At 45.0% G+C, this 115,343-nt stretch carries 106 protein-coding genes (1 of these 106 running past the window's edge); 78 read left to right on the plus strand and 28 right to left on the minus strand.

The features are described from left to right. From CDZ87_RS08130 to purF, 7 genes are all read left to right on the plus strand, one after another. Positions 1-801 (plus strand): FimV C-terminal domain-containing protein (locus CDZ87_RS08130; RefSeq protein WP_281251959.1); only part of this gene is annotated, 801 nt, incomplete at its 5' end. A gap of 101 nt (positions 802-902) precedes the next feature. Then, complete coding sequence (gene truA / locus CDZ87_RS08135; protein ID WP_100753092.1) at positions 903-1,697, plus strand: tRNA pseudouridine(38-40) synthase TruA; 795 nt, start codon at positions 903-905, stop codon at positions 1,695-1,697. Between the two features lie 175 nt (positions 1,698-1,872). Further along, a complete protein-coding gene (gene accD / locus CDZ87_RS08140) occupies positions 1,873-2,799 on the plus strand; it encodes an acetyl-CoA carboxylase, carboxyltransferase subunit beta (protein WP_100753093.1) in 927 nt (308 codons plus the stop codon). A gap of 44 nt (positions 2,800-2,843) precedes the next feature. After that, the gene (gene folC / locus CDZ87_RS08145) at positions 2,844-4,109 is read left to right on the plus strand and encodes a bifunctional tetrahydrofolate synthase/dihydrofolate synthase (protein WP_100753094.1); all 1,266 of its coding nucleotides are present in this window, start codon (positions 2,844-2,846) and stop codon (positions 4,107-4,109) included. After that, positions 4,110-4,649: an SPOR domain-containing protein gene (locus CDZ87_RS08150; RefSeq protein ID WP_100753095.1), complete on the plus strand. Its 540-nt coding sequence runs from the start codon at positions 4,110-4,112 to the stop codon at positions 4,647-4,649. 63 nt (positions 4,650-4,712) lie between these two features. After that, positions 4,713-5,204 carry a CvpA family protein gene (locus tag CDZ87_RS08155; RefSeq protein ID WP_038177049.1) on the plus strand — a complete coding sequence of 164 codons (492 nt, stop codon included), beginning with the start codon at positions 4,713-4,715 and terminating at the stop codon, positions 5,202-5,204. A 35-nt stretch (positions 5,205-5,239) separates the two neighbouring features. Continuing rightward, positions 5,240-6,754 (plus strand): amidophosphoribosyltransferase, encoded by a 1,515-nt coding sequence (gene purF, locus CDZ87_RS08160; RefSeq protein WP_100753096.1) that lies wholly within the window; start codon positions 5,240-5,242, stop codon positions 6,752-6,754. Between the two features lie 75 nt (positions 6,755-6,829). On the opposite strand, the gene znuB is transcribed toward purF, so the two are convergent. Next, positions 6,830-7,615, minus strand: a complete 786-nt coding sequence (znuB, locus tag CDZ87_RS08165) for a zinc ABC transporter permease subunit ZnuB (RefSeq protein WP_100753097.1) — start codon at positions 7,613-7,615, stop codon at positions 6,830-6,832. Beyond that, positions 7,608-8,393 (minus strand): zinc ABC transporter ATP-binding protein ZnuC, encoded by a 786-nt coding sequence (gene znuC, locus CDZ87_RS08170; protein ID WP_100753098.1) that lies wholly within the window; start codon positions 8,391-8,393, stop codon positions 7,608-7,610. The genes znuB and znuC overlap by 8 nt, the downstream gene beginning before the upstream one ends. A 79-nt stretch (positions 8,394-8,472) precedes the next feature. On the opposite strand from znuC, the gene znuA reads away from it, so the two are divergent. The 5 genes from znuA (at position 8,473) to CDZ87_RS08195 (ending at position 16,090) form a co-directional block, all read left to right on the plus strand. Next, positions 8,473-9,354, plus strand: a complete 882-nt coding sequence (gene znuA, locus CDZ87_RS08175; RefSeq protein WP_100753099.1) for a zinc ABC transporter substrate-binding protein ZnuA — start codon at positions 8,473-8,475, stop codon at positions 9,352-9,354. A gap of 228 nt (positions 9,355-9,582) precedes the next feature. Then, complete coding sequence (locus tag CDZ87_RS08180) at positions 9,583-12,861, plus strand: helix-turn-helix domain-containing protein (protein WP_100753100.1); 3,279 nt, start codon at positions 9,583-9,585, stop codon at positions 12,859-12,861. Between the two features lie 498 nt (positions 12,862-13,359). Continuing rightward, entirely contained in the window at positions 13,360-13,587 is a 228-nt protein-coding gene (locus CDZ87_RS08185) for a FeoA family protein (RefSeq protein ID WP_100753101.1), read from the plus strand. After that, the gene (gene feoB, locus CDZ87_RS08190; RefSeq protein ID WP_100753102.1) at positions 13,587-15,863 is read left to right on the plus strand and encodes a Fe(2+) transporter permease subunit FeoB; all 2,277 of its coding nucleotides are present in this window, start codon (positions 13,587-13,589) and stop codon (positions 15,861-15,863) included. The genes CDZ87_RS08185 and feoB overlap by 1 nt, the downstream gene beginning before the upstream one ends. Further along, on the plus strand, positions 15,860-16,090 hold the full coding sequence (locus CDZ87_RS08195; protein ID WP_100753103.1) for a FeoC-like transcriptional regulator: 231 nt from the start codon (positions 15,860-15,862) through the stop codon (positions 16,088-16,090). The genes feoB and CDZ87_RS08195 overlap by 4 nt, the downstream gene beginning before the upstream one ends. Positions 16,091-16,127: 37 nt before the next feature. Here the strand turns inward: CDZ87_RS08195 and CDZ87_RS08200 are convergent, their stop codons facing one another. Together CDZ87_RS08200 and argS are read right to left on the minus strand one after the other, a co-directional pair. Further along, the gene (locus CDZ87_RS08200) at positions 16,128-16,556 is read right to left on the minus strand and encodes an HIT family protein (RefSeq protein WP_100753104.1); all 429 of its coding nucleotides are present in this window, start codon (positions 16,554-16,556) and stop codon (positions 16,128-16,130) included. 118 nt (positions 16,557-16,674) lie between these two features. Next, positions 16,675-18,408: an arginine--tRNA ligase gene (gene argS / locus CDZ87_RS08205; RefSeq protein ID WP_100753105.1), complete on the minus strand. Its 1,734-nt coding sequence runs from the start codon at positions 18,406-18,408 to the stop codon at positions 16,675-16,677. Between the two features lie 247 nt (positions 18,409-18,655). Here argS and CDZ87_RS08210 point away from each other — a divergent pair, with 247 nt between their 5' ends. Further along, entirely contained in the window at positions 18,656-19,255 is a 600-nt protein-coding gene (locus CDZ87_RS08210) for a VOC family protein (protein ID WP_100753106.1), read from the plus strand. On the opposite strand, the gene CDZ87_RS08215 is transcribed toward CDZ87_RS08210, so the two are convergent. Further along, a complete protein-coding gene (locus CDZ87_RS08215; protein WP_100753107.1) occupies positions 19,247-22,021 on the minus strand; it encodes an insulinase family protein in 2,775 nt (924 codons plus the stop codon). The genes CDZ87_RS08210 and CDZ87_RS08215 overlap by 9 nt on opposite strands. A 362-nt stretch (positions 22,022-22,383) precedes the next feature. On the opposite strand from CDZ87_RS08215, the gene sixA reads away from it, so the two are divergent. The 23 genes from sixA (at position 22,384) to CDZ87_RS08330 (ending at position 43,777) form a co-directional block, all read left to right on the plus strand. Then, positions 22,384-22,848 (plus strand): phosphohistidine phosphatase SixA, encoded by a 465-nt coding sequence (sixA, locus tag CDZ87_RS08220; protein ID WP_100753108.1) that lies wholly within the window; start codon positions 22,384-22,386, stop codon positions 22,846-22,848. A gap of 189 nt (positions 22,849-23,037) precedes the next feature. Then, positions 23,038-25,131: a flagellar biosynthesis protein FlhA gene (gene flhA, locus CDZ87_RS08225; RefSeq protein WP_100753109.1), complete on the plus strand. Its 2,094-nt coding sequence runs from the start codon at positions 23,038-23,040 to the stop codon at positions 25,129-25,131. Positions 25,132-25,160: 29 nt separating this feature from the next. Then, positions 25,161-26,675 carry a flagellar biosynthesis GTPase FlhF gene (gene flhF / locus CDZ87_RS08230; protein WP_100753110.1) on the plus strand — a complete coding sequence of 505 codons (1,515 nt, stop codon included), beginning with the start codon at positions 25,161-25,163 and terminating at the stop codon, positions 26,673-26,675. 13 nt (positions 26,676-26,688) lie between these two features. Next, on the plus strand, positions 26,689-27,576 hold the full coding sequence (locus tag CDZ87_RS08235; RefSeq protein WP_172953565.1) for a MinD/ParA family protein: 888 nt from the start codon (positions 26,689-26,691) through the stop codon (positions 27,574-27,576). Next, the gene (locus tag CDZ87_RS08240) at positions 27,569-28,297 is read left to right on the plus strand and encodes an RNA polymerase sigma factor FliA (RefSeq protein ID WP_100753112.1); all 729 of its coding nucleotides are present in this window, start codon (positions 27,569-27,571) and stop codon (positions 28,295-28,297) included. Before CDZ87_RS08235 ends, CDZ87_RS08240 begins: the two co-directional genes overlap by 8 nt. Before the next feature lie 52 nt (positions 28,298-28,349). After that, positions 28,350-28,718 carry a chemotaxis response regulator CheY gene (gene cheY, locus CDZ87_RS08245; protein ID WP_100753113.1) on the plus strand — a complete coding sequence of 123 codons (369 nt, stop codon included), beginning with the start codon at positions 28,350-28,352 and terminating at the stop codon, positions 28,716-28,718. A gap of 37 nt (positions 28,719-28,755) precedes the next feature. Beyond that, a complete protein-coding gene (locus tag CDZ87_RS08250; RefSeq protein ID WP_100753114.1) occupies positions 28,756-29,478 on the plus strand; it encodes a protein phosphatase CheZ in 723 nt (240 codons plus the stop codon). A gap of 9 nt (positions 29,479-29,487) precedes the next feature. Next, entirely contained in the window at positions 29,488-31,743 is a 2,256-nt protein-coding gene (locus tag CDZ87_RS08255) for a chemotaxis protein CheA (RefSeq protein WP_100753115.1), read from the plus strand. A gap of 24 nt (positions 31,744-31,767) precedes the next feature. After that, positions 31,768-32,877, plus strand: a complete 1,110-nt coding sequence (locus CDZ87_RS08260) for a protein-glutamate methylesterase/protein-glutamine glutaminase (protein ID WP_100753116.1) — start codon at positions 31,768-31,770, stop codon at positions 32,875-32,877. 9 nt (positions 32,878-32,886) lie between these two features. Further along, positions 32,887-33,663: a ParA family protein gene (locus CDZ87_RS08265; RefSeq protein WP_100753117.1), complete on the plus strand. Its 777-nt coding sequence runs from the start codon at positions 32,887-32,889 to the stop codon at positions 33,661-33,663. Continuing rightward, positions 33,656-34,699 carry a chemotaxis protein CheW gene (locus CDZ87_RS08270; protein WP_100753118.1) on the plus strand — a complete coding sequence of 348 codons (1,044 nt, stop codon included), beginning with the start codon at positions 33,656-33,658 and terminating at the stop codon, positions 34,697-34,699. The genes CDZ87_RS08265 and CDZ87_RS08270 overlap by 8 nt, the downstream gene beginning before the upstream one ends. Positions 34,700-34,736: 37 nt before the next feature. After that, on the plus strand, positions 34,737-35,231 hold the full coding sequence (locus tag CDZ87_RS08275) for a chemotaxis protein CheW (protein WP_100753119.1): 495 nt from the start codon (positions 34,737-34,739) through the stop codon (positions 35,229-35,231). After that, positions 35,231-35,725 carry a DUF2802 domain-containing protein gene (locus CDZ87_RS08280; RefSeq protein ID WP_100753120.1) on the plus strand — a complete coding sequence of 165 codons (495 nt, stop codon included), beginning with the start codon at positions 35,231-35,233 and terminating at the stop codon, positions 35,723-35,725. The genes CDZ87_RS08275 and CDZ87_RS08280 overlap by 1 nt, the downstream gene beginning before the upstream one ends. A 187-nt stretch (positions 35,726-35,912) precedes the next feature. Beyond that, positions 35,913-36,533 (plus strand): cytochrome c biogenesis heme-transporting ATPase CcmA, encoded by a 621-nt coding sequence (gene ccmA, locus CDZ87_RS08285; RefSeq protein ID WP_100753121.1) that lies wholly within the window; start codon positions 35,913-35,915, stop codon positions 36,531-36,533. A 2-nt stretch (positions 36,534-36,535) separates the two neighbouring features. Next, the gene (gene ccmB, locus CDZ87_RS08290; protein ID WP_100753122.1) at positions 36,536-37,204 is read left to right on the plus strand and encodes a heme exporter protein CcmB; all 669 of its coding nucleotides are present in this window, start codon (positions 36,536-36,538) and stop codon (positions 37,202-37,204) included. Positions 37,205-37,301: 97 nt separating this feature from the next. Then, the gene (locus tag CDZ87_RS08295) at positions 37,302-38,054 is read left to right on the plus strand and encodes a heme ABC transporter permease (RefSeq protein WP_100753123.1); all 753 of its coding nucleotides are present in this window, start codon (positions 37,302-37,304) and stop codon (positions 38,052-38,054) included. Between the two features lie 3 nt (positions 38,055-38,057). Further along, complete coding sequence (gene ccmD / locus CDZ87_RS08300; RefSeq protein ID WP_100753124.1) at positions 38,058-38,264, plus strand: heme exporter protein CcmD; 207 nt, start codon at positions 38,058-38,060, stop codon at positions 38,262-38,264. Next, positions 38,261-38,746, plus strand: coding sequence for a cytochrome c maturation protein CcmE (ccmE, locus tag CDZ87_RS08305; protein ID WP_100753125.1), 486 nt, complete (start codon positions 38,261-38,263; stop codon positions 38,744-38,746). The genes ccmD and ccmE overlap by 4 nt, the downstream gene beginning before the upstream one ends. Continuing rightward, positions 38,743-40,701 (plus strand): heme lyase CcmF/NrfE family subunit, encoded by a 1,959-nt coding sequence (locus CDZ87_RS08310; RefSeq protein WP_100753126.1) that lies wholly within the window; start codon positions 38,743-38,745, stop codon positions 40,699-40,701. Before ccmE ends, CDZ87_RS08310 begins: the two co-directional genes overlap by 4 nt. After that, entirely contained in the window at positions 40,701-41,255 is a 555-nt protein-coding gene (locus tag CDZ87_RS08315) for a DsbE family thiol:disulfide interchange protein (protein ID WP_100753127.1), read from the plus strand. Before CDZ87_RS08310 ends, CDZ87_RS08315 begins: the two co-directional genes overlap by 1 nt. Continuing rightward, a complete protein-coding gene (locus tag CDZ87_RS08320; protein ID WP_100753128.1) occupies positions 41,252-41,734 on the plus strand; it encodes a cytochrome c-type biogenesis protein in 483 nt (160 codons plus the stop codon). The genes CDZ87_RS08315 and CDZ87_RS08320 overlap by 4 nt, the downstream gene beginning before the upstream one ends. After that, a complete protein-coding gene (gene ccmI, locus CDZ87_RS08325; protein WP_100753129.1) occupies positions 41,734-42,951 on the plus strand; it encodes a c-type cytochrome biogenesis protein CcmI in 1,218 nt (405 codons plus the stop codon). Before CDZ87_RS08320 ends, ccmI begins: the two co-directional genes overlap by 1 nt. A 67-nt stretch (positions 42,952-43,018) precedes the next feature. Further along, positions 43,019-43,777 carry an MlaA family lipoprotein gene (locus CDZ87_RS08330; RefSeq protein WP_100753130.1) on the plus strand — a complete coding sequence of 253 codons (759 nt, stop codon included), beginning with the start codon at positions 43,019-43,021 and terminating at the stop codon, positions 43,775-43,777. A gap of 77 nt (positions 43,778-43,854) precedes the next feature. Here CDZ87_RS08330 and CDZ87_RS08335 read toward each other — a convergent pair whose 3' ends face one another. From CDZ87_RS08335 to CDZ87_RS08350, 4 genes are all read right to left on the minus strand, one after another. Continuing rightward, positions 43,855-45,126 (minus strand): outer membrane protein transport protein, encoded by a 1,272-nt coding sequence (locus tag CDZ87_RS08335; protein ID WP_100753131.1) that lies wholly within the window; start codon positions 45,124-45,126, stop codon positions 43,855-43,857. A gap of 319 nt (positions 45,127-45,445) precedes the next feature. Next, complete coding sequence (locus tag CDZ87_RS08340) at positions 45,446-46,750, minus strand: outer membrane protein transport protein (RefSeq protein WP_100753132.1); 1,305 nt, start codon at positions 46,748-46,750, stop codon at positions 45,446-45,448. Positions 46,751-47,016: 266 nt separating this feature from the next. Next, positions 47,017-47,751: a DUF3379 domain-containing protein gene (locus CDZ87_RS08345; RefSeq protein WP_100753133.1), complete on the minus strand. Its 735-nt coding sequence runs from the start codon at positions 47,749-47,751 to the stop codon at positions 47,017-47,019. Next, the gene (locus tag CDZ87_RS08350; RefSeq protein ID WP_100753205.1) at positions 47,744-48,322 is read right to left on the minus strand and encodes a sigma-70 family RNA polymerase sigma factor; all 579 of its coding nucleotides are present in this window, start codon (positions 48,320-48,322) and stop codon (positions 47,744-47,746) included. The genes CDZ87_RS08345 and CDZ87_RS08350 overlap by 8 nt, the downstream gene beginning before the upstream one ends. Positions 48,323-48,952: 630 nt before the next feature. On the opposite strand from CDZ87_RS08350, the gene fadI reads away from it, so the two are divergent. The 3 genes from fadI to CDZ87_RS08370 all read left to right on the plus strand — a co-directional run bounded on the left by fadI (position 48,953) and on the right by CDZ87_RS08370 (position 53,032). Further along, positions 48,953-50,260, plus strand: coding sequence for an acetyl-CoA C-acyltransferase FadI (fadI, locus tag CDZ87_RS08360; protein ID WP_038176994.1), 1,308 nt, complete (start codon positions 48,953-48,955; stop codon positions 50,258-50,260). Continuing rightward, positions 50,260-52,383 carry a fatty acid oxidation complex subunit alpha FadJ gene (gene fadJ, locus CDZ87_RS08365; protein WP_100753135.1) on the plus strand — a complete coding sequence of 708 codons (2,124 nt, stop codon included), beginning with the start codon at positions 50,260-50,262 and terminating at the stop codon, positions 52,381-52,383. The genes fadI and fadJ overlap by 1 nt, the downstream gene beginning before the upstream one ends. Before the next feature lie 100 nt (positions 52,384-52,483). Continuing rightward, a complete protein-coding gene (locus CDZ87_RS08370) occupies positions 52,484-53,032 on the plus strand; it encodes an NAD(P)H nitroreductase (protein WP_100753136.1) in 549 nt (182 codons plus the stop codon). A 39-nt stretch (positions 53,033-53,071) separates the two neighbouring features. Here the strand turns inward: CDZ87_RS08370 and CDZ87_RS08375 are convergent, their stop codons facing one another. Beyond that, positions 53,072-53,947, minus strand: a complete 876-nt coding sequence (locus tag CDZ87_RS08375) for a LysR family transcriptional regulator (RefSeq protein WP_100753137.1) — start codon at positions 53,945-53,947, stop codon at positions 53,072-53,074. 239 nt (positions 53,948-54,186) lie between these two features. Here CDZ87_RS08375 and CDZ87_RS08380 point away from each other — a divergent pair, with 239 nt between their 5' ends. The 6 genes from CDZ87_RS08380 to recR all read left to right on the plus strand — a co-directional run bounded on the left by CDZ87_RS08380 (position 54,187) and on the right by recR (position 59,867). Continuing rightward, positions 54,187-55,287, plus strand: a complete 1,101-nt coding sequence (locus CDZ87_RS08380; RefSeq protein ID WP_100753138.1) for a response regulator — start codon at positions 54,187-54,189, stop codon at positions 55,285-55,287. Between the two features lie 318 nt (positions 55,288-55,605). Further along, positions 55,606-55,998 carry a YbaN family protein gene (locus CDZ87_RS08390; RefSeq protein ID WP_281251962.1) on the plus strand — a complete coding sequence of 131 codons (393 nt, stop codon included), beginning with the start codon at positions 55,606-55,608 and terminating at the stop codon, positions 55,996-55,998. Between the two features lie 176 nt (positions 55,999-56,174). After that, positions 56,175-56,720 (plus strand): adenine phosphoribosyltransferase, encoded by a 546-nt coding sequence (apt, locus tag CDZ87_RS08395; protein ID WP_038176983.1) that lies wholly within the window; start codon positions 56,175-56,177, stop codon positions 56,718-56,720. Positions 56,721-56,753: 33 nt separating this feature from the next. Further along, the gene (gene dnaX / locus CDZ87_RS08400; RefSeq protein WP_100753141.1) at positions 56,754-58,850 is read left to right on the plus strand and encodes a DNA polymerase III subunit gamma/tau; all 2,097 of its coding nucleotides are present in this window, start codon (positions 56,754-56,756) and stop codon (positions 58,848-58,850) included. A 73-nt stretch (positions 58,851-58,923) separates the two neighbouring features. Further along, on the plus strand, positions 58,924-59,253 hold the full coding sequence (locus CDZ87_RS08405) for a YbaB/EbfC family nucleoid-associated protein (RefSeq protein ID WP_100753142.1): 330 nt from the start codon (positions 58,924-58,926) through the stop codon (positions 59,251-59,253). Positions 59,254-59,267: 14 nt separating this feature from the next. Beyond that, on the plus strand, positions 59,268-59,867 hold the full coding sequence (recR, locus tag CDZ87_RS08410; RefSeq protein WP_038176980.1) for a recombination mediator RecR: 600 nt from the start codon (positions 59,268-59,270) through the stop codon (positions 59,865-59,867). 118 nt (positions 59,868-59,985) lie between these two features. On the opposite strand, the gene CDZ87_RS08415 is transcribed toward recR, so the two are convergent. Continuing rightward, the gene (locus tag CDZ87_RS08415; RefSeq protein WP_100753143.1) at positions 59,986-60,234 is read right to left on the minus strand and encodes a YkgJ family cysteine cluster protein; all 249 of its coding nucleotides are present in this window, start codon (positions 60,232-60,234) and stop codon (positions 59,986-59,988) included. Positions 60,235-60,826: 592 nt separating this feature from the next. Between CDZ87_RS08415 and CDZ87_RS08420 the strand changes: the two genes are divergently transcribed. The 18 genes from CDZ87_RS08420 to CDZ87_RS08505 all read left to right on the plus strand — a co-directional run bounded on the left by CDZ87_RS08420 (position 60,827) and on the right by CDZ87_RS08505 (position 83,387). Next, positions 60,827-61,111 carry a type VI secretion system PAAR protein gene (locus CDZ87_RS08420; protein ID WP_038176979.1) on the plus strand — a complete coding sequence of 95 codons (285 nt, stop codon included), beginning with the start codon at positions 60,827-60,829 and terminating at the stop codon, positions 61,109-61,111. Continuing rightward, positions 61,095-62,099, plus strand: a complete 1,005-nt coding sequence (locus CDZ87_RS08425; RefSeq protein WP_100753144.1) for a hypothetical protein — start codon at positions 61,095-61,097, stop codon at positions 62,097-62,099. The genes CDZ87_RS08420 and CDZ87_RS08425 overlap by 17 nt, the downstream gene beginning before the upstream one ends. A 313-nt stretch (positions 62,100-62,412) precedes the next feature. Next, positions 62,413-62,910, plus strand: a complete 498-nt coding sequence (gene tssB, locus CDZ87_RS08430; protein ID WP_038176978.1) for a type VI secretion system contractile sheath small subunit — start codon at positions 62,413-62,415, stop codon at positions 62,908-62,910. A 49-nt stretch (positions 62,911-62,959) separates the two neighbouring features. Beyond that, the gene (gene tssC, locus CDZ87_RS08435; protein ID WP_172953568.1) at positions 62,960-64,435 is read left to right on the plus strand and encodes a type VI secretion system contractile sheath large subunit; all 1,476 of its coding nucleotides are present in this window, start codon (positions 62,960-62,962) and stop codon (positions 64,433-64,435) included. A gap of 5 nt (positions 64,436-64,440) precedes the next feature. After that, positions 64,441-64,878 carry a type VI secretion system baseplate subunit TssE gene (tssE, locus tag CDZ87_RS08440; protein WP_038176975.1) on the plus strand — a complete coding sequence of 146 codons (438 nt, stop codon included), beginning with the start codon at positions 64,441-64,443 and terminating at the stop codon, positions 64,876-64,878. 5 nt (positions 64,879-64,883) lie between these two features. Next, positions 64,884-66,653 carry a type VI secretion system baseplate subunit TssF gene (gene tssF, locus CDZ87_RS08445; protein WP_100753145.1) on the plus strand — a complete coding sequence of 590 codons (1,770 nt, stop codon included), beginning with the start codon at positions 64,884-64,886 and terminating at the stop codon, positions 66,651-66,653. After that, a complete protein-coding gene (tssG, locus tag CDZ87_RS08450) occupies positions 66,617-67,633 on the plus strand; it encodes a type VI secretion system baseplate subunit TssG (protein WP_100753146.1) in 1,017 nt (338 codons plus the stop codon). Before tssF ends, tssG begins: the two co-directional genes overlap by 37 nt. 2 nt (positions 67,634-67,635) lie before the next feature. Further along, positions 67,636-69,108, plus strand: a complete 1,473-nt coding sequence (gene tagH / locus CDZ87_RS08455; protein ID WP_100753147.1) for a type VI secretion system-associated FHA domain protein TagH — start codon at positions 67,636-67,638, stop codon at positions 69,106-69,108. A gap of 2 nt (positions 69,109-69,110) precedes the next feature. Further along, positions 69,111-69,590 (plus strand): type VI secretion system lipoprotein TssJ, encoded by a 480-nt coding sequence (gene tssJ, locus CDZ87_RS08460; RefSeq protein ID WP_100753148.1) that lies wholly within the window; start codon positions 69,111-69,113, stop codon positions 69,588-69,590. 5 nt (positions 69,591-69,595) lie between these two features. Next, positions 69,596-70,930: a type VI secretion system baseplate subunit TssK gene (gene tssK, locus CDZ87_RS08465; protein WP_100753149.1), complete on the plus strand. Its 1,335-nt coding sequence runs from the start codon at positions 69,596-69,598 to the stop codon at positions 70,928-70,930. A 2-nt stretch (positions 70,931-70,932) separates the two neighbouring features. Beyond that, the gene (gene icmH / locus CDZ87_RS08470; RefSeq protein ID WP_172953566.1) at positions 70,933-71,706 is read left to right on the plus strand and encodes a type IVB secretion system protein IcmH/DotU; all 774 of its coding nucleotides are present in this window, start codon (positions 70,933-70,935) and stop codon (positions 71,704-71,706) included. 103 nt (positions 71,707-71,809) lie between these two features. Further along, a complete protein-coding gene (tssH, locus tag CDZ87_RS08475) occupies positions 71,810-74,338 on the plus strand; it encodes a type VI secretion system ATPase TssH (RefSeq protein ID WP_422641444.1) in 2,529 nt (842 codons plus the stop codon). A gap of 2 nt (positions 74,339-74,340) precedes the next feature. Continuing rightward, a complete protein-coding gene (locus CDZ87_RS08480) occupies positions 74,341-75,930 on the plus strand; it encodes a sigma-54 interaction domain-containing protein (RefSeq protein ID WP_100753151.1) in 1,590 nt (529 codons plus the stop codon). Then, the gene (gene vasI / locus CDZ87_RS08485; protein ID WP_100753152.1) at positions 75,927-76,571 is read left to right on the plus strand and encodes a type VI secretion system-associated protein VasI; all 645 of its coding nucleotides are present in this window, start codon (positions 75,927-75,929) and stop codon (positions 76,569-76,571) included. Before CDZ87_RS08480 ends, vasI begins: the two co-directional genes overlap by 4 nt. Before the next feature lie 2 nt (positions 76,572-76,573). Beyond that, a complete protein-coding gene (gene tssA / locus CDZ87_RS08490; RefSeq protein WP_100753153.1) occupies positions 76,574-77,974 on the plus strand; it encodes a type VI secretion system protein TssA in 1,401 nt (466 codons plus the stop codon). Positions 77,975-77,989: 15 nt separating this feature from the next. Then, a complete protein-coding gene (gene tssM, locus CDZ87_RS08495; RefSeq protein WP_100753154.1) occupies positions 77,990-81,532 on the plus strand; it encodes a type VI secretion system membrane subunit TssM in 3,543 nt (1,180 codons plus the stop codon). 54 nt (positions 81,533-81,586) lie between these two features. Then, entirely contained in the window at positions 81,587-82,846 is a 1,260-nt protein-coding gene (locus CDZ87_RS08500; RefSeq protein ID WP_100753155.1) for a type VI secretion system ImpA family N-terminal domain-containing protein, read from the plus strand. Between the two features lie 103 nt (positions 82,847-82,949). Next, entirely contained in the window at positions 82,950-83,387 is a 438-nt protein-coding gene (locus CDZ87_RS08505; protein ID WP_100753156.1) for a YcgN family cysteine cluster protein, read from the plus strand. A gap of 115 nt (positions 83,388-83,502) precedes the next feature. On the opposite strand, the gene CDZ87_RS08510 is transcribed toward CDZ87_RS08505, so the two are convergent. Then, positions 83,503-84,459 (minus strand): hypothetical protein, encoded by a 957-nt coding sequence (locus tag CDZ87_RS08510; RefSeq protein ID WP_100753157.1) that lies wholly within the window; start codon positions 84,457-84,459, stop codon positions 83,503-83,505. Next, a complete protein-coding gene (locus CDZ87_RS08515; RefSeq protein ID WP_245834675.1) occupies positions 84,456-84,791 on the minus strand; it encodes a hypothetical protein in 336 nt (111 codons plus the stop codon). The genes CDZ87_RS08510 and CDZ87_RS08515 overlap by 4 nt, the downstream gene beginning before the upstream one ends. Positions 84,792-85,601: 810 nt before the next feature. Between CDZ87_RS08515 and cyoA the strand changes: the two genes are divergently transcribed. From cyoA to CDZ87_RS08545, 6 genes are all read left to right on the plus strand, one after another. Further along, the gene (gene cyoA / locus CDZ87_RS08520) at positions 85,602-86,483 is read left to right on the plus strand and encodes a ubiquinol oxidase subunit II (RefSeq protein ID WP_100753158.1); all 882 of its coding nucleotides are present in this window, start codon (positions 85,602-85,604) and stop codon (positions 86,481-86,483) included. Positions 86,484-86,488: 5 nt separating this feature from the next. Continuing rightward, positions 86,489-88,525 carry a cytochrome o ubiquinol oxidase subunit I gene (gene cyoB, locus CDZ87_RS08525; RefSeq protein WP_100753159.1) on the plus strand — a complete coding sequence of 679 codons (2,037 nt, stop codon included), beginning with the start codon at positions 86,489-86,491 and terminating at the stop codon, positions 88,523-88,525. Beyond that, positions 88,515-89,117 (plus strand): cytochrome o ubiquinol oxidase subunit III, encoded by a 603-nt coding sequence (gene cyoC / locus CDZ87_RS08530; protein WP_100753160.1) that lies wholly within the window; start codon positions 88,515-88,517, stop codon positions 89,115-89,117. The genes cyoB and cyoC overlap by 11 nt, the downstream gene beginning before the upstream one ends. Next, a complete protein-coding gene (gene cyoD / locus CDZ87_RS08535) occupies positions 89,117-89,428 on the plus strand; it encodes a cytochrome o ubiquinol oxidase subunit IV (RefSeq protein ID WP_100753161.1) in 312 nt (103 codons plus the stop codon). The genes cyoC and cyoD overlap by 1 nt, the downstream gene beginning before the upstream one ends. Further along, positions 89,389-90,297 carry a heme o synthase gene (gene cyoE, locus CDZ87_RS08540; protein ID WP_172953567.1) on the plus strand — a complete coding sequence of 303 codons (909 nt, stop codon included), beginning with the start codon at positions 89,389-89,391 and terminating at the stop codon, positions 90,295-90,297. The genes cyoD and cyoE overlap by 40 nt, the downstream gene beginning before the upstream one ends. A gap of 292 nt (positions 90,298-90,589) precedes the next feature. Beyond that, entirely contained in the window at positions 90,590-92,266 is a 1,677-nt protein-coding gene (locus tag CDZ87_RS08545; RefSeq protein WP_100753162.1) for a mechanosensitive ion channel domain-containing protein, read from the plus strand. A gap of 50 nt (positions 92,267-92,316) precedes the next feature. Here the strand turns inward: CDZ87_RS08545 and CDZ87_RS08550 are convergent, their stop codons facing one another. From CDZ87_RS08550 to gap, 6 genes are all read right to left on the minus strand, one after another. Next, complete coding sequence (locus CDZ87_RS08550; RefSeq protein ID WP_100753163.1) at positions 92,317-93,894, minus strand: alkaline phosphatase; 1,578 nt, start codon at positions 93,892-93,894, stop codon at positions 92,317-92,319. A 402-nt stretch (positions 93,895-94,296) separates the two neighbouring features. After that, the gene (locus CDZ87_RS08555) at positions 94,297-94,644 is read right to left on the minus strand and encodes a hypothetical protein (RefSeq protein ID WP_100753164.1); all 348 of its coding nucleotides are present in this window, start codon (positions 94,642-94,644) and stop codon (positions 94,297-94,299) included. Between the two features lie 217 nt (positions 94,645-94,861). After that, the gene (locus tag CDZ87_RS08560) at positions 94,862-95,803 is read right to left on the minus strand and encodes a ChaN family lipoprotein (protein ID WP_100753165.1); all 942 of its coding nucleotides are present in this window, start codon (positions 95,801-95,803) and stop codon (positions 94,862-94,864) included. A gap of 86 nt (positions 95,804-95,889) precedes the next feature. After that, a complete protein-coding gene (rlmA, locus tag CDZ87_RS08565) occupies positions 95,890-96,708 on the minus strand; it encodes a 23S rRNA (guanine(745)-N(1))-methyltransferase (protein WP_100753166.1) in 819 nt (272 codons plus the stop codon). 257 nt (positions 96,709-96,965) lie between these two features. Beyond that, on the minus strand, positions 96,966-97,850 hold the full coding sequence (locus tag CDZ87_RS08570; protein WP_100753167.1) for a D-hexose-6-phosphate mutarotase: 885 nt from the start codon (positions 97,848-97,850) through the stop codon (positions 96,966-96,968). Between the two features lie 188 nt (positions 97,851-98,038). Continuing rightward, positions 98,039-99,034 (minus strand): type I glyceraldehyde-3-phosphate dehydrogenase, encoded by a 996-nt coding sequence (gene gap, locus CDZ87_RS08575; protein WP_100753168.1) that lies wholly within the window; start codon positions 99,032-99,034, stop codon positions 98,039-98,041. Positions 99,035-99,369: 335 nt separating this feature from the next. Here gap and msrB point away from each other — a divergent pair, with 335 nt between their 5' ends. After that, positions 99,370-99,771: a peptide-methionine (R)-S-oxide reductase MsrB gene (msrB, locus tag CDZ87_RS08580; RefSeq protein ID WP_100753169.1), complete on the plus strand. Its 402-nt coding sequence runs from the start codon at positions 99,370-99,372 to the stop codon at positions 99,769-99,771. Positions 99,772-99,818: 47 nt separating this feature from the next. Here the strand turns inward: msrB and CDZ87_RS08585 are convergent, their stop codons facing one another. Continuing rightward, positions 99,819-100,649 (minus strand): DUF2989 domain-containing protein, encoded by an 831-nt coding sequence (locus tag CDZ87_RS08585; RefSeq protein ID WP_100753170.1) that lies wholly within the window; start codon positions 100,647-100,649, stop codon positions 99,819-99,821. Positions 100,650-100,754: 105 nt separating this feature from the next. Here CDZ87_RS08585 and CDZ87_RS08590 point away from each other — a divergent pair, with 105 nt between their 5' ends. Beyond that, positions 100,755-101,039 carry a YeaC family protein gene (locus CDZ87_RS08590; RefSeq protein ID WP_100753171.1) on the plus strand — a complete coding sequence of 95 codons (285 nt, stop codon included), beginning with the start codon at positions 100,755-100,757 and terminating at the stop codon, positions 101,037-101,039. Positions 101,040-101,116: 77 nt separating this feature from the next. Here the strand turns inward: CDZ87_RS08590 and CDZ87_RS08595 are convergent, their stop codons facing one another. From CDZ87_RS08595 to CDZ87_RS08610, 4 genes are all read right to left on the minus strand, one after another. Beyond that, a complete protein-coding gene (locus CDZ87_RS08595) occupies positions 101,117-101,626 on the minus strand; it encodes a YchJ family metal-binding protein (protein WP_100753172.1) in 510 nt (169 codons plus the stop codon). Beyond that, entirely contained in the window at positions 101,623-102,855 is a 1,233-nt protein-coding gene (locus CDZ87_RS08600; protein WP_100753173.1) for an EAL and HDOD domain-containing protein, read from the minus strand. The genes CDZ87_RS08595 and CDZ87_RS08600 overlap by 4 nt, the downstream gene beginning before the upstream one ends. A gap of 83 nt (positions 102,856-102,938) precedes the next feature. Continuing rightward, complete coding sequence (gene lpxH, locus CDZ87_RS08605; protein WP_100753174.1) at positions 102,939-103,667, minus strand: UDP-2,3-diacylglucosamine diphosphatase; 729 nt, start codon at positions 103,665-103,667, stop codon at positions 102,939-102,941. A 43-nt stretch (positions 103,668-103,710) separates the two neighbouring features. Further along, positions 103,711-104,205 carry a peptidylprolyl isomerase gene (locus tag CDZ87_RS08610; RefSeq protein ID WP_038176931.1) on the minus strand — a complete coding sequence of 165 codons (495 nt, stop codon included), beginning with the start codon at positions 104,203-104,205 and terminating at the stop codon, positions 103,711-103,713. Between the two features lie 201 nt (positions 104,206-104,406). Between CDZ87_RS08610 and cysS the strand changes: the two genes are divergently transcribed. Both cysS and CDZ87_RS08620 read left to right on the plus strand, forming a co-directional pair. Continuing rightward, the gene (cysS, locus tag CDZ87_RS08615; protein WP_100753175.1) at positions 104,407-105,786 is read left to right on the plus strand and encodes a cysteine--tRNA ligase; all 1,380 of its coding nucleotides are present in this window, start codon (positions 104,407-104,409) and stop codon (positions 105,784-105,786) included. 77 nt (positions 105,787-105,863) lie between these two features. After that, positions 105,864-106,442: a thymidine kinase gene (locus CDZ87_RS08620; RefSeq protein ID WP_100753208.1), complete on the plus strand. Its 579-nt coding sequence runs from the start codon at positions 105,864-105,866 to the stop codon at positions 106,440-106,442. A 70-nt stretch (positions 106,443-106,512) separates the two neighbouring features. Here the strand turns inward: CDZ87_RS08620 and infA are convergent, their stop codons facing one another. The 3 genes from infA to aat form a co-directional block, all read right to left on the minus strand. After that, a complete protein-coding gene (infA, locus tag CDZ87_RS08625) occupies positions 106,513-106,731 on the minus strand; it encodes a translation initiation factor IF-1 (RefSeq protein WP_001040192.1) in 219 nt (72 codons plus the stop codon). Positions 106,732-106,812: 81 nt separating this feature from the next. After that, a complete protein-coding gene (locus CDZ87_RS08630; protein WP_100753176.1) occupies positions 106,813-107,511 on the minus strand; it encodes an arginyltransferase in 699 nt (232 codons plus the stop codon). 6 nt (positions 107,512-107,517) lie between these two features. Beyond that, the gene (aat, locus tag CDZ87_RS08635; RefSeq protein WP_100753177.1) at positions 107,518-108,228 is read right to left on the minus strand and encodes a leucyl/phenylalanyl-tRNA--protein transferase; all 711 of its coding nucleotides are present in this window, start codon (positions 108,226-108,228) and stop codon (positions 107,518-107,520) included. A gap of 20 nt (positions 108,229-108,248) precedes the next feature. Between aat and CDZ87_RS08640 the strand changes: the two genes are divergently transcribed. Beyond that, on the plus strand, positions 108,249-108,704 hold the full coding sequence (locus tag CDZ87_RS08640; RefSeq protein ID WP_100753178.1) for an outer membrane lipoprotein: 456 nt from the start codon (positions 108,249-108,251) through the stop codon (positions 108,702-108,704). Positions 108,705-108,867: 163 nt separating this feature from the next. Further along, on the plus strand, positions 108,868-110,148 hold the full coding sequence (gene aroA, locus CDZ87_RS08645) for a 3-phosphoshikimate 1-carboxyvinyltransferase (RefSeq protein ID WP_100753179.1): 1,281 nt from the start codon (positions 108,868-108,870) through the stop codon (positions 110,146-110,148). Between the two features lie 73 nt (positions 110,149-110,221). Here aroA and CDZ87_RS08650 read toward each other — a convergent pair whose 3' ends face one another. Continuing rightward, positions 110,222-110,470 carry a YciN family protein gene (locus tag CDZ87_RS08650; RefSeq protein ID WP_038176921.1) on the minus strand — a complete coding sequence of 83 codons (249 nt, stop codon included), beginning with the start codon at positions 110,468-110,470 and terminating at the stop codon, positions 110,222-110,224. A gap of 399 nt (positions 110,471-110,869) precedes the next feature. Here CDZ87_RS08650 and topA point away from each other — a divergent pair, with 399 nt between their 5' ends. The 3 genes from topA to glgA all read left to right on the plus strand — a co-directional run. Next, positions 110,870-113,497 (plus strand): type I DNA topoisomerase, encoded by a 2,628-nt coding sequence (gene topA, locus CDZ87_RS08655; protein ID WP_100753180.1) that lies wholly within the window; start codon positions 110,870-110,872, stop codon positions 113,495-113,497. Between the two features lie 445 nt (positions 113,498-113,942). Then, the gene (glgC, locus tag CDZ87_RS08660; RefSeq protein WP_100753181.1) at positions 113,943-115,160 is read left to right on the plus strand and encodes a glucose-1-phosphate adenylyltransferase; all 1,218 of its coding nucleotides are present in this window, start codon (positions 113,943-113,945) and stop codon (positions 115,158-115,160) included. Further along, positions 115,150-115,343 carry the beginning of a glycogen synthase GlgA gene (glgA, locus tag CDZ87_RS08665; RefSeq protein ID WP_100753182.1) on the plus strand. Its footprint extends 1,267 nt past the window's final position, so only the first 194 of its 1,461 coding nucleotides appear in the window; the start codon lies at positions 115,150-115,152; its stop codon lies off the right edge, out of view. The genes glgC and glgA overlap by 11 nt, the downstream gene beginning before the upstream one ends.

Here is a 115,343-nt window from a genome sequence, read left to right on the forward strand (position 1 = left end):
GAACTTGATGATCTTGAGCTGCCAGAGTATGGCGAAGAAGACGCCCTAGCGGATGCCGAGCCGTTATCGGACAACGATTTGCCTGGAGATGAAAACTTTGGCTTAGATGCAATGGATCTACCAGAGCTTGAAGAGATCCCATCTGAAAGTAAGGTAAGCGCAGAGCAAATTGCTATGGCGCATCAAGAGTTTGACCAACAAGCCTTCGATGAATTGTTAGCAGAAGACGAAGTGCAGTCGAGTGGATTCTCTTTTGATGGTCCTATTGATAGTGTGACATCGGACAGTGCGGGCATGGATATTGAGGCTATGTTGGAGATGGGTGAAGACTGGAATGGTTTCAACCTATCTCCCGAGCAACAAGCTCAGATAACCGATGATATTCCTGAAGATGAGCAAGCCATTTGGGCACAAGACAACATACCCGAGCAAGCTCAGGTGTTAGATGAGAACTGGGGCGATCAACCCGAACTTGAAGAGTTTGACCCAACACCAAGCCAATACCGTACTATTGATGAACTGATGGCTGAGGTTGAATCGGAAGAGCAGCAAGAAGTAAATGACGAACTTAAGCTCGATGTTGGCTTGAATGACTTCCCGGATGTTATTGGTGACATTGGTGATGCAACGGATATTGATGCAAACTCAGAAGCGGCTGGTAAGCTTGATTTAGCCAAAATCTATATTGAAATGAATGACTCACAAGGTGCGATAAAGCTGCTTGAAGAAGCGATTGTTGATGGCAGTGATGATATTCGTCGTGAGGCAAAAAATCTGATTGATGCGATCAACCGAGGCTGATGCATTATCAAGTAAACAAAGGGGGGCGGTTTAGCCCCTTTGTTTTTTGGTATATACTTCGGGCCCCATTTTAGGTCAATCAATCCAGTGAGAACAAGTTGATGAGAATAGCTTTATGTATCGAATACAATGGTACTCAATACTATGGCTGGCAGCGCCAAAAAGAGGTTAAGAGCGTTCAAGAGAAAGTAGAACGCGCGTTAAGCGTTGTCGCGAACCATCCGATTGAAGTTCAGTGTGCCGGACGAACTGATGCCGGTGTACATGGCACCGGTCAAGTGGTGCACTTTAATACCACAGCGACACGTAAAATGGTCGCTTGGACAATGGGCGCTAATGCTAACTTACCTAATGACATCACGGTGCGATGGGCCAAAGAGGTTCCAGAAGAGTTTCATGCACGCTTCTCTGCGACGGCACGTCGCTATCGTTATATTATATTTAATAGTCCACTGCGTCCTGGGATCCTCTCTTCTGGGGTGAGCCATTATCACGGTGAGCTTGATGAACAGAAAATGCATCAAGCAGGGCAGTATTTGCTCGGTGAAAATGATTTTACTTCATTTCGGGCAACACACTGTCAATCGCGAAGTCCGTGGCGAAACCTTATTCACCTTGATGTTACTCGTCATGGTCAGTATGTTGTTATTGATATCAAGGCCAACGCTTTCGTTCATCATATGGTGCGTAATATCACTGGTAGTTTGATTTGTGTTGGACGTGGTGAACAAGAGCCAGAATGGATTGAGTGGTTGTTAAAGACTAAAGATCGTAAATTGGCTGGTGCGACTGCGAAAGCAGAAGGGCTTTACTTAGTGGATGTCGATTATCCTACTGCGTTTGAATTGCCAAGAGTGCCTATTGGGCCACTATTTTTGCCAAACAACCTGAACTAAATCGTGATAAATTGTTCAAATAATCAGAGCTTTAGTGTGTGAGGTTTGCAGTCAAAAAATAGGTACAACCAGTTTTTTGTCTACACTTGGCATTTAATATGCTTTAATCCTCACGCGTAAATTCAGAATTTGTATCCTGCGCATTTAGCGCGGGAGTAGATAGAAAAGGTCTTCCATGAGTTGGCTTGAAAAGATTTTAGAAAAAAGCAACATCGTTACTTCTCGTAAAGCGTCTATTCCTGAAGGGGTTTGGACTAAATGTACTTCATGTGAACAGGTGCTTTACCACGCTGAACTTGAGCGTAACTTAGAAGTGTGTCCGAAATGTGATCATCACATGCGAATGAGAGCACGTCGTCGTCTCGAAACCTTCCTTGATGAGGGAAATCGTGTCGAACTTGCTGGTGAGCTTGAGCCACAAGATAAGCTTAAGTTCCGTGATTCGAAAAAGTACAAAGATCGTCTCTCAGCTGCACAGAAAAATAGTGGAGAGAAAGACGCCCTGATCGTAATGAAAGGCGAGCTTCTTAGTCAGCCGATCGTTGCCTGTGCCTTTGAGTTCTCATTTATGGGTGGCTCTATGGGGTCGGTAGTCGGCGCTCGATTTGTGCGTGCGGTAGAAGCGGCCATCGAAAACGAGTGTGGTTTGGTGTGTTTCTCGGCCAGTGGTGGCGCGCGTATGCAAGAAGCGCTAATGTCATTGATGCAGATGGCAAAAACCAGTGCAGCACTTGAGCGTTTGTCGGCTAAAGGCTTACCGTTTATCTCGGTAATGACTGACCCAACGATGGGCGGTGTATCGGCAAGTCTGGCAATGCTTGGTGACATCAACATTGGCGAACCTAAAGCCCTAATCGGTTTTGCGGGTCGTCGTGTTATTGAGCAAACCGTACGTGAAGATCTCCCTGAAGGCTTCCAGCGTAGTGAGTTCCTATTGGAGCATGGTGCCATCGACATGATCGTTGATCGCCGTGAAATGCGTCAGCGTATTGGTAGCCTAATGGCGAAGATGAACAATAAATCATCGCCTTTGGTAGTTTCTGTTAACGATTCACCAAATCAAGCTGCTTATTCTGTACCAGAAGCGGACGAAAAAGGGTAAAGTAACTCACTAACAAGCAACCACAATCAATTGGTTAAAGTTAGATGAGTCAACACCAAAGTCCTCAAGCCACATCACCTCTATCGATGTGGCTTGATTATTTAACTAACATCCACACTTCAGCAATCGACCTCGGTCTTGAACGCGTTCAAGCTGTTGCCCAGTCAGCCAGTCTGACTAAACCCGCTCCTACTGTTATTACTGTCGCCGGTACCAATGGCAAAGGGTCTACCTGCGCTTTAATGGAGGCGATACTACTTGATGCAGGGTATTCTGTCGGCGTCTATAGTTCGCCACACCTGATTCGTTATAACGAACGTGTGCGTATCAATGGCCAAGATATGGCCGATGATAAAATCGTCCAATCGTTCGATTTCATTGAGAGACAGCGCGGTGAGATTAGTCTAAGCTTTTTTGAATATGGCACATTGGCTGCCTTGCGCTTGTTCCAAACTGAGAATGTTGATGTCGTGCTGCTCGAAGTTGGCCTTGGCGGACGTTTAGATGCCACCAATGTTGTCGATCACGATGTCTCGGTTATCACTAGTTTAGCGATTGACCATGTCGATTGGCTCGGTGATGACATTAATGTGATTGGCTTTGAAAAAGCAGGCATCTACCGTAGTGGTAGACCAGCAATATGTGGTCAGCCTAAAGCTCCCGTGACGGTCGCCGCCCACGCCGACGACATAGGCGCAGAGTTTTATCAAGTCGATATTCAGTACCGCTTTGAGCAAACCAGTGACACGCAGTGGCAATGGACGCATGGCAGCTATTGTTTAGATCAACTCCCGTTGCCTAGTTTACCGTTGGCCAACGCTGCCACGGCGTTGATGGCATTAGCCACGGCGAATCTAGACCTGACGGATGTTAATATCGTGAATGGCTTAGAGCGAGCTACTTTACCTGGGCGTATGCAGGTGATATCGCAACAGCCAACCGTTTTACTTGATGTGGCTCATAATCCTCATTCTGCCCAATACTTGGTCGAGCGCGTAAAACAGCACTATCCAACTCAAACGGTTCACACAGTGGTAGCGATGCTACACGACAAAGATATTGCCGCAACATTGGAAGTTTTAGCGCCGATTGCTGAGCATTGGTATCCTGCCTCCTTGTCTGGTCCACGCGCGGCTAAAGCGCACGAGCTGACCCAACATTTGGCCCAGCAAACGCAACAATACGATAACCCTGTCAGTGCTTTTAAAGCGGCGATGACAAACGCGGCTAAAGATGATGTCATTCTTGTCGTCGGTTCATTCCACACGGTGGGTGAAGTTTTAGAGCATTGGCAGAGCAAAGGAGAATAAATGGCGAGCAAGTTCCAAAACCGTCTTGTTGGCACCGTTATATTGGTTGCTATTGGTGTCATCGTTTTACCTGATCTACTCGATGGTAAGAAGGCGCACTATCAAGAAGAGATAGCAAGTATTCCTCTTAAACCTGAACTTGATAGTGAACTCGAGAGCTTTGAAATTCTCGACCCTATTGATGATTCACAAAGCCTTCCGCCAACGCCCGTTGAAGTTGTCGAAAACGCTGAATCGAATCAGGCTCAAGATGCGCCGCTGACGGTTGAAATTAAAGCGGTTCCCGAGCGTAATGAATACCAAGAAAGTGCTTGGATTGTACAATTGATGGCGCTCAAAAATGCCGAGAATGCGAAGAACCTAGTTAAGGATCTGCAAAAACGCGGTTATCAAGCCCATACAAAACCAGAAAATGGTTTTACTCGAGTGATCATTGGCCCAGATGTATCAAAGAGTAAACTCGAGCGTCAGATCATTGAGCTAGAAAAAATAACTGGTTCAAAAGGTCAATTGCTCAAATTTAAACCACTAAACCCATAAGAAAACGTTTGCGTCAGCGTTTTTTCTGTTAAAATGCGCGCCAACTTAAGATGTAAGTACAAAATGAATCCATTAGATATTGTCATTTTAGGTGTGATAGGCCTGTCGGCTTTGATCAGTTTAGTTCGTGGTTTCACTAAAGAAGCCTTGTCACTTGTTATTTGGTTTGGTGCTTTTTTTATCGCCAGCCAGTATTACGCTAAATTAGCGGTCTACTTTACGCGTATTCAAGATGACATGATTCGAAATGGCGCTGCGATAGCAGCCTTGTTTATTGCTACTCTAATTGTAGGGGCAGTAATCAACTACGTCATAGCGCAACTGGTACAAAAAACGGGTTTGTCTGGAACAGACAGAGTATTGGGTGTGGTCTTTGGTGGCTTACGCGGTGTTTTAATTGTTTCAGCTGCACTCTTTTTCATGGACGCGTTTACAACGTTTCCGGATTCGCAATGGTGGAGAGGTTCGCAATTGGTCCCGGAATTTAGCCGCGTGATTGCACCTTTCTTTGAACATTTGCAAGCAACATCAAGTTTCTTATCTGGCGCGCTATAACGCGCCAGCTATTGTCGAAAATCGAGGGTTAAGACATGTGTGGTATTGTTGGAGTCGTGGGCACTTCGCCTGTAAACCAGTCTATCTATGATGCGTTGACGGTATTGCAGCACCGTGGCCAAGATGCTGCGGGCATTTGTACCATAGATAGCAATCGTTTTCGTCTGCGTAAGGCGAACGGTTTAGTCAAGGATGTATTTGAAGCGAAGCACATGCAACGTCTTCAAGGTCACGTCGGCATTGGTCATGTACGTTACCCTACGGCAGGTAGTTCAAGTTCCTCTGAGGCCCAGCCTTTCTATGTGAACTCACCATTTGGTATTACTCTTGCTCATAACGGTAACTTAACCAATGCCGCTGAGGTTCGCCAAAAACTGTTCGAAAAAGATCGTCGCCACATCAACACGACGTCTGATTCAGAAGTGCTTCTCAATGTCCTGGCGCATGAAATCGATACGGTTAAAGGCAATGTCACTACCGATGATGTATTTCGTGCGGTAACCAATGTTCATCGTACAATTCGTGGTGCCTATGCGGTCACTGCGATGATTATCGGCCATGGAATGGTTGCGTTTCGTGATCCAAATGGTATTCGTCCTCTTTGTCTTGGCAAGCGTCAAATTAATGGAGCAACCGAATATATGGTTGCCTCTGAGTCTGTTGCTTTGGATGCCGTTGGTTTTGATTTTATTCGTGATGTGGCACCTGGTGAAGCTATCTACGCGACCTTTGACGGTCAGCTACATACTAAGCAATGTGCTGATAATCCAAGCCTTAACCCATGTATTTTCGAGTTCGTTTACTTCTCGCGCCCAGACTCTTTTATCGATAAAATCTCGGTTTATAGTGCACGTGTTGAGATGGGTAAAAAACTCGGAGAGCGTATTCGTGATGAGTACAGTCACCTTGATATCGACGTTGTGATTCCAATTCCTGAAACTTCTTGCGATATCGCGCTGCAGATTGCACAAGCTATCGACAAACCATACCGCCAGGGTTTCGTTAAGAACCGTTATGTCGGTCGTACTTTTATTATGCCGGGTCAACAGCAGCGTAAAAAATCGGTACGTCGCAAACTGAATGCGATTCGATCTGAGTTTAAAGATAAGAATGTATTACTGGTAGATGACTCTATTGTGCGCGGTACGACCTCTGAACAAATCATCGAGATGGCACGTGACTCTGGGGCGAAGAAAGTCTTCATGGTGTCAGCCGCGCCGGAAATTCGTTTCCCTAACGTGTATGGCATCGATATGCCAAGTGCCGTCGAGTTGATTGCTCATGGCCGTGACAACGACGCCATCTGTAAGCAGATTGGTGCTGACGAGCTTATCTTCCAGACGTTAGAAGACTTAGTTCAGGCAGTAGGCTGCGGTAATACCGATATTGCTAAGTTCGAAACCTCGGTATTTAATGGCGAGTATGTTACGGGTGACATTGATCAAAATTACCTCGACTTTCTAGAGTCGCTGCGTAGTGATGACGCAAAGGTTCAACGTGAAATACAACAAGATTTAGCCAACCTTGAGCTGCACAACGAAGGCGCTTAAGTGATCAATACTGAATAACAATCATCAAAGGGGGCGGATGTGAATCTGCCCCCTTTGATTTGTTTTTTGGGTCGGTTAACTTTTCGACTTGGTCATTTGTGACAGCATAAACATGGCAGTTGCACTCAATACAACTGAAGGCCCTGCAGGGGTGTCATAGTGCCATGACATCGATAAGCCAATAAGAACTGCGATTGCACCAATCAGCGCGGCAAACATCGCCATCTGTTCGGGCGTTCGAGCAAGTCGACGTGCAGTCGCAGCTGGAATGATCAGTAGCGAGGTCATGATCAGTGCGCCAACAAACTTCATGCCGATGGCGATCACTAAGCCAACCAACAGCATTAAAATTAATCGCATTAAATCAATGTTATGCCCTTCAACGGCTGCAAGGTCTTCGTTCACCGTTGTTGATAGAAGCGGGCGCCAGAAGGCAAAAAGTACTAAGCCAACTAAAACCACACCAGAATAGATGTAGATGAGATCGCTTGGTGATACCGCTAATAAGTCACCAAATAAGTAACTCATCAAATCAATACGTACACTATCGAGAAAGCTGACGGCAACAAGTCCGAGTGAAAGTGAGCTATGGGCCAATATACCAAGTAGGGTATCTGTCGCGACAAGTTGCTGTTTTTGTAACGTGACTAACAAGATAGCCAATGCCAGACAGCAAACCGTCAGAGCTAAGTATAAGTTAATATCGAGTAGGAAACCGAGTGCTAAGCCCATTAAAGAGGCGTGCGCCAATGTGTCGCCAAAGTAAGCCATACGGCGCCAGACAACAAATGAACCTAGCGGGCCGGCAATGGCGGCGATCCCCAAACCGGCAAAAATGGAAGGCAGGAGAAATTCAATCATGATGATGCCCGTGAGAATGATGTGAACAGTCAGTGGCTTCGCCAGTTACTGGTTGGCCTGCCAAGTCGTGGTGGTGATGATCATGTTGGTGATGATAAAAAGCCAGTGATTGTTGATGGTTGTGACCAAACAGTGCAATGTAACTCGGATGCTGAGCAATATCTGCGGGGGCACCAGAGCAGCAGATATGATGATGGAGACAAACCACATCATCGGTTTTAGCCATCACGAGATGTAGGTCGTGTGACACCATGAATACCGCGCAATTAAAGCGATGACGTATGGTATCGATCAGATCATACAAGTCGATCTGCCCCTGTACATCGACCCCTTGAGCAGGCTCATCGAGGACAAGCAGATCAGGACGTTGCAAAAGTGCCCGCGAAAGAAGTACACGTTGAGTTTCACCACCTGACAGCGAATGCATATTGCTACAGGTTAAGTGCTCTGCGCCGACTAATTTGAGCGCATCGTTGATTTCCTGACGGCTGTATTTCCCTGCCAGTTGTAAAAATCGATCAACGTTAAGCGGTAGAGAGTCGTTCAGTTTAAGCTTTTGCGGAACGTAACCTATCTTTAACCCTTTTGTTTTCGTTACTTGACCGCTAAATTGACGTTGTAGCCCAAGTAGAACTTTGACTAAGGTCGACTTTCCAGCGCCATTCGGGCCAATCAAGGTGGTAATTTCACCACGGTTTAGACGTAAGCTGACGTTATCGAGTACTTTTCGTTTTTCGAAGTGAACGCAGATATCATTTAGTTCGACTAGAGTCGACATGAATGGAACTCATTTGCAATTGTTTATTGTTATAATGTAACATTTGTTCCTCATTTAAACCAGTCAGTAGTTCTTCGTCATGAAACAATTTATCTCGGCGTGTGCCATTTTGTTGGCCACGATAAGTACCGCCCAAGCCGCTACGGTGTTGACCAGTATTAAACCTATTCAGTTGATTGCGACTGAAATCGCGCACGGGATTAATACACCTGATGTGCTGTTGTCCTCCAATACTTCACCACATGATTACGCCTTACGTCCTTCTGATGTCAAACGCATTCGTTCTGCAGACTTGATCATATGGTTCGGTCACGATCTGGAACCATTTTTGAGTAAAATTCTTGATGGGCGAGCAAAGGTGCTGACATTAAGTCAAATTCCAGATTTAGCCCTACGTGAATATGTGCATGGCAACCACAGCCATGAGGGCCATGATCACGGAAGTTATGATTCGCATTTTTGGCTTGGCTATCTCCCGACAAAACAAGTCGCGCAAGCCATTGCGCTGGCGATGGCTGATGCAGACCCTCAACATCGCTCGCAATACCTGAGTAATTTAGCTTCATTTAACCGTCAGCTAGAACAGCAGCATCAAGCCATCAAGCAGCAGCTCGCGCCAATAAAAGCACGCGGTTACTATGTTTTTCATGATGCATATGGTTATTTCGAGCAAGATTATGGCCTCAACCATCTTGGTTACTTCACCATTAGCCCAGACCGAAAACCAGGAGCGAAGACATTGATTTCGATTCGCAAAGCGCTCTCTGGTAATGACGTTTACTGTTTATTCACTGAACCTCAGTTCACCCCTGCAGTTGTTCAGTCTGTTACTCGGGGTAGCGACACCAATATCGGTGTACTGGATCCTATTGGTAGTGATATAGAGGTAAAACAAGGTGGTTATTTTACGTTTAAGCAGCAATTAGCAGACAGCTTTAGCCACTGTTTGAGTTCTGACTGATTGACGATCAAGGATAGCGTTACTTTCTCGGTTGGTTCACTATCTGTGAAGCTACCGAGAAAGTCGGCACTAATTGCTTCACATCACTTGTTAATCGACTTATTTATTAGGTAATTTATCATCACAAAATAACACTAAGCTACCTTGTTACCTTTGGTCGCGCTATTATCGCCTTTTGGTTGTAGCCAAGGACGGAAATAATTGAAGAAACTATTACTGATACTCTACATGTTTTTATTTAGTGTAGAGGTTCAGGCATTGAATACCTCACCCAAAGTTTTTTATCCACTCCCCAGTTTGGCTGAGGGAAAAGTCTTTGCAGCTAAAAACTTATTTCGTGCCGATGGCGGCGGCATCTGGCTGCAGGATGTACGCAATCAAGTGCTGTTTTTTGACGGCCAACATATCATGCCGAAGTGGGGCTCCGCCCTTGAGCACGATGCAGAGCAGATCGCCTTTGCAGACAATGCTTTTTGGACCGTTTTTCAAAACGAACTCTATCGAACGGTACCTAATCAGGAAAAGCAGCTGGTTTTAAACTTGACTCCCGGAACTGAAATTCTTTCTATTGGCACCTCACAACGCTTTATTTGGCTCACTGATCAGCACAACTTTTATACCTATCTTATTGATACTGGTGAACTAACTCAATACTCACTCACTGAACTCTATCAATATAATCAGGCTGCGAAAATTACGATAAACGACGCCAAACTGGTTCATTCAAAGTGGGTGTTAGCGACCAATTCTGGCGTGTTTCTTTCACAGCAGCAGACGTTTAAACATGTCACTAGTTCAGGCAGTCATTACGCCGAGACACTCTATTTTTCTGCAGCACGAAACGAACTGGTGGTAGGAAGCTTAAATGGTGCACTGGTATTCGATATTTATAATCCGCATAAACCAGTCAAGCGCATTTCACATGACCATGTATTGAGTATTACTGAAACCGATCAAGAATATTGGATTGGTACTGAGAAAGGGTTGTTCATCTATACCTTTAGTCGTGATGAAACTCGTCAATTTGATCAAGGCTTTTGGACTGGAAATAAACTTACTGGTGAGAAAATCTATGCGTTGCTCAATGATCATCGTGGTGGGGTATGGATAGCTACTGAGCGGGGAGTACGTTATTTCTCGACTTTTTCACGCCACTTTGTACGCTATGCATACTTACCCACCAGTTATGGCCGAAATAGAGAAGTAGCGATAAAACTGCAAAGCGCCTCGACGCAAGATGGCTACTGGATGTTGACCAATCGCGGCATCTATCGTCTTGGGACAAGTGACCTTGAACCAAGGAAATTAGTTTACCAAGGTAAAGTGAATGACTTCGAACAGCGTAACGGCATTTTATGGCTCGCCACCGGGCAGGGTATTGTCGGTATTGATTCTGTTACTGGAGAGAGGATTGACACTGATTTACCAAAAATACTAAAACAGAGCGATGTGCGCTTTATTGAGTTCGATGAGCATAATATATTGTGGGGAGCAAGCAATAACCAGTTATGGAGCTATCACCTAACAAGTAGACAATATACCTCATATGGCTCGGAATGGATGATTGAACAATACTTGCCTGCGCAATTGACGCATATGTTTGTCACTCATCAAGGCTATCTGACCCTAGGGACGGAACACGGTGTCTACTTATTGCGTGATGGTAAGGTGCGATTTTCCGGAGAAAGTCTGACCTATGGCGAGGTGATTGACATTGAACAGATCTCAGATAGTGAGCTGTGGGTTGCCGGTCGTTATGGTGCTTACAGGTTCGACATCGACAGTCAACAGACTCAACCGCTAACTATGGTGGATGGGCATGTTACTCCCAAGTGTTTACTAAAAAACAAGACGGGAGTGTGGTTAACCTCGTCGAGTGGATTATCCAGATACTCAGAATCAGGACGATTTGAAAGTCATTACGGTGAACCTCTAGGTTTGATTAACAATGAGTTTATTTCAGCACTTTGTAGCTACAGTAGTGGTAGTAAAGAGACATTATTGTTGGGTGCCCGCAACACATTCGTCGAAATTGATACCCGTCAACTTAATGATAGCGTGCTGCCAAAAGCCGAAGTTATCTTCAGTAAAATTAAACAAAATCAACAGTTGTATTCACTCGGTAACACCGTCCAATCTCCGTTGGAGTTAAGTAAGGGAGATTCGCTATTTTTCCAATTTGGTATTGTACCGAGCTCAAGTAACCTCGATCTTGAGTACCGACTCGTTCGTGATGAAACATGGACAATGCTTGATGGGGCGACACTCTCTATTGAACATTTAAAGCCTGGTCGATATACCCTCGAAGTGCGCGCACTGCGTAATGGGGTTGAACAGAGTAACATTAAGCATTTTGATTTTACGGTCAAGGAGCCATGGTATACGTCATATTATGCTGGGGTGATGTATGTGCTACTAACGATGGTCATTGTTTCTGCCATCGTTTTTTGGCGTTCACGTATTATGTCTAAATCAAATCGTGAATTGCGAGCACAAGTGGCACTAAAAACCAATCAGCTTCGCCATCAAAGCCATGTTCTGATCGATAACAATCAGCAGTTACGTAAACAACTGCAGGTGCGAGGGTTAATTTATATCGAGTCTATTCATGCGTTGCGTGACAAGTTGTTGAATAAAACGGATAGAAAAGACATCAATCAATCAGCGGTAGACTATCTGGCTAAACAACTTGATCTATTGGTCAATATACGTTCGACTAATGGTCAGGCTTTACCTGTGTATAATCTCAGTTTGATCGTTCAATCGGTACTACGTGGCTGGCAAAAGGAGCTCGATAGAGCGGGCGTTCACGTCGATATAGAGGTGAGTGATGGCTTCTATATCAGTCTTAAAGTCTTCAACCTTGATGAGATATTTAATTTTATCTTCGATGGTATCGTCAAGCGTTGCTATCGCAACCAAACCGTAGTGATCCAGTTGACCCGAAGAGATGATTGGGTCACGCTTTCTATGCTTGACCAAGGCTACGCACCTGAGCAAAGCGAGTCAACCCATACCTACGGCTTAGTAGACTTGGTGGCGCAAAGTGGTGGTAAAATCTATAGCCACTCTTCAGCAGAACGTAACTTGCTGCAGTTATCTTGGCCAATCAGCGAAGTATTTGAAGAGAAATCAACGGCCACTGCACAGCAGAATGCGTCAAAAGAGGGCAGATTGCAGTACGACCCGTGGTTAGAAAAGTTGGTAGACTTGGTTGAAAAGCAGTACACGGAGCCTGAGTTTAGCACTTCCGTTGCGGCTAAAAAGCTCTACATCTCAGAACGCAGCCTGCAACGTCGGGTCAAGTCGGCTTTTGATAAAACCTTCACTGAATATCTCAACGATACGCGTTTAGATCACGCTTGCCGTAGATTACTAGCTGGCGGAAAGGTTTCGGATGTCGCATTTGAGTGCGGGTTTAATGATCCTTCTTACTTTAGTCAACGTTTCAAGCATCGGTTTGGAATGTCACCGACACAGTTTGTCGAGCAACAAGATGATGTTTAATACGTTAGTTAGTGTGATTAAAGTGGAATTAATTGAAAAGCAGGAGAGAGAAGAAAAAAATTCGTGGTACAGCCGGGGAGGCCATACCACGGGTGCCAATGACACCTTCGCTTGCTGCCGGAGTGGTGCTGTTTGCACCACATCTGGAATTTAAATGTTGTTGCCTTAAGGTTGTAGCCTCTCGACGGGATTAACTATAATCCGACAGACTTTTTTTATTTATAAAATTAACGCCAAGTTAGTATAAGAAAAACGACACAAGGTTAAACTTCTGATTTTTAATACTTTATTTCTATTTTTATCTTTTTTAATACCACTCCAAGTAAAGAAACCACCTAGATTAGTGTGTCTTTGACGTAATTAACGGAGATTTTTTTGACGTTTTTACCTTTCTATACTTGCAAACATTGATTTCAAACAAGATTATTCGCTAGGTATACCGTTATTATTGCAATCAGTAATAGAAATACTTCTCATTTATATCCAAATGGCTTGTTTATGAAACTATCACAGCTACAGCAAGGGCAAAAAGCGACGATCATTGGCTTTGAACAACTGTCAAATGATGTCAGAAAGAAATTGATGGTAATGGGCTTATTGCCACAAACGCCAGTAAGATTAGTCCGTCGGGCTCCAATGGGAGATCCGCTTCAAGTTGAAGTCCGTGGTATTTCACTTGCAGTACGCACCAATATCGCAGATTCAATTGTTGTGGAGAAGAGCTGATGCAATATTCTATTCTAACCGTAGGTAACCCAAATAGTGGTAAAACGACGCTATTTAATGGTTTAACGGGCGCGAAGCAACAAGTGGGGAACTGGGCCGGTGTTACGGTCGAGAAAAAAACCGGACGTTATACTCATGCGGGAGACGAATTTTCATTGATGGATCTGCCAGGTATTTATGCTCTCGATAGTGGTAATGATGGCAATAGTATCGATGAATCGATCGCATCACGCGCGGTATTAACGCATCCGGCCGATCTGATAATTAATGTTGTCGACGCGACTTGTTTAGAACGCAGCCTATATATGACATTGCAACTGCGTGAGCTTGGACGACCAATGATGGTGGTTTTAAATAAGATGGATGCGCTCAAGCGCGAGCGTCAAAGCATCGACATTAAAGCGCTAGAAAAAGCCTTGGGCTGTCCTGTGGTGGCCATTTCAGCCAACAATAAGTCGCAAGTGGCGTATTTTAAAGAGCGTTTGCATAAAGCGCTTGTTCTTGGTGTAGCCTTGGACGAATTGCAACTCGATTATGGTCACGAGTTTGAATCTGCCATCGCACAAGTGGAAACGAGTTTTGATCAGCCGACGCAAGTGGCGCAGCGCGCATTGGCTATTCGAGCCTTGGAAAACGATCTATTGGTTTTAAATCGCTTGGCCCAACCACAACGTGAAACGATTCAAGCAACCCAAAATCGAGTAGGGCTTGATATTGACTTGTTGGTGGCCGATGTTAAATACACTTTTTTGCATCAATTATGTCAACGAGTACGTCGGTCACAAGCTAAGTTGAGCCATAGCTTTACCGAAAAAGTCGATAATGTCATCCTTAACAAATGGGTTGGCGTTCCCTTCTTTTTTATTGTTATGTACTGCATGTTCATGTTTTCAATCAACATTGGTAGTGGATTTATCGATTTTTTCGATATTGGTGTCGGGGCCATTTTGGTTGATGGCGGCCATTATCTACTCGATGATCATTTACCAGTTTGGTTAGTTACGCTGATTGCTAACGGTGTAGGCGGCGGTGTTCAAACGGTCGCAACCTTTATTCCTGTGATTGCTTGCCTTTACCTATTTTTAGCGGTATTGGAAAGTTCAGGTTACATGTCGCGTGCGGCTTTCGTCCTCGACAAAGTAATGCAAAAGATTGGTTTACCTGGTAAAGCATTTGTACCGCTAGTTCTTGGCTTTGGTTGTAATGTGCCTTCTATTATGGCGACGCGAACTCTAGATCAAGAGCGTGAGCGTAAACTTGCCGCTTCTATGGCTCCTTTTATGTCGTGTGGCGCACGTTTACCTGTTTATGCTTTATTCGCCGCGGCTTTCTTTCCACAAAGTGGTCAAAATATTGTATTTGCTTTGTATCTATTGGGTATTGCCGCCGCTGTATTTACCGGGTTTGTACTGAAGAAAACCCTGTATCCGGGTTCAAGTGATAGCTTAGTGATGGAAATGCCGGATTATGAGCTACCCACTGTGCGTAATGTTGTTCTTAAAACCTGGCAAAAACTTAAACGGTTCATTCTTGGTGCGGGTAAAACCATTGTTGTGGTTGTTACTATCTTGAGTTTTTTAAACTCAGTAGGTACCGATGGTAGTTTTGGTAATGAAGACAGCGAGAATTCTGTCTTATCCAAAGCATCGCAAATGGTTACACCTGTGTTTGCTCCTATGGGGATTAAAGAAGACAACTGGCCTGCGACGGTTGGTATCATTACTGGTATTTTTGCCAAAGAAGCGGTAGTGGGCACACTAAATAGTCTGTATGCACCGAGTGAAGGTGAAGCAGAAGAATATGATTTACTGGCAAGTCTAGAACAAGCGGTGATGTCAATTCCTGACAACTTAGCCAATCTGAGTTACTCCGATCCGCTCGGGATTGAAGTTGGCGATCTTTCTGATAGTCAAACCGTGGCAGCGGAACAAGACGTCGACAGTTCGATCTTTGGCAACCTTAAAGGTTATTTTGCTTCAAGTAGTGCCGCATTCGCTTATCTGATCTTTATCTTACTCTATACACCGTGTGTCGCAGCAATGGGAGCCTATGTGCGCGAGTTTGGCTCGACTTATGCCAAATTTATTGCTCTCTGGACGATGGGCTTAGCGTATGGTGGAGCAACCCTGTTCTATCAGGTCACCCACTTTATGGATCATCCGCTCTCAAGTGTTGGTTGGATCGTGGCGATTGCCGCCATTGGGCTGGTAACTTACCGCATGCTTAAATCTCGTGGTGCTCGTCAGTCTGAGTTGATAGAGGTTGCTGCACTATGATTCTTGCTCAATTAAAAGCGTATCTTGATCAACACGCGAGTGTTAGCCGAAAAGAGCTAGCGAAACAGTTTGACCTTAGTGAAGATGGCGTTGATGCGATGCTTTCGGTATGGATAAGAAAGGGGCGAATTTCTCGTTTGGTCGATACCAACGAGAAACAGAAAGTAATTAGGGTGCGCTACACTTGTATTGATAGTAATGCGCTCTCATTGACCGTCACCATGTAATAAGGATTAAAAAGCCGCTCTTGATGAGCGGTTTTGTTTAATTGGGAGTAAACAGAGAACTGAGTGACAGAACATTGCGAATACGAGTCTGCAGCTGAGCTTGCTCCTGCTCGTTACGCTGTTCACCACGAGTGTTCCCCCACACAGGGCCGGGCCAGGCGATATCGTCCTTAAAGCGCGCAATATGATGGATATGCAGTTGTGGCACCATATTTCCTAGTGTGCCAAGGTTCAATTTGTCAGGACGAAACGTTGCCTCAAGTGCTTGGCTAACCGCTTGTGACTCATACAGAAATTGCTGCTGCTCTTGCATTGGCAAATGGTGTAACTCTTTGAGTTGTTCGCGCTTAGGTACCAGTATTACCCAAGGCACTGCATTGTCTTTGTGCAGCAGAGCGACACAAAGCGAGAAGTGCCCGATCACGGTCGTATCTTGCGCGAGTTGAGGGTGGAGTTCAAAGCTCATGATAGTGTTCCAATTAGAGAGTAATGTGAAGAGTATACGCCAAATAAAACAAAAGGTTGGCGCTCTCACGCCAACCTTTTAATTTATCTCGAATCTCGAATCTCGAATCTCGAATTACTTACATACGTTCAAGGGTTTCAATACCCAGTAGCGATAGACCTTGTTTAATGGTTTTCGCTGTGAGTGCTGCAAGCATCAAACGACTCTGCTTGATTGACTCGTCTTCGCTGCTCAAAATAGGGCACGCTTCGTAGAAGCTTGAGAACTGACCTGCAAGCTCAAACAGGTAGCTACACATAATATGTGGCTGACCTTCGCGTGCAACAGACTGTACCGCCTCTTCGAACTGAAGCAATTTAGCAATCAAGGCCTTTTCTTTCTCTTCAGTTACTTTGATGCTACCTTGCAGATCATTCATTGCGATGCCAGCTTTAGCGAAAATAGACGCAACACGAGTGTAAGCATATTGCATGTATGGTGCTGTGTTGCCCTCAAAAGCGAGCATGTTGTCCCAGTCGAAAACGTAGTCGGTGGTGCGATGCTTAGAAAGGTCGGCATATTTAACTGCAGCCATTGCAACAGTGGTCGCAATGTTGGTTTTTTCATTGGAATCCAGTTGCGGGTTCTTCGACTCGATCAGTTTGACAGCGCGCTCTTGCGCTTCGTCTAACAAATCAGCCAAGCGAACCGTGCCGCCTGCGCGAGTTTTAAATGGACGTCCATCTTTACCTAGCATCATACCAAACGCGTGGTGCTCTAAAGTTACTTCTTCAGGCACATAACCTGCTTTACGAACAATGCTCCAAGCTTGCATTAAATGCTGATGTTGGCGAGAGTCGATGAAGTAAAGTACGCGATCCGCGCCTAACGTTTCGTAACGGTATTTGGCACACGCTATATCTGTGGTGGTGTATAGGTAGCCACCGTCACGTTTTTGGATGATAACGCCCATTGGCTCACCATCTTTGTTCTTGTACTCTTCAAGGAAGACGACTTGAGCGCCATCGTCTTCTTGAGCGATGCCTTTCTCTTTTAAATCCGCAACAATACCCGGCAGCATATCGTTGTACATGCTTTCGCCCATGACGTCATCGCGAGTTAGAGAGACATTGAGACGGTCGTAGTTGCGTTGGTTTTGGATCATCGTCACGTCAACCAGTTTCTTCCACATATCTGCGCAGTACTGATCGCCACTTTGAAGTTTTACTACATAGCTACGTGCTTTTGCCGCGAACTCTTGATCTTCATCGTAAAGGGTTTTCGATTCACGGTAGAACGTTTCAAGGTCTGAAAGCTCCATTGAAACTTCGCCTGACTGTTGCTGAACGCGTTCAAGGTTGGCAATTAACATACCAAACTGAGTACCCCAGTCACCGATGTGGTTAGCACGAATCACTTTGTGGCCTAAAAACTCAAGCGTACGGACAACCGCATCACCGATGATGGTTGAACGTAAGTGGCCAACGTGCATCTCTTTAGCAACGTTAGGAGCTGAGTAGTCTGCGACGATGGTTTGTTGCTCAGCCGCACTCACCCCTAAACGGGCATCTTGCAGTGCCACTTCGGCTTGTTTTGCTAAGAATTCTTCACTAAGAAAAATATTGATGAAGCCAGGGCCTGCAATTTCTGTTTTGCTAGCGATGCCATCAAGGTCAAGAACATCCAGTACTTTTTGGGCAAACTCACGTGGGTTAGTACCTAGTTTTTTCGCTACGCCCATCACACCGTTGGCTTGGTAGTCACCAAACTGTGGTTTTGCTGATTGGCGAACAGCTGCAGGGCTGCCTGCAGGTGCGCCAGCGGCTTCTAAAGCCTGAGATACTTTGTCATTAATAAGTGCTTGGATATTCACACGCGGTTCCTTCAATTCTTGGGAATTGGCTAGGTGTACATTCTGATATACTCAGGCTCTTACAGGGATAAGTGCTGAATATTATCCACGGAGTGGAATCAATGCATACCTGGATTTAGTTGATAAATTCGGCGCACATAATAGCAATTTTATCGGCGCGCACATAGGGAGTTAACTGGGAAATTTTCTACTTTTACTAGCGATCTTGATACTATTGCGGAGAAATCAACATTTTGGATAGATAAAAATGTCTCAACAGCTGATAAATGCTCAACTAATGCCAGATCAAATGATCACTAACCTCGATGATTTTATGCATAAAATTCAAACTCTAAGCGAGATTTTGGATATTAATCTGAATGACTTTCAAGCCGATCATATCGCGTTGCGAATCAATGATATCGAATTGGCGAAACAAGCGCATCATCAATGGCAAAAGCAAGCTAAAGTGATTTCACAAGCACAAATCAATGGCCGTCCGATTATCGTACTGTTGTTTGACTGTCTGCTCAAAGCTAGGGGATGGACGATTGAGTGCTTAGAGCTACCTTATCCAGCTGCAGGTAAACACTACCCAGTGCAGGGCTGGGAGCACGTAGAATTTGTTGTACCTTCGCCGGCTCAGACCGCGCAAGATTACCTAACCGACCTGATCTCGCGTTTTCCTTCTTTGGGTAAGCGCTGGGACAAACTCTCTGCCTTGGGCGTAAAGATCAAGCTCTCGAGTCCGAAAGGCGAAGGAGAGCGCTTGAATAACCCGACCGTTGCGTTTAAGTATCAGGGGGTTTGTATCAAGCTCCATCCTCATTCATTGAAACGTATTGTTGAGTCTGAGCAATTAGCCTAACTCGATATCTTTAGGTCTCAATTGAAACTCTTCAATTGATCCGATCTCTTGGCCAAGGTCGAGTGGCTCTGATTCGTGATGAGCATTACCTTGAGCATGCATGATCAGTCGATTGGCCATTCTGGGCTTTAGCTCGTTAACCACGAAACGAATCATATCGGTGCGGGTGAGCTTTTTCAGTTCAGCGAGTACCACTTCTTTTTGATTGAATTCACTGTCCTTATTGCCAATGGCAACCCAAAGGCGCTGAGCACGTCCGCGTAAGGTGCTATCTGGCGTAGCGATTTGATTCCATAGTCCGCGTTTACTGCTATGCCATTGGTATTCATTGAGCTCTAGCAGCACCATATAGAAGGCGTTGAGAAACTCATCAATCGATCGAATCAGATCGACTGGCGCGGCATTGGGAGATTGAACATACAGAACAATACCAGGGTGGCGATTGAGCGGTAGGTTACCAGTACCGACCATGTAGCCGAGCTGTTGTTTGGTGCGTATTTCATGAAAAAACGTTGCGGACATTAAATGGTTCGCGAGCGAATAAAGTGCGATGTTGTGTGCGCTGGAATCGTCACATTGGTAGTAAACTAAGATTGCAGAGTCTTCTTGATCACATAACACTTCGCGTTGGAAAGTTCCGCTTTTGCCAAGCATGATGAGCGGACGTAGTGCCTCTTCATATTGCTGATCTTTGACACGCAAAGCATTTTTGACTGTATTGCCTAGTGACAGCGCATCCGCTTTGATCCAATCACCATACACAAACATTTCAACATGCAATTCAGCCAAAATGCTATCAACGAAACTGGCGAGTTCATTGACCTCAATCGACTCTAACGCGTCTAACAACACAGAGTAGGGGGGATTGTTTGGCTGTAAAATTCCCGTTAGTGCATTGAATAGTTGAGAGATGGGCCTGTCTTGTGCTGAATTTCGCCAGTTTCGCAACAATTGCTGTTTAATGGTGCTAAAGCGTTGTTGGCTAAAATCTCGTTGAGCAAAACGGTCGAGAATCAGCGTCATCAGTTCCGGTTGCTGTCGACTAAAACCGGAAAGAGTAAGCGTAACTCCGCCTTGATGGGCATACATGTTGTAGCCCATCCCCGCAATTTCGGCTTGATAAGTACTGGTGGCTAAACTGTCTAAAAACATCTCTACACACAGGCGTGTTTTGACGATGTTGCGCGGGTTAGCAACGGCGTGAGGACTATCAATCGCGACATAGATCACTCCCTTGGGGACACGAAATTCAGTATCTTGTAGGTGCCATAATTTGAATCCCGGTAACTCTTCAAGTACTTGTGGTGTGTCGTGAGGTATCTCTAGCTCTTTCGGGTCGAGATGGTAGCAAATAAATGGATTTGTCTCGGGCAGAGCAAAGGGTAAAGAGCTAGGTTGACGGAACCGTTCGAGTTGCTCGGATGAAAAAGGCGTCACAGAGTAAGGCGTGAAGTACCACTTTGCAGTGCGATTGTATTGATAGCCATGGGCAATCAGCGTGGTGCGCAGATTTTCCGGAGTAAAATAGTCTAACAGTGACTTAAGCAATACTTCGTCGTAATGTGTCATCATAAAATCACCGTAGATGACATCACTTTCCTCATAGTGCTGCATGTTAATCACTAAGTGGCTAACCATATCGAGTGGTCTGGCGGGCTCTTGAAAGCGAAATGCAGATTCAAGCACCGCTTGCTTTTCAAGATAGCGCCACTCATCAAGCCCATGCTGTTGAATGAGTGCAATATAGCTAAAAATGGCTTGCGTAATGTCGTCTATATGCTCGAGCCCAATCGGAGTCAGGGCGCAACTAATAGTAAATTCACGATAGTTACTGCCACTGGTGCCACCACCGGCCGACAGTGACGTAATCCAATTTTGGTCTTTCAGTGCCAACATCAAACTACCTTCGCCCTCGTAACCTAGCAGATGAGCAAAGTATGACAGCGGTTTTGAGCGATAGTGTTCATCCATGCTTGGCATTGGAAAGGTGAGGATCAACTTGCGAATCTCTTTGACTGGTTCGACATTGACCATTATCGACGTCGAGTTTTTATCACAACAAGGTGTTAAAACCGACTTTCCTGCTAACTGATGATTAGGGATAGACGAGAACATTTCGTGGCACCAGTTTTCCATCTCATCAAGGCTATGCGCACTGGCTAAAGAGAGCGTCATTAAGTCGGCTGAGTATTTTTGGTAGTGAAATTCGACAATCTCTTTGCGTATTGATTCGCCGTTTCTGTCTCCCAGCGTTTGTAAATTGCCCACGGAAAACTTGCTGAATGGGTGGGCTGGATTAATTAATTCTTTGTGGACTTGATACAGGCGTCGAGAGTCATCACTGAGCTTGAGTTTGTACTCTGATTCGACCGCTTGGCGTTCTTTGTCAAGCGCTTCTGGATTAAACAGTGGTGCGGTAAAAAATTGGCTAAAGCGATCTAAGCTCCGCTCAAATGCATTCGAGTCAACGTCAAAAAAGAAACAGGTGTGTTCTGTTCCGGTCCAAGCATTGTTACTGCCACCATGTTGATTGATATAGCTTTGAAACTCGCCTACTTTTGGGTATTTTTCTGTGCCTAAAAACAACATGTGCTCTAAATAGTGTGCCATACCTTCACGATCATCAGGGTCATCAAAATGACCGACATTAACCGCTAAAGCGGCCGCAGACTTCTGTGCACTTGGGTCGTGAATTAACAACACCCTGACATCGTTACTAAGTGTGAGGTATCGATACTGGTTGGTGTCATTAGGGCTGATATGCACGCTGAATACTCCAAAAATGATCAAAAATAAACGCTCGGTTCAAAGACTATTCGTAAGTAGAAAGGCACAAGCGAAAGTGGTTAGGATTATAGATAATAAAGTAATTATGACTCGGATAACGCTGACTGCAAACTATCTGTTTGAGAAATATGAGCAAAACATAGATTAGCGCCGATCTCAGTTGTGCGTCAAAGAGTGTTAAGAAAGTCTGAGTCTTTCACTTGAGAGTTGATATAATTATTGATAGTTCAAGGTAAAGTGGGGTTGTTAAAGAGACAACCGAAGTTTGAAACCGCACTGACGTCATTACAAACATAATAAACCGCTGCTGACGAAAAGCGGGATAGTATCAGGAATACACCATGAATATTTTCATCATGCGCCATGGGGAAGCCGAGCATTTTGCGCAAAGTGATGCCGAACGAGCATTAACCGACCATGGTCAAAGTGCGTCACTGGCGGTGGCGCGCGAATGTGCAAAGAAAGGGGTTGCGAAATTCGACAAAGTGCTGGTTAGCCCTTATGTTCGAGCGCAGCAAACTTGGAAAGTCATTTCACAATGCTTTACTGCTGATCAAGTAGAGATATGTGATGACATTACACCATACGGAGAAGCTGGCCAAGTCGCCGAGTATCTATCGGCACTGGTCGATGTGCACCATTATCAAAATCTACTCATTGTTTCGCACTTGCCATTAGTTGGCTATTTGGCGGCTGAGTTCGTGATTGATATGGTGCCACCGATGTTCCAGACGTCGGGGCTGATGTGTATTGATTACTCCTCTCAAACACGAGCCGGAAAAGTGCGGTTTAATATCCACCCCTAAATAGTATTGGCATACATTAGGTGTGCCATTTTTGCTATTAAAACTAAATTATATACTCGTTTCGTAGTATGGCGCTGACTATAAATCTCCTTGACTCTAGATAGCCATAATATTGACACAGTGGTTGGACTGGATATTGCATGTAACTGACAAGTCATTACTTTTACCCAATATTGTAGTTGCTCAACGATGAAGTTTACTCTGCCGTTTGCACATAAATTACCGCCGATCACGCAACGCGCGATGCCAGCGATTGGCGCACCTATTATGGTGCTGTCGACGTTGGCGATGGTCATTTTGCCCATCCCACCGTTTTTGCTCGATTTGTTTTTCACTTTCAACATTGCGCTGTCAATGGTGGTGCTACTGGTAACGGTTTATACACGTCGTCCGCTAGATTTCGCTGCGTTCCCTACCGTATTACTTATTGCGACTTTGTTGCGTTTGGCCTTGAACGTTGCTTCAACGCGTGTGGTTCTGCTTTATGGTCATGAAGGCGCGGGTGCGGCCGGTAGCGTAATTGAAGCTTTCGGTAGTGTGGTGATTGGTGGTAATTACGCCGTCGGTTTAGTGGTGTTTCTCATTTTGATGATCATTAACTTTATGGTGGTCACCAAAGGTGCAGGGCGTATTTCTGAAGTGAGCGCGCGCTTTACCCTCGACGCTTTACCTGGTAAACAGATGGCGATTGATGCTGACTTAAATGCCGGCCTTATTGATCAAGACCAAGCTCGCACCCGCCGTCAGGAAGTGACCAAAGAAGCGGACTTCTACGGTTCAATGGACGGTGCGTCGAAATTTGTTAAAGGCGATGCCATCGCCGGCATTTTGATTCTCTTTATCAACATCATCGGTGGTCTTTCCATCGGTATGGTTCAGTTCGACCTTGGCTTTGGTGAAGCCGTTGAAATCTACACCTTATTAACTATAGGTGATGGCTTGGTCGCACAAATTCCTTCGCTGTTGCTTTCGATTGGTGCGGCGATCATGGTCACACGTCAAAACACAGATGAAGATATGGGACAGCAGGTGGTGTTCCAACTGTTTGATAACCCGAAAGCATTGATGATCACAGCGGTGATTCTTGGTGTGATGGGTATTGTTCCTGGAATGCCTCATTTCGCTTTTCTACTGCTGGCTGCTATCGCCGCTGGCTGTGCGTATATGATTCAGCGTAAGCAGAAAAAAGAAGCTGAGAAACCGAATTTACCCGCCAACACAGATCAAGACTCACCGACACCGAAAGAGCTTTCTTGGGATGATGTCCAACCCGTTGATATTGTTGGCTTAGAAGTGGGCTATCGTTTGATTCCTCTGGTCGATAAAGATCAAGGGGGCGAATTGCTAGAAAGGGTTAAAGGGGTACGGAAAAAGCTCTCACAAGATTTTGGCTTTCTAATCCCTGCGGTACACATCCGCGATAATTTAGAATTAACGCCCAACAGTTACCGAATTACTCTGATGGGAGTCGCGGTCGGCGAAGCCGAAATCCGTCCAGATATGGAGTTAGCGATTAACCCCGGCCAGGTATATGGCCTGATCGAAGGTGAGCCAACCATAGATCCCGCTTTTGGTTTGGAAGCGGTATGGATTCGTGAAGAGCAGCGCGAACACGCACAAGCATTGGGGTACACAGTGGTGGATTCATCGACGGTACTGGCGACCCATTTGAGCCAGCTACTGACCAACAATGCCTCACAGCTGATTGGACACGAAGAGGTGCAGAACCTGATTGAAATGCTCGGTCGTAGCACTCCGAAGCTGGTAGAGAGTTTTGTTCCTGAGCAATTGCAGTTAGGTGTGGTGGTTAAAGTGTTGCAGAACTTACTCAATGAAGCCGTGCCGATTCGAGATATTCGTACCATCGTACAAACCTTGTCCGAATACTCAAGTAAGAGTCAAGAACCTGACATTTTAACGGCTGCAGTGCGTATTTCGTTGAAGCGGTTAATTGTTCAGGAAATCAATGGTATAGAGCCGGAACTGCCAGTTATCACTCTAATTCCTGAATTGGAACAAATATTGCATCAAACTATGCAGGCTTCTGGTGGTGAATCCGCGGGAATTGAACCTGGTTTAGCAGAGCGACTTCAATCGTCGTTAAGTCATGCGACGCAAGAGCAAGAACTCAAAGGCGAACCCGCGGTTCTGTTGACATCCGGTGTGTTACGTTCAACGTTGGCTAAATTTGTTAAGAATACGATTCCTTCGCTAAGAGTTCTCTCTTACCAAGAAATCCCTGACGAGAAACAAATTCGCATTGTTCAAGCTGTCGGCAACTAGTTCTAATGCGTTGAAATACGGTACTCAATTTGAAGATTAAACGATTTTTTGCCAAAGACATGCGCACCGCCTTGCTTCAGGTTAAAGCTGAACTGGGTGATGATGCCGTGATCATGTCAAATAAAAAAGTGTCGGGCGGAGTTGAAATCGTTGCTGCTGTCGATGGCGAAGGTGCAAATCGCATTGGTGCTGGCAAAAGCACTGACAACAGCAATAGAAATAGTCAAGGCTACAACTCGACCCCAACAAATACGCCGCCTCGTCAGGCCCCTAACTCAATGCCGAGTACGACTAATCGAGCGCTCGACGATGACCGAGTGAGCCTGCAATCACAAACGGATTCTGGACGTTCAATGACTAAACGTTTTGCGAACATGCTTAAGCAATACAGTTATGGTCAAACCGATGCCGGCGGTCGAGAGGAGGAGGAGAGTTCAGACTCTTTATCCGCCTTGTTAAAGCGGCAAGCCTCGTCTCGTCCTCACAGCCAAGAAAATGTTCGAGTAAAAGAAGACTCACCGTTAGCGCGCCTCATTGCAGAAGATCGTCGTATTGACAAGCCTGCAGCCAAACTTGATCCCACACGTTATGAGCGTTCGCGACAAAACGAACCAAGCATGTCGAGTGACGATCTCGAAGAAATGAAAGAAGAAATGACATCGATTCGTCGCCTGCTCGAACATCAAGTTTCGGGCTTAATGTGGCAAGAGGTCGAGCGACGTGAACCACTAAGAGCGATGTTAATTAAGCGCCTTGAACGCATGGGGGTCTCTTCCGATCTCGCGGACCAATTGGCATGCTATATCCCAGAAGATACCCCTCCAACTAAAGCGTGGAAAGCGCTGTTGGGTTTAGTGTCTGACCAAATCCCAATTTCTAAGCAAGATATTTTAAAACGTGGCGGTGTTGTTGCACTGCTTGGCCCAACAGGGGTAGGCAAAACGACCTCGGTCGCAAAACTGGCCGCACGCGCGGCGATGGAGTTTGGCGCTGACAACGTCGCGCTCGTTTCCACTGATACTTATCGTATTGGTGCACATGAACAATTAGCGATTTATGGACGAATTATGGGATGTCCTGTAAAAGTCGCTAAAGATTCCAATGAGTTAGCCGATGTAATATATCAGTTACGAAATCGTCGCCTAATTCTGGTTGATACAGCAGGTATGGGGCAACGTGATGTAAGGCTGTCTGAGCAATTAGACACGCTTATGCATGAGAGTGGTGAGGTCATCCACAGTTATTTAGTGCTGCCTGCCACTGCACAGCGCAAAGTCCTGCAAGAGACTATCGACCATTTTAAGCGTATTCCACTGTCTGGATGCATTATGACTAAACTGGATGAATCCCTGAGTTTAGGTGAATTCGTCAGTGTAGTGGTGCAGAACGCACTGCCAGTGGCTTACATCGCGAATGGACAACGAGTTCCCGAAGATATTGTGATAGCGCAACCAAAGTATATGGTCGCTAAAGCAAATGAATTACTTGAGAAGTCGACAGATGATGAACCTCACTACTGGAATAGTGAAGCGGAGAGGTTCTAGGCGGCGGACGATTATGACGAATAATATGATACAAGACCAAGCAAGCGGATTACGCCGCTTAACACAACCTTCTTTGACTAAAGTTATCTCAGTGACTGGCGGTAAAGGCGGTGTTGGTAAATCAAACGTAGCTTTGGGTATGGCGATCTCAATGGCGCGTCAAGGCAAAAAAGTAATGGTTCTTGATGCTGATTTAGGTTTGGCAAACGTTGACGTAATGTTGGGTATTCGACCAAAACGTAACTTAGGTCATGTTTTAGCAGGTGAATGCGAGCTAAAAGATGCTATTGTTGAAGGACCACACGGTATTCGCATAATTCCTGCGACATCCGGAACTCAATCTATGACTGAGCTATCCCATGCGCAACACGTCGGGCTTATCCGTGCGTTTGGAACTTTAGAAGATGAAATGGACGTATTGATTATTGATACGGCCGCAGGTATTTCCGATATGGTGGTGAGCTTTTCACGAGCAGCTCAAGACGTGGTGGTGGTAGTATGTGACGAGCCGACTTCAATCACCGATGCCTATGCTTTAATTAAGTTGTTGAGTAAAGACCACCAAGTACCACGCTTCAAAATTGTTGCAAATATGGTCAGAAGTTATCGTGAAGGTAGAGAATTGTTCGCAAAGTTGACCTTGGTCACAGAGCGATTCCTGAATGTGAGCCTTGAACTTGTCGCATGTATTCCGTTGGATGATAAAGTTAGACAAGCAGTTAAAAAACAAAAAATTGTTGTCGACGCGTTCCCAAGATCTCCAGCGGCGTTAGCAATCGGTTCGTTGGCGAGTAAGGCACTTACTTGGCCAATACCTAGAGCACCGAGTGGACATCTTGAGTTTTTTGTCGAACGCTTACTAAATAGACCAGAGATGTTAGAGGAACCACTTGGTGAATAAGGCTTTGACCTATGACCAGTACGCCAACCAAAACAGTCAACGAGTATTTTTAGAGAAATATTCGGTGCTTGTGAAGCGTATTGCTCACCATTTACTCGGGCGTTTACCGCCAAGTGTGCAGGTGGAAGATCTTATTCAGTCGGGCATGATTGGACTACTTGAAGCTCAAAAGAACTATGATGGTAGTAAAGGAGCGAGCTTCGAAACGTATGCAGGCATCCGAATACGAGGTGCTATGCTAGATGATATTCGTCGCGGTGACTGGGTACCACGTTCAGTACATAAGTACAACCGCGAGGTTAGCCAAGCGATATCTGCGCTCGAAGGTGAGTTGAATCGAGACCCAACTGATTCAGAAATCGCCCAGCATATGGGCATTGGTTTAGATCAATACCATACGATTTTAACCGATATTAGCTGTTCACGTTTGGTTGGGATTGAAGATCTTGGCGTTTCCGAAGATGTTATTTCATCTGGAGGTAGCGAAGCAGAGAATTTACCCTTTCAGGGTGTTGCCGACGAGTATTTTCGTCAAGCTTTGGTCGACTCGATCAAAACTCTGCCAGAACGAGAAGCACTAGTACTATCGCTTTATTACGATGAAGAGTTAAACTTAAAGGAAATCGGTGAGATAATTGGTGTTAGCGAGTCACGCGTTAGCCAAATATTGAGCCAATCAATGCAGCGTCTACGCACAAAGTTAAGTGCTTGGACAAAATAATGAGTAAAAATCACTGATCTCGAACTCAGTGGAGGCAATTTTGAATAAAAACATGAAGATCCTTATTGTTGATGATTTCTCAACAATGCGACGTATCGTAAAGAACCTGCTTCGTGACTTGGGCTTTAACAACACCCAAGAAGCGGATGATGGCTTAACGGCGTTACCTATGCTTAAGAAAGGTGAATTTGAGTTTGTCGTGACAGACTGGAATATGCCAGGTATGCAAGGTATTGACCTTCTCAAGCATATCCGTGCCGATGATGAGTTGAAGCATCTACCAGTATTAATGATCACCGCGGAGGCAAAGCGCGAACAGATCATCGAAGCAGCACAAGCAGGTGTTAACGGCTATATTGTTAAGCCCTTTACTGCTGCAACATTAAAAGAAAAACTAGACAAAATTTTTGAGCGTTTATAGTCAAGGAATTGATTAAACGTTAAAAGGCCAATTCAGAATGATTTCATTAGAACAGGCAAAACAACTCGTAGAACTGTTAGAAAATGGTCAACAGCAAGACGCAAATATACTTGTCAAAGGTATCTACGAAGACGCTTCAAATCCAATGTTGCAAGAGATTGGTGAGCTGACTCGTGACTTACACGAGTCAATCAAACACTTTAGTAGTGATGAGCGTATTAGTGAGATAGCCAAGGACGAAATTCCTGATGCTAGGGATCGCCTCCAGTACGTCATTGACAAGACAGAAGTCGCCGCGAATAAAACCATGGACGCTGTCGATCGATGTATGCCTATTGCAGACAACTTGCATGAGGGGTTGCTTAAGGTGCGTCCGCAATGGAATGAACTCATGCGTGGCCGCATTGAACTCTCTGAATTCAAAGCGTTATGTCATTATATCGATGAACTGTTAGTAGAAGTGGAAGGCGATAGCTCAGAATTAAGAGGCCAATTGACAGAAATCCTAATGGCTCAAGATTTCCAAGATTTAACTGGGCAAATTATTGGTAGAGTGATTAACCTTGTTAATGAAGTTGAGGGCAGGCTAGTAGAAATATTGACCGCATTTGGCTCTAGCCACTCAGAACACGACAGTGCCAATAAGAACAACAAATCAGCAACGGATCCGGAAGGTCCTATTCTTAACCCTCAAGAAAGGGAAGACGCCGTGGCATCACAAGACGAAGTCGACGACTTACTCTCGAGTCTTGGGTTTTAGAGGTAACATATGAGCTACGAATTAGACGACGACATTCTTCAGGACTTTTTAGTCGAAGCAGGGGAGATACTAGAACTTCTCTCTGAGCAATTAGTTGAGTTAGAAAGCCGCCCTGAAGACAAAGACCTGTTAAATGCTATTTTCCGTGGTTTCCACACTGTAAAAGGTGGCGCGGGCTTCCTAGCGTTGCATGAACTTGTTGACACCTGCCACGGCGCAGAAAACGTGTTCGATATTGTACGTAATGGCCAGCGACAAGTTAGCTCTGGCTTGATGGACACCATGTTGAAGGCGCTTGATACCGTCAACGAACAATTCCAAGCTGTACAAAACAGAGAACCTTTACCCAAAGCCGAACAAGCGCTACTGGATGAGCTGCATCGACTCAGTGATCCTTCTGCGCCTGATGATCCAGAATCTGTTATTGCTGAGCAACCTGTTGTTGACGAAACGCCTATTGTTGACGAAACGCCGGTTGTTGAGGAAACGCCTGTTGAAGCACCACAAGTTGAGCCGCCTACTGAGTCTCAACAGATCTCTGCTGGTTCAATTGACGACATAAGCCAAGACGAATTTGAAAAATTGCTCGATGAACTGCATGGCTCTGGTAGCGCCCCTGGCGCGGCATCAGCTCCGGCTTCTCCGGCTACGCCATCAGTATCGGAACCGAATAGTCAAAACAGCAGTGACATTACCGATGATGAATTTGAGAAGCTTCTTGATCAACTTCATGGCTCAGGTAAAGCGCCCGGTAAGAACGAAGAGACTGCACCTGCCTCTGCCCCAGTCACTCCATCTGCTGGTGCCGTTGATAGTGATTTAATGAGCGATGAAGAGTTTGAAAAGCTCCTTGACGATTTACACGGTTCAGGTAAAGGCCCGGCAGATGATGAACTAGAAGCGGCAACTAAGCCTGCAACCGTTATCCCTGAACCAGCTAAACCTGCTGCGCAGCCTGCCGAAGTTAAGCCTGCCGAAGTTAAGCCTGAAGTGAAACCGGCTCCAGCACCTGCTGCAAAAGCGCCTCCTCCACCGCCGGCCAAAAAAGAAGCGTCGCCTCCGGCAGCGCAAGCGAAAAAGCCACCAGTTGACGCAACTGTTCGTGTTGATACTTCAACCTTAGATACCATTATGAATATGGTGGGTGAGCTAGTGCTGGTGCGTAATCGCCTGTTAAGCTTAGGGCTTAACAGCAATGATGAAGAAATGTCGAAAGCGGTTTCAAACCTCGATGTAGTCACTGCCGATTTGCAAGGCGCGGTTATGAAAACGCGCATGCAGCCGATTAAGAAAGTGTTTGGTCGTTTCCCTCGCGTTGTTCGCGATTTGGCGCGAAGCCTTAATAAAGATATTACTCTTGAAATGCGTGGTGAAGAGACTGACCTTGATAAGAACCTAGTCGAAGCGCTCGCCGACCCACTGATTCACTTAGTGAGAAACTCTGTTGATCACGGTATTGAAATGCCAGATGATCGAGTGGCAGCAGGTAAGCCGCGGACGGGTAAAGTTATTTTGTCGGCCTCTCAAGAGGGGGACCATATCGAGTTAGCTATTGTCGACGACGGTGGTGGTATGGAACCAGATAAGTTGCGAGCTATCGCGGTAAAACGTGGGATGATGGATGAAGACGCAGCGTCTCGTCTGACCAACAAAGAGTGTTTTAACCTTATCTTCATGCCTGGTTTCTCAAGCAAAGAAAAGATTTCAGATATCTCTGGGCGTGGTGTAGGTATGGATGTGGTTAAAACCGCAATCAATACTCTAAATGGCTCTATTGATATCGACTCTGAGCTTGGTAAAGGGACTAAGATTACTATCAAAGTGCCGTTAACATTAGCCATTTTACCCACACTCATGGTCGGTGTGGCGAATCACCCATTTGCACTACCACTTGCTAGTGTTAGTGAGATTTTCCACCTCGATTTAGGGCGTACCAATATTGTTGACGGCCAGTTAACTACCATAGTACGCGACAAATCGATACCACTGTTCTATCTGCAGAACTGGCTTGCACCTCATATGGGTCAAGTAGAACGAGGTAAAGGCCATGGCCATGTGGTCATTGTCCAAATTGGTAATCAACGTGTTGGTTTTGTCGTTGATACCTTAATTGGACAAGAAGAAGTGGTCATCAAACCGCTTGATAACCTACTGCAAGGCACACCGGGTATGTCTGGTGCGACAATTACCAGTGATGGTCACATCGCTCTAATTTTAGATGTGGCAGATTTGCTTAAGCAGTATGCAGCTGCTTCAAAAATCTAAGTCGCGAGATAAAGAAGGACGCATATGGCGATCAAAGTACTAGTTGTAGATGATTCGAGTTTTTTCCGCCGCCGAGTGAGTGAAATTATTAACGCAGAGCCGCGTTTAGAAGTCATTGATGTGGCGACTAATGGTAAAGAAGCCGTTGAAAAAGCACTACGAATCAAGCCTGACGTCATCACTATGGATATCGAAATGCCAGTCATGGACGGCATTACCGCCGTTCGTGAAATTATGGCGAAAAGCCCTGTGCCGATTTTGATGTTTTCATCGTTAACACATGACGGCGCTAAAGCAACCTTAGATGCGCTTGAAGCGGGTGCGTTAGATTTCTTACCAAAGAAGTTTGAAGATATCGCGCGTAATCGTGATGAAGCGGTTATCTTATTGCAACAGCGAGTGATTCAGATCGCATCAAAACGAGCTTCAATGCGCCGCGCTATTGTAAGGCCGGCCGTGTCTACTCGCCCAGATACTGCCACTACACTAAATCGTACCCCTATCCGACCTACTGCGGCAAAACCTGCTGTAGCAACGCGATTTAAAGCCAGTGGCAAGAAGTATCAACTGACTGCGATCGGTACATCAACGGGCGGGCCTGTCGCATTACAGAAAATTTTAACTAAGCTCCCGTCAAACTACCCGCATCCTATTCTGCTCATTCAACATATGCCGGCAACGTTTACAGCCGCCTTCGCTAGTCGACTGAACTCACTGTGCAAAATTCAAGTGAAAGAAGCACAAGATGGTGACCCACTCAAAGCGGGCGTTGCTTACTTGGCGCCAGGTGGTAAGCAGATGATGATTGATGGGAGACCAGGCTCAGCAAAATTACGCATCATCGATGGTGGTGAACGAATGAACTATAAACCTTGTGTCGATGTGACTTTCGGTAGTGCCGCTAAAATCTATTCCGATCAAGTACTCTCAATGGTGTTAACTGGAATGGGGGCTGATGGGCGCGAAGGGGCTCGGATGCTAAAAGATTCGGGTGCGACGATTTGGGCGCAAGATGAAGAGAGTTGTGTCGTTTATGGCATGCCGCAAGCTGTTGCTAAAGCAGGCATTTCAACAGAAGATTTGCCGCTAGATAGAATCGCTGAACGTATGTTAGTCGAAGTCGGTCTAACATAGAGGTTTCACATGATTGTATGGAGCATAGCAAACCAAAAAGGCGGTGTGGGTAAAACGACCACAACCATTACCCTGGCGGGTTTGCTAAGTAAGCAAGGAAAGCGTGTACTCTTGGTCGATACCGATCCACACGCTTCACTGACCACTTATCTTGGTTATGACTCGGATACGGTGCCCTCAAGCCTTTTTGATCTCTTCCAACTAAGGGAATATACCGCACAAACGGTGATGCCTCTGGTGATGAAGTCAGATATTGAAGGTATCGACTTGATCCCCGCGCACATGTCATTAGCCACCCTAGATCGAGTGATGGGTAATCGCAGTGGGATGGGGTTAATTCTTAAGCGCGCCTTGTTGGCCATCCGGGACCGTTACGATTATGTGCTGATTGATTGCCCTCCTATTTTAGGGGTTATGATGGTCAATGCGTTGGCGGCGAGTGATAGAATTCTTATTCCTGTGCAAACAGAGTTTCTCGCGATGAAAGGTTTAGAGCGCATGGTACGCACGTTGACTATCATGCAAAAATCACGCAATAAGCCGTTCAAAGTGACCATAGTTCCAACAATGTACGATAAAAGAACCCGCGCATCTTTACAAACGCTACAGCAATTGAAGAAAGATTACCCTGACCAAGTCTGGTCATCAGCGATTCCGATCGATACTAAATTTAGAGACGCCAGCTTAAAGCATTTACCCGTGTCTCATTTTGCTTCGGGAAGTCGTGGTGTGTTTGCTTACAAGCAACTACTTATTCATATAGAGAGGTTAGCCATTGATGACTAGCCAATCATTGCTATCGAGTGAACAAGCCCTCGACGATTACTTTTCAGCATTACTTGCAGAGGAAGTCGATCAACAAATAGAACAACTAGAGTGTGACGCAACGCTGGCCATTGTCGCTAAAACCGAACCTCATGAACTTGAGCCAATGATGCAGTCGGTGCAAGAAAAAAGTTATTTTCATACACCGGCGACTGAAGTCGAAGTGCCTAATCTTGAAGATGTGGAACGTCTACTTAAGCAGCTAGAAAGTGACAATCCCGTTGCCGATCTTGATTTAGAGCAGGTAATGGTGCAAAACACGCTCGAAATCGCCCAAGTACAGCCAGAGACATTGACTGCGGTTGAGGAAATTCAAGAGTGGGACTTTGAAGCGCCTGAGGCCGATATTGACATCGAGCAAAGCGTCGAAACCATCACTGAGTCAATCGAAGCTATTGCTCAAGTTGCTGAGTCATTGGAAACTGAGCCTGACGTGGTCACTGAGGTTGAGGTATTCGTTGATACCAATCTGACCACTGACGACGAAGACGAATTAGCAACGCAACCAAGTCATAAGTTGGCTGATGATTGGCATTCTACACAGCGTGATATTGAGTTTCCGGTACTTTACTTTGATGTCAATAACGTCACCTTTGCCGTCCCTCTTGATGAACTGGGTGGAATTCACCGTATTGCGGAAATGAATCATCTTATCGGTCGGCCTGACTGGTATCTCGGCTTGCAAACCAGTCGTGAAGCACAGTTGGATGTGGTCGATACTGCGAAGTGGGTGATGAGCGAAAAGCTCAAAGACGACACTCATAAAGAAAATTACCAATATATTGTAATGTTGGGTGAGAGTATGTGGGGGTTGGCCTCAACTCAATTGAAGGGAACCGAAGCCCTAGACCCAGCAATGGTACGTTGGCGAGAAACTGCCGGGAAAAGGCCGTGGCTTGCTGGCATGGTGAAAGAAAAAATGTGTGCTTTGATCCACGTTGAAGCATTGATAGCTATGCTTAATGCAGGACTTGATGTTAAAGCATTAGATAATTAGAACATTTATGCCGATTTAGGCTTAGAGAGGATAAGGTATGTCTCAAACTAATGAAGTTGAATTAAGAAAAGATCAGTCAAGTGATGAAGTGCTTCAGTGGGTGACGTTCCAGCTAGAAGAAGAAACCTACGGCATTAATGTCATGCAAGTGCGCGAAGTGTTGCGTTACACAGAGATTGCCCCTGTACCTGGTGCGCCTGATTATGTTTTAGGTATCATTAATCTTCGCGGTAACGTAGTCACTGTCATCGATACTCGCTCACGCTTTGGTTTGATGCAAGGTGAGATTACCGACAATACACGTATTATCGTTATTGAGTCTGAACATCAAGTGATTGGTATTTTGGTTGATAGTGTCGCTGAAGTGGTTTACCTACGTTCTTCTGAAATCGATACGACACCAAGTGTCGGTACCGATGAAAGTGCCAAGTTTATTCAAGGTGTCAGCAATCGTGATGGTAAATTACTCATTCTGGTTGATCTTAATAAACTACTCACTGATGAAGAGTGGGATGATATGGCTCATCTGTAATGGATGCGAGTTGGATGACAAATGCTCCGGTGATCGCTGGGGCTATTGTTTCAATCATATTACTGTTTTTTTTGGCAATTTTTCGACTCAAGCAAGGGCAAGTTCGTGCTTCCGAACATATCCGTCAACAGAATAGCCACTTAGATAAACAACTGCAAAAAGCCAATAAGCAACTGTTAGAATTACGCTCTGTAGTGGTTGGACTTGGGCAGAAAGTCAGTGAACAGCAGGATTTGATCCAGCATTTAGGTGAGCGTATTACTGAATTAGAACAAGTCGATAGCGATGGACGACTTTATTCTAGAGCCACCAAGATGGTTCAGTTAGGTGCCGACCTGGAAGAGTTGATTGAAGAGTGCGAATTGCCTAAAGCGGAAGCCGAACTGATGATGTCGCTGCAAAACAAAATCACGGGCAAAGAAAAAATCCCCCCTTTAGAGAGCGGTTTTGAACGCCGCCAAGCTTCTCGTCGAAGAACAACCAGTAAGAAATGATTGCTAAAAAGTGCCTAAGGGCACTTTTTTTATGTCTAGTTGTAATCATTTAGTGGTAGTTACTAAGGTTTGTGGTTAGATATTAACAGATTCTTACTTAGTTTCGTGATTCGTATAGGTCTATTTCTGTTTTGCCATCAATAGGCTGTGGTAAGATACAGCCTCGAAATTTATCTAGTGATCCCAAATGTTAGAAGTATCTCAACTGACCGCGATTAGAGATGAACGAACGTTGTTTGAATCTCTGTCTTTTACTATAGATTCTGGCGAATTAGTTCAGATTGAAGGACGAAACGGCACCGGTAAAACAACCCTTCTGCGCATCATTACAGGATTGGGTGACCGTGACAGCGGCGATATTTTTTGGGATGGTGAACAGATAGAGTCTAATCGCGATGCTTTTCATCAAGAGTTGTTGTTTTTAGGTCATCAAACGGGTGTTAAGCGTGAATTGACCGCATACGAAAACCTCCGCTTTTACCTTAGTGTTCATGCCCAAAAGCAGGTAGATAAACTAACAGTCTATCAAGCGTTGACCAAAGTTGGTCTTGCTGGGCGTGAAGATGTTCCTGTTGCACAGCTTTCTGCTGGTCAGCAGCGTCGTGTTGCCTTAGCACGTTTATGGTTGAGTGATCATAAGCTATGGATACTTGATGAACCCTTAACCGCGATTGATAAGCAGGGAGTTAAAGTTCTTGAATCACTGTTTTTGCAACATGCTGAAAGCGGCGGTATTGTGATGCTAACTACGCACCAAGACATGTTCGCCGATAACCCAAAACTTAGAAAAATTAAACTGGGTGATTAACCATGTTTGGTACCATCAATAGTATTATTAGACGAGAACTTCTCATCGCTTTTCGCCGCCAAGCGGATATTTTTAACCCTTTGTGGTTTTTTATTATCGTGATTACTCTGTTTCCGCTTAGTATCGGTCCTGAGCCTAACTTGTTAGCACGTATCGCAGCGGGTATTGTGTGGGTCGCCGCGCTGCTTTCGGCCCTGTTATCACTTGAGCGTCTATTTAGAGACGATTTCCAAGATGGTGCCTTAGAGCAGATGATGCTGATCCCCGTGCCTTTGCCTGTGGTCGTAATCTCGAAAGTGATTGCGCACTGGCTGCTGACGGGGTTGCCGTTAATTATTATCAGCCCGCTACTTTCGGTGCTGCTGTCGCTCGATTTTAATTCCTGGCTTGGTGTTGTACTTACCCTACTCATAGGTACGCCAACTTTGAGCTTTATCGGGGCAATAGGCGTGGCGCTGACGGTTGGATTACAAAAGGGCGGCGTATTACTCAGCTTGTTAGTGTTACCCCTCTACATCCCAATTTTGATTTTTGCGACCTCAGCCATTGATGCGGCATCTTTAGGAATGGCGTATAACGGACAACTCGCTGTGTTAGCTGCAATGTTGATGGGTTCCATGACCTTAACGCCTTTTGCTATAAGTGCGGCGTTGCGAGTTAGTGTCAATTAACGGTTACGGTCGACGAGTCGTTACCCTTTATAAAATACAATAACGGAAAATTGTTTAGCCCAAGTTAAACGAAACTGAAGTGAGAGTGAGAACAACAATGTGGAAATGGCTTCACCCTTATGCCAAACCAGAATCGACTTATCAGTTGTGTGGTAAGTTACTGCCTTGGTTTTCCATACTGGCGCTGTTGTGTTTATCTGTTGGTACTGTGTGGGGGCTTGCCTTCGCGCCATCAGATTATCAACAAGGCAACAGTTTCAGAATTATTTATATTCATGTTCCTTCGGCAATTTGGTCGATGGGTGTTTACATGTCGATGGCGATAGCGGCGTTTATCGGCATCGTATGGCAGTTGCGCTTATCGGATATGGCCGCCGCAGCCATGGCACCTATAGGCGCAGTGTTTACTTTTATTGCGCTAGTCACGGGTGCGGTATGGGGCAAGCCTATGTGGGGAACATGGTGGGTTTGGGATGCTCGCCTTACGTCGGAACTGATTCTTCTATTTCTTTATCTGGGTGTTATTGCGCTTTATCACGCATTTGACGATCAAAAAGCAGCGTCAAAAGCAGCTGGAATTTTAGCGATTGTTGGTGTGGTTAATTTGCCGATAATTCACTTTTCCGTCGAGTGGTGGAACACACTACACCAAGGCGCGACGATTACTAAATTTGAGCAACCATCTATCTCGAATGATATGTTGTGGCCGTTGCTACTCAATATTTTTGGTTTTGGGTTTTTCTTTGGCGCACTAACAATGATTCGCTTACGCAATGAAATCATTCATAAAGAGAGTCACCGTCCTTGGGTGAGGACGCTAGCTAAAGTGACATCTCAGAGAGGAGGTTAAGCGATGTATTTTGAATCTTTGAGTGATTTTTTTGCGATGGGCGGCTACGCCGGCTATGTCTGGAGCGCATTTGGTATTACATTTGGCGCGTTGTTGATTTTACTATGGGTAAGCGTAAGCCGTGGGCGCCGCTTACTCAATGAAGTTCAAGCTAAGGTTGATAGGCAAGCGCGTATTGATGCTGCAAAAAAATTGGAGAATACGTTATGAACCCAAGACGTAAAAAGAGACTCGGTATTGTTCTGGCGATCTTTATTGGTATCAGTGCCACGATTGGTTTAATGCTTTATGCGCTTAATCAAAATATGGACTTATTTTACACGCCAACCGAACTGGTCAACGGTAAACCTGATGGGACAAAGCCTGAAGTCGGTCAACGACTACGTATTGGCGGCATGGTTACGGTAGGTTCCGTTAAACGTGATTCTGAATCACTGCGTGTTTCATTCGAACTACGTGATGTAGGGCCAACAGTCACTATCGTCTATGACGGCATTCTTCCTGATCTGTTCCGTGAGGGCCAGGGGATCGTCGCTCAGGGCGTTTTAAAAGATGCGACAACGGTTGAAGCATTTGAAGTGCTTGCTAAACACGATGAAGAGTATATGCCTTCAGAAATTGCAGAAGCGATGAAAAAAACGCATGAGCCACTTCAGTACTCAGACACACAGATACAAGGAAGCGACCAATGATTGTGGAAATCGGTCATTTTGCGATGATCATCTCTTTGGCTCTGGCCGTGCTACTCAGCATTTTGCCATTAGTCGGAGCATCGCAAAATAACACACTACTAATGAATAGCGCCAGGCCTCTATCGTGGGGGATGTTCCTTCTGCTTGCGCTGTCATTTATGGTGCTACTGTGGGCGTTTTACACCAATGACTTCACCGTCAATTATGTCGCGAGTAACTCTAATAGTCAGTTGCCTTGGTACTACCGTTTAACGGCCGTTTGGGGGGCACACGAAGGGTCGCTACTGCTTTGGGTGCTGATACAAGCAGGTTGGACGGTCGCGGTTGCGTCGTTTAGCCGTGGCATGCCGCAAGAATCGGTTGCGCGTGTGCTTGCTGTGATGGGCATGATCAACGTCGGTTTCTTGTTATTTATTATTCTTACATCGAACCCATTTTTGCGTACGCTGCCCTTTTTTCCAGTAGACGGTCAAGATTTGAATCCACTATTACAAGACCCAGGTTTGATTATTCATCCGCCAATGTTGTACATGGGTTATGTCGGATTCTCGGTGGCGTTCTCGTTTGCAATCGCGTCACTGATGACGGGAAGACTCGACACGGCTTGGGCGCGCTGGTCTCGTCCATGGACAACCGCCGCGTGGCTATTCCTGACACTCGGCATCGCGTTGGGGTCTTGGTGGGCTTACTATGAGCTTGGCTGGGGCGGTTGGTGGTTCTGGGATCCAGTTGAAAATGCATCATTTATGCCATGGTTGGCTGGTACCGCATTAATGCACTCACTGGCCGTAACAGAGAAACGCGGCACGTTCAAAGCGTGGACGGTATTACTGGCGATTTCGGCCTTTTCATTGAGCTTGTTAGGTACCTTCTTAGTGCGCTCAGGCATTTTGGTTTCGGTGCATGCGTTCGCATCTGATCCTGCACGCGGTATGTTTATCCTTGGTTTCCTAGTGTTTGTTATTGGTGGCTCGCTGCTATTGTTCGCGGTTAAAGGGGCGGCAGTGCGTGTGCGCGGTAACTTCGAGCTTGTTTCGCGTGAAAATGTGTTGTTGGCCAATAACGTATTATTAATTGCTGCGTTGGTGGTGGTTCTGGTTGGTACATTATTACCACTGGTTCATAAACAGCTTGGTTTAGGCTCGGTATCAATTGGTGCCCCTTTCTTTGACATGCTATTTGCTTGGTTGATGATCCCGTTTGCTTTCTTGCTTGGTATCGGTCCATTGATTCGTTGGAAACGCGATCAGCTTTCCAGTTTAATCAAACCAATGGCTGTGTCAGGGGTTGTTTCGCTCGTTTTTGCGGCGGTATTTGTTCACCTGTTCTCAGACTACTTCCAATTTATGGCGTACCTAGGTTGGGTGATGGCGCTGTGGATTTTGACTATGCACGGTTTTGAACTGCATCAACGAGCCACTCACCGACACAATTTCATTGAAGGGGTGAAAAAGCTTCAACGCAGTCACTGGGCAATGATGTTAGGCCATGTTGGTCTTGCGGTGAGTGTGATTGGTATTGCGATGGTGCAAAATTACAGCATTGAGCGTGATGTACGTTTGGCGCCTGGTGAGACGTTTGAAATTCAAGGCTATGACTTTTTCTTCTCAGGGGTTCGTGATAAAGATGGTCCGAACTATGACGGCTATATTGCTGACTTTGAAGTCACGTTAGACGGCCGTTACGTCAACACTTTACATGCAGAAAAGCGTTTCTACACCACAGCGCGTTCAATGATGACCGAAGCGGCGATAGATAGAGGCGTGACTCGCGATCTTTACATCGCGATGGGTGAGCGCCTTGATGATAATAAATCGTGGGCCGTGCGTATCTATTACAAACCGTTTGTCCGTTGGATCTGGGCTGGTGCCTTACTGATGTCGTTGGGCGGCGCTCTAGCTATTAGTGATAAACGTTATCGTTTTAGAAAGAAGACTCAGTTGGAGGAGGCATAATGAATAAGAAACTTTTGTTTATTCCTCTGGTGATGTTTTTCGGTTTAGTGGCGGTATTTGCCACTCAACTTATCAAAAACCAACATGGTGATGACCCAACTAAATTAGAATCGGTTCTGGTAGGGAAAAAAGTGCCAGATTTCCGACTCGAAGATTTAGCCGAACCCGGTAAGCTTTACGATCAGGCTATTTTTAAGGGCGAACCTTTGCTGCTTAACGTGTGGGCGACTTGGTGCCCAACTTGTTATGCTGAGCACCAATACTTAAATGAATTGGCTCAACAAGGGGTCAAAATCATCGGCATGAACTATAAAGACGATCGCGAAAAAGCGGTTGGCTGGTTAAACGACTTAGGTAATCCCTATTTAATTAGCTTGTTTGATGGCAACGGCATGCTTGGTCTTGATTTGGGCGTGTATGGTGCGCCTGAAACTTTCTTGATCGATGCTAATGGCGTTATTCGTTATCGTCATGTTGGCGACGTCAACCCAAATAATTGGGGCGCAAAGCTTAAGCCAATGTATGAGGCCTTACTCGTGGAGGCGAACCAATGAGAAAGTGGTTACTTACACTCGCGGCAAGCTTGATGTTGGTGTTATCTGCTCATGCGGCGATTGAAGTGTATGAGTTTGATAGCTTAGAGCAAGAGCAGCAGTTCAAAGAACTCGGCAGTACCCTGCGTTGTCCAAAATGTCAAAACAACACCATTGCTGATTCTAACGCAGAACTGGCGGTTGATTTACGTCATAAAGTATATCAAATGACCAAAGAGGGTCAGTCAAAGCAAGACATCATTGACTACATGATCGCTCGCTATGGTAACTTCGTGACTTATAACCCGCCATTCACTATTGCAACGTCAATTTTATGGTTGGGGCCAGGTGCCGTTGTTCTGTTTGGTTTTGGCTTTATTGTTATTCGTAGCCGTAAGGCGCGTGTGCAGTCAAGTAAAAGTCAACAGCAATGGGATGAAGAAAAAGAAGCGCGACTCAAAGCGCTACTTGATGAAAAGAATGATGGAGATAAGCAGTAATGGCACTATTTTGGATCGCTTCAATCATTCTTGTCGCAATCAGTGTGGTGGTGATTGCACTGCCGTTTATCAAGCAGAAGTCGAACAACGACGCGCAGCTTCGAGATGAATTGAATAAAGCATTGTATAAAGATCGTCTCGAAGAGCTCGCAGAAGAAAGTAACGAAGGCTTAGTGGGAAATCAGCAAGAACTTATTGATGATTTGAAGCAATCGTTGCTTGATGACATCCCGGGCGATACGTCGAGCGAAGTAGAAAACAACACCTCATCTTGGTCGATTATTGTTCCCTCTGCGCTATTAGTGGTTGGTCTGTCTTATGGCCTATACTTTAAATTTGGCGCGTCTGATGAAGTGGTGCAGTGGCAACAAGTAAACGCCAACTTACCTGCGTTGTCGAAGAAACTAATGTCGCCACAAGGTACTGCACTTAGCGATGATGAAATGCAAGATCTGACGCTTGCGCTTCGTACTCGCTTGCATTATCAACCGGACGATTCCACGGGTTGGTTGTTGCTTGGTCGTATTGCTTTAGCTAACCGCGATGTTGATACGGCAATTGGCGCGATGAAAAAGGCCTATAATATTGAAGCAGACGATACCGATGTGATGTTGGGTTACGCGCAAGCTTTGATGTTATCACAAGACGACGTTGACCAAGACAAAGCTCGCAGCCTACTAGGTAAGCTTGTTCAACAAGATTATGTCGACTTGAGAGTGTTCTCTTTGTTAGCCTTTGATGCTTATGAACGCAAAGATTACTCTGCCGCCGTGCGCTATTGGAGCATTATGCAGCAGATGATTGGTGCCCAAGACAGCCGATACGAGATGCTTTCCCGCAGTATAGAAAATGCGCAAAAGCAAATGGGTCAGCAAATTGGAGAAGGTAAATCTGTTTCGGTGACGATTTCTCTGGGCGATCAAGTCCCTGTCGACAGCAATGCAGCACTGATTGTCTCTATTCACTCAGCTGATGGTTCACCTATGCCTGTTGCTGCTGCGCGATACCCTGTTGGCACATTCCCACGTACCGTTGTGCTCGATGATGGCAGTAGTATGCTAGCAGATCGTAAGCTATCATCACTTGATTCACTATTGGTTCGTGTCCGTATAGATAGTGATGGTAACGTTGCAACCAAACAAGGGGACTGGTTTGGTGAGAGCGAAGCCGTTAGAATGGGCGAACCCGTTGACGTGGTGATTGATAACCAGTATTGATAACTACTGGTTATAGAATGACGAAGGCTGGTGGAAACATCGGCCTTTTTTAATGGATATTATAATAATGAAAAGTATGAAACTGCAGCGCTGGATATTACTGTGCTCAATGTTAGTGGTGGCTGGGTGTGCAACGACACCTACCGAGCAAGAAGGGTTTAATGAACCGCAGGTATATGACCCTATCGAAAGCTTTAATCGTTCGATGTGGACACTCAACTACGATTATCTTGACCCATATTTTGTTCGGCCCGTCTCTCTGGCGTACGTTAATTATATACCCGTCCCCATCCGTACTGGGATCAGTAACTTTTTTGGCAATTTAGATGAGCCTGCTAGCATAGTAAACAATCTACTGATGGGTAATGGTGAAAAGGCGCTAGACCATTTCAATCGTTTTTGGCTTAACACCACTCTTGGCTTAGGTGGTTTAATTGATATCGCCTCTGAGGCTGGCATCACTGATCATAATGAAAAAGCATTCAGCGATGCAATAGGGCACTATGGTGTTGGAAATGGTCCGTATGTGATGGTGCCTGGTTATGGCCCGTGGACAGTACGCGAAACGGCAGACTTAGTAGACAGTGCTTATGTGCCATTATCGCTACTGAACTTTTGGGCAAGCTTGAGCAAGTGGGCATTCGAAGGTATGGAGACTCGCGCCGCTATTGCTAATCAAGAGTCGATGTTAGAAAACTCACCAGATCCATATCTCTTAACACGCGATATCTATATTCAGCACAAAGACTTTAAAGCAGAAATTCAAACAGACAATTACGATGCCGAACAAGAAGCGTATTTAGATGAGTATTTAGATGATTTCTAAATTGGAATCGCTTGTTTAGCCACGAATAAAATAAAGGCTTGGTCTCCACCAAGCCTTTATCATTTAACCAATCGTTGTTAGAAAGTGTAGTTGGCTTGGACACCGATAAGCCAAACGTTACCTGTTACTTCACCTTCGAAGCTACCACCAGCAAGGTTTGCTGCAACGTCAGTTTCATGCATACGTGCATCTTTAGCAAAGATATAGGTGAAACCAGCGTCTAAGCTAAGTTGCTCTGACCATTGGTAACCAGCACCTAGACTCAGCCATAGACGGTCAGTCTCAGGGATGGTTGCTGTGCGGTTTTCTTCGCTCACTGCTGATTCATCGTACGCAATTCCAGTGCGTAGAGTTAGCTTAGAGTCCATTTGGTAAGTAGCACCAACAGCGTAACGGAAGTTGTCATCCCAGTTTTCGTGTTTAATCGTGTTGGATGCTTCACCAGGAAAATCTGCAACAAGCTTTTCAAAGCTGCTCCAATCAGTCCAGTTGATGCTAGTGTGAATAGCTAAAGCGTCGTTAACTTGGTGGAAGGCTGCGAATTCAGCTGTAGCAGGAAGAACAAGGCTCATTGAACCCGCTTTATGAGCTTTAGGATTCGCTGGATTGAAGCCATAGCCGTTTGCATAACCTTCTAACGTTAGGTCTACTTCAGATTTGTATATGAAACCAATTCTATTTGATTCGTTTAGCTGCCAAGCGACACCCGCTTGCCACGCCCATGCAGAATCTTCCCCTTCCATATACTTCAGAGGAGTACCTGCTGGAAGTCCTGCGCTTTGTGGTGACGCAATAGCACCGAAACTGCCGTCTGCCTCTATGTAGCGCAAGCCTGCACCAATACTCAGAGTATCAGTTAACTGATATGCTGCATTTAGGTTTGCTTCAACAGAGTAAACACTTGCTTCATTGCCGTGGTTAGCGCCTGCAAAGTTGTTACCGAGATTAGTTTCCATACCATAGTTGGTACCCAGAGCGAAACCTAGGGCAAACTTATCATTGTACTTATGCGATACATAGAAATTAGGAATAACGGCATCATGAGCAAAGTCGCTAGAATTCGCAGCAATTTTATTACCGGAATAAGTACTAGTTCCATTTACATCGACATTCGGATTGACATAAATACCACCCACTGAAATCTGAGTACCTTCCAAATACGTCAACATCGCTGGGTTGCGCCACTGTGCACTGGCATTATCAGCCATGGCTGCTTCGCCTGCGTATGCGCGGCCAAGGCCGGTTGCTGAATATTCTGCCAGTTGGAAGCCAGCGGCATTAACAGATGCTGACGTAGTGATTAAACCGCAAGCCACTGCGATAGAGAGAAGTGTTTTATTGCTTTTCATTATAATGTTCGCTGAATTGATTTTATATCGGTCGAGCGATCATAGGCTTAGAGTTATTACTTTAAAAATAAAAAACACGATATCGCCTGTATTTGAAATTATATATAGAAAATAACTTGTTTATTGGTTTAATAAACTGGATGTTAAAGAAGTGTGTGTTTTTTTGAGCGTACACTTGTGCGGTATATAAACCGTTGCGAGTACAGTTGTAAGCTCGAATAGAGTGATGGCTTTGTTAAATGTGTTGGTAAGGCAGAGATTTAGAAAGCAAAAAGGTCAGCAGAGGCTGACCTTTTAATCGTTAGTTTGTTCGCTAAGCTTAGAACTTGTGCGTATATTGAGCGCCGAATAGGATAGCCGTCGCTTGTGTCTTAGCTTCTAATGATACACCACTCAAATCATCATTGACCTTCTTTTCTTTGCTAGTCAGATAAGTAAAGCCTAGATCAATCGATTGGTCGTTATTTAGGTGGTAAGTCGCACCTGCAGAGAACCATTGACGGTCCGAGTCAGGAACGGATACTGAGGTTAAATTATCTTGTACACCTTGGTCAAACATGTAGCCAACACGTGCTTCCCAGTTCTGATCGATGTAGTAGGTACCACCGATTGAATAGTGGTATGTATCTTTCCATTTGTACTCTTTAACCTGCGTGCCACTTGTAGAACCTAGCTCTTCAAAGTCACTCCAGCTAATGTATTGGATACTGTAGTGAACGGCAAACTTAGTATCTTCGATACGATGGTAACCTGAAAACTCGGCTCTTGATGGTAGGGCAATTTTTACTTTACCAATATCTTCTAGTGCTCTTGTCGACGAATTGTACTTCTTAGCTGTACCGCTTGCTTTAATCTCTGGGCTGTAGTGATAGCTTAACCCGAAACGGTTGTTTTCGTTGAGTTCGAACACGGTACCTAGGTTAAAGCCGAAACCAAATCCGTCAGCGTCAATGTCGAGCAGCTCTTGCTCTGGTGCAGGGGAACCTTGGAAGTTAGTTTTACGCTTCAGTTCACCCTGACCATAAATGACGTCAAGTCCACCACCAAAGCTCCATTGCTCGTTTAGGCGATAAGAAGCCGCAAGTAGAAGATTCATGGTGCTCAGGTTAGTCGTACCACCGAAAGCGTCAGCGCCAGGTATTGCTGTTGGACCAGGCAAGATTGCACCTGTACCTTGTCCCCAGGCTCCATCAAATTCGTTAGTAGTAGCGTAGTTTGAGTAAACTCCTAAACCAACAGCAAACTTTTCATTAACTGGGTGAAGGACATACAGGTTAGGCACGAAAGAGGTAGCGTCATTCTGGGTATTTTCGACATCGGTTTTAGTTCCGCCAGCAAGTACTGGTCGAACGTGCGTGACATCTTTAACGTCAACATCTGAGTCGATAATGTTGAAACCTAGTGACATTTCTGTTCGGTCAAATAGCGACATCGCTGCAGCATTACGTGACATTACTGATGCGTTATCCGCGATAACCGCATCACCAGCAAAAGCTCGGCCAAGGCCAGTGGCTGACTGAGAGTTAAGTTGGAAGCCGGCAGCGAGAGCGTGCTGCGAAGCGAGAGTAGCGGATGTAATGGTTACTGCTAAAAGTGTTTTTTTAAACAGACGCGTCTTGTTCATTTTTGCTTTTTCCTTCTTCTTTCGCCTCTGATGGGCGATATTATTTGAGCAAAAGCTCAGTGGTGGCTGATACTAGACCCAAGTATAGAATATAGAAATCCGACCATTGCCAACTTGGAGGGTAAAATTATGGAAATGATGGCTATCTGGCAGGAAAGTGTTGCAAAAATGGCCTTTTTAGAGTGTTGACTCTAATTTTATGCTAAAAAAATGGCTTGGACAGAGTTTCCAAGCCATGACCTTGATCACAAAATGTTACGCATTTGTTAATTTGAGGCTTTGATGATCGTTGATAGGTTTTGAGCGATGATAGCGACATTTTCGCCCTCTTCACCGACCAAGATCAGACTGTTGTTGCCCATCGGTTCCACCACCCCTGACATTCCCTGCTCATTAAAGTCGACCGTTTTATCTGTTGCGATACCAGTGAGAAACAAGGTGACTTTGCCTTTTTCACCTTGAAATACCATATGTAAGGCGTTCGATTGGCCAAAGCCACAATGGTTCAAGTAATAAACGTGATAAGGGAAATTTTCTGCAAGCTGATGCTTGAACGGAACCATCTTGGCGTTTATCTGCGCAGAGGGCACTTGTTCATCGAGTTTATCGACAAAAGGCTGCTCATCGACCACATGTTTAATCGCAGTGTTGACCAAGCTGGCTTGTGCGGGGGCGATAACGACATTGCTCCAGTTGAGTTGACCAACGAATAAGCCTGCGACAAAAGCAACCGATGCTGCCATCGCCATCGCTTTGCGCGCAAAATTTGCTCTTACCACCTTATCATCGTCTTTTATTGACGAGGTTTGATTAAACAAAATTCGATCAGCTAAACCGTCAGGAACATCGACCGTCATCGCTTTGGCAATTTTTTTGTCGAGTTCGCAAATTTCGTCTGCAAACTGACTGTTTTTGTCGTTGGCTTTAATGGCCGCGGTGATGTGTTGGTCGCGACATTTTGGATCGGACATAATGCGTCGACGGAATTCTAACTCATCCATTTTGCTGCCCTCTCTGTTGGCTATCTGTATCTAACATCTCTTTGAGTTGATTCCTGGCTCTGAATAAGCGAGTCATCACCGTATTTTTATTGAGATCCAAGATCGCGCCGATCTCTTCACCACTAAAGCCGCCGACCACTTGAAGAAACAGCGGTTCGCGATACTCTTGTTCTAACTTCATGATCTGGGCTTGAATCCATTCGGTTTGATGATGTGGGTCGTCGGAGACCTTGGCATCATTGCCGTGATCGTCAATATCGACCAAATCGAACTGTTTACGTTCAAAGCGTCTCGCATTCTCGCGACGCAAAATGGTAATTAGCCAAGATTTGGCGGCCTTTTCATCTTGCAAACTATCGAGAGATTTCCATGCTCTAAGGCAGGTCTCTTGCACCAGATCTTCAGCAACGCTTTGGTCTTTACATAGCCAGTAAGCGTAGCGAAACAAGTCTCTGTGATAGGCTCTTACAAGCGCTTCGTATTTTCTTTGTCTGTCCATATCCGAGTTGACCGGGTCGGGGGACTTTTTCTTTCCAAAAAAATTTATAATAGACACTTGGTTTCCCCTCATGGATCCGTCACTTCTATTGATCATGGATCCGTCACTTCTATTGATTGAATATTTTAGTTACCATTTACAGTGCGCCCTAGTAGGATGCGGATCACCTAAGTTTGACTGCGCTCAATGACATTCGCTTCAAGCTTTCAGTGCTTGAAAAAAGCGCCGCACAATTTAATCATCAGTCGCAACGCATAAATCCACTTAAAATTGATCTACTTCAAAATCTAACAAACTCTAACGGTTATAGTAACACCTGTCATCTAGTCAGTGTTTTCACTGGCGAGTTGAGCAAGATGACACTTCCTTTTGAAGGCTGACTTTACTTTCTCCTAATCAGGAAACTGATTATTTCAATTGGCGTTAGTTAATTGCTTTATATATTCCGACCACACAGTTTTGTGTGGTTTTTTTTTGCCCCTCTATTAGTAAGTAGTAAGCTAGTCAGTACCCACCGAAAACTAGTAAGCATCCACTGAAAAATTCGACGCTTTTATTGTTATTTTCCTTCTCGATAAGTCGCGAGGGGAGTGAAAGCAATGGTAATCTGCCATAAGTCACGTTTATTTAAACGAGCGTTTGATTGAATTAACATTCTCGTTACAATGGCGTGGTCAGACCTCTAAATATTAAGGAGCAACAATGGGCAAGCAGGAAGTGAAAACTCGCTCAGGAGAACGCATCGCGATTGTCGCTGGTTTGCGTACACCGTTTGCGCGTCAAAGTACAGAATTCAGCCAAGTGCCAGCCGTGGACCTTGGCAAAATGGTGGTGAGTGACATGCTTGCTCGCACAGACATTGACCCGAAATTGATCGAGCAAGTGGTGTTTGGTCAGGTGGTACAAATGCCAGAAGCGCCAAACATTGCACGAGAAATTGTTTTAGGTACCGGTATGCACATTCACACCGATGCGTACAGTGTCACTCGTGCTTGTGCGACCAGTTTTCAATCTGCGGTCAATGTTGCTGAAAGCATTATGTCGGGCACCATCGATATCGGAATCGCTGGCGGTGCCGACTCTTCTTCTGTGTTACCGATTGGGGTGACGAAAAAGCTTGCTGCAAACCTTTTGGCGCTCAGTAAGACCAAAACTATCGGCCAAAAACTCAGTATTTTAAAAACACTGTCATTAAAAGACTTAATGCCGGTTCCACCCGCTGTTGCTGAGTATTCAACTGGTTTATCAATGGGGCAAACCGCCGAGCAAATGGCGAAGTCCCATGGCATTACTCGCCAAGCCCAAGATGAGTTGGCCCACCGCTCTCACACCTTAGCGGCCCAAGCGTGGAGTCAAGGTAAGATCGAAGGGGAGGTGATGACCGCTTTCCCTGAACCTTATAAAAAGTGGATTGCGAAAGACAATAACGTACGTGAAGATTCCACCATTGAGGGTTACGCCAAGTTGCGTCCAGCGTTTGATCGCCAATACGGTAGTGTCACCGCGGCCAACAGTACGCCACTGACTGATGGTGCTGCCGCGATCATGTTAATGCGTGAAGGTAAGGCAAAAGAGCTTGGTCTTGAAATTATGGGCTATATCCGCTCATACGCTTTTTCGGCGATCGGCGTTGAAAGCGATATGTTGATGGGGCCTTCTTATGCAACTCCAATGGCACTTGATAGAGCAGGCATTACCCTGTCTGATCTGACGCTTATTGACATGCATGAGGCGTTTGCGGCGCAGGCTCTGTCGAATGTAAAAATGTTTGCTAGCGATAAGTTTGCTCAAGAAAAACTGGGTCGTTCGAAAGCAATTGGTGAAATCGACATGGATAAATTTAACGTGCTAGGGGGGTCGATTGCTTATGGTCACCCATTTGCAGCCACTGGCGCACGTATGATCACCCAGACCTTAAGAGAGCTTAAGCGCAGAGGCGGCGGTTTGGGATTAAATACCGCATGTGCAGCAGGTGGTCTAGGTGCAGCAATGGTATTGGAGGTTGAGTAATGAGCGAGCAAACAGCATTTAAATTATCGATTGATGAACAACAGATTGCATGGCTGTCTATTGATGTGCCTGGCGAGAAAATGAACACTTTGCAAGCGGCATTTGCCGATGAAATGGAAGCTATTTTTGCTCAGTTAGCAGAGCAAAAATCTGCGCTTAAAGGGTTGATCGTTCATTCGTTAAAGCCTGACAACTTTATTGCTGGTGCAGATGTTCGCATGCTTGATGCGTGTACCAGTGCCAAAGAAGCGCAAGCATTGGCAGAAAAAGGCCAGCAAATGTTCCAGAAGCTGGCAGACTTGCCTTACCCGGTGGTTGCAGCGATTCATGGACCGTGTTTAGGCGGCGGCTTAGAGTTGGCGTTAGCCTGTGATTTCCGAGTATGTACCGACTCCGACAACACGCGCCTTGGTCTGCCAGAAGTTCAGCTTGGTTTGCTGCCAGGCTCGGGTGGGACTCAGCGTTTACCTCGCCTGATTGGTTTATTGCCATCGCTAGATATGATTCTGACCGGTAAACAATTGCGCGCGAAGAAAGCCAAAAAGTTGGGCGTAGCGGATGCCGTTGTTCCTCAGACTGTGCTACTTGATGTTGCGAAAAGCTTTGTCGAGAAAAATGCACGTAAGAACAAAGCCAAGCCTAAGGCCTCAACTAAAGAGAAGTTGATGGCTAATACTGGGCTCGGACGCAAAGTAATTTTTGAGCAAGCGGCGAAGAAAACGCGACAAAAAACGCGAGGTAATTACCCAGCAGCAGACGCGATTTTAGATGTGATTCGTTTTGGTCTTGAAAAAGGGTTCGAGAAAGGTCTGCAGAAAGAAGCAGAGCGTTTCGGTGAGCTAGTGATGACGCCAGAATCAAAAGCGCTGCGATCCATTTTCTTTGCGACGACTGAAATGAAGAAAGACAACGGCAGTGATGCTGAGCCAAGAACCATTGCGCGTGCGGCCGTACTCGGTGGTGGTTTAATGGGGGCAGGGATAAGCCATGTCAGCGTAGCCAAAGCCAAAGTACCGGTACGCATTAAAGATGTGTCCAATGATGGTGTTTTAAACGCGCTCAAGTACAACTTCAAGTTGTTTGAGAAACAAAGAAAACGCCGCATTATCTCAAAAGTGCAGTTGCAAAATAAAATGATGCAATTATCGGGAGGGACTGATTTTACGACGTTTAATCATACCGATATGGTGATTGAAGCGGTATTTGAAGATTTGGCGCTTAAACAGCAGATGGTGGCCGATGTTGAGCAAAATGCCAAGCCAACGACCATTTTTGCGACGAATACGTCGTCACTGCCAATTCATCAGATTGCTGAGCAAGCACAGCGTCCTGAAAATGTGGTCGGTTTACACTACTTCAGCCCAGTAGAAAAGATGCCATTGGTCGAAGTCATTCCTCATCAAGGCACCTCTGATGAAACCATTTCAACCGTGGTTGAGTTTGCGCGTAAGCAAGGCAAAACGCCGATTGTGGTCAAAGATTGTGCAGGTTTTTATGTTAACCGCATTCTGGCGCCTTACATGAATGAAGCCGCTCAAGTGTTGATGACTGGTGAGCCCATTGAGCAACTCGATACTGCGCTGCTCAACTTCGGTTTCCCTGTTGGACCGATAACGCTACTCGACGAAGTGGGTGTTGATATTGGTGCTAAAATTATGCCTATCTTGGTGGCGGAGCTTGGTGAACGATTCCAAGGGCCAGATGTTTTCGACAAGCTGCTTAATGATGGTCGTAAAGGACGTAAGAGCGGCAAAGGCTTTTATAGCTATAAAGGCAAGAAGAAAGAGGTCGATAAGTCGATTTACAAACTGCTAGGCTTGCAGCCTGAGTCAAAGATGGCAGAGAAAGAGATCGCTATGCGCTGCGTATTACCAATGCTCAATGAAGCGGTTCGTTGTCTTGATGAAGGAATTATCCGTAGTCCACGTGATGGCGACATCGGTGCTATATTCGGTATTGGTTTTCCGCCGTTCTTAGGTGGTCCGTTCCGGTATATGGATCAGATAGGCATCAAGAAACTTGTTGAAATCATGAACGAGCATGCACAGAAGTACGGTGATCGTTTTGCCCCTTGTGATGGCTTGTTAACTCGAGCTGGGGTTGATGCACGCTTTTATTCATAATCACAATTAAAGACAAAGGCGAGCCAATCGGTTCGCCTTTTTTGTTGATGAGAGTTATTATCAAGAAGAAATAACAACAATACGTTCAAAAGGATACCAAATGGATGCTCTCGATCTCTTGCTCAACCGTCGCTCAATTGCAAAATTGTCTGAGCCAGCGCCAGAAGGTAAAGCACTAGAAAACATTATTCGCGCCGGTTTACGCGCTCCTGATCATGCCGGACTCACACCATGGCGCTTTTCAATTGCACAGGGTGAAGGGCTGAATAAGCTATCGAAAATTCTCGTGACTGCTGCAGAGTCTGAAAGCAGTGATGTGAACCTGATAGAAAAGGTCAAAAATGCCCCATTTCGCGCACCAATGGTGATCACCGTGATTGCCAAGGTGACTGAACATGACAAAGTGCCAGTGTTTGAGCAACATTTATCGGCGGGTTGCGCTGTTCAAGCGATGCAAATGGCCGCAGTTGCTCAAGGTTTTCAGGCGTTTTGGCGTTCAGGAAAGTGGATGTTCCACCCAAAAGTGCATCAAGCGTTTAACCTACAGGGTGAAGACCAAATCGTTGGCTTTTTGTATTTGGGGACGCCGGGGTGTACTCCAATGAAAGTACCTGAAAGGGATTTAAGCCGATTTGTTGAATACCTATAACGACAAAAGAGAGCTTGGCGAACAGCCAAGCTCTCTTTTTTAGTGAAGGTTGTAAGCGATAACAAAGTCGATAAAAAGACGGACCTTCTCTGGAAGGTGATCTTTGTGATTGTAGAGCATATAGATATCTCGAGGATTGGCGATCCAATCTTCAAGTACTTGGATTAGGCTACCATCGTCGATGTACTCTTTTATCATCACATTTGGCATCAAAGTAATACCTAAGCCGTCAGAACAAGCGCTTCTTACCACATTGAGTGTATTGGATTGAAAGCGTGCTTTGTCGTTATTAATGACGGTTTCACCACTATTATTCGACAATTGCCATTTAAGCAGTGGTGCGCCTTTGAGTAATGAATGCTGGTGTAGCTCTTCGGCGTGTCTTGGCGCCGGTTTATTTTTCAAATAATCTGGGCTTGCGACCAGAATGTCTACCACCGAGCTAATTTTACGCGCAATTAAACTTGAGTCACGTTGTGGCCCAACTCGGAAAATGACATCCCATTCGGTAGGGTCGAGTTGATCGGCGTGATTGCTGGTGGTCAGCTCGATGTTAATATCGGGATATTGGCACATGAAGGCGTTAAACATCGGCATCATCATGCGTTTGGTTAAGTTCGATGGCGAGTTAATGCGAATTTTGCCCGCCGCACCACGACATTCGTCGGTAATCTCTTCTGCGGCAGAGGTCAGGCGGTCGAGTAGAGGAGAACACTCGCTATAAAAACGTTCGCCAGCTTCTGTTAAAGACAGTTTACGCGCATGACGATTGAGCAGTCGTAGATTGAGCGACTCCTCCAAAGCTTGAATACGTCGCGTGATAGTAGCGACAGGAATCATAGTTTTACGGGAAGTTGCGGTATAACTCCCATTTTCTACTACCAATCTAAATAGGTTGAGATCATCTAATTTCATTGCGTTCGACACACACTTTTATCAATTTGATTAATTTATATCTATATCAAATGCCAAAGCTTGAGTCACATCAACAACTTTGGCGAAATTTGATATTCCATACATATAGTATGTAACCTGGAACAAAAGTGGAAGATTTGTATAAATTAGCTTTCGGGGCTACTTTTAAAGAGCGATTTAACTACAAATAACAATAATAATATAAGCAGTCGTTCTTTTTAGGTGTGAGGCGAAGATGTATGCATAAAACAATTGACGTTGCGACTAACACGACGACACTCGCTAATGCGGGCCCCAAAATGATTATGTTGGTAGATGACGACCCGATTTTTCGTCGTATAACGTCGGGTTTTCTATTAGAACAAGGCTATCAAGTCGTTGAAGCTTACGATGGACTGGATGGCTTACAGAAATTAAGGTCCAATGAACCCGATCTGGTTTTGTGCGATCTTTCGATGCCCATTCTTGATGGTATTGAGTTCGTCGAAGAAGTCAGCTTAGAATACCCCTCGCTACCACTGATTGTTGTGTCAGCAACGGATGAAATAGCCGATGTGGCCAAAGCACTCCGATATGGTATCAAAGACTTTCTCGCTAAGCCCATTAGCAATCATCAACATTTGGCTTGTGCCATAGAGAGCACGTTAGATGACGCTGATAATCACCTCAGTGACCAGCGGGATTTTTCCAGCCAATGGTTTCGTATCGATAGTGGTGATGTGCCAGAAGAGCAAGAGTTGCATTGGCACTTAGAGTACTTAGATGATAATCCAAGCGCCGCAACAGACTTATTGCATGCGCTATTGCCTGATAAAGATACTACTCAAGGAGATTGGAAGTGCAGCTATCGTTTGTTGCAATCAACGGACGTCTTGCCCTTGGTTTTTGACTACGCTTGGTTGATAAACGGGCAGTTTATCTTTTATCTGGTCGACTCTGCGAGCGAAGAAAAGCACGGCGCGGCAACCACCTTGTTGATCAGAGCGTTATTTCATGACTATTTGCGTAACCTCAGGTCTTTTAATGCCGATTTGAAAGATCTTGCCACTCTACTTGAAAGAGGCATCAAGTGCTCTGATTGTAGTACCCCAGTGAAAGCCCTTTTTGGTGTCGCAGACTTATCTGAAGGGACGTTAGAACTGCTGCCTGCTGGCCTTGATGCGCAATGGGCCAATGGTTACTTTTCTCAGCATATCCCTGCAGGAGTGTTTCTTGGTGACAACTGCATGAAAAACTTTATCACTACAGACTTGCCCATTCACTCGGCTTGTCAATTGACGCTGAGTTGTCTTGGTTCGAGCAGTTTTTGCCTCGATATCCGACGTGCAGCAAACGCCTAAACGCATTTCTAATATGAGCACTTCAATAACCCTATAATCACTCGGTGTTTGTCACCGAGCGATTAAGGTATAGTCGCGACAAACAAAAAAAGCCCAACCTATTAACACCTGATTAATCAATTGGGCACATGTTTCGTCACCTTTATATTAGAGAAGCAAGCTCATGGCAGACAAAGACTTTAAAGAACCTTATAATATTTTTTACTTTCTTGGATTTATCGCGGTATTACTGATCCCGACGCTTCCAGCGACGCTGACTTGGATCCGCGTATTGAATGGATATTCAGGTTCCTAATACTCATACGATAGGAGTATGTCATCATCATTCGTAGAATTGCTCTGAGTTTTGTTGGCATGCTCAGCCTAGTGTTAGGAATCATTGGCATTTTCCTTCCTCTCTTACCAACCACCCCCTTTATCTTATTAGCCAGTGCATGCTTTATGCGCAGCAGCCCTGCTTTTCACCGTTGGCTTCATCAACACAATACCTTCGGGCCTATCATCACTCATTGGCATCAACATCGCGCCATATCACGCAAAGTAAAAGCACGCGGTGCGGTATGTATGGTGTTAAGTTTTTCATTTTCGATTTGGATTGTTCCCCATTTCTGGCTAAAGATTGGTCTAGTGGTCATGCTTGTGGTCCTGCTTAGTTGGTTTATTCGTTTGCCTGTGATTGAGCACCTTGCCGATAGCGAAGAAAATCACTAAGATTGCTGAGAAGTGTGCCTGCTTTTATAGTGGGCGTTTGTTTTTTTAGGCACAATAAACCTTGGTCGCTGTTTCTGGTGAAACCCTAGGTTAGGTTGTGCTGAGAACTGTGCTAACGCTTCCAGTCATTTGTTGACCAAATCGATGGATAAATTAGCCAATCTAAGTAAAGAGTTATGACAACTGAAACTATTGCGCAAATCAAATCTAGCATCCAAAGCATTGCCGATTACCCAAAACCAGGCATTCTGTTTCGTGATGTGACTAGCTTGATGGAAGATGCCCAGGCTTATCAGGCCACCATTCAACTTCTTGTAGACCGTTATAAAGAGATGGGGTTTACTAAAATTGTTGGTACCGAAGCGCGTGGTTTTCTTTTTGGTGCCCCACTTGCGCTAGAGCTCGGTGTTGGTTTTGTCCCAGTACGTAAACCAGGCAAACTGCCACGTAAAACCATCGCTCAATCTTACGAGTTAGAGTACGGTACAGATACTCTAGAAATTCACGTCGATGCAATCCGTGAAGGCGACAAAGTGTTGGTTGTTGATGATTTACTAGCGACAGGCGGCACGATTGAAGCCACGACTAAGCTAATTCGACAACTCGGTGGTGTGGTGGAACACGCTGCATTTGTGATTAACCTTCCTGAAATTGGTGGTGATAAACGTCTTGAAGGTCTTGGCCTCAACGTTTATAGCATCTGTGAATTTGAAGGTCACTAATCGATCGGCTAGGCTATTTATGGGTACAGTTTCATGAGTTATCTTGCTTTAGCACGAAAGTGGCGACCGACTAAATTTGATCAAGTTGTCGGTCAAGCCCACGTTTTAACCGCATTAGAAAATGCATTGGCTCAAAATCGTCTTCATCATGCTTATTTGTTTAGTGGTACGCGTGGTGTGGGTAAAACGACCATTGGTCGATTATTTGCGAAAGGGCTAAATTGTGAAACGGGGATTACTGCTACCCCTTGTGGTGTTTGTGATACTTGCCAGGAAATCGATCAAGGTCGCTTTGTTGATCTGCTAGAGATAGATGCAGCATCGCGTACCAAAGTTGAAGATACTCGTGAATTACTCGACAACGTGCAGTACAAACCAGCGCGTGGCCGATTCAAGGTTTACCTGATCGATGAAGTGCACATGCTCTCGCGTCACAGTTTTAATGCACTGTTGAAAACGCTTGAAGAGCCACCGGAGTATGTGAAGTTTCTTCTTGCGACGACGGATCCGCAAAAGTTACCAATGACGATTTTGTCTCGTTGTTTGCAGTTTCATCTTAAACCGATCAGTGTTGATACGATTCATGAACAGCTTAAGCAAACGTTACAAAAAGAGCAGGTCGAAGCAGAGACGCGCGCCCTTGGTATGATTGCCCATGCCGCTGATGGCAGTATGCGTGACGCATTAAGTTTGACTGATCAAGCGATTGCATTGGGTAACGGGAAGGTGATGACTGACAGTGTTACCCATATGTTGGGAACACTCGATACCGATCAAGCAATACATTTACTCGAAGCGATCAGTTCAAAGCAACCCCAAGTTGCTATGGATTGTCTCTCTTCATTGGCACAAAATGGGGTTGAGTGGGATGGTTTACTCCAACAGTTAGCGACTCAACTGCATCGTCTTGCTATGTACCACGCATTGCCTGCCACGCTTGATATGACTCAGCCAGATGCCGAAAAAATTGAATTACTTAGTCGAGCATTAACGCCACAAGATGTTCAGCTCTATTACCAAATCGTATTGAAAGGACGTCAAGATTTACCTTTGGCGCCTTCTGAACGTATTGGTTTAGAGATGGTTATTTTGCGCATGATGGCGTTTAGACCCGTTCAGCCGCAAGCGGCGATGATTTCCACTCAGGCAGCCCCCGCGATATCTGCGCCAAGTGCGCCTGTAGCGTCAGCACCGCAGGCTCAAACGGTTGCCCGAGTTGACACGCCTCCAGCGCCTCAGCCTGTGCCACTTGCTAACAATGACCAAGCTCCACCTGTTCCGGACTATATGTCTGGGCCACCTCAATATGATGATCCTGATTACGCGATGCCTGCGACTAATGAGTCACAGCCACCCAATCAGATGGCGCCTCAAGCTCCACCATCAGTACAACCTGAGGAGCCGCGTTCTTCATCGCCAATAAGTGGCCTGCGACACCAATTACGTTCTCAACGTAAAGGGTTGACCCCAGGACAGAGTAATTCGCCAAAAAAGGCTAATACGGCATCTGCAAAAAAAACAGAGTCTGTTCTTGAGCGCGTTGCGAAAAAGCACGCCGGAGCAGGGCAGGTGTCGTCATCGTCTTTCACCCAATCTGCTCAAGCCTCTGAGTCTGCTAAGGATGAACCTTATCAGTGGAAGCCGACACTGCCTGTAAAACAAAAGCCAGTGTCACAGCTGACGCCAACGCGACTAAAAAAAGCATTGGAACATGAAAAGACCCCTGAGATGGCACAGAAGTTGGTCGATGAGAGCTTAGCCCTAGATGAGTGGGCTAAATTGATCAGCCAACTTAATACGGCGAAACTCACCGAGCAACTTGCGCTGAACTCTAGCTATCAAAAAAACGGTGCATCGATTGCGCTGACATTGAGATCGTCTCAAGCACACTTAGATACCGATAAGGCGCAAAGTGAGCTTGTTGAAGAACTTAATCGTGTGCTGGGTGAAGAGTGTCACTTGAGTGTTGAAGTGGGAGAGAGCGGCGAAACCCCGCTGGAATTACGAGACAGACTTTATCAAGGTCGACTTCAACAGGCATTTAACAGTTTGGATAACGATCAAAATGTACAGTTTATCGAGCGACGCTTTAGTGCTCAACTCGACAAAGACAGCGTACGACCGATTTAATTTACTGGGGTTGAACTTACATGATTCGGCCCCATCTAATAACAAAACAAGCTAAATAACCAGAGAGATAAACATGTTTGGTAAAGGCGGTATGGGTAACTTGATGAAGCAAGCCCAGCAAATGCAAGATCGCATGCAAAAGCTTCAAGAAGAAATCGCAAATATGGAAATCACTGGCGAGTCAGGCGCTGGACTAGTGAAAATAACCATTACTGGTAGCCATAGCGTTCGTCGCGTTGAGATCGATGAGAGCTTGATGGAAGATGACAAAGAAATGCTTGAAGATTTGATCGCCGCGGCGTTCAATGATGCTGCTCGCCGTGTTGAAGAGACACAAAAAGAGAAAATGGCTGGTGTGACTGGTGGTATGCAGCTTCCGCCAGGCATGAAAGTGCCATTCTAATCGAGTAAAAAATAATGCGCACCAGTCATATGCTGGAGCAATTGATGGAGGCCTTACGTTGTCTACCTGGGGTTGGCCCCAAGTCGGCGCAGCGTATGGCCTTTCATTTGTTACAGCGTGATAGAAAAGGCGGCCTTCAACTGGCGGATGCTCTGAGTCAAGCGATGACAGAAATTGGTCATTGTAATGAATGTCGTACTTTTACAGAAGAAGAAACTTGCCACATCTGTACCAACCCGAAACGGCAAGAAAATGGCCAGATTTGTGTGGTTGAAAGCCCTGCAGATATTGCAGCAGTAGAAGCAACCGGCCAGTTTTCAGGTCGCTATTTTGTGTTGATGGGACACCTCTCACCCCTAGATGGTATTGGCCCAAGTGATATCGGTCTTGATGTATTAGACTATCGATTACGCCGAGGTGATGTTAACGAAGTCATCCTCGCGACAAACCCGACCGTAGAAGGTGAAGCGACCGCTCACTACATCGCTGAGCTATGTCGTGCTCATCAGGTGCAAGCGAGCCGTATTGCTCATGGCGTTCCGGTAGGGGGCGAGCTGGAATTGGTTGATGGCACTACACTGTCTCACTCGCTGTTGGGCAGGCTAAAGCTATAGCGCCTCAATACAGAGTAAAAAGAACGCCGAACTACAGAGTAAAAAGCGATGCCACTGAGCATCGCTTTTTTTATCAATTTACAATGAGTCTCTGACATGCATTGGCTTGCCACTCGTTTTAGGTGAGGCTCTCTAACTCAATAATATTGGCCAAAGCTTGGTGGTTCGAAGTGCCGCAAAGCTCGATGCATGGTTTAAACTGGTGACAAACCTTCGGTCTTTCTGCCTTACCAAACAGCTTACACAAGTTGTCCTCGTTAAGCTGAACACATCTCACTCCGGCCGGTTTGCCATTCGGCATTCCCGGTATAGCAGAAGAGATACTTGGAGCAATACAGCACGCCCCACATCCTAAACGACAATCCATCTTTTGTTATCCCCAGGCAATAATCGATCAAATACTACCACCGAGTGTGATCTGTGTCACTTAATTTGAATCCAGTTACTATTGGAAAATACATCAAAATTAGAGGTCGGATGAGTTTTTATTAGGGCAAATGAACCAAGCTATGTGGATTGATGGAGTAAACTATTAGTCGGAAAACGGGAGAGCATCAAAGCTACTTATGGAATTGCCCATATAGGTCTAACTAATAGTGCCGTACTATAAATAGCGTTTACAGACAATTTCACTGAATCAACGTAACGGAATTTAACTACTTTATTGACAATATTGTTCCTAAAGTGACTTATTGACAGTTTGGAAATTAATAATTAATCAAGTAGTGATAACTTTGTTGTTTTAACCTCTCTAATTTAGATTAGCCTAAATTAGCTGATTGATTTACTTTTGGCAACTTATTGCTCATCATGTGGTAAAAAACTGCTTGATATATACAGGTTATTGCTTAAAGATATACCACAAATAATCGCATTCGTATTAATAATTAGCTGGATTAATGTTGGTGCGATATTTGCTATTTAATTCTGCTTAGTTATTTAATGAGAAGAATACCAATATGGGTAATGGAATTATTGTTGGACACATTGGCACTGAGCATGATGGTTTTCCACCAACGCCAGTGACTGCTGGTTCTGGAAGCGTGAAAATCGATGGGATACCCGCAGCTCGGCAGGGTGATCCACTCGCTCCGCATGATAAACCAAATAACCCTCCCCATGGACGGACAATTGCTGCAGGGTCAGGGACAGTAAACATTGATGGTAAACCGGCAGCCAGAGCAGGTGATGCCGTTAGTTGTGGTGGTGTTTTACAAGGTGGAAGTAGTGTCAATATTGGTTAAGTTCAGGCTCTATATCTTGGTTTTCATAGGCTTCAGCTATCCCGCTCTTGCATCAAATAATTATCACATTGAGCAAATGGGCGCTGACGAAGCCTACTCAACGGGTGCACTGTTGCGAGCGCAGTTTAAAAATAGCGAAGCACGCCAATACCTCAAGTATGCGGCTGATAATGGCAACGCAGATGCTGCGTATGTTTACGCCCTTGATTCCTTGGGGTATAGACACACTGAACGTATTAATCAACAAGCACAGCGCTATTTAGAGAAGGCAGCAGAAGGTCAAAGTTTATTTGCACTCAATTATATCTACCAATTTGGTGACTGGATTAGTGCGGCGAAACGTGACCGTTACCAACGCCAGTATCATGACCAACTCATTGAATTGGGAGCAGATGATCCTGGTCGTGCGCTGTTGTTGTTATCTGGCTATTTTTACCACAGCGATCGACCACTGTCTCAATATTACCTTGATAAAGCCCGTCTATTCGAACTGCCTAAAGCAGAGATGACTTATGCAGCGCGCTTAGAGCAAGGTGAAGGCGAGTTTTTCTTTAATAGCGATCGTATTACCGCGATGAATCAGAGCTATTTAAAAGCGGCGCAGGCTGGGTACATACCTGCCACTAAGAAATACATTAGTTTGCTTGAAGAGCAGGGCAAGCTAAACAGAGCGTTTGAATGGCGACAAAAGGCCTTAGAGCAGGGCGATGTGACGTCATTGGTCACACTAGCTAAGATATACAGTGGTCAAAGTCAGCGCTATGGGTTTATTGAGCGAGACCTTATTAAAGCCAAAGCGTACTTGGAACTTTACCTAGAGACAGCAGGGCAAGATCGTTTGCTACAAACCTACGAGAAAGTAGAGCAAGATTACAAAGACATTGTTGATACGCTTTCCGAGCAAGAAATTGCTCAAGCCGAGTTAATCAAAGCAGAACTGGTTAAACAAGAAACGTATTTCCATCATGACTATTTATGGCTTGATTAAGCCATAAAAGAATGAATTTAGGGTTAGATATTATGGCAGGGATCAACTTTAAGAGTGGTCATAAAGACTGATTTGCTTAGTTCGTAATAACATATTCCTTTATTTAGTGGTGTTAAGGGCTATGTGTGATGTCTATTCCATAACTTTTATCAGCAACCGATGATTTAATTATAATTTTCTTGTCGGATAAATATAAGCGTAAATAAAAAATTTGATAAAAAGAATGATTGGCCTGTATTGGAAAATATAGGTTCATGGTTCTTTTTGTCATAAATACCACCATCCATTTAATTAATATCGGAGAACTTTTATCATGTCTAAGGAAGGAAGCGTTGCTCCTAAAGAGCGGATTAATATTAAATATATTCCTGCTACCGGCGATGCTCAGGCTGAAGTTGAACTGCCACTAAAAACATTAGTAGTCGGTGACTTTAAAGGCCATACCGAAGAAACACCTGTCGAAGAGCGTAGTACCGTTTCAGTTGATAAAAACAACTTTGAGTCAGTGATGCGTGAAAGTGAACTTAGCTTGTCTACCTCGGTGGCGAGTAAGCTAAGCGACGACGAAAATGCAGAACTTCCAGTTGAGCTGAGTTTCAATTCACTTGCTGATTTCTCTCCAGATTCAATTGCAAGCCAAGTCCCAGAGCTTAACAAGTTGATTGAACTGCGCGAAGCGCTTGTGGCACTGAAAGGTCCTCTTGGCAATATCCCTGCGTTCCGCGAACGTCTGCAAGAACTGCTGCACTCTCAGGAGTCACGCGACAAATTACTTGAAGAGCTCAGCATCGTTGGCGAAGAGCCAAAATAGAACAAGAGATTAACTAACAACATTCGTCATTTAATGGATTAGGAAATACCTGATGTCTACAGAAACGGTACTAGAAAGACCCCAGTTAGCTGAAGGCGGCTTACTAGATGAAATCATGGCACAAACGAAAATTGCGCCAAGTGAAGAAGGCTACGATATTGCTAAAAAAGGCGTCGCTGCGTTTATTGAGAACCTCATTGGCTCGCAACAAACTGACGAAGCCGTGAATAAATCACTCGTTGACCAAATGTTGGTTGAGTTAGATAAAAAAATCAGCGCTCAGATGGATGAAATTCTCCATGACGAAAAATTCCAACAGATGGAATCGTCATGGCGTGGATTAAAACTACTGGTTGATCGTACCGATTTTGGTGAGAACAACAAAATTGATCTTCTTCACGTGACCAAAGAAGAGCTACTTGAAGACTTTGAGTTTGCACCAGAAACTACCCAGTCAGGATTATACAAACATGTATATTCGTCGGGCTATGGCCAGTTTGGTGGCGAACCGACAGGCGCGATTGTGGGTAACTTTAGCTTTACCCCATCAACACCTGATATGAAGTTACTTCAATACATGGGGTCACTCGGAGCTATGGCTCATGCTCCCTTTATCTCAAGCGTTGGCCCAGAGTTTTTCGGTATTGATTCGTTCGAAGAATTACCAAATATTAAAGATGTTAAATCTATCTTTGAAAGCCCGAAGTACACCAAATGGCGTTCACTTCGTGAATCTGAAGATGCACGTTACTTAGGTTTGGCAGCGCCGCGTTTCCTTTTGCGTGTACCTTATGACCCAACTGAAAACCCAATTAAGTCATTTAACTACGCAGAGAGCGTTTCTCAGTCTCATGAACACTATCTTTGGGGCAACACTGCTTTCGCGTTTGCGACACGTTTAACCGACAGCTTTGCCAAATACCGTTGGTGCCCAAACATCATTGGCCCACAAAGTGGCGGTGCTGTTGAAGATCTTCCTGTCCACGTGTTCGAGTCGATGGGTGCGCTTCAGGCGAAGATCCCAACAGAAGTCCTCATTACTGACCGTAAAGAGTTTGAATTAGCAGAAGAAGGCTTTATCGCCCTAACAATGCGTAAAGGCAGCGATAATGCAGCGTTCTTCTCGGCAAACTCAATCCAGAAGCCGAAGATCTTCCCTAATACTAAAGAAGGGAAAGAAGCGGAAACCAATTACAAGTTGGGTACTCAGCTACCTTACATGATGATCATTAACCGCCTTGCTCACTACATTAAAGTACTGCAACGCGAGCAGATCGGTTCATGGAAAGAGCGTCAAGATTTAGAGCGTGAGTTGAATACTTGGATCAAGCAGTTTGTGGCTGACCAAGAGAACCCACCAGCAGACGTTCGTAGTCGTCGCCCATTACGTGCAGCGAAGATTGAAGTGGCTGATGTGGATGGTAACCCAGGTTGGTACCAAGTTTCTCTTTCTGTCCGCCCTCACTTCAAGTACATGGGTGCAAACTTTGAATTGTCACTGGTTGGCCGATTAGATCAGGCATAACCATCATGACGTACTTTGCTCCTGAAGAAAGTACGTTCGGTGTTGGCTTCTTTGAACGCTTAGAAGCCAACGCTAAGAACGTTTCTTTAACACAAGGCCCAGAGCCAAATGATGTTCTTAACTCAATTAAAGGTAACGTTTCCAAGATCTTAAATACACGTGTTGGTGGGGCACAGAGTTCGCCGAGTTTGGGATTGATTGATTTCAATGATGCCACGCTAGACACCTTAGATCTGTCGCTAAAGGTCAAGTTAGCGATTCAAAACTGCTTACATAATTTTGAGCCGAGACTCAAGAACATTGAAGTCATTGCTGAGACGGACAGATTCAGTCCGTTGTCGCTGCAGTTCAGAATAACGGCACAAATTAATAGCGATGCAATTCACGACCGCGTTCACATCAGTTTGCTTTTGGACCAAAACAGACAATATCGAGTGATTTAGGGATTATGACTCAAGACAAGTATTTCAGAGAGGAACTGGCTTTTCTCAAAGAGCAAGGGCGTGAATTTACCGAAATTCACCCTCAGCTCTCTCGATTCTTGCACGGTAGAACAATGGACCCAGATGTCGAAAGACTGCTTGAAGGGTTTGCTTTTCTCACGGCACGTTTGCGAGAAAAAGTCGAGGATGAATTCCCTGAACTCACTCACTCAATGATCAACATGCTTTGGCCTAACTACTTAAGGCCTATCCCAAGCATGACTATTTTGGCTTTTAAACCAGATAAAAGTGTTAGTGAAAAGCAGGTGATTGCTAAAGGCACTCAGGTAGACAGTAAGCCAGTTTTTGGCACTAAATGTCACTTTAGCACCTGTCGTAATGTCGATCTTTACCCATTAACATGCACTGATGTTAGAGCGCAACATACCCGCGAAGCAACCACAATCGACCTATCACTTGAGATGTTAGGAGACACCACAGTAGGCAGTGCGCTGCTTGATGGCCTGCGCTTTTATCTGGGTGGCGATAAGTACAGCTCACAGATGATCTACCTGTGGCTTAATCACTACTTGGACAAGGTCACCATTGATGTCAATGGCACTCAGTTTCCACTTGATGAAGGCTGTTTTAAAACCGTAGGTTTTGATAGTGACGATGCTCTACTCCCTTACCCAACCAACGTCTATGAAGGGTATCGGGTCTTGCAAGAATACTTGTCATTTCCAGAGGCATTTCATTTCTTTGACTTGGTCGGGCTTGACCGAGCAATCCCGAAAAATGTCACTGGGACGTTTTCTATCCAGCTGCATTTCTCCAAAACGCTCCCCGCAGATGTTCGGGTTCAGAAAGACAATTTTCAGCTTTATTGCACCCCGATTATCAATTTATTTGAACACGATGCTGATCCTATTGCGTTGTCCGGCCGTCAATCTGAATATCGTATTGCGCCGTCAAGCCGTTACCCATCGCATTATGAAGTTTTCAATGTCGAGGCGGTAACGGGTTGGCAAGACTCAGCTAGTGAAGGTAAGCGGGTTCGTGGTGCAAAACGTGTCTATTCCTCGTTTGAAAGCTTCCAGCACGAAGTTGAGCGAGTGCGTAATCGTAATGCCCTCTATTACCGCACTCGCGTTAAAGAGAGTATTCGTGGTGATGGTTTTGATTCCTTTATCTCGTTTGTCCGCAGTGATGAAACGGTCTCATTTGATGTTGATGAAGCGGTCTCGATTAAGCTCAACTGCACTAACCGACTGCTGCCGCTAGAACTCGGTGTGGGAGATATTTGCCTACCCACCGATACGTCACCGCCATTTGCCACGTTCGCCAATTTATCTGTGCCTTCGCAGTCGCTGCGCCCAGTGTTAGATGGAAGTTTATTGTGGACCTTGATTTCCAACTTGTCGCTTAACTATTTATCGCTGTTATCTAAAGACGCATTAAGTAGTGTGTTACGTGCTTATGATTTTCGTGCTTTGGTTGATCGCCAAGCCGAGCGGGTTTCTAGGCAGCGGCTCGCAGCGATTCAGAAAATAGAATCTAAGCCACTGGATAAGGTATTGCGTGGACTGCCGGTGCGTGGGTTGCAATCCACCTTATACATCGACCAATCAGGTTTTGGCTCAGAAGGTGATTTGTTCCTATTTGGCACCGTGTTGAGTCATTTCTTTGCTTTATACGCCAGCATTAACTCATTTCATGAGCTTAATGTGGTCAATACCACCAATCAAGAGAGGTACACATGGGGTACTCAGACGGGGATGCAACCACTCATTTAGCGGATGAGTTGGGTCAAACCGTTGAGGCCGTGTTGCCACAAGACGTTCATGACTACAACTTTTATCAGCTGGTTGAGTTGCTGCAAAAGCTATTTGAATTAAATCCGGAAAATGACGATTGGGAGCGCCAGTGCAAATTGGTATTTAGTGGCAACCCGAGTCTCGGCTTTTCACCGTCGGATGTCAGTCAGCTTGATAAGCGTGATGACCAACGTCTGGTCATGCTGACTAATTTCTTTGGTTTGTCAGGAGCGCAATCACCCCTACCAGGGTTTGTGGTCGAACAATTATTAAACGAAGAGCCAGGTGGTTTTAAGCAGCCATTTTTCGACTTTTTTAACAACCGACTAATCAATCTGGTGTACCGAATTTGGCGTAAGTATCGCTATTTTGTGCGTTTTCAACCTGACGCTCAGGACGATTTTTCCGCTCAATTACTGTCACTTGTTGGCTTAGGTTCGCCCGATTTGCGCGGTGATACGCCAATCAATTGGTGCAAAATGTTGGCTTACTCAGGTACGTTGGCAGGGCGAAGTCGCTCGCCGCAAGTGGTGTCTGGGATCATTGCCCACTGTTTTGATTTGGACGATGTTGAAATTCGCCAATGGACGCGACGTAAAGTGCTGATTGCCCCTGCTCAGCAAACGACCTTGGGTAAAGCAAATTCACAACTGGGCGTGACCAGCATGGTGGGTGAATCGATTATTGACTGCAACGGTAAGTTTACCATCTGTATTCGCCAACTATCGCGCAGTAAGTTCTCTGACTTTTTACCATCAGGACAAGAGTTTGAACCGCTATGCAAACTGGTTGAATTTATTTTACGTGAGCAAATGGCATACGACTTGGAGCTGACTATGGATGATGATGAAGCCCCTGATTTCGTATTGGGCGAACAGTCGGGTATTGCACTTGGCTGGACATCGTTTCTTGGCACCAGCTCACAAGAGAAAAGTGTATTAATACAAGTAAGGCAATAACAATGGATTCTTCGGCTCAACCTACTCTTACCCTGTTAGTGATAAACGCACAGCGACTGGAATCAGGCCTTTCTGCTGCGATGCAGTGGGACAAATCCGGCGGCATTATTGGCTCTGGGTCACACAGTAAATGGTTGCTCAAAGATGGTCAGGGTCAAGTTAAAAGTGAGCACTGTGAAGTGTTGATGTTTGACGGTGCCTTCTGTCTACGTGACTTAAGTGGCGAGACATTCGTTAATGGGACCGAAATGCCGATCGGCAAAGGATTGCTGGCGAAAATGGTGCACAAAGACCACATCAACATTGGTCCTTACCAACTGCGAGTAATGCTAGGTGACTACGAAGAAGATCACACTGCGGGTCCATTGAGCCAATTATTTGAAGAAACAAGTACTGACTTGCTTGCCGATGATGCGTTCGATATCGACACAGAGGGTGAGCAAGAGAGCGAAATCAGCACCGAGCCATTAGCGGCGCTTGATGAACTTATGATCGGCAGCGAGCAAGAGTCACTGATTGACGATGAGCTTAAAACGGCAAGGGAAGACGAGCAGCGCTCGATTGTTCCTGAAGAAGATTTAACCCTGCGTACGCCGAATTTTACCGTGCAAGCAGACAGTGATAATGAAATTAGCTCATCAATGACGCTGAAACGCATTCTTAGCTTTGGCTTTGGCAAGAAAGCAGCAGCGCCGAGCAAACCGATGCAACAAACCAATATTGAACAAGCTAATCAGCTTGAATCACAACAACAGATAACTCACGACAACGTTTCAGAGGGCCTGCAAATGGACGAGCAAACATTAGATTTGCTAGAGGAAGAAGTAGCAAAAAGCATTCAACCAGAACCAAATACGAATCACAGCCAGTCAGCAGCAGGTGGTCACCTATTGACCGGGCCGATGCTCAATGGTTTAGGCGTACAAGTTGATCAAACGGATGATATTGAGCGCATGCACATGCTCTCGCAAGAAATGGGTGAATCGTTACAAGCGTGTATTCAAGGGTTGCTTGATTTACATCAACAGGTCTGTAACGGCCGATTTGGCACCTTGAACCGTAATTTGCAGCCGATTGAAGATAACCCGTTGCGTTTAGGGTTGTCTTACCAAGAGACAATAAAAACCTTGTATGACGCAGAGAAAAGTGCCGTGCATTTGTCTGCGCCGGCAGCCATTGCAGAAAGCTTACGTAATGTTCAAGCGCACAATGAAGCGATGCAACATGCTACTGGTGAAGCGTTAAACCAGATTCTTGGCGCATTTTCGCCACAGGTGTTGCAACGTCGTTTCCAAAACTACAAGCGATCTCATCAAGATACGGCCCACGACACAGACGCCTGGGCGTGGAATATGTACTGCAATTATTACCAAGAGCTGACCTCTCATCGCCAACAAGGCTTTGAAAAGTTGTTCTGGGAAATTTTTGAGCAAGCGTACGACAAGAAGATTCGCGAGAAGCAATTGGAGTTTTAGGCGTGAGAAATCTGTTATGGATGGGCTTTCTCACTGTGATCCTCACTGCGTGTAGCAGCGAACCGGAACGTTACGATCCTACGCTGTTACCGACCAACGTGACGTTCAGTATTGTCGCAGGTGATGACGTTAATCCGAGTCTTTGGGGCCAGGCATCACCAGTCGAAATTCAAGTGTTTGAGCTGGTGGACGACTCGATGTTTATGTCATCAAGTTATGACCAGTTGAAAGCGGATCATGAGAAAGCACTGAAAAGTAATTTCGTCAAAAGCTATGACTACGTCTTGATGCCAGGACAGTTTAAATTCGTTAATCAGATCGAAGTCGATGAAGAGACTAATTATATCGGCATCATGGCGAACTTCTCCGATATTGAGCTGAGTGAGTGGAAGAAAGCGGTCAAAGTACTAAACAAAGGCAGGGAGTATCACCTTTTGATGCTTCTAGATGAATACGACGTGAAGTTGGAAAAGGTGGAATAGACAAGATGTTTGCACGCAATCGTGTTATTTGGAATGAAGGCTTATTTATAAAGCCTCAGCACTTCCAACAGCAGCAAAGATACACAGAATACTATATCGACGAACGCATGAGTTCAGTGAGTCGTTATCTATATGGTGTGTCAGAATTCTCGTTAAACCCAGAATACCTCTCTTTCGGTCGTATCGCGATTGAACGTGCTGTTGGCATTATGCCTGACGGTACTGCGTTTCGTATTCCTCAAGAAGATACACTGCCTGACGCGTTAGAAATAGAAGATGCATCGCTAGCAAATCAACTGGTTTACCTAGCAATTCCGCTGCGTAGTGAGTCCTTAATGGAGGTTAACTGGCCAGAAGTTCAAGGCACAGGGCGCTATGAAAGCCGCCGCCTTGAAGTTCGTGATGTCCATACCGCACAAGGCGATATGACGACCATTGATGTGTCACCGATGCGCATTCAGTTGATGCTCGAGAAAGAAGATCGTAGCGCGTATGCGTCAATGGCGGTCGGTCGCATTTTAGAAAAACGTCCTGATGGCAGTGTGGTGATGGACACTGATTTTATTCCGTGTCACCTCAATGTGGTCGGTAATGTAGCTTTGCACCGTTTTGTTAATGAAATTTCAGGTTTGATGCGTGAACGCGCCAAGAATATTGCTCAGCGTATTAGCTCACCATCGCAAGGTGGCGTTGCGGATGTGTCTGACTTTATGTTGCTGCAAGCGCTAAACCGCTTACAGCCGCAGATGCAACATTTGGCAGAGTTACGTAGTCTCCATCCAGAGCGCTTGTTTGAATGCCTGTCAACAGTGGCTGGCGAACTAGCGACCTTTACCGACGAAAGCCGTCTGCCACCGAAAACCGTTAGCTATAACCATGATATGCCAACGGAGTCGTTCTGGCCTTTGATCCGTAATCTACGTCAGTCGCTCAGTGTGGTACTTGAACCGAGAGCGGTATCCATTCAGTTAGATAAACGTAAGTACGGCTTGATGGTCGCGCCAATTCAAGATCCACAGTTGATGGCAAGCGCTGACTTTATTATTGCTGTCAAGGCGCGTATGCCAATGGATGAGTTGCGTCGTCAATTCACTCAGCAAACCAAAGTTTCGTCTGTTGAGAAAATCCGTGAGCTTATTTCACTGCAATTGCCTGGTGTCCCTCTGGTTGCGTTGCCAGTTGCACCACGTCAGCTTCCTTATCACGCGGGTTATACCTATTACCAATTGGATAAGACCAGCAGTGCTTGGAGTATGCTTCAGCACTCTAGTGGTTTTGCGTTCCACGTGGCAGCGGCATTTGAAGAACTCGATCTGCAGTTCTGGGCAATCAGGAGTTAAGCATGGATATCAATAAAAAAGACAGTAAATACAGCAGCTTGCTATTTGATGATGTCGAAAGAATCAATCATGACCAGGACTACTGGTTTCAAATGCGTGGCAGTTTGAATAACCCATTGATTGATGCGGCGACCCCGCTGCTTGGTTTGGCACTGCGAGTTCGCCAACTGGCTGAGTGTGACAATATTGAAGCCATTTATGAGCAGACCGTTGAAGAGATCAAAACCATTGAAATTGAGCTCACGGAGCTTGGTTATGAACACGCGGTGTTAATGGCTTATCGCTACATTCTGTGTACGTTTTTGGACGAGTCTGTGATGGGAACATCGTGGGGCGCATCAACAGTATGGGCAGAGCATTCCATGCTATCGCGCTTTCATAATGAAACGTGGGGAGGCGAAAAAGTTTTTACCATCCTTAAGCGTCTTGAAGCTGAACCTGAGCAGTACAAACCGTTGCTTGAATTCATCTATCAATGTTTAGTGCTTGGTTTCGAAGGCAAATATCGCGTGATTGAATCAGGGAAGCTTGAGCGTGAGAAAGTCATTAGTCAGTTGCACAAATTGCTTAATCGAGATAATGAGGCCGATATTGCTCAGCTCACGAGCGCCACTGAGCATGTGGTGCGTTCTAAGTACAAATTGAGTAAGCAGGTGCCTTTGTGGTCGATATTTGTAGGCTTTGTCGTGCTATGGAGTGGCGCGTTTCTCGGCTACAGCTACTTACTCCACGTCAAAACCAGTGACGTAATCGAACAACTCAATCAAATTCTATAAAAATAATTAAGGCTAGGTGATTGCCGTGATACGTATTGAACTACCCACTCTTATTGCTAAATTAAATCAACAGAGCAAGCTTGCCCTAGAGCAGGCAGCTTCTGTGTGTATTGAACGTCAGCACAGTGAAATTACTTTTGAGCACTATCTTGAAGTCTTATTAGACAACCCACTTTCAGATGTGCGCGTGATCTTGAAGCAATCTGACTTATCGGTCGATGACATTAAACAAGCCATTGTGACCAGTTTTGCTCGCGAACAAGCGCTTGATAGTTATCCAACGTTTTCTCCACTATTGGTAGAGCTGCTTCAAGAAGCTTGGCTATTATCAACCACCGAACTGGATCAACCGGAACTTCGCTCAGGTGCTATTCTATTGGCCGCGTTGACACGAGCTGATCGCTATATGGACCATAAGTTGGTGCGTATTGTTGATGGTATTAATCGCGAGAGCTTGAAAAAGCACTTTGATATGGTGCTCGCTGACTCTTCAGAAACACAAGTTGAACCAAGCTCGCCAGGCAAAACGTTGGCACAAGAGGGTAGCGATACCTCTATTCTTGCCAAATACTGCACTAACGTGACCGAGCAGGCGCGCCAGAATCAACTGGATCCGGTTCTTTGTCGTGAAAACGAAATCAACCTTATGATTGATATCCTATGTCGACGACGCAAGAACAATCCGATCGTGGTTGGGGATGCCGGTGTTGGTAAGAGCGCTATGATTGAGGGGTTGGCCCTTCGCGTGGTCGCTGGGACTGTGCCTTTGCAACTACAAGGTGTTGAACTTCACTCACTCGATTTAGGTTTGTTGCAAGCAGGTGCTTCAGTTAAAGGTGAGTTCGAGAAGCGCCTTAAAGGGGTCATTGATGCGATTAAGCACTCACCAAAACCGATCATTTTGTTCATCGATGAAGCGCACACCCTAATCGGAGCGGGCAATCAAGAAGGAGGCGGTGATGCGGCTAACTTACTTAAACCAGCGCTCGCTCGAGGTGAACTAAGCACCATCGCAGCAACCACGTGGAAAGAGTACAAAAAGTACTTTGAGAAAGATCCGGCATTAACTCGCCGTTTCCAACTGGTTAAACTTGATGAGCCAAGTGTAGAGCAAGCGGTTGATATTCTACGCGGGTTGAACAGCGTGTATGAGAAAACGCACAATGTTCTGATCACCGATGATGCATTGAAAGCGGCGGCTGAGTTGTCGGTGCGTTATATCTCGGGTCGACAACTGCCTGATAAAGCGATTGACGTACTCGACACCGCCTGTGCACGTATTGCCATCAATTTGACCGCGCCACCAAAACGTTTAGCGTTTATCGAAACCGCTTGTCACCAACGTCAACTTGAAATCGATATGCTGGAACGAGCTCAATTACTCGGTAAAGACGTTGACCATGAACGTCTAGAAGAGCTTAAAACTCAAGAGGCAGAAGACGAACAAGAGCGTGAGCGCTTGACGGCTCAGTGGCAGCAGCAAAAAGAGTTGGTTGAAGAGATTATTGAACTTAGAGCTTCGCTCACAAGCGAGCAACAAAACGCTTTACCTGTCGATCAGCGCGAGCAAATTGTCGCGACCATCCGCGGAAAATATCAGCAGTTAGATTCCATTCCTCACACTGAACGTCTTATTCATCCTCAAGTTGATGCTCAGCAAGTCGCGGAAGTGATAGCCGATTGGACGGGGGTACCTGTTGATCAAATGAACAGTGATGAACTGCATAAGATTACGCACTTAGCGAGCATTTTAGGTCAGTCAATCAAGGGGCAAGATGTCGCCATTGAACGTGTTCATCGACACCTTCTGACCGCTCGTGCCGATTTACGTCGTCCAGGCCGACCAAAAGGGGCTTTCTTACTCGTGGGGCCAAGTGGTGTCGGTAAAACCGAAACGGTAGTACAGCTTGCCCAGCACTTGTATGGCGGTAAACAATTTCTAACCACGATTAACATGTCTGAGTATCAAGAGAAACACACAGTATCGCGTTTAATCGGTTCACCTCCGGGTTATGTTGGCTACGGTGAAGGTGGCATATTGACGGAAGCGATTCGTAAGATGCCCTATTCAGTGGTGTTGCTTGATGAGGTAGAAAAAGCCCATCCGGAAGTCCTCAACCTTTTCTATCAAGCCTTTGATAAAGGGGAACTTGCCGATGGTGAAGGTCGCATTATCGATTGCCAGAACATCGTCTTCTTCCTAACTTCAAACTTAGGTTTCCAGACCATTGTTGATTACGCTGACCAAGTCGAACAACTTGATGATGCACTCTATCCAGAGTTGGCCGCTTTCTTCAAACCCGCGCTACTGGCAAGAATGGAAGTGGTTCCTTATATGCCACTCAGTAAGGAAGTGCTTGAGTCTATTGTGCGCTTTAAGCTTTCGCGTCTCGAAACACTCTTTAAAGAACGCTATGCAGCGGAAGTTGTGATCGAAGATTCGCTAATAGATGAAATCTTATCGCGTGCAACTCGCTCAGAAAATGGCGCGCGCATGCTAGAAGCGATTATCGAAGGTCAATTACTGCCACCAATTTCACTGGCGTTACTCAACAAGCTTTCTGATCAACAACCTGTGACTCGTATTTACCTTGCTGCGCAAGACGGTGAGTTTATCGGCGAGGTTGAGTAGTGATGTCTAACTGGTTAGAGCGAGTCACTGATCTTATTGGCATCAAGACCAAGAGTGAGCTGATGGCTCGGTTTGTAGAAATTGTTGTGGGTGAGTTGAGTCTGTCTAACTGCATGATGTTAATGCCTAACTCAGAGGGACGTCGTCTCGTTCCTCATGATGGGCAGACTAACGTCTCGTGGGGGGTCGATGACCTCAACAATCCATTTGCCCATGTGTTACAAAGCGCGTCACCAATGACACTCTCTTCGGACGAGTTATTGTTCTGGCAATCCGATCGCGCTTTTGCTGAGTTGGTGGCTGGGGTAGGCATGTTTGAAAGCGTATGTATTCATCCTCTGCCGTTGAACTCGAAGCAGGTGCAGTTAGTGCTGTTCATGTTGGGAGATCAACGCACGGTCAGTCGAGCGTTCGCAAGCCAAGACTGCATTAAGTTTGTTGATGTGTTCACCAAGCAATGGCACTTACTTGAAGAGATGGAACGCGAGCAGCGTGATATTAAAGTGTTGTCTGAATCGCTTAGCGATATTCAGCGCGACACAAAGTTGCGTTATATGGCGGATAAACTGTCTGAGTCATTGATTGGCCAAAGTGGTTCGATGCAAAGGCTTCGTCAGCAAATCGTCAGTGCGGCGGAATCAAAACTTTCAGTTATGGTACAAGGTGATACCGGAACGGGTAAAGAGTTGGTCGCACAAGCGATTCATCATCTATCCACTCGTAGTGCGCAGCCATTAGTGGCAATTAACTGTGCTGCTATCCCAGAAAACCTGCTTGAAAGTGAGTTATTTGGTTACTGTAAAGGGGCATTCTCTGGCGCTGAATCTGACCGAAAAGGTCTGATCGCTCAAGCCGATGGTGGGACACTATTTCTCGACGAAATTGGTGATATGCCGCTTTCACTTCAAGCTAAGTTACTTCGCGTTCTCGAAACCAAACAATTTCGCCCGATTGGGGGCAAAGAAGAGCTCAGCTCAGATTTTCGTTTGGTTTCGGCAACGCATGTTAACTTGCTGGCACAAGTACGTAGCAAGCAGTTTCGCCAAGATTTGTACTATCGTCTGTTCCAATACCCACTCACTTTGCCGCGTTTGTCTGAACGCCTCGAAGATATTGATCAGTTGAGCCAACATTTTGTTAGTGAATTCAATCGACAACACGGGACTAAAATCCGTGGTTTACATTACCGTGCTCTGGATTGTTTAAAGCAGTACACCTTCCCGGGAAATGTGCGTGAGTTAAAACATTTAGTGGAATTTGGCTGTGCCCAGTGCCGCGATGAATCTGAAGTGAGTGAAGGCAGTTTCGCCAATCGCATCGCGTGCTTGAACTTTGAATTGCAAAGTGCCGAGCCAGCAATGCATCACAATCTACAGTCAACCTTTATCAGTGATCATCCTTATGCGCCAGCTCAAGGGGGCTTTTCTGCCATTAATGACCTGAAGCAGGCGATGAATGATTATGAAGAGCAGATCATTCGTGATCGTTTGAACCAATTTTCGGGTGATCGTGGTAAAGCGGCCAAGAGTTTAGGTATCCCTAAGCGCACACTCGCCTACAAATGTCAGAAGTTGGAGATCAAAGCGTTATGAAAACCTCGACTTGGCTACTGACAGTATCTCTTAACAGCTTACTGTTTAGCGTCCAGACGGTGGCGAGTGACGCCACAATGTCACCGCTTGAACGTGCCCAGCAATGCACCACCATTAGCGAGCGCCTAGAGCGATTAAGTTGCTTTGATCAAGCCCTAAATACACCAACACAGTTATCGACTCAGTCTTTAGGTGATAACAAACCACAAGCTTGGCATACCGCGTTTACCACCGCACTTGAAGCGCAGCCAATCAATGTGATTGAGCAGGGCGATAAAGACAATGGTGATGCGTGGTTAACGCTATCCGTGGCGCAAACTCAAGATAAGCCTTCACCCGTGTTGATGATGAGCTGTATTAACAAAATAAGCCGGATTGAATTAGCGCTACCGACTGCCCTGGAAGATGCACGGATTCAGGTTTCTGTTGCTTATGGCCCCAAACAGCATTGGCGCAGCGATGATGTCGGGGTGTTGTTCTCGTCAGCACGAGGAATGCCTGCGATTTCTATGATGAAAGCGATGACGAAAAACTCGCGTTTAACTTTGCGCTCAAATTCGCCGCAGATTGACGGCCTAAAATTTGACGCTACGCAGTTAGAGCAAGCCCTAGTGCCATTGCGACAAAGGTGTGGGTGGTAACAATGGACATTACTCAGTATCGAGCCAGCATTGTGCGCCCGATCAGCGCAGAGTCACCAGTCGGTGAACGACTATTGGATGAGCCACTGTTTGATTTTGTTGAAGATCAAATGATGAAGGTGGGTTCGTTATCTCATGCCAGTGTGCAGTGGCAAGAGGTCGAGCATAGTACCGTCACCTTGTTGAATGAAAAAAGTAAAGACATCAAACTGCTGGTTTACCTTTTGCAGTGTTTGCATCATCAATTGACCCCCAAACGTTTGATCACTTCTTTTGGTGTCATGAGTGATTTTATTACCCACTATTGGCAAGACTGTTTTCCAGCTCCGGGTAAACGCGGCAACCTGCCGAGACGAAAGTTTTTTAGTCAAATCTGCCAGCGTTTTTCATTGGCCGTGGATAAGTTTGATTTTGCCACACTCGATAGCCAAGACCGAGAGGAGTTGCAACAAACGGTGCAAGAGTGGCAGGCGGTCATTGAAGCTAACGAGCTATCGTCTGATGTGGCCGAGTCGGTCGTGGTGACGATTGTTAATCAACTAACAAGAGCTCAAGAGCGAGAGAAAGTCGCGCAAGCCGCGCAGCAGCAACCTGCTCCGACGAGTACGTCATCAACGTCCTCGTCATCTTTAGCGATTGACAATTCAAGTGACAAAGCGGCTAAACAGACACTGCTGAAAGTCGCGGAATATCTTTCTGAACAAGAATTCTCGGGGGCGTTGGCCATTCGCGTGCGTCGCCATGCGCTATGGGGGGCGATTACTACGCTTCCTGATCACGATCATCAAGGCCAAACCTTGCTAAGAGGAATGCAAACTGAGCGCGTGAAAGAGTATCAAGATCATCTGCATCAACCGGATCTCGCACTATGGCGTCGAGTGGAACAGAGCTTGACCATCGCACCGTATTGGTTTGAAGGTCAACTGATGAGTCACGATATCGCAAAGGCATTGGGCCAAGAAGGATGGTGCAAAGCGATTATTGAAGAAACTCAAGCGTTTATTGAGCGATTCCCCACGGTTGTGGAACTGAAATTTAAAGGGGGCGCGCCATTTATTACTGACGCAGTTCGAGAGTGGCTCACTGCTTATCAAGGCGGCGCGGCGGCTGTTTCAGGCTCTGGCAGTTGGCAAGAGCAGCGCGACGAAGCGTTCAGTTTGGCCAAAGAGGGCGGTATTGCGGTCGCGATGTCGATGCTCAATGATGGTTTAGTGGCCGCAACAGAGCCGCGCGATCGTTTTTACTGGCGCTTATTGAGTGCCGATCTTCTTAAACATAACCACCTAGATGCGATGGCTAAAGAGCAATATCAAACCTTAAAACAAGAAATCACACAGACGAGCGTTACCCAGTGGGAGCCGTCACTCATCGAACAATTAGAACGAAATACAGCGTCAGATTAAGCTAAGGGACTATCCATGTGGAAAAGTATTATTGGGATCGTTAAGAAATTTAAGCCGGGTATTGCAGCAGCGCTTCCAATTCTGTTGTTTACACTCTTTATTCTATTAAATGTCGCTATTTGGTGGGCCGGACCTTGGTTAGAAATTCAAGGCAGCAAACCATTAGAGAGCGTATTTGCTCGCGGTTTAGCGAGTGCGCTATTCATGCTTTTCTCCCTATCAGGCTGGGGGATTTGGCAGTGGCGAAAACTGCAAGGTTTCAAAGGTCAGCAAAAGCGCGAAGAGCAGTTAAAACAAGATCCGATCCAGGTCTACGAAGAGCGCCAAGAAGCCGAACTTAATGACGTGATGAAAGAGATGAAGCAGAGTCTCAACACACGTAATTACCTTTATGCTTTACCTTGGTATCTAGTGCTTGGTTTGGAAAATGCTGGTAAAACCAGTTTGATCAATCGCTCTGGACAGAATTTCGCGTTATCTTCGGTCATGCGCGCTTCTGGGCAAAAGAGTGAGAACCCATACTCATTCGACTGGTGGATTGGTGATGAGTCGGTACTGATTGACCCTGACGGTGAATTGCTCACTCAGGGAAATCGCAGCGAAGACAATGATGGTGAACTGGAGCGTCGTTTGTGGCTCCACTTTGTTAATTGGTTAGAGAAAACACGCAGTCGCAGACCACTTAACGGCGTTGTACTGGCATTGGATGTATCGCATTTAGCAACCTCTACTGCGAGTGAGCGTAAAGCCTATGCCAATCTATTGCGCGCACGTATTCGTGAGTTGATGGAAACGTTGGCCACTCGTCTGCCCGTTTATATTACGCTGACAAAGCTCGATCTGCTCTACGGCTTTGAACCTTTCTTCAAACACTATTCCAAGTCGCAACGTGATGAAGTGCTGGGTTTTACCTTTTCACTTGAATCGGTCGATAACCTTGACCATTGGCTCGAAGAGTTCGATAACGACTATGGTCAATTTGTTGCCCGTATTAATGATCTCTTTCCTCATGCGGTTGCAGAGCCAATAGATCAAGAAGAGCGCGACGCCATTTATAGCTTTACGCGTCAAATGTCCGGGTTACAAAGTATCTTGAAAGAGTTTTTCCAAGATGCGCTCTCTAGCGACCAGTTTTCGACGTCAGCGTTGGTTCGTGGTGCTTACTTTACTTCGGTGTATCAACAAGGCGTACCAAGTAATGCCTTTGGTGACTCTGCGTCACGCCGATATGGTTTATCGCATTCGGTTAATAAAGCGCAAAACGCGAAGAACTCAACGGTCTATTTTACTCAGCAGTTGTTTAGTAATGTTATTTATCCTGAAGCGGGATTAGCCTCGGATAACTTCCGGATCGCGAAGCAAAAACGCCGATTGATGGGGCTGTCGTTTGCCGCTTGTTTGGTGGCGTCGGTATTACTGTTCGGAACTTGGCATCGTTACTATCAGGTCAACGTTAATCAATCAGATGCGGTATTGGCCAAGGTGAATGAGTACAAAGCTAAGTACCCATCGAATCTTGCGTTGGCGTCGCAAAAGGATATTTTGGAGCCATTAAACAAAATTCGTCAAGCGACGTTAGAGTTTGGTTTCTTTCGTGAAAAACCACGTTACATCTCGGACTTTGGTCTTTATCAAGGGCATACAATCGGACCAATGGTTGAAGATACCTACTTAAACTTATTGGAAAACCGCTTCCTACCTTTGTTGATGGCTGATGTAGTCGTCGCACTTGAGCAAGCGAAAACCGAAGAAGAAAAGCTCGCGGTACTGCGTGTCTATCGCATGATGGTTGATAAAAGTGGTCGTTATAAAGACTATGTTCTTGATTATTTTGGTAAGTATTGGCAACGCGCCTTCGCAGGGCAAAAGAAAGTCCAAGGCGAGTTGATTGAGCATTTAGATTACGCGATGCGCCACACCGATTTGGCCAGTGCGCGAGCTCAAGGAGATGCGTTCGCAGAGCAAGTGATGAAACCTTATGATGGCACTATTGCTAAGGTTCAGTCTGAACTGAGCACGATGCCGAACGATCAACGTGTTTATCGTAACCTTAAGCTCAATGCTCAAACCGTGCTTGGTCCTGCTATCAGTATTCGCAACTTAGTCGGGCCTATTTTTGATATCGTATTTGAAGAGCGTGTTGCTAATCGTAGCTTATACATCCCACAAATGCTGACCAAAGAGGGCTTTGAAAACTACTTTATGCCGCGCTCTGAATCGGTATCTGAGTTGGCTCTAATTGACAGCTGGGTTCTGGGGCAGTCAAAAGTTGCTCAGTTTAGTGAAGCGGATAAACAGGTCCTGCGTGAGAAGATCCGCAATCTATATGTCGCCGATTACGTCAATACCTGGCGAGCGGCGCTCAATGATATCGATATGAAGTATTTCGGTGATATCAATGATGCGGTTATGGTGCTAGAAAATCTCACGGGTAACGTTGAGCCAATGCAGCGTCTGCTGCGCACATTGGAAAATAATACCCAAGTGATTGCGGGTTTAGACCCAGACAGTGAAGCAAAGGATGAGCTATTAAAAAGTGCTAAGTACAAAGTGGCGTCGAGCATTCAATCGCCATTCGCGGAGCTTAACTTGATGCTTAAACCTGTCGGCGAACAGCCAGCTTATATCAATGAAGTACTGGCATCGGTTGATGAACTCAAAACCTATCTGAAAGCGATCCAGGAGTCACCAGATGTTGGTATGGCGGCATTAGATGCGACTAAAGCACGGGTCAAGCTGGTCAGCGCTGACCCTATTTATACCTTAAAGCGTATTTCATCAGGTTTGCCAAGACCACTTGACAGCATGGTGGCAAAACTCGCTGATGAGAGCTGGTATGTGGTGAAGCAAGAGGCAATTAAGCACTTGGAAGTACGTTGGTATGAAGACGTTTACCAGCCTTATTACACTAAACTAGCCAGTCGCTATCCGTTTAATGAACAGTCGAACAAAGATGTGGCGTTACAAGATTTTGAAGCCTTCTTTGCTCCGCAGGGAACGTTAGATAATTTCTACAATAACCAGTTGAAAGTGTTTATTGAAGAGAACATTGCGGTTGATGAGTATGACAGTGCCCAGTCGATTATTCGCCCTGAAGTGTTGGCGCAAATTGCTCAAGCGCAGCGGATTCGCCAAGCTTTCTTTAATCGAAAAGGGATTTTGGACGTCAATTTCTCGGTTGAGCCGCTACAGTTAAGCGGCAACAAGAGGCGTAGTGTCTTGAACGTAGATGGCCAGTACTTAACGTACAGTCATGGGCCACGTGAAGGTGCTGAGCTGATTTGGCCAAACACATTACGAGATTCGGCTGTATCGAAAGTGACCTTAGTACCAACGAAGTCTAACTTGTCACCTCGCAGTATTAATCTCAAGGGGCCATGGGCATTTTTCCGCTTGCTCGAAGAGGGCAGTGTATTATCAGCGAGTAAAACATCGGTTGACTATCGTTTCTCGGTTGATGATGGAGAGATGATTTATCGAATCAACGCCGAGTCTGATGCGAACCCGTTCACTGAGAGACTGTTTAAGTCGTTCAAGCTTTCTAAAACCCTGTATTAACCAGAAAAAGGAGCAAGGTGACTTGCTCCTTTGACTATTAGGACCGAAGTCTCCATGTCCACAACGATTTTTCTTGATCACAATGTTTACCATATCGTTTCAGACTCACAAGCGATTCGACACCTTGAACACTACCAACAGGTACGTGATGAAATTAATGCCCGCTTTAATCCACTTTCGGGTGGGACGAATTGGCAAGCGGTTTATGAGTGTTGTGAAGTACTAGCCAAAGGACCTGGTATTGATCTGTTGCTTAGCAGTTACATGACCATTGCTAAACTCAAAATAGAAGGGCTGACCGGTTATGCTAACGGCTTAGAGTTAATTATGCAGTGTTTATTGGTATTACCAAAACCAGACACTAAGTCGGCTAAAATGCGCAAAGAAGTCCTCGATTGGGTCAATGGTAAAGCGATCCCTGAGCTGAAAAAGATGAAACCGACTCAGGAACAGCTTCGCGATTTGTATCGCAGTGAACGCTTGTGTGAACGCATTAATGATTGGTTAACTCTGCAACAACCAGAACAAAGGGTTAATTTCGAGGGGGTAGGGTTTGTTTTGTTCGAGCATATTGATCAGATAGAAACGCGTTACCATACGGCGCTCAAGCGCCAAGAAAAACAGCGCCAAGAATCCAGTGAGAAAGTTAGCCCACAACGTTTTCGTTTGGGTTTAATTGCTGCGATTTTACTGGGTAGCGTGATTGGCGGGGGCGGGTTGTGGACTTATAGTCACCCCGATCTTTTTCATAAATATTACTACAAACAATCGGTTGAAGTACCTTCGCTCGACAGTCGCAATTTACCTGACTTTGTTGAATTCACCAGCCCAGATACATTGCAGTCATTTCGCGATGAAATGGTGCCTATGTATCAAGCGTCGATTAAGCGCAACACCCAGGTGTCGATAGAGCAGCCTTATTTAGAGGCAATGGATCAGCTCAACATTTTGCAGCAGCTCTATGCAGATAATGAGCAGGTAGTTGCAATCAGTGATCAGCTTGGTCAAGATCAGCAATACGCTCTTGAGCAAGCGGACGAGTTTGTCGCTCGCTTTAGTGAAATTCGCACCAAAATGGCCAATGTTGCACTGTTAGCGAAAAAACGTCGTTGGTCTGATGTGGCCAACGAAACAAAATCGTTAGAGTCTTTTGCGGTCAGTCTATCGCCAATATACGGCCGCGTAGGGTACGTTGAAGAGTTGATAGAGAAGCAGCAATATCAGCAAGCACAACAAGAGTTTGAAGAGCTCAAACGCAGGCTAAACAATTTAAGTTGGAAAGTGGCGCAGTTAAATCAAATGCTTGAACAGTAGTTAATAGAATGTTCACCCTAACTACTTGCACTTTCGGTTCAGGATCTATATAAATTCGGCTTTGCTTTTTCATCAAGTACTCGAGTAGTTAGGGTTTAGACACATGACGCAGTTTTGGCAACAAAAATCATTAGAAGAGATGACTGAACAAGAGTGGGAATCTCTGTGTGATGGCTGTGGTAAATGTTGTCTGCATAAATTGATGGATGAAGACAGTGATGAGATCTATTACACCAATGTTGCATGTAGCTGGTTAAACAGCAAAACCTGTTCGTGTAAAGATTACCCAAACCGTTTCACCTCAGGTGAAGAGTGCACAAAGTTGACTCGTGATGATATCGACGACTTTACCTGGCTTCCACACACATGCGCGTATCGTTTGCTGGCAGAAAAACAACCTCTGCCAGAGTGGCACCCATTGATCACAGGTTCAAAATCTGCAATGCATGCCGCCGGTGAAAGCGTGCGTAATAAGGTGGTTTACGAAATTGATGTAGTCAATTGGGAAGACCACATTTTGAATCATCCTAACAGGGGATAGGCGTAGCAAGGCATATCAAGGCCTTGCTTGTGGTCACTTCATCAATAATCATCAATATTTACCAGTATCACGAAAATTTTCCGCCATTTCGTCGCCACTTTTATGGCGACAAATATTAACTGCTTGGAGATTTAATCCGTAGGTACTTAGGGTTTTCCAACTGTTCTGGGAGCGGGAAGAACCAGCTGCCTATAGAAAATAGGTGATGTTTGTTTCTGCTTTCTAAACAATCTAACTGAAAGACAGGCCTATAAACACCTTTTATATGATTGTATACACTTAAACGGTTCGAGAGTAGTGCGTATGCTAGGACTCTCGGATATTCATGAGCTAAACGTAATAGCACGTTATCATGGGGGATGCTCAGTGTCTGAGATAGTTCCGTAACTTTTTCAATGATAGCCCGTCTGCCCAATATATTTAGTGGCTCAGAAACAAGTAAACTCATAAAAGAGTAGACATATTTTTTGTCAATACACCATTCATTGCCAAAAGAGGTGTAATTGTGCTCTTTAAAGAAATAAGTCCGATTAACTACATACTTTAGCCAGCAAACTATAAATACATATACACTGGCAGACAGATTATCCCGATAGTTGTGAAAGTCTTTATGAGGGTCTTTCTGTACATCCATGAAATTTTCTATCTTCAAATCAAAATAGAGTAACTTTAGGTGTGTCCTAAGTTCCTCAAACTTATTCTTAGCTATACGTTTATGCTCTTCTTCCGTAATGTAGTCCTGAGTAGAGAGCAAACCTTCATGTGCTGAGAGTACAAAAAACCATTTCCTGTCACATGCTAAGTCTGATTTAGAAAGTTCCTCGACCGTTGAATCAACCTTTGCTACATATGACTCAAGAGCGATCCTTGATTGGCTTGTCGTTATTGAATGGTGTCTATCTAGAATGTTGTAAATCAGAGTTGCTATAGCAACTAAGCCAACCAGAATATTTGCAAAGTCAGCAATGCTAACCTCGTTTTCAGGTATGTTTGGGTAACGATGTAACGTGATCATTATTAACAGATAGATTATTACAACTGCCCAACTTAAGTGCTTGAAATTAATTTTCATCTATAAATGCGCCAATAGTTTTTGCTAACCACGTCTTCAAGGTGAACGGGGGCTAGGTGAGCGTATCGCATGGTCTGTTTGATATCGCTGTGCCCAAGAATTTCCGTCGAATAACCGATGTTAAATAACGGGCCTGAGCCTTCCTTGTAAATCATATCATAGAGTTCTAGCCTGATAGATACTGAACGGTACTTTTTGTCTTTCGTTTGGGTATTGGGTATAGGTGACTTTGTTCTTAGTAAGCGGAGTGTCGCTAACAAAGCTTGAATATCATCGTGGAACTCGTGCGCTTCTGCCTTGGCTATCAAGTCCTGTATTTCCTCAATGGTCAAAAGCTCCACCTCCGTTTAATGCAGTTTGAATTGGCTACTACACCTTCATGACAAGCTTCTTTCCCTTTCAACATTTCCTATTTTGCCGAGAGCCAGTTCTGGGTAACGTAAGTGTATTTATAATCCATGTTTGGATTCATCCTGAAAATGGTTTGCCAAAAGTAAATAATGAGAAGCAAATACCACTCAAATACTAGGTGAAACCAATAATTTGATATTGTTCACAATTTACCACTTCTGATTCCCCCTTCGTACTAAAGCTATCTATGTAAATGCAGTTGATAGTCAGTCTCATCAAAATGAACTTACAACTGTCTGTTTCAAAAGACATTAACTGTGAAGTACGTGAAATTCGTGTTGAGGTTAATGTCCTATTTAAAGTGTGTTGGTTTCATTAATGGAAGGTTAGTTTCCAGTTGTGGCTAATGAGCTTTAACTTTTTACTCCTCATAATGCGCAAAATGTAACATTGTGTTTCAAAGTGCAACAATGAATACACATTGATAGTGTGGTTTTTATCTCCACTCAATTCCGTTTTGTTTCGCTCTGATCCCAACGTTACTCATGCTCAACACATAAACATTCTAATGACTATAACAACTGGTTCTTAGCTTGATACCAATCGTAGTAAGTAATTGTGCATTCTAGCTGGTTAAGATGCTTGATAACGGTGTTAAGAAATTTGTAAGTAGAATAACTACTTATCAAAATCTTTGGCTTTTTATCAAACATTTTCTCTGCGCTATTTCTGAATTCTTATTTACTGTGATTGGCATTTGCTTTGAAACCAGACAACCATCGAGAAAGTTAATGGAAGCCTCAAGTTATAAACGCATCTTGTCGAGGGGAAGTTTGGCGTCCGTCATACTTATGCTCTCAGGATGTAATTCAGCTTTACTTGACCCCAAAGGTGCCATTGGTGTGCAGGAAAAAGAGCTAATTATTACTGCTCTTTTGCTTATGTTGATCGTTGTAATCCCTGTGATTCTAATGACGATTTACTTCGCATATCGATACCGCGCCTCTAATACCGCAGAAGAGTACGCACCTGAGTGGTCACACTCGACCAAAATCGAAGTGGTGGTATGGACAATTCCAATCATCATCATTGCGATTCTTGCGACGATCACATGGCGTTCGACTCATGAACTAGAGCCATCCAAACCTTTGGAAAGTGATGTTAAACCAATGACCATCGAGGTGGTGTCACTCGATTGGAAATGGTTGTTCATCTATCCAGAAGAAAACATTGCGACGTTGAACTATGTGGCGTTCCCGAAAGACGTGCCAGTGCAGTTCAAACTAACTTCAGACAACATCATGAACGCGTTTTTCATCCCTCGCTTAGGTACACAGATCTACGCGATGCCAGGCATGGTAACCAAGCTTAACCTGATAGCGAACCATGAAGGTCACTACAAAGGTTTTGCATCGAACTACAGCGGCGAAGGTTTTTCTCAAATGAAGTTCACAGCCTCAGCAATGTCTGATCGTGCAGCGTTCCTAAATTGGGTGCAGAAAGTGAAGGCGAGCCCTGATCGTATTGAAAACTGGGAGCAATATAGCTCACTGGCAGCGCCAAGTATCGCAGAGCCAGTCACTTTGTTCTCTAGCGTTCCTCCGTTCTTGTTCACCGACGTTGTGACTCAGCATCCTGGTTCAATGAACTGTTTGCCTGAAAACCAAGGATAATCGTAATGTTTGGAAGATTAACTCTTGATTCAGTTCCGTTCCACGAACCTATTATCGTCATCACCTTAGCGGTTGTGGCGCTGGTTGGTTTAGCCGTAGTTTACGCGATAACTAAAGCCGGAAATTGGCAATATTTGTGGAATGAATGGTTTACTTCAGTAGACCATAAAAAACTTGGCTTCATGTACATCGCAGTAGCGATGGTGATGCTTGTTCGTGGTTTTGCTGACGCAGTAATGATGCGTAGCCAGCAACTCCTTTCTTCTGCGGGTGAAGCAGGTTACTTGCCACCACATCACTACGATCAAATTTTTACTGCCCATGGCGTGATCATGATCTTCTTCGTAGCGATGCCATTGGTTATTGGTCTGATGAACATCATCGTGCCATTGCAGATTGGTGCGCGTGACGTAGCTTTCCCGTATCTGAATAACTTGAGCTTCTGGCTGTTTGTTGCTGGCGTCATCCTAACAAACATGTCTCTCGGCTTAGGTGAATTTGGTCGTACCGGTTGGCTAGCGTACCCGCCGCTTTCAGGTATTGAGGCTAGCCCAGGAGTTGGGGTCGACTATTGGATTTGGGCGCTGCAGATATCAGGTGTTGGTACAACGTTAACAGGCGTGAACTTCTTCGCGACCATTTTGCGTATGCGTACACCGTCTATGCCAATGATGAAGATGCCAGTTTTTACTTGGGCGTCTCTGTGTGCAAACATTTTGATCATCATTTCATTTCCAATCCTAACAGTGACTATCGCTCTGCTAACGCTGGATAGATACCTAGGCATGCACTTCTTTACCAATGATCTTGGCGGCAACGTAATGATGTACGTCAACCTGATTTGGGCTTGGGGCCACCCAGAAGTGTACATTTTGATCTTGCCAATTTTTGGTGTGTTCTCAGAAGTCACCGCAACCTTCTCACGTAAAAAGTTGTTCGGTTACACATCGCTAGTTTGGGCTACCGTAGTTATCACGATTCTTGCGTTTGTCGTTTGGTTACATCACTTCTTTACGATGGGATCTGGCGCGAACGTAAATGCCTTCTTCGGTATCGCCACGATGATCATTTCTATCCCAACAGGGGTGAAGATCTTCAACTGGCTATTCACCATGTACAAAGGTCGCATCCGCTTTACAACGCCAATGATGTGGACGGTGGGCTTCCTGATCACCTTTACTGTTGGTGGTATGACGGGCGTACTAATGGCTGTTCCGGGCGCAGATTTCGTTCTGCATAACTCAGTATTCCTGATTGCTCACTTCCACAACGTTATCATTGGTGGTGTGGTCTTTGGATGTTTTGCTGCGATCACTTACTGGTTCCCGAAAGCGACAGGTTTCACCATGAATGAAACTTGGGGCAAACGTGCGTTCTATCTTTGGATTATTGGATTCTTAATGGCGTTCCTACCGCTTTACGCGCTAGGCTTTATGGGGATGACTCGTCGTTTAAGCCAAGACATCAACCCAGAATACTTCCCACTGTTGTCGATTGCCGCAGCAGGTACGGTTGTGATTGCGCTGGGTGTATTGTCTCAGTTCATCCAAATTTACGTGAGTATCCGTGACCGAGAGCAAAACCGTGACCTAACTGGTGACCCGTGGGGTGGCCGTACTCTTGAGTGGGCAACATCGTCTCCACCACCGTTCTACAACTTTGCGCACCTGCCAAAAGGTGATGTACTGGATGCGTTCTGGTACCAGAAGCAAAGTGGCGAGTTCGACCCAACTAAAGAGGTGGAATACGAACGTATTCATATGCCAAAAAACACGGCAACAGGCATCTATGTGTCGGCTTGGTCGCTCCTATTTGGCTTCGGCATGATTTGGTACATCTGGTGGCTAGCGGCGGCAAGTTTGGTCGGTATTATCGTGACGTGTATTCAGCATAGCTACAACGATGATGTGGATTACTACGTGGAAGTTGAAGAGGTCAAAGCAATTGAGGCCGAGCGTCGAGCTCAGCTTGAAAAAGCGAAGAAAAACTCAGTGAAAGACAGCGAAAGTAAAGATGATCTGGAGGTGACGTATGCAAACTAATATCGCAGCACATCACGACCATGATCACCACCATGACACGAATGGCAACAAGCTATTTGGCTTCTGGGTTTACCTGATGAGTGATTGTGTACTGTTTGCGACCTTGTTCGCGACATACGCTGTGCTGTCGAGCAATTCAATTGCGGGCCCAACAGGTAAAGACATTTTCGAACTGCCATTCGTGTTTGCCGAAACCATGCTGCTGCTGCTTAGCAGTATCACATTTGGTTTTGGCATTATCGCGATGAAGCGCAACAACGTCGTTGGTCTCAAACGTTGGATGTTAGTAACGTTCGCGCTTGGTCTTGGCTTTATCAGTATGGAGGTCTATGAGTTCCATCACCTGATTAAAGAAGGCTATGGCCCACAAACAAGTGCATTCCTATCGGCATTCTTTACGTTGGTTGGTACGCACGGCCTGCACGTAACCTTTGGTCTGATTTGGTTAGCGGTAGCTTATCACCAGCTTTCGACTAAAGGTCTGAACGACAACATGGCGATGCGTTTTAACTGCTTAAGTCTATTCTGGCACTTCCTAGATATCGTTTGGATTTGTGTCTTTACCATCGTTTACTTACTGGGGGTAATGTAATGGATCAACATGTAGAAACCAGTGCGTCAGATTACGTTAAAGGTTTTATTACCTCACTGATTCTGACGGTAATTCCGTTCTACTTTGTTTGGACGAAATCATTACCAGATACAACGACCTATGCGATTCTATTTGGATGTGCATTAGTGCAGATATTTGTTCACTTTAAATACTTCTTGCACATGGAAACAAAAACATCTGATGGACGTTGGAACCTTGTATCACTGATGTTTACCGCCATTGTTGTACTTATCCTTATCGCTGGCTCGGTATGGATCATCTACAACATGAACGTCAACATGAAGTTGTAGGCCAAGGTATGCTGAAAAGTTATTTGTCTATCACCAAACCAGGCATTATTTTCGGCAACCTGATTTCTGTTGCGGCGGGGTTCTTCCTCGCCGTAAAAACAGAACCAGCCAGTCTAATGTTGTTTGTTACAACGTTGGTTGGCGTGGGGTTAGTCATCGCTTCAGGTTGTGTGGTGAATAATATTTTCGATCGTGATATCGACCAAAAGATGGCACGTACACGAAATCGTGAAACAGTGAAAGGCAACATCAATATCGATATTGCGTTTGTTTATGCACTTGCATTATTGCTGGTAGGAACCGCACTGTTATTTATCCGAGTGAACCCACTATCCGCTGTCGTCGTGTTGCTTGGCTACGTGTATTACGTGTTCTTTTACACGATGTGGTACAAACGTAACTCGGTGTATGGAACCTTAGTGGGAAGTATCTCAGGCGCAGTTCCGCCATTGGTGGGTTACTTGGCGGTAACAAACTTCATTAGCTTGGAAGCGATTTTACTCTTTATCATGTTCTGTCTCTGGCAAATGCCGCACTCGTATGCCATTGCCATGTTCCGGATGCAAGACTACCGAGAAGCCGGGATTCCCGTATTGCCAGTTAAAGAAGGCATTCATAAAGCGCATCGACACATGAAAGCGTATGTCGTGGCGTTTGGAGCAGTATCGTTGGGATTATTTTTACTGGGCGAAGCCGGGTATGAATACTTAGCGGTTGCAGCGGTTGTTTGCTTTATGTGGACGAAAGTGACCTTTCGCAGCATTGATGACAACAACTACATCGCTTGGTCAAAATCGGTGTTTAAAGTCTCATTGCTAGTGGTGATGGGGATAAGTGGTGTGCTAGGATTAGAGCTTATTCCTTTGTAGTGCTTCAAGCTTGGGTTCATTGCTAGCATTTACATTCTGTCGCCATATTATGGCTATTTCAAATATTAAATTAAGTTATTGTTTTTATTTACTATAAATGACTTTGAACAATAAGATCACATTTTGAATCATCTTAACCGAGACTAGTTGAGACAAACAGCCGCCATTCGCGGCTGTTTTTGTATTTGCTGCCGGCTAACAGTGAGAATGCAAAACTTGTACGGAGAGTGGTGTACACTAGACAGTATCAACTTGTAAAACAAAGACTTATTTGAGTCTTTTTGAGGTAAATATGGGAAAAGTCAAACGTTCAAATTTCTCTTTTTTCTGCTGGTCACTGGTTGCGGTGCTAGCCTTGGTTGTCAGCCTGAATGCTCATGCTGTGGCAGAGTCCACGCAACCGGTATTATCTCAAGACGCAATGGCGCTGCAGACAATTAATAGCGATTTAAAAGATCTGAGTGATGCTTTGAACAGTGCCAGCGGCGATGAAAAGGATGCTCTGCAGCTCAAGCTATTTCAAAAAAATGAAGAGCTCAGAGCGCAACTGACGAGTGCGATCAACAGCCAAAGCATTGATAAGGAAATGTTGATTGCGCAAGTGGAAATACAGCGAAAGTATACCAGCAATGCCACTGCCTATCTTGAAAGTAAGATCAAAGCACTGAACGTAAAAATCGATGAAGCTGAGAATACCGACCGATTGTCGTTGATTACCGAATATCAAGAGTTACAACACTACCTTGATGAAGTCATTACCTCCCGTTGGCAGAATATTCAGTGGCTCAAAGCGCTCGGTCTTAATGAAGTCGTGGCAGAAGAGCAATTGCGCAATGTGGTGCTGAAACGGCTGCGACTAATGTCTGCATCCGTTGAGTACTTTAACCAGCAAATAAGTGTGGTTGGTAAGCAACTTACCGTTAGTCCAGAGTCGGAAAAATCAGCATTGCAACTTAATCAGTTGGTGATTAAACAGCGCATGAGTATTGCGGTTGACAGCCTCTCTACATTAATTAACCTAGCAGACAAGCTTGATATCGATAGTGCCGAGTACAAACGCTTGCAGTTTGAAGTGACCGGCAGTATTACTCAAGATTTGCTCAATGGTCCGGTAATGTTTGCGGTTGTGACAGCTTGGACGGACAACTTATGGCATTGGATGGTCAATAATGCACCCCGGCATTTATTCCAACTGTTTGTCTTTGCCTTAATCCTGCTTGCGACAAGTATGCTCGCAAAATTGGTGCGTAAAGTTGTGAGTAAGACAGTGGTGACCAAAAACCTCAATTTGTCGCACTTGATGCAAGACTTCTTTATCGGCATGTCAGGCAAGTTCATCTGGGTGATTGGCTTTTTAGTCGCCTTGTCACAAATTGGCTTAAACCTTGCCCCTGTGCTGACAGGTTTCGGGATTGCAGGTGTGATCATTGGTTTTGCCTTGCAAGATACTCTGTCGAACTTTGCGGCGGGGATGATGTTACTTATCTATCGTCCATTTGATGTCGGTGACTTTGTTTTTGCGGGTGGCGTTGATGGTAAGGTCAGCCATATGAGTTTGGTTAACACCACCATTAAAACGTTTGATAATCAGATCATTATTATTCCGAATAGCAAAATTTGGGGTGATGTTATCAAGAACGTTACTCATGAGCGTGTTCGTCGCGTTGATATGGTGTTTGGTATCGGTTATGCCGATGACCTGCTAAAAGCAGAGCAAGTTCTGACTGACATTATTACCTCACACCCCTCGGTGTTACGTGCACCTGAGCCGATGGTCAAAGTGCATACACTTAATACCTCTTCGGTGGATTTCATTGTTCGTCCGTGGGTGAAAACGGATGATTATTGGGACGTTTATTGGGATGTGACGAAAGAGGTTAAGCTGAGGTTTGATAAAGAAGCTATCTCGATTCCTTTCCCGCAACAGGATGTGCATTTACATATGGTCGACCGTAAGTCTGCCTCATAGAAAACGCCCCAACAGGGGCGTTTGATTATGCCAAGCAAAATTTATTCAGGCTATTTCACTTGAGACTTAATAAACTCGCCAAGTTCTGAGTGATGCATGATTTTTGATACGGGTAGTACCTTCTCTATAGGTCCCCAAGCAAATACATTGACCGGCGTATGAGTGTGAGTGCCTGTTCCCCATACAATGTTTTGTCCGGTGGCTTGCTCGCGTGCTAATAAGTTGCCACGGTCGTTGTAAGGGAAGAAAGCATCAAAATCGTTAATCGCAGGGACGTCTTCTACTGATAAGTAACTATGTCCAGCTAGACGGTAAGGGTTCGGCTTACTCTTTAAAACGTTCGCTGCTTGTTCTGCTGAAATTGGGAAAGCGCTGTTTTGGTTAACAATTTCAGCAAGCTTTTCAGGGGTTTGTTGAGCTTTGTCCAGCTTTTCAAACTGGCTAATCATCGCGTAGTAGCTGAGTTTTTGGTTGTATAAACCATCGAGGATATCAAAAGCGCCAAAGTTGAAGTTTGGTGCATAGTCGCGATTCTCAAATGCTTTTCCTGAACGCTTTTGTGGTTGAGGTAGGTCATTTGATGAATAACTAAAACCAAATGAGCCTGTTTCGTGGTCAGCAGTTACAATCACTATCGTGTCGTCACGATCTTTTGCCCAGTCGTAGACAGATTGGACTGCTTCATCAAACTTAATCAATTCTTGCAGCATGGTACCGGCATCGTTACTGTGCCCCGCCCAGTCAATCTGCCCACCTTCAACCATCAAGAAGAAACCGTCTTTGTCTTTCGCTAATACTTCTAGCGCTTTATTGGTCATTTCTTTTAAGCTGGGTTGGCTGCGTTTAGGATCGTCTTTCTCGTTACGATAAGCGATACCATCATTCATCCCAGAATAGGCAAATAGGCCTAGTAGTTTATCGCCTTTTGCGTTGTCCAACATGCTGCGATTAAACGCAAGTTGGTAACCACTTTGCTGGGCTTCTGTGAGGAGGTTACGTTGGTCTTTGCGTTTTGACTTAAGGTAAACATCACCTTGAGTAAGTTTTTCAAGCTGCTGATAAGTCTCACCTTTGTCATTAGTTGACTGAGGGATCCAATGACGTAGACCACCCGATAACATCACATCAACGCCGGTGGCTAGCATGTCGGAAGCAATGTCATTCTCAAGTGAACGATGCGGCTGGTGGGCAGCAAAAGCAGCTGGAGTGGCATGGGTCAAACGTGTGTCAGATACAAGCCCCGTCGCTTTGCCTGCACGTTTTGCTTTTTCAAGTACGGTCTCTACGTGGTTACCTTGTGCATCGATACCAATCACTTCAGAACCAGTATAAATACCAGTTGCGAGCATAGTCGCTGAACAAGCGGAGTCGACCACAATCGCATCTTCAGGATGGGTTAATGATGATCCAATGACACCTTGTTCTGCCAGTTGGTAAAGTGCGGTTTTCTTACCTTGATAGATAGAGTTGGGAGCTTGATTCGCATAGGTTTCGAGTAGGCCAACTTGTTGCGGCCCCATACCATCGCCAATCATTAAGATAACGTTTTTGATTTCTGCTGAAATAACACTAAAAGAGAGCGTAGACGTTGCCACTGCGGCAATAATTGGTTTTATATAGAGCTTCATTAAATTGTCCTTGTTTATAAAAGCGCAATAATTAAAACATTGATTTGTTTCGCTAATGTTTCACTTTGGTTGCGAAATGATAACAGCAAAGTCGCCATGGCGTCTGTTACAACGGATAGAAAACGCTCATCAAATAGTGAGCTTTGAATCAAGAGACCAGCAGTGTTGAGTCATGGTGAGGAAAGTGTTGGAACTTATTTAGAAAAGGATATCAATAAAATAGCCATTGAGAGTAGCAGTGCTGTCAGGCCAAAAATGTAAGTTTATTGCACGTTGGAATCAGTCACGCGCAATGATGTCATGATTTAAAAGGGATGAAATTATCGGATCCACGGGTAATTTTCGACAAACCGTGAGGTTTGTCTTGATGGAATTAGATGCTTATGGTCAGCGGGCAAGGTGCTAAAGGAGTGCCAGCAGAATGCCGCCAACGGTTGCCGCTGCGGAAAGGTATTGCCCCGCAGAGTACGAACCATCTTCTTCTTGTTCAATTTTATCTGGATGATCCATGCCTAGCGCGCCATGGGCAAACGACTCGACTTTCTTGCCGACGCTCTTATCATCAACTTTACTTTCTTTATCAATCTCTTGAAGAGCAGCTAAAAGCGCTTTACCTTCATCGGAAAGGGTCACTTTATTTTGCTCCACTTTGAGTGGGGCAGGTTTAGAGGCGGCTTCAGATGCAACTGCTTGAGGCTTTACCTGCTGGGTCGGTGACAGTTTGGCTGGCTCCATTCCTACTGGTGTCATAATGATCTCCTTACATTATCCTCAGACAATATATCGACTGCTTTAAGAAAAACTTGTGCAAATATGCAAAATTTGTATAAAAAGAAATTAAAGCATAAATCGTGCCTGTTTAATTATTATTCACTGGTTTCCTCACCAGTGAGAAGAAATGTGCGTGTATACCACATTTCTTATCTAAAAAAGTTTGTCGGATTGATGAACATAGCAAAATGAGTGCCTACTGACAGTCTGAGTCATTATTTTTTTGGCCGATATGGCGATAGGCCGCTTGACGACTCTCTTCACTGACGTAACGTATTGGTGGCTCAAGAACATTAAGCCAGTAATCTTGTTTTAAGGATGTGGTGGGGGAGGTGAGTGAGCTAGGAGTAATAACCACGATCTTGAGGTTTGGATTACGTTTGAGTATTGATGCTTTGGTGCCTAATCCTTGCTCGGTATGAAACTTACCCGCGATATGGACGATTTGAGTTGAGGGGTGGTGTTGAAGATAAGTGACAATACTGTCTGCCATCGTCTCATCCCATGTTACTTGCGCTGCATATTGACGTGTCGTTTGCTCCAGCGTGCTATGATGCATTGACGCCATGAACTTTTCTTTATAGGGGCTTGCGGAGTCGTCAATCTGTGGTGCAAGCCATTGACGCTGTTGATTATCGAGTGTGTCGAGATAGCTTAACCCTTGTCGCCCGATACAGCGTACGATGGCTCTGGGCGCGTTTGCAGCGATAATATCGGCATTATGTGACTTGGCAAGTTCGACTAATGGTCGGTAATCACTTTCATAGTTTGGCCAAGCTGCGCCTTGCTTTATCAGCTCCTGTTCTCCAATTTCGCCAGCTAAGTAACGGTCGACAACTGATTGTTTGTCACGCGAAAATTGCTCCATAGACAATGTGACAGGTCTTTGCTGCTGTAGCCGTTGCTTGAGAAAGTCGCTTTGAAAGCGATGGATTCCAGCATGAGTATGCCACTCGCCAATTAAAATGATGTCAGCTTGGTCAATGTCGTCAGGTAATGTCTGAAGATCGATGGGAGTGAATTGAGGAGAATAGAGTTGATAGTCATAGAAGCTAATGATTGCTTGCTGGGTATAGGGCGGCATAGAGCAAGCGCTAAGTAGCATCGATAATAATGCGATGGATAGACGTTGAAACATAAAAGCCTCCACAAAAGATTGACCTAATAGTAATCGAGGCTATCGGGCAACTCAATTATAATGAGAATTATTTTCGTTTGTTTGGGCTATTGTTTACGATAAACTCGGATCATAAAGTGTGCCTCACACTTAAATACACTTGTCTGGGCCAGCTTTTCACGCAGTTCGTCACTGGCTTTCCACGCAAAAGGGGTCATTTGTAGTAGGTCGAATCCTGCTCCCTCGCCAAGTGACATGGTGTAGTTAAGCATCTCTTGATACTCGAGCTCAAAGCCTGCGACAGACTCCGCTTCTTCATTGTGTAGCCTGACGTCAGCGTAAATGTTAGCTCGAAGCTGATAAAGATGACGAGCGGCGGGCGTTACCGTGATAACGACCCCGTTGTCACTAACAACACGTTGTAGCTCTTGTGCCTTGCAAGGTGCATAAATACGCAGTACGGCATCTAAACTTTGATCAGCAAAAGGTAAGCGATGACTCGAAGCGACACTAAAATGGCAGTTAGGGTAGCGTTTGGCGGCATAACGAATCGCTACTTTTGAAATGTCGAGGCCATAGGTTTGAGCTGGCTCGAACTGCTTAGTGAGTGCGGTGGCAACTTGCATGGTGTAATAGCCCTCTCCACATCCAATATCGAGCAGGCGATGCGGAGTGTTAACTGTATGTAGTGCGCAAACTTCAGCGACTCGTTGCCTCAAGGGTTGATAGTGGCCCTGTTGCAAAAATCGACGACGAGCTTGCATCATCTCTTTATTATCACCGGGATCTTTTGAACGTTTATGTTGCACAGGCATCAGATTGACATAACCTTCTTTCGCGAGATCAAAACTGTGGTTGTTGGCACACTGATAATTGTGTTGAACAAAACTCAAAGTTTGATGACATAGAGGGCAGGTATAAGACATAAATCGCTCGCTTAATAGTGAAGGCGCAGATTTTATCAGGAAGCGTTGTCAGGCACTAGCACCAAGAAAACAAAGGGCAGGTTTTTGCGGGTCAAAGCCTAAGTGAATAACGATACCAATCACCGTATTGATGGCCGCTTGTCTTTGATTCAGGCTATAGGAAGAACCTTAGGAAATAGTAGAAGTGAAAAGCGATAGCATTGTTAAGCTAGTAGTCGTTGAATAGACGCAGGTCTGGCGACCTGCGTAGAGGAAACCTACTTACTTGAGAGCGTGGTGACCAACTGATGTGTTTCGCCAGGTTGCAACGTTTTTCCTTGCTCTAATGTGGCAGCGTGCAGTGTTGATTCGACGCAGAGAAAGGTTGTATAGCCATTATCGGCCATATCACCCATACTTTGTGCGCCTTCGGCCCATGGGTTCCAAATTACCGCCGAGTTATGGCCTTGATTCTCGATCACAATAGAGCGGTCTAACACGGGGTCTTGAACGATAATCTTCGCTTGTGGCTGAGTGTAAACGCGATCAATGGTATCGGTAAGCCGAAGTACATCATCACCTTGGAAAACCTCGCCACCTTTTAGGCTATCGATGTATTGACATCCCATGCCTGTGGTTTGTGCTTGGGTAATATCACCGAGGTTAAGGTAGCTATGCAACGCACCGGAAAATGTCCAAGGTGTTTGATCGGTATTTTGTATATCCAGCGTCACTGTGAGCTCTTCACTGACTTCGACCAATAATCGAGCAGAAAATAGGTATGGCCACACCGAAAGAGTCTCTTCAGAAGCCATCAAACCAAGCTCAACAATAACGCCGTTATCACTTTCACGATGTTCGATCAGTGTCCATTGTGAAGTGCGCGCAAAGCCGTGAGCAGGTGCAGCAAGACGGCCAAACCATGGCCAACATATTGGAATACCACCGCGTAATGCTGTTTTTCCATCAAATTTGGCTTGCTCACTCATCCAAATCAGATCGTCTTGACCTTCAGGCTTGAATGACACCACGTGACCGCCATGAAGAGCGATACCCGCAGATGCTTTGTTGTGGATGATTCGGACGATTTTTACTTTGTCTTGTTCGACGATAGTGACGTTATCAGACAGTACCGTTAATGCCGGTAATTGGTTCAGGTTCATTGCGTGTCCCTTAAAAATAAATTGTATTCAATTAGATCGGGTTTCTTTTCTTATATGAAGCATTTCCAATTGAATCAAATCTAGCTCAGGATATTGTTTGCCAGTGAGCAATAGAGCAGGTACAAAAAAGGCGACTCGAGAGCCGCCTTTACGATATTCTGCGTTAAACGCTTACCTTAAAGTAATGATTACTTAGAGATGTGAGCGATTAGGTCTAGAACTTTGTTTGAGTAACCGATTTCGTTGTCGTACCAAGATACAACTTTAACGAATTTGTCAGTTAGAGCAACACCAGCTTTAGCATCGAATACTGAAGTTTGAACTTCACCGATGAAATCTTGTGATACAACTTGGTCTTCAGTGTAACCAAGAACGCCAGCCATTTCGCCTTCAGAAGCTTCTTTCATTGCAGCACAAATTTCTTCGTAAGATGCAGCTTCTTTCAGGTTAACAGTTAGGTCAACTACAGATACGTTAGCAGTTGGTACACGGAAAGCCATACCAGTTAGTTTGCCGTTTAGCTCTGGAAGAACAACGCCTACAGCTTTAGCAGCACCAGTTGAAGATGGGATGATGTTTTGAGAAGCACCACGGCCACCGCGCCAGTCTTTAGCAGAAGGACCATCTACAGTTTTTTGAGTTGCTGTAGTAGCGTGAACTGTAGTCATAAGACCAGACTCAATGCCCCACTTATCGTTAAGTACTTTAGCGATAGGTGCAAGACAGTTAGTAGTACAAGAAGCGTTAGAAACGATGTCTTGACCAGCGTAAGATGCTTGGTTAACGCCCATTACGAACATTGGAGTTGCATCTTTAGAAGGACCAGTAAGAACTACTTTCTTAGCGCCAGCAGTGATGTGCTTACGTGCAGTCTCGTCAGTTAGGAAAAGACCAGTTGCTTCAGCAACAACGTCAACGTCGATTGCATCCCACTTAAGATCTTCAGGGTTACGCTCTGCTGTTACACGTACAGTTTTGCCGTTAACGATTAGGTTACCGCCTTCAACTTCAACAGTACCGTTGAAACGGCCGTGAGTTGAGTCGTACTTAAGCATGTATGCCATGTACTCAACGTCGATAAGATCGTTAATACCTACTACTTCGATATCGTTGCGCTCTTGCGCTGCACGAAATACGAAACGACCGATACGGCCAAAACCGTTAATACCTACTTTGATAGTCATTATAGTTGCTCCACAACTTAATTTCTGATTAAAGATAACTGGTAGTAAAATTACAGAATCCAGTCAAAATCTGCAACTGATAATCGGACTTAACTTGTTTAAAGTCAAAAAAAAGTGTCGCTTTTTTTCACAATTAGTTGCAAACGGTTAACTTTTGAACGGATTGCTAGTTTCTTCCTAAACCAGTTGACGTAAAATAGTTTAGATGTCGACAGCAGTGCTGAAAGTTTGAACATCCTTTTATGGTTTCAAAGTATGTGCTACAAAGGTTGATATCCGCAAGTTTTTCGAAAAAAAAGTCATGATGAAGATTGAGAATACGGAGAAATAACGTTTTGAAACATAAGGTAGAGAAAGTCACTAAGCCTGATGAATACTGGCGTGAAAAGCTATCTGATGAACAGTACCGAGTCTGCCGAGAGCAGGGAACTGAAGCCCCATTTTCTGGGACGTTACTGCATAATAAAGAGACGGGAGTATATTACTGCACTTGTTGTGACGCGCCACTGTTTATCTCTGATAATAAGTATGATTCTGGATGTGGTTGGCCGAGTTTTGATGCCCCTATCAATAACGAGGCTATTCGCTATTTAGAAGATATGAGTCACGGAATGGTGAGAACTGAGATACGTTGTGCTGCATGTGACAGCCACCTTGGTCACGTTTTTAACGATGGACCGCAAACAACAGGTGAGCGCTATTGTGTTAACTCAGTGTCGTTAATTTTCACCAATTGACAAAAAAGCGGTGATTTATCCACCGCTGATTGTTTTATCCTTTCACTTTACCGTTTGGCGCTTGCAAATTTTGGGATTTGTTCTGATTTGAAAGTGCCAGCACGGATGGAATCTTCGATTTGGTCGGCGATGTCGTCAAGTTGGTCATAAATGCTGGGCTCAAACCCGTATAGCAGTTGTAATTCACTTTGAGACGCGATCGGTACATTGAACGATTCTGCAATACGTGTCCATATATAGGCTTCTTCTTTCAAGTTAAGTCGGTACGTGGTACTAGCTAGAGATTTAAATATTTCGGTATTGATATTGTTACCCTTGGTCAACTCAAGGGCATGAAATAATAGTTGGCGTGTCTTTCCCTGATCTCGGCTAGTATAGAAAGTCGCCAGGGCATATTGCATTTCCGCGCTTTCTAGTGCGGGAGAGCCTTCGAGTTGCAAGAAGCGTCGTCGTGCTTGATCATCCCCAATTTGACTCCACAAAAAATAAAGTGCGTTCGGAGATGAAGATTGTTGTAATTTAGCGACGATGTGTTCTAAGTCTTCACCAGAATTGACCAGTGCATTGAAGCGACGCTGTTTCAAATTGGTTTGATCGAGCGGTTGAATTTGTGCGGCGAGCCCGAGACACTTTCGATACTCGGCTGTTAGCAGATATTCTTTTATTTGGTTAGTGTCTGTTGGGTTCTTGAGGACTTCAAAACGATGCCATATAAGATCAGTGCGAGGGACACGGCACTGACCATCGTCCATGTTGAGTCGCTCGCATTGCAAGGTTGGGTTGTTATTGCATAATTGTTCAGTGTTCTTGTTTCCTTCAAAGCATCCTGTAAGCAGGAGGCTTGATCCCAAGAGTGTTAGCGCATTGGTTATCTTCATACTATCGTTGCTTGTGATCCGTTACACTTAATCATTGCAGGTGTCTTGACTCGTTCTGCTAGCCCGGTAGTGTTTGCTTACTTTAGTCGATTTATAGGACATAAAATGGACGCAGAGCAGTTAATTAATGCCATCACACCTGAGGCTTATGAGCGCTTACTATTTGCAGTAGAAACTGGTAAGTGGCCCGAGGGTACTCTACTTTCTGAGCAGCAGCGAGGCACTTGTATGCAAGCTGTGATGTTGTATCAATCTAAGCATAATGCAGAAGCTCAACATATGACAGTGGCTCAGGGTGGAGAAATCAGTTTTAAATCTAAAGCGGAGCTGAAAAAGCAGTTTTTGCAAGGGCAGGACGACATAGTGCGAGTAAACCCAAATCAAGAGTGAATCGCTTTAACGAAGATCCATAAATCACAAAGGCAAGGGGAACCTTGCCTTTTGTTATCGCGTTATTAAGTAAGGTGTTACCCACAGCATTTTTTGAATTTTTTGCCGCTGCCGCACAAACAAGGATCATTTCGCCCTAGCTTAATACTGTTTATTGATTGACTTAACCTAGCATCAATGTCGCGAGCTGTGTCACTTGCCGAGGGAAAGGTTCCATCGATATACAGCCATTGCCCATTCTCTCGCACAAAACGAGAACGTTCTTGTAGGCAATACTCGTTCCCCTCTTGGTGGAAAAAGGCTTTAAAGGTAACAAAACCTTCGTCGACTTGGCTGCCATCTTCGCTGCAAATAACTTCTAAGCGAGTCCAATTGCTGTCAATTGACTCGGCGATTTCGCTACGCTGTGTTTGTGCTTGGCAGCTAGGATGGTATGTGTTGACGACAAAATCGATCAACCCTTTGACATGAGCACAGTAACGGGCACGCATCAAAGCTTCTGGGGTGTGGGCTTGAGTGACATCATTATGTACGCGACCACAGCACTGTTCATAGGCGCTTGGCTTTCCACAAGGGCAGGAGTTCATTTCGATTCCAGTTCGTTCGTTTTGACAGACAGAATCTCTGTGGTCCATTTCACCGATTCATCGTAGCACTTATTTAATGTGCGCTGATCAACGCCGATCTTATCACGGTAGTGATTTACATCGTCCCATTGCGCTTGTTCGTAGGCTCTGGTTAGTGAAAGAATATCGCCCAGAGTGCCTTCGTTGTTAGTAATGGCGAGTTTAATTGACTCATCAATCGATATTTGGCTAACGATTTGTTCAAGAGGTCGATCAAGTAAGCTGTCGAGCAATGAAAACATCCCAGTAAGAAATGCTTGACCCGTCTCAAATTTAGCCTCTAGTCGAGAGGCCAGAAGCTCACAATAACGTGCGCGCTGAATTGATAGCCGATAGAGATAATCGGGCTTGCTGTCTTGGCTAGAAGTGAGTGCAACTAATGAAATGAACTTGCGTAATTTGTCTTCACCTAAGTAGATAAGCGCCTGCTTAAAAGAATGAATCTCAGTCATAACAATAGACGACGAGTTAACAAAACTGAGCAGCTTATACGATAGGGTGACATCAGTGCTAATCAGAGTCTCAATCGCCGCAAAATCCATGTCTTTTTTGGCTATTTCCGTGAGAAGCTGGATGACCGTCATGAATGAAGGTTCAAGCGATTTACGAGTGATCATCTCAGGCTTGCTAAAGAAATAACCTTGGAAATAATCAAATCCTGCGTCTTTCGCCAATTCAAATTCTTGGTAAGTCTCAACTTTTTCGGCAAGAAATTGGATGTTGCTTCCACCTAAGCGCAGCATGAAAATACGTGCTTTCTCGATGGAAACTTGGCGTATATCGAACTTAATTATTGAGATATAAGGAAGAAATGCTCGCCACTCTTTGCTTGGAACAAAATCATCCAAAGCAATTTTATAGCCAAGGTCGGTCATCTCTTTGATCGCATCAAGTAGCTCTGTGGTCGGTGGGCAGTCTTCAAGCACCTCGATGACTAAATTATCCACTGGAAACAGCGTCGGGACTCGATTAATTAAGCTTTGATAGGGAAAATTAATAAAGCCAAGTTTTTTACCCAAGGTCTCGTAGTGAGTAGAGAGAAAATGGTCAGACAACAAGCGACTTGTCGCCTGTTCTGGATCAATTTCTGGAAACGTGTTTTGAGGTCCATCCCTAAAGAGAAGCTCATAACCAACCGTTTGCTTATTGGCGTCTAAAATAGGTTGTCTTGCGACGTATGAGTATTTCAAGGTAATAGCCTGCTCCGTATGAATAGTTTATGCGTTTACCTGTCTAAATCATTAGACGGCGACATTGTGCATTAAAACTACGCTTATCCTGAAAAAGGTCTTTGCTGTAACTCGAAATCATTTTTATCGAATATTAACACTGAGCCCTGTGTATACCAATCGCCTAACACAATTCTGGTGCAGACGGTCTGATCTGTCTTGAATGTGTGAACGTTAGGACGATGAGTATGACCATGGATCATTAGATCTACATTATAGACTTGCATGACGATTTCTACTTCGCTTTGTGTCACATCCATGATATCGAGCGACTTAGTTTTTTTATCTGTTTTGATATCTGACTGTATCTTACTGACAATTTTCTTCTTATAACGCATCGGAATACGATTAAACAACCATTGTAGCCAAGGTTGATGAACCTTTTTGCGGTATTCGAGATATTTGACATCTTGGGTACATAAGGTGTCACCATGCAATACTAAGGCTTTTCGTCCGTAGAGGTCGATAACGGTTTCGTCGCCCAATAGCGTCACGCCTGTTTGGCGGCTGAAACGTTTACCAACCAAAAAATCACGGTTACCTTGGGTAAAAAAGCAGGCAACTCCGCTGTCGGTCAAGGTTTTAAACTCGGTTCTAATTTGTTCGGCAAATTCAGATCGGTCGTCATCGCCTATCCAGAACTCAAACAGATCTCCGAGCACATATAATGCTTCAGCATGGACGGCTTCTTGGCGCATAAATCGAACAAAGCAATCGGTGGTTGCAGGGGTCGAAGGAGAGAGGTGAAGATCAGATATAAATAATGTGGTCATAGTCAATACAAACAGAGCGCACTAGGCGCTCTGTTATTCTTTATTATTCTTCGATAGTCGTGCCAGTGATCATTACATCTTCGAGTGGAACGTCTTGATGCATACCTGATGAGCCAGTGCTCACGCCTTTGATCTTGTTGACGATATCCATGCCTTCAACGACTTCAGCGAAGACACAGTAACCCCACCCGTCTAGACTTTCACTACGAAAATCCAGGAAAGTGTTGTTGTTAACGTTGATAAAGAATTGAGAGCTCGCTGAATGCGGTTCCATGGTACGAGCCATTGCCAACGTGCCGATTTTATTACTTAGGCCGTTGTTTGCTTCGTTCTTGATTGCTGCGCGAGTCGGTTTTTCACGAAGGCCAGACTCCATACCACCACCTTGAATCATGAAACCATCGATAACACGGTGGAAAAGAGTGTTGTCGTAGAAACCATCACGGCAGTACTGAAGGAAGTTTGCGCTAGTTTCTGGTGCTTTTTCATCGTTGAGCTGAATTTTGATGTCACCAAAATTAGTGTGAAGGGTGATCATGATTGTTTCCTTTACAGATATTTTTAACTTGAACCCAAGATTCTAGCTCAACTTTGGCGACATTAATACGTCAAAAGCACGTCTTGAGACCTAGGTATCGGCGTCATTGATGGGTTTTTGAGCGTTTGAGGGATTACCTAACAGGGCGTGACTTGATATACTGGTCGACCATTTGTATCACTCGAAAATTAGAAAGAGATCATGTTAAAGATATATAACACACTCACAAGACAGAAAGAGGAATTCAAACCAATCCATGCTGGCAAAGTTGGCATGTATGTGTGTGGGGTAACCATCTATGATCTCTGTCATATTGGTCACGGTCGTACTTTCGTCTCTTTTGATGTTGTTTCTCGTTACTTACGCTACCTAGGTTACGACTTGACCTTTGTACGTAACATTACTGATATTGACGATAAGATCATCAAGCGAGCAAACGAAAATGGTGAGTCTTGTGACTCCTTGACTGAACGTCTTATCGGCGAAATGCATACCGATTTTGATGCGCTCAATATGAAGCGTCCTGATATAGAACCCCGTGCAACGGAATTTATTGCAGAAATTGTAGAGTTGGTCGAAAAGCTAATTGAACGTGGTTTTGCTTACGTTGCGAGTAACGGCGATGTGATGTTCGAAGTTCGAAAATTTGACCAGTATGGCAAGTTATCTAAGCAAGACCTTGACCAACTGCAAGCGGGCGCGCGCGTTGATGTCGAAAGCGCTAAACGCAGTCCTCTAGATTTTGTTTTGTGGAAAATGTCGAAGCCAGGCGAACCAACTTGGGAGTCACCTTGGGGACCTGGGCGTCCAGGTTGGCACATTGAGTGTTCAGCAATGAACTCATCAATCCTAGGCAATCATTTTGATATTCATGGCGGTGGTTCTGATCTGCAGTTCCCGCACCATGAAAATGAAATTGCTCAATCTTGCTGTGCGCACGACACCCAATATGTAAATACTTGGATGCACAGCGGTATGGTGATGGTCGACAAAGAAAAGATGTCTAAGTCATTAGGTAACTTCTTTACCATTCGTGATGTACTAGCGCACTACGATGCTGAGACCGTACGTTACTTCCTTATGTCGGGTCACTATCGTAGTCAGTTGAACTATAGCGAAGAGAATCTTAATCAGGCGCGTGCATCACTTGAGCGTTTATACACGTCGTTGCGTGGTCTTGACCTGAGCGTACCTGCTGCGGGCGGTGAAGATTACATTGAGCGCTTTATTGCCGCCATGAATGATGACTTTAATACACCGGAAGCCTACTCCGTCCTGTTTGATATGGCCCGTGATATTAACCGTCTCAAAGAGGAAAAATCAGATCAAGCGAGTTCTCTAGGCGCATTAATGCGTCAACTTGCCGATGTGATTGGTATTCTTCATCAACAGCCGGAAGTCTTCCTTCAAGGTGCGGTCGATGATGATGAAGTTGCTGAAATTGAAGCCTTGATCAAGCTGCGTAACGATAGTCGCACCGCTAAAGATTGGGCCAACGCAGATATGGCACGAGATAAGCTTAACGAGATGGGTATTGTGTTAGAAGATGGCGCTGAAGGAACAATTTGGCGTCGCAAGTGATAGACAACGGTGATTAAATGAAGGGCTGTTTTTCAGCCCTTTTTCTATTAAATTTTTACTTTGAGGTAGGGCATTTCGTGGCTCAGATGTACTTCTATTACTCAGCAATGAATGCGGGTAAATCAACCACTCTTCTTCAGTCTTCGTTCAATTATCAAGAACGCGGTATGACACCAGTGATTTTTACTGCAGCGCTTGATGATCGTTACGGTATTGGTAAAGTGAGTTCACGGATTGGTTTGCAGTCTGACGCGCATTTGTTTCACCCTGATACCGATCTATATCAGGAAACTGTCGCACTCAATGACACAGAAAAACGTCACTGTATTTTAGTTGATGAATGTCAATTCTTAAGTAAAGAGCAGGTTTATCAGTTAACAGAAGTCGTTGATAAACTGCATATCCCAGTATTGTGCTATGGCCTAAGAACCGACTTCCTTGGTGAATTGTTTGAAGGCAGTCGATATTTATTATCTTGGGCTGATAAGTTAGTTGAATTGAAAACTATCTGCCACTGTGGGCGTAAAGCGAATATGGTGATACGTACTGATGAGAATGGTGTTGCGATTGCTGAAGGTGACCAAGTTGCCATCGGTGGTAATGACAAATATGTCTCTGTCTGTCGGCAACACTACAAAGAAGCGCTTGGTAAGTAGTGCCACTTGTGATTGAAACAAAAAACGGAGCATGAAGCTCCGTTTTTTGTTTGTGTTCGAGAATCAGAGATTAACGAGCACGGAAGACGATGCGACCCTTAGATAGGTCGTATGGAGTCATCTCAACAGTTACTTTGTCGCCAGTAAGAATACGGATGTAGTTCTTACGCATTTTACCAGAGATGTGAGCAGTAACTACGTGACCGTTTTCTAGCTCAACACGGAACATTGTGTTTGGAAGAGTATCAAGGACGGTGCCTTGCATCTCAATTACGTCTTCTTTAGCCATTTAATCCTCTTTTAAAAAATGGACAATTTTTAGCGACTTTTCATGCCGATAAAAATGAATTAAGTAAAGTTGGGCGGTATTCTACCCTTGCCAACGCTGATTTACTAGCCTTTGATGACGTTGAAATCGGACTTTATAGTTCATTGCTGGGCATTCATCAATCTGATAACCCAAATAGAGCCACTGCTTTCCTTGTTGCGAGCAATATTTTGCTTGGTACAAGATGGCTAGGGTTCCTAGTGAAATCGAGTAGTCGGGATCGAAAAAAGTATAAAAGGCACTGGCGCTGTTCGACAGCATATCGGTGACAGCGATAGCAATCAATTGCTGATCGTCATAGAGGTGCAAAAACTGGGTATTTAACCAATTACACTGAGCAAACTGAGCAAATTCCCGTCGTTTGGGAGGGTACATTGAGCCGTGACGATGTCGTGCCTCGATGTATTTGCTATAAAGATCAAACCAATCGTTGTCCATTTGATCTTTTAATTGCCACGTTATTGAGCGAGCTTTGCTGAGCAAGCGTTTTTGATTACGAGAAAGAGTCAAGTCGGGGAGCGAAATCCGAATGGCTTGGCAAGCTTGGCAGCGATCGCAATGAGGTTTGTAAATGGTATCTCCGCTTCGACGAAAACCGTTGGCAAGCAATACCTCATAACTTGATCCGCAATGCATCGCGGGATCGAGAGCAACCGCCACACGCTCCTGACGGTCACTTAAATAGCTGCAAGCATGGCTATCGGTTAAGCCAATACGGATTTGTTGTAGGTCTGAGCTCATCAATCTTTAGGTCTCGCTCTTTAGCCACTGTTTTGCAAAACAGTTTTCTACTACGCTTTGGTTCTTAAAGGATAGCAGTGTTTGTAAAAAATCCGATCTTTCCAGTTCGTAAGCGCCTAAAGACTGCAAATGAGAGTTCATGACCTGACAGTCGATAAGTTGACCATTATGTGTATGAAAGTGTTCACAAAAATACCAAAGTGCAATTTTTGAGGCGTTGGTTTTTAAACTGAACATCGACTCGCCACAAAACAACTGACCCATTGAGAGACCATATAACCCGCCGATTAACTCGTCATCAAACCAAACCTCGACTGAGTGACAAATTCCAAGTGTAGCCAACTGTTTATAGGCTACACGCATCTCTTCATTCAACCATGTTTCATCCTCACTGCGAGTCGAGGCGCAATAGTCAATGACAGCATTCGTTGCATGGTTAATACTGACAGTATATTGGTGCTTACGTTGAAACTTTTTGAGACTTTTTGCCGCTTTGAAGGTCTTAGGGTTAAACACCGCTCGCGGAGAAGGGCTCCACCATAAAATTGGCTCTCCAGGTCCATACCAAGGAAAGATGCCATTTTGATAGGCGAGCTCTATGCGTTGTGGAGTTAGGTCACCACCGACAGCGAGGAGCCCGTTTGGATCGGTTAACGCTTCAAAGGGAGACGGAAACCAGAGTTGGTCGGAATCAAGTTCAGTAAGATAAAGCGCCATGTTAAGTCGAGGTAACGTGAATGAAGAAGTGGTTGTGGATCATATTGGTTTTTCCATTGATTGCCAATGCAGCTTATGAAAGAAATAGCGCCAGGCCCGTCAACCAAGTCGTTTTTGGTCAAGTCGATACGGTCAGGTATATCAGTGAACAAGAAATTATTAAGTCACGTGCCAATGGTTGGGAAACCTTGCTTGGCGCTGTGATTGGGGGCGTCATTGGTCATCAATTTGGAGGCGGAACCGGACGAGAAGTCGCGACGGCGGTTGGCGCAGTTGCGGGCGCAGGAGTGGCACGTCATCATGGCCAACAAGAATACCAAGTAGAGTATCAATTGGTTGAGTTATTAATTAACAGTGATGATGGGCAGTTAATTAATGTCATTCAAGATGTTGATAATCAGATGCTTTTCAAACGTGGTGATAAGGTACGCATACTCTATTTTGATAATGGTGTGCGGGTTGATAAAGCGTATTAATCTGATCATTAACGCTATCTGCTCTGCGACATAAATATTCAGTCTTAATCGCAGCTTGGCTCTGGTTTTACGCGTTGTTTTTAGATAGTCTGCAACTACGAAGAATTTTTCATCATTCCATTTAGCATCAGGATAGTGGGATGAGCAAGGACTAACAATTTTAATGGAAAGCCTTACGTTACAACCTATCAACAAAGTCAATGGTGAGGTTAACTTACCCGGCTCTAAAAGCGTTTCAAATCGTGCCTTATTACTTGCAGCATTAGCGAATGGCACGACCCGTTTAACCAATTTACTCGACAGCGACGATATTCGTCATATGCTCAACGCACTCACTCAGTTGGGTGTTTCTTACACGCTCTCTCAAGACAAAACCGTGTGCGAAGTCGAAGGTCTTGGCAAGCCCTTTACGAGCCCACAGGCGTTAGAGCTATTTCTTGGCAATGCGGGGACGGCGATGCGACCTTTGGCGGCGGCACTGTGTTTGAGCGATGGTGAATTTGTTCTGACGGGTGAGCCACGTATGAAAGAGCGTCCGATTGGTCATTTAGTGACTGCACTACGTCAAGCGGGAGCCAAAATCGATTACCTAGAAAATGAAAACTATCCGCCACTTAAGATTTATGGCACCGGTCTTCAGGGCGGGACGGTAGAAATTGATGGTTCGATTTCTAGTCAGTTCTTAACTGCATTTCTCATGTCAGCGCCACTTGCTCAAGACGATATCACCATTAAGATCAGCGGTGATTTAGTGTCTAAACCTTATATCGACATTACTTTGCATATTATGCAGCAGTTTGGCGTCGAAGTGGAAAATGATAACTATCAGCAGTTTGTTATTCGTAAAGGGCAATCTTATGTTGCACCAGGCGAGTTTTTAGTCGAAGGCGATGCTTCATCGGCGTCTTACTTTTTGGCCGCTGCGGCAATCAAAGGCGGTGAGATTAAAGTCACAGGTATTGGCAAAAAAAGCATCCAGGGTGATATTCAGTTTGCCGATGCGCTTGAGAAAATGGGCGCTGAAATAGAGTGGGGTGATGACTATGTTATCTCTCGCGTTGGCGCACTTAACGCGGTAGATATGGACTTTAATCATATCCCTGATGCGGCGATGACCATTGCTACGACCGCACTGTTTGCTAAAGGTACAACGGCAATTCGTAATGTCTACAACTGGCGAGTGAAAGAAACCGACCGTTTAGCGGCAATGGCGACAGAACTGCGCAAAGTAGGCGCGGAAGTGGAAGAAGGTGAAGATTATATTATCATCATCCCCCCTCAGCAGCTGATTCATGCCGCGATCGACACTTACGATGATCATCGTATGGCAATGTGCTTCTCTCTGGTTGCGTTGAGCGACACCCCAGTTACGATCAATGACCCTAAATGTACGTCAAAAACGTTCCCAGACTATTTTGATAAGCTGGCAGGGCTGAGCTCATAGTGAATTGCTGAGCTTTGATCTCATACTCGCAAAAAATGAAAGGGTTGACACAGTGTGCAACCCTTTTTCGATTCTATTTTTGGAGGGTAAACTCTTTCGACAAATGGTGGGCTAAGTACTTAAACATATTAAATACCGCTGTTGTCTGAATAGTAGGTAAACCTTTGTCATCAATAAAATAGTTACCTTTAAAGACGAGCACGCCCTCTTTTTCCTCGACGCTGTCCGCGCGCATCCCCTCGATGTAGTCGTCATGTTCTTGAATGAGGTGGTTAGCTATCATCAATAGTTCGTTTTGCGGGATGATTTTTTTCTCGCTCATAAAAGTCTTGCCTCATGTTAATAAGCTTCTCACAGGAAGGGTTGTCGTGATTGTAAGGAGTTGCACAGCAAATTCCAATGCAATAGATCAATCGAGTTGACTTGCGCTAGCGACAGGTTTTGTGACTGATGGCAAAAATCTTTGTGATAGTTTGGCAACTTTTTGCCCTTGACGTTTAGTATGTCCCACTTTCTAGCCCACCATTAACACTCAAGCGAACATCAATATCAAATCGACTTGGCGTTTTTGGATACATCGCTGCTTTGTCGAGCAGTCAAGAGAGAATTTTTAAAAAAGAGATTGATCTTCTTGCATTCTCGCTCGATAGTAAAAAAGAAGCAGAATATTAAGAATGTCGTGCGATAAATTCGCACTCGATAAAGGACACTTGAGTCAATTATGGGTAAGTCACTGGTTATTGTGGAATCGCCAGCCAAAGCGAAGACCATCAATAAGTATTTAGGTAAGGACTTTATTGTAAAGTCCAGTGTAGGTCACGTACGTGATCTGCCGACGGCTGGCCAAAGTACGGGCCAGAAAGCGGCAGCGGTATCCACTAAAGGCTTAAGCGCCGAAGAAAAAGCACGCATTAAGAAAGAAAAAGATCGTAAATCCTTAATCAAGAAAATGGGAATAGACCCATATCATGGTTGGGAAGCGAACTATCAAATTCTACCCGGAAAAGAAAAAGTTGTCGCCGAGCTGCAAAAGCTTGCTGAAGACGCGGACCGCGTCTATCTCGCAACCGATTTGGACCGCGAAGGAGAAGCCATCGCTTGGCACCTTCGTGAGATCATCGGTGGCGATGAAGAGCGATACAAACGAGTAGTCTTTAACGAGATCACCAAAAACGCCATTCAACAAGCGTTTGAGAAACCAGGCGAGTTGAGTATTGATGGTGTTAATGCACAGCAAGCGCGTCGTTTTATGGATCGCGTTGTGGGCTTTATGGTTTCTCCGCTGCTATGGAAGAAAGTGGCGCGTGGTCTTTCTGCCGGGCGTGTTCAATCGGTTGCGGTTAAACTGTTGGTTGAGCGTGAGCGTCAAATCAAGGCCTTTGTTCCTGAAGAATTTTGGGATATCCACGCAGACACTAAAACCAAAGATAAAGCCGATTTTCGTTTACAAGTGGCGCAAAAAGATGGTGTTGCGTTTAAGCCTGTCAATGAAGCTGAAACCCAAGTTGCGACGGCAGTGCTTGAAAAAGCGCGCTACGAAGTCTGCAAACGAGAGGATCGACCGACTTCAAGCAAGCCTTCGGCCCCTTTTATTACCTCGACATTACAACAAGCCGCGAGTACGCGTCTTGGCTATGGCGTGAAAAAGACCATGATGTTAGCTCAGCGCCTTTATGAAGCGGGTTACATCACTTACATGCGTACTGACTCAACGAACCTAAGTTCGGAAGCTGTGGAGACCGTACGCGGCTTCATTGGTGAAGAGTACGGTGATGCTTATTTACCTGCTAAAGCCAATGTTTATGGCAGCAAGCAAGGTGCGCAAGAAGCGCACGAAGCGATCCGACCTTCTGATGTTGCGGTAACAACGGATGATCTCAATGGAATGGACGCTGACGCACACAAATTGTATGCTTTAATTTGGAATCAATTTGTTGCCTGTCAAATGACCCCAGCTAAATATGATTCAACCACCGTCAGTGTGAAAGCGGCAGAATACACCTTGAAAGCAAAAGGTCGTATTCTCAAGTTTGATGGTTGGACTCGCGTTCAACGTCCTCTGGGTAAAAACGAAGATCAAATCCTGCCTGCAGTTCAAGTGGGTGATAGTGTTGATTTGATTAAGCTCGATCCTAAGCAGCATTTTACTAAGCCGCCAGCACGCTTTACTGAAGCTGCGCTAGTAAAAGAGCTCGAAAAACGTGGTATTGGCCGCCCATCAACCTACGCATCGATCATCTCTACGATCCAAGACCGTGGATACGTAAAGGTCGATCAGCGTCGTTTTTACGCAGAAAAAATGGGTGAGATTGTTACTGACCGCCTTGATGGTAGCTTCGACGAGTTGATGAACTATGAGTTCACATCGCGTATGGAAGAAAAGCTCGACCAAATCGCAGAAGGAGAAGCCAACTGGAAGACCGTCCTTGATGACTTCTTTAAAGACTTCACCTGCGATCTTGAGAAGGCCGAGCTTGACGAAGAACACGGTGGCATGAAGCCAAATAATATCGTCTATACCGATATTGAGTGTCCAACATGTTCGCGTCCAATGGGGATACGTACCGCATCAACTGGCGTATTCTTAGGTTGTTCGGGTTATGCATTGCCACCCAAAGAGCGTTGTAAGACAACGATCAACCTTGGCGATGAAGATGGCATTATCAATGTGCTTGAAGAAGACGTTGAAACAGCTGCATTGCGCGCGAAGAAACGTTGTCCTATCTGTGAAACGGCGATGGATGCTTACCTGATTGATGACAAGCGTAAAATGCATGTTTGTGGTAACAATCCAAACTGTGAAGGCTACGTAGTTGAGCATGGTGAGTTTAAAGTCAAAGGCTATGATGGCCCAGTTGTCGAGTGTGACAAGTGTGGCAGCGACATGGTGCTGAAAAATGGTCGTTTTGGCAAATACATGGACTGTACCAGTGAAAGCTGTAAAAACACGCGTAAGATCTTGAAAAACGGTGAAGTGGCTCCGCCTAAGGAAGATCCAGTCCACCTGCCAGAGTTGCCGTGTGAAAATTCAGATGCGTATTTTGTACTGCGTGATGGTGCGTCAGGTCTGTTCTTAGCCGCGAGTACCTTCCCTAAATCGCGTGAAACACGAGCGCCTCTTGTTGAAGAGTTGGTCAGATTTAAAGATCGTATTTCACCTAAATTCCATTATCTGACAGATGCGCCACAAAAAGACCCTGATGGTTTGCCAATGGTCGTGCGCTTTAGTCGCAAGACCAAAGAGAATTACGTGCGTTCTGAAATCGAGGGTAAGCCTTCAGGTTATACCGCGTTATATGTTGATGGTAAGTGGGAAATTACCGACAAGCGTAAGAAGAGCGAAAAATAATTGAATACACCCAATTAAGAAGCAGCCGAATGGCTGCTTTTTTTATAGCAAAACGTTATGACAAGTATGGGAGCGAGTACAGATTGAGCAGGTCATGCTCCATAAAATCAGTCTGCGAGCTAGATCACTTTAATGTAGGTGAGATGTTATTAACCTGTAGCTATTCGATGATTTTGTGTGAGCTAACGCAGGGCTCTAAAAAGTAATTAATGTGCGGTCGATAGTACAGCATTTTTTAAATTGTAATCTTAAAGGAATACGATACCTTATAGTAAACCTTTTGCATGTCTACCGGGCTTGTTGATCGATGGCTTGATACTGACGTGATATGGCTTAAGCTGGATAGGTCCCTCTCTAAAAATGGGGGACTAAAAACGGAATACATTGGTTAATCTCCCCCTCAATAAAGGATTGACCACAAGAAAAATAGAATGGAGAACAATGAATGGCTGGAGTTTTGGGAATGATCTTGGCTGGAGGTGAAGGATCACGCCTTCGACCCCTAACAGAATCTCGTAGTAAACCCTCTGTACCTTTTGGCGGTAGCTACCGTCTTATCGACTTCGCTCTGAATAACTTTGTCAATGCTGACTTGATGCGCATTTACGTTCTGACTCAATTTAAATCACAATCTTTGTTCCATCACATGAAAAAGGGTTGGAATATCAGCGGCATTACCGACCGTTTTATTGATCCCATTCCTGCTCAGATGCGCACAGGTAAACGCTGGTATGAAGGTACCGCAGACGCTATCTATCAAAATTTACGCTTTATGGAACTCTCCGAGCCAGAGCAAGTGTGTATTTTTGGTTCAGACCATATTTATAAAATGGATATTAAGCAAATGCTCGATTACCATGCGCAAAAGCAAGCCTCACTGACAGTCTCGGCTTTGCGTATGCCATTATCAGAAGCCTCAGAGTTTGGCGTGATTGAAGTGGATGAAGAGGGGCGTATGGTCGGCTTTGAAGAAAAACCCGCTCAGCCAAAATCGATTCCTGGCGATCCTGATTTTGCCTTGGTTTCTATGGGCAATTACATTTTTGAAGCCCAACGATTATTCGCCGAACTGATTGAAGATGCTGAGAATCCTGAATCTTCGCACGATTTCGGTAAAGACATTATTCCTAATATGTTTCCTAAAGGTGATGTCTTTGTCTATGACTTTAGCACCAATCGCATTACGGGTGAAAAGGAAGAGGTCTATTGGCGTGATGTTGGAACCATTGATGCCTATTGGGGCGCACATATGGATCTGCTTAAGAAAGATGCGCCGTTTTCTCTCTACAACCGTAAGTGGCCATTACATACCTACTATCCGCCACTGCCACCAGCAACGTTTACCGACTCAGCCAATGGTCGAGTACAAATCATTGACAGCTTAGTCTGTAGTGGGAGTTATGTGCGGGGATCGCGTATCGAAAAATCGGTGCTAGGTTTTCGCAGCAATATTGCATCAACTTGTGACATCAGTGAAAGTATCTTGCTAGGTGATGTGAAAGTGGGCGAAGGTTGCGTGTTACGCCGAGTGATTGTCGACAAAGACGCGGATATTGCCCCTGGTACCCAAATTGGTGTTAATTTGTCGGAAGATAAGAAGCATTTCCATGTTTCTGAAGAGGGTATTGTGGTCATTCCTAAAGGAGCACGAGTTGGCTACTAAGAATTTATCGGTTCTATTTGTAGCGTCAGAAGTTGAAGGGTTAATTAAGAGCGGTGGTTTGGCAGATGTAGCCAAAGCACTGCCTCAGGCGCTGCGTGCACTTCAGCAAGATGTTCGTTTGACGTTACCAGCCTATCAGAAGATGGCGCAAGCCGCTGAGGCTGAGGTGATATTAGAAACGCA

The organism is Vibrio salilacus, from assembly GCF_002811245.1.
In the GTDB taxonomy this organism is placed as follows: Bacteria; Pseudomonadota; Gammaproteobacteria; order Enterobacterales; family Vibrionaceae; genus Vibrio; species Vibrio salilacus.

What these genes read in the sequence shown, in the direction of transcription:
- ccmB (WP_100753122.1), top strand. Translation starts at nt 36,536, where the DNA reads ATGTTTGGTACCATCAATAGTATTATTAGACGAGAACTTCTCATCGCT.
- CDZ87_RS08555 (WP_100753164.1), bottom strand. Translation starts at nt 94,644, where the DNA reads ATGACACCAGTAGGAATGGAGCCAGCCAAACTGTCACCGACCCAGCAG.
- znuA (WP_100753099.1), top strand. Translation starts at nt 8,473, where the DNA reads ATGAAACAATTTATCTCGGCGTGTGCCATTTTGTTGGCCACGATAAGT.
- CDZ87_RS08510 (WP_100753157.1), bottom strand. Translation starts at nt 84,459, where the DNA reads ATGAAAATTAATTTCAAGCACTTAAGTTGGGCAGTTGTAATAATCTAT.
- CDZ87_RS08570 (WP_100753167.1), bottom strand. Translation starts at nt 97,850, where the DNA reads ATGAACCTGAACCAATTACCGGCATTAACGGTACTGTCTGATAACGTC.
- dnaX (WP_100753141.1), top strand. Translation starts at nt 56,754, where the DNA reads ATGAGTTATCTTGCTTTAGCACGAAAGTGGCGACCGACTAAATTTGAT.
- rlmA (WP_100753166.1), bottom strand. Translation starts at nt 96,708, where the DNA reads ATGTCTTATACCTGCCCTCTATGTCATCAAACTTTGAGTTTTGTTCAA.
- CDZ87_RS08295 (WP_100753123.1), top strand. Translation starts at nt 37,302, where the DNA reads ATGTGGAAATGGCTTCACCCTTATGCCAAACCAGAATCGACTTATCAG.
- CDZ87_RS08545 (WP_100753162.1), top strand. Translation starts at nt 90,590, where the DNA reads ATGGGAAAAGTCAAACGTTCAAATTTCTCTTTTTTCTGCTGGTCACTG.
- CDZ87_RS08310 (WP_100753126.1), top strand. Translation starts at nt 38,743, where the DNA reads ATGATTGTGGAAATCGGTCATTTTGCGATGATCATCTCTTTGGCTCTG.
- CDZ87_RS08200 (WP_100753104.1), bottom strand. Translation starts at nt 16,556, where the DNA reads ATGAGCTTTGAACTCCACCCTCAACTCGCGCAAGATACGACCGTGATC.
- tssG (WP_100753146.1), top strand. Translation starts at nt 66,617, where the DNA reads ATGGGGTACTCAGACGGGGATGCAACCACTCATTTAGCGGATGAGTTG.
- CDZ87_RS08185 (WP_100753101.1), top strand. Translation starts at nt 13,360, where the DNA reads ATGAAACTATCACAGCTACAGCAAGGGCAAAAAGCGACGATCATTGGC.
- CDZ87_RS08550 (WP_100753163.1), bottom strand. Translation starts at nt 93,894, where the DNA reads ATGAAGCTCTATATAAAACCAATTATTGCCGCAGTGGCAACGTCTACG.
- CDZ87_RS08280 (WP_100753120.1), top strand. Translation starts at nt 35,231, where the DNA reads ATGGATGCGAGTTGGATGACAAATGCTCCGGTGATCGCTGGGGCTATT.
- cyoA (WP_100753158.1), top strand. Translation starts at nt 85,602, where the DNA reads ATGGAAGCCTCAAGTTATAAACGCATCTTGTCGAGGGGAAGTTTGGCG.
- cyoE (WP_172953567.1), top strand. Translation starts at nt 89,389, where the DNA reads ATGGATCATCTACAACATGAACGTCAACATGAAGTTGTAGGCCAAGGT.
- accD (WP_100753093.1), top strand. Translation starts at nt 1,873, where the DNA reads ATGAGTTGGCTTGAAAAGATTTTAGAAAAAAGCAACATCGTTACTTCT.
- ccmD (WP_100753124.1), top strand. Translation starts at nt 38,058, where the DNA reads ATGTATTTTGAATCTTTGAGTGATTTTTTTGCGATGGGCGGCTACGCC.
- gap (WP_100753168.1), bottom strand. Translation starts at nt 99,034, where the DNA reads ATGACTATCAAAGTAGGTATTAACGGTTTTGGCCGTATCGGTCGTTTC.
- tssM (WP_100753154.1), top strand. Translation starts at nt 77,990, where the DNA reads ATGTGGAAAAGTATTATTGGGATCGTTAAGAAATTTAAGCCGGGTATT.
- CDZ87_RS08340 (WP_100753132.1), bottom strand. Translation starts at nt 46,750, where the DNA reads ATGAACAAGACGCGTCTGTTTAAAAAAACACTTTTAGCAGTAACCATT.
- CDZ87_RS08255 (WP_100753115.1), top strand. Translation starts at nt 29,488, where the DNA reads ATGAGCTACGAATTAGACGACGACATTCTTCAGGACTTTTTAGTCGAA.
- CDZ87_RS08560 (WP_100753165.1), bottom strand. Translation starts at nt 95,803, where the DNA reads ATGTTTCAACGTCTATCCATCGCATTATTATCGATGCTACTTAGCGCT.
- CDZ87_RS08150 (WP_100753095.1), top strand. Translation starts at nt 4,110, where the DNA reads ATGGCGAGCAAGTTCCAAAACCGTCTTGTTGGCACCGTTATATTGGTT.
- CDZ87_RS08335 (WP_100753131.1), bottom strand. Translation starts at nt 45,126, where the DNA reads ATGAAAAGCAATAAAACACTTCTCTCTATCGCAGTGGCTTGCGGTTTA.
- tssE (WP_038176975.1), top strand. Translation starts at nt 64,441, where the DNA reads ATGACGTACTTTGCTCCTGAAGAAAGTACGTTCGGTGTTGGCTTCTTT.
- tssK (WP_100753149.1), top strand. Translation starts at nt 69,596, where the DNA reads ATGTTTGCACGCAATCGTGTTATTTGGAATGAAGGCTTATTTATAAAG.
- CDZ87_RS08480 (WP_100753151.1), top strand. Translation starts at nt 74,341, where the DNA reads ATGTCTAACTGGTTAGAGCGAGTCACTGATCTTATTGGCATCAAGACC.
- icmH (WP_172953566.1), top strand. Translation starts at nt 70,933, where the DNA reads ATGGATATCAATAAAAAAGACAGTAAATACAGCAGCTTGCTATTTGAT.
- cyoB (WP_100753159.1), top strand. Translation starts at nt 86,489, where the DNA reads ATGTTTGGAAGATTAACTCTTGATTCAGTTCCGTTCCACGAACCTATT.
- tagH (WP_100753147.1), top strand. Translation starts at nt 67,636, where the DNA reads ATGGATTCTTCGGCTCAACCTACTCTTACCCTGTTAGTGATAAACGCA.
- tssA (WP_100753153.1), top strand. Translation starts at nt 76,574, where the DNA reads ATGGACATTACTCAGTATCGAGCCAGCATTGTGCGCCCGATCAGCGCA.
- tssB (WP_038176978.1), top strand. Translation starts at nt 62,413, where the DNA reads ATGTCTAAGGAAGGAAGCGTTGCTCCTAAAGAGCGGATTAATATTAAA.
- CDZ87_RS08235 (WP_172953565.1), top strand. Translation starts at nt 26,689, where the DNA reads ATGACGAATAATATGATACAAGACCAAGCAAGCGGATTACGCCGCTTA.
- CDZ87_RS08585 (WP_100753170.1), bottom strand. Translation starts at nt 100,649, where the DNA reads ATGAAGATAACCAATGCGCTAACACTCTTGGGATCAAGCCTCCTGCTT.
- CDZ87_RS08640 (WP_100753178.1), top strand. Translation starts at nt 108,249, where the DNA reads ATGAAGAAGTGGTTGTGGATCATATTGGTTTTTCCATTGATTGCCAAT.
- CDZ87_RS08500 (WP_100753155.1), top strand. Translation starts at nt 81,587, where the DNA reads ATGTCCACAACGATTTTTCTTGATCACAATGTTTACCATATCGTTTCA.
- aat (WP_100753177.1), bottom strand. Translation starts at nt 108,228, where the DNA reads ATGGCGCTTTATCTTACTGAACTTGATTCCGACCAACTCTGGTTTCCG.
- CDZ87_RS08180 (WP_100753100.1), top strand. Translation starts at nt 9,583, where the DNA reads ATGTTTTTATTTAGTGTAGAGGTTCAGGCATTGAATACCTCACCCAAA.
- CDZ87_RS08415 (WP_100753143.1), bottom strand. Translation starts at nt 60,234, where the DNA reads ATGGATTGTCGTTTAGGATGTGGGGCGTGCTGTATTGCTCCAAGTATC.
- folC (WP_100753094.1), top strand. Translation starts at nt 2,844, where the DNA reads ATGAGTCAACACCAAAGTCCTCAAGCCACATCACCTCTATCGATGTGG.
- CDZ87_RS08275 (WP_100753119.1), top strand. Translation starts at nt 34,737, where the DNA reads ATGTCTCAAACTAATGAAGTTGAATTAAGAAAAGATCAGTCAAGTGAT.
- feoB (WP_100753102.1), top strand. Translation starts at nt 13,587, where the DNA reads ATGCAATATTCTATTCTAACCGTAGGTAACCCAAATAGTGGTAAAACG.
- recR (WP_038176980.1), top strand. Translation starts at nt 59,268, where the DNA reads ATGCGCACCAGTCATATGCTGGAGCAATTGATGGAGGCCTTACGTTGT.
- ccmE (WP_100753125.1), top strand. Translation starts at nt 38,261, where the DNA reads ATGAACCCAAGACGTAAAAAGAGACTCGGTATTGTTCTGGCGATCTTT.
- CDZ87_RS08420 (WP_038176979.1), top strand. Translation starts at nt 60,827, where the DNA reads ATGGGTAATGGAATTATTGTTGGACACATTGGCACTGAGCATGATGGT.
- topA (WP_100753180.1), top strand. Translation starts at nt 110,870, where the DNA reads ATGGGTAAGTCACTGGTTATTGTGGAATCGCCAGCCAAAGCGAAGACC.
- ccmA (WP_100753121.1), top strand. Translation starts at nt 35,913, where the DNA reads ATGTTAGAAGTATCTCAACTGACCGCGATTAGAGATGAACGAACGTTG.
- CDZ87_RS08155 (WP_038177049.1), top strand. Translation starts at nt 4,713, where the DNA reads ATGAATCCATTAGATATTGTCATTTTAGGTGTGATAGGCCTGTCGGCT.
- CDZ87_RS08405 (WP_100753142.1), top strand. Translation starts at nt 58,924, where the DNA reads ATGTTTGGTAAAGGCGGTATGGGTAACTTGATGAAGCAAGCCCAGCAA.
- tssF (WP_100753145.1), top strand. Translation starts at nt 64,884, where the DNA reads ATGACTCAAGACAAGTATTTCAGAGAGGAACTGGCTTTTCTCAAAGAG.
- infA (WP_001040192.1), bottom strand. Translation starts at nt 106,731, where the DNA reads ATGGCTAAAGAAGACGTAATTGAGATGCAAGGCACCGTCCTTGATACT.
- apt (WP_038176983.1), top strand. Translation starts at nt 56,175, where the DNA reads ATGACAACTGAAACTATTGCGCAAATCAAATCTAGCATCCAAAGCATT.
- aroA (WP_100753179.1), top strand. Translation starts at nt 108,868, where the DNA reads ATGGAAAGCCTTACGTTACAACCTATCAACAAAGTCAATGGTGAGGTT.
- truA (WP_100753092.1), top strand. Translation starts at nt 903, where the DNA reads ATGAGAATAGCTTTATGTATCGAATACAATGGTACTCAATACTATGGC.
- fadI (WP_038176994.1), top strand. Translation starts at nt 48,953, where the DNA reads ATGGGCAAGCAGGAAGTGAAAACTCGCTCAGGAGAACGCATCGCGATT.
- CDZ87_RS08270 (WP_100753118.1), top strand. Translation starts at nt 33,656, where the DNA reads ATGACTAGCCAATCATTGCTATCGAGTGAACAAGCCCTCGACGATTAC.
- CDZ87_RS08380 (WP_100753138.1), top strand. Translation starts at nt 54,187, where the DNA reads ATGCATAAAACAATTGACGTTGCGACTAACACGACGACACTCGCTAAT.
- CDZ87_RS08650 (WP_038176921.1), bottom strand. Translation starts at nt 110,470, where the DNA reads ATGAGCGAGAAAAAAATCATCCCGCAAAACGAACTATTGATGATAGCT.
- CDZ87_RS08630 (WP_100753176.1), bottom strand. Translation starts at nt 107,511, where the DNA reads ATGAGCTCAGACCTACAACAAATCCGTATTGGCTTAACCGATAGCCAT.
- cyoC (WP_100753160.1), top strand. Translation starts at nt 88,515, where the DNA reads ATGCAAACTAATATCGCAGCACATCACGACCATGATCACCACCATGAC.
- CDZ87_RS08375 (WP_100753137.1), bottom strand. Translation starts at nt 53,947, where the DNA reads ATGAAATTAGATGATCTCAACCTATTTAGATTGGTAGTAGAAAATGGG.
- CDZ87_RS08250 (WP_100753114.1), top strand. Translation starts at nt 28,756, where the DNA reads ATGATTTCATTAGAACAGGCAAAACAACTCGTAGAACTGTTAGAAAAT.
- cheY (WP_100753113.1), top strand. Translation starts at nt 28,350, where the DNA reads ATGAAGATCCTTATTGTTGATGATTTCTCAACAATGCGACGTATCGTA.
- purF (WP_100753096.1), top strand. Translation starts at nt 5,240, where the DNA reads ATGTGTGGTATTGTTGGAGTCGTGGGCACTTCGCCTGTAAACCAGTCT.
- CDZ87_RS08505 (WP_100753156.1), top strand. Translation starts at nt 82,950, where the DNA reads ATGACGCAGTTTTGGCAACAAAAATCATTAGAAGAGATGACTGAACAA.
- CDZ87_RS08330 (WP_100753130.1), top strand. Translation starts at nt 43,019, where the DNA reads ATGAAAAGTATGAAACTGCAGCGCTGGATATTACTGTGCTCAATGTTA.
- znuB (WP_100753097.1), bottom strand. Translation starts at nt 7,615, where the DNA reads ATGATTGAATTTCTCCTGCCTTCCATTTTTGCCGGTTTGGGGATCGCC.
- CDZ87_RS08350 (WP_100753205.1), bottom strand. Translation starts at nt 48,322, where the DNA reads ATGAGGGGAAACCAAGTGTCTATTATAAATTTTTTTGGAAAGAAAAAG.
- vasI (WP_100753152.1), top strand. Translation starts at nt 75,927, where the DNA reads ATGAAAACCTCGACTTGGCTACTGACAGTATCTCTTAACAGCTTACTG.
- CDZ87_RS08210 (WP_100753106.1), top strand. Translation starts at nt 18,656, where the DNA reads ATGTCTCAACAGCTGATAAATGCTCAACTAATGCCAGATCAAATGATC.
- cysS (WP_100753175.1), top strand. Translation starts at nt 104,407, where the DNA reads ATGTTAAAGATATATAACACACTCACAAGACAGAAAGAGGAATTCAAA.
- ccmI (WP_100753129.1), top strand. Translation starts at nt 41,734, where the DNA reads ATGGCACTATTTTGGATCGCTTCAATCATTCTTGTCGCAATCAGTGTG.
- fadJ (WP_100753135.1), top strand. Translation starts at nt 50,260, where the DNA reads ATGAGCGAGCAAACAGCATTTAAATTATCGATTGATGAACAACAGATT.
- CDZ87_RS08345 (WP_100753133.1), bottom strand. Translation starts at nt 47,751, where the DNA reads ATGGATGAGTTAGAATTCCGTCGACGCATTATGTCCGATCCAAAATGT.
- CDZ87_RS08265 (WP_100753117.1), top strand. Translation starts at nt 32,887, where the DNA reads ATGATTGTATGGAGCATAGCAAACCAAAAAGGCGGTGTGGGTAAAACG.
- CDZ87_RS08610 (WP_038176931.1), bottom strand. Translation starts at nt 104,205, where the DNA reads ATGATCACCCTTCACACTAATTTTGGTGACATCAAAATTCAGCTCAAC.
- lpxH (WP_100753174.1), bottom strand. Translation starts at nt 103,667, where the DNA reads ATGACCACATTATTTATATCTGATCTTCACCTCTCTCCTTCGACCCCT.
- CDZ87_RS08370 (WP_100753136.1), top strand. Translation starts at nt 52,484, where the DNA reads ATGGATGCTCTCGATCTCTTGCTCAACCGTCGCTCAATTGCAAAATTG.
- CDZ87_RS08195 (WP_100753103.1), top strand. Translation starts at nt 15,860, where the DNA reads ATGATTCTTGCTCAATTAAAAGCGTATCTTGATCAACACGCGAGTGTT.
- cyoD (WP_100753161.1), top strand. Translation starts at nt 89,117, where the DNA reads ATGGATCAACATGTAGAAACCAGTGCGTCAGATTACGTTAAAGGTTTT.
- sixA (WP_100753108.1), top strand. Translation starts at nt 22,384, where the DNA reads ATGAATATTTTCATCATGCGCCATGGGGAAGCCGAGCATTTTGCGCAA.
- CDZ87_RS08595 (WP_100753172.1), bottom strand. Translation starts at nt 101,626, where the DNA reads ATGAACTCCTGCCCTTGTGGAAAGCCAAGCGCCTATGAACAGTGCTGT.
- CDZ87_RS08260 (WP_100753116.1), top strand. Translation starts at nt 31,768, where the DNA reads ATGGCGATCAAAGTACTAGTTGTAGATGATTCGAGTTTTTTCCGCCGC.
- znuC (WP_100753098.1), bottom strand. Translation starts at nt 8,393, where the DNA reads ATGTCGACTCTAGTCGAACTAAATGATATCTGCGTTCACTTCGAAAAA.
- CDZ87_RS08590 (WP_100753171.1), top strand. Translation starts at nt 100,755, where the DNA reads ATGGACGCAGAGCAGTTAATTAATGCCATCACACCTGAGGCTTATGAG.
- flhA (WP_100753109.1), top strand. Translation starts at nt 23,038, where the DNA reads ATGAAGTTTACTCTGCCGTTTGCACATAAATTACCGCCGATCACGCAA.
- CDZ87_RS08320 (WP_100753128.1), top strand. Translation starts at nt 41,252, where the DNA reads ATGAGAAAGTGGTTACTTACACTCGCGGCAAGCTTGATGTTGGTGTTA.
- CDZ87_RS08315 (WP_100753127.1), top strand. Translation starts at nt 40,701, where the DNA reads ATGAATAAGAAACTTTTGTTTATTCCTCTGGTGATGTTTTTCGGTTTA.
- glgC (WP_100753181.1), top strand. Translation starts at nt 113,943, where the DNA reads ATGGCTGGAGTTTTGGGAATGATCTTGGCTGGAGGTGAAGGATCACGC.